The organism is Tateyamaria omphalii (assembly GCF_014651375.1).
Taxonomy (GTDB): Bacteria; Pseudomonadota; Alphaproteobacteria; order Rhodobacterales; family Rhodobacteraceae; genus Tateyamaria; species Tateyamaria omphalii.
In genome coordinates this window covers 55,998-168,442 of sequence record NZ_BMWT01000006.1, presented here as the reverse complement: position 1 = coordinate 168,442, position 112,445 = coordinate 55,998, and the positions used below count along the sequence as shown (strand labels likewise).

The following is a 112,445-nucleotide window of genomic DNA, read 5'->3' as shown; positions in this document are numbered from 1 at the left end:
ACGTGGTTGGCGACCGCCCCATCACTTTCGACATCGATGCGCAGGATCTCCTCCGATGTCAGCATGACCCGGAAATTACGATCTTCCGCCGTCAGGTTTCGGATACGCAAGGTGTACGTGTTGCGCACAGCGCCATCCGACAGGGTTACAAACTGCGGATTGCGGACCGGCTCGACCGTCAGGTCGATGTCGGAACGAATAAACAAAGCGTAGACCAGCGCGACGCCGATAAGCGACCACATTGCCGTGTACAGAATGGTGCGTGGGCGCAGCACATGCTGCCAAACCGGACGTGGTTTTGCGCCTTGGGTTTCGGCCTCCTCATCCGACAAAGCCAGATAGTCAATCAGGCCACGCGGCTTTCCGATCCGCTCCATCACTTCGTCACATGCGTCGATGCACAGCGCACAAGTGATGCACTCCATCTGCTGCCCGTCGCGAATGTCGATACCGGCGGGGCACACGTTCACGCAGGCCATACAGTCGATACAATCGCCAAGCTGATCAGCACCCTCGGCCTTGAGATGTTTGCCGCGCGGTTCGCCTCGCCAGTGGCGGTAGGCGACGGTCAGCGTGTCGTTGTCCATCATAGCCGCCTGAATGCGTGGCCAGGGGCACATGTAGTTGCAGACTTGCTCGCGCATGAAGCCACCAAAGACAAAGGTGGTCGCAGCCAGGATCAAAATGGTCGAATAGGCAACAAGAGGAGCGCTGAATGCGAACAGATCACGAGCCAGTGTGGGGGCGTCCGCGAAATAGAAGACCCAAGCACCACCTGTCGCTAGGGCAATTAAGAACCACACGATCCACTTCGTGACACGAAGCCGAACTTTGTGCACTGACCAGTCTGCATTCCAAAGGCGGACACGTGCGTTACGGTCACCTTCAATCCAACGTTCAACCAAAATGAAAAGGTCGGTCCAGACGGTCTGCGGGCAAGTATACCCGCACCAGACGCGGCCGAGTGCCGAGGTGAAAAGAAACAGGCCAAGCCCTGCCATGATCAATAACCCCGCAACGAAATAGAACTCGTGCGGCCAGATCTCGATCCAGAAGAAGTAGAACCTGCGCCCGGCCAGATCAACGAGAACGGCCTGATCAGGCAAGTTCGGACCACGGTCCCAGCGGATCCATGGTGTCAGGTAATAGATCGCAAGCGTAACGCCCATGATCCACCATTTGAGCGTGCGAAACTTGCCTTTGACCCGTCGGGGAAAGATGGGTTCGCGCGCAACATAAAGAGACGGCGGAGAGGCCGGAGATTCTGTCATTTTTAACTGTCCTGTTCGTGCGTTCAAACTGCAAGGCCTGCGCGGCCAACACCTTGATTTGGATCAAGCATCAAGAAAAATTCCCGGTCTCCGCTTGGTACGAACAGGACAGAGACCGGGAGTGCCGCATATCCCTCCATTTAGGCCGAAGCCTGATATGCGGCTAGGGGCGATGTGGCGAGAATTACTCGCCACCGCCCAACTGGTGCAGGTACAGGGTGACGGCCTTGATCTCGTCTTCGTCCAAACGCTGACCCCAGGCCGGCATCACGCCAAACCGGGAATAGGTCACCGTTTCGATCAGAGTTTCGCGATCCCCACCATACAACCAGATCGCGTCATTCAATGCAGGGGCGCCGACCTCGCGGATTCCTTCCCCACTGTCGCCATGACACGCAGTGCACTGTTCCTGAAACAAGACCATGCCCTGTTCCGCCATCGCGGCATCGTGATCCTGCCCTGACAGCGACAGGACGTATTCAACAGTTTGACCAATCTCTTCTTCAGAGAAGATGTCGCCGAACGCAGGCATTTCCGACCATCTGGCGTCGGGATCCGTTTCATTTCGAATGCCATGCCGCACGGTATACTCGATCTCTTCCAGCGTACCGCCCCACAACCATGCGTCGTCCAGAAGGTTGGGATAGCCTGCTGCCTGCACACCGGCAGCGCCTGAACCGTGACATTGGGAACAGTTGGCCAGAAAGACCGATGCGCCACCCGCTACACCAAACCGATGCGCCGGGTCATCCGGGTCCAAGGTTGTCAAATCCGCAGACGCCAGCATTGCCGTCAGCTCAGCGTTTTGTTCGTCTACTTCAGCGATTTGCTGTGCCACCTCTGCCCGGCTTGAATACCCCAGAAGACCGGCCGTGGCGGAATTGATCAGTGGCCACGCCGGATAGGCAATCGTGTATGCGAGCCCCCAGACGACTGTGCCGTAAAACGTCCAAAGCCACCACCGCGGCAGCGGATTGTTCAGTTCCTTGATGCCGTCCCATTCATGACCGGTGGTATCGGTCCCTGTGACATCATCAATGTCTTGTTTGTCAGCCATATTAGTCGGCCTCCGGTTCTTGCGCCGTCAGATGCGCATCAGTGTCATTTCGCAGTGGGATGCTGGCTGCTTCTTCGTTGGCGGCCCGGGCCGAAGGGCGAAAGGACCACAGGCACGCAGTGATGTAGAAGATCACCATCGCCAGAAGCACCCAGCTGTCAGCCAACTCTCGCAAGAATGAATACGTATCCATCAAAGCCCCCTATCGGTTCGCATCGGGCGTAAAGGTCGAGAAATCGACCAAGGTGCCCAGCATTTGCAGATATGCGATCATCGCATCCATCTCGGTCAGCTCTGGCTGACCATCGAAATTGGAGACAACCGCGCCGGGATAGCGCTCAAGCAGCCCGTCCCAATCCCCGTCGGGGTCGGCCTGCACTCGGAAATCGGCAGCAGCAGCTTCGACCATTTCATCGGTGTAAGGTACGCCAACGAAGCGGTGCGTTTTGACCAGATCCTCGATGTGTTCACCATCAATCACCGTATCTGCCAAGAAGGCGTATTTCGGCATGATCGATTCCGGCACAACCGACTGCGGGTCCATCAGGTGATCGACATGCCACGCATCCGAATACCGGCCACCCACCCGAGCCAAATCGGGTCCAGTGCGCTTCGACCCCCACTGATGCGGGTGGTCATACATCGACTCCGCCGCCAGCGAGTAGTGCCCGTAGCGCTCGACCTCATCCCGCATGGGGCGGATCATCTGGCTATGGCAGACGTAACACCCCTCCCGGACGTAGATGTCGCGACCTGCCAATTCCAGCGGGCTGTAGGGACGCACCCCCTCTACCTCTTCGATCGTGTTTTCGAGGTAGAAGAGTGGTGCGATCTCCACAATGCCGCCGACCGATACAGTAAGCAGCGAGAAGACGAACAAGAGCGTCGGGCTGCGTTCCAGAACCTGGTGTCGCTTGAGAAAAGCCATGTTCAGTCCTCCTTATGCGGCTTGTGCAGGTTGAGCGGCAGCAACGGGTGCCGCAGGCGGGGCCACCCGGACGGGCTGGCCGCCCCGGATAGTCATCCACATGTTCCAGACCATGATGCAGGCGCCGGTCAGGTACAGAACCCCACCCAGACCACGCACCACATACATCGGGAACTTCGCGCTCACGGTGTCGGCGAACGAGTTCACCAGGAACCCTTGGGCATCAACTTCGCGCCACATCAGGCCCTCCATGATGCCGGTCACCCACATGGATGCCGCGTAGAGCACGATGCCAATGGTCGCGAGCCAGAAGTGCCAGTCGATGGCCGCCATCGAATACATCTGCTTACGGCCCCACAGGCGCGGTGTCAGGAAGTACAGCGCACCAAAGGTGATCATGCCGTTCCAGCCCAGCGCGCCAGAGTGCACGTGACCAATGGTCCAGTCGGTGTAGTGGCTCAGCGAGTTGACGGCCTTGATCGACATCATCGGCCCTTCGAAGGTGGACATGCCGTAGAACGCGAGGCTGATCACCATCATCCGAATGATCGGATCGGTGCGCAGCTTGTCCCACGCGCCTTGCAGCGTCATCAGACCGTTGATCATGCCACCCCAGCTCGGCATCCACAGGATGATCGAGAACACCATACCCAAGGTCGAGGCCCAGTCAGGCAATGCAGTGTAATGCAAGTGGTGCGGACCGGCCCAGATATACAGGAAGATCAGCGCCCAGAAGTGGATGATCGACAGCTTGTAGCTGTAGACGGGACGACCCGCCTGCTTGGGCACGAAGTAATACATCATGCCGAGGAAGCCCGCCGTCAGGAAAAAGCCCACCGCGTTGTGGCCGTACCACCATTGCGTCATCGCATCCTGCACACCCGAGAAGACTTGAACGGACTTGGAGCCCAACAAGGAGACTGGGATGCTCAGGTTGTTGACGATATGCAGCATCGCCACGGTGATGATGAAAGCCAGAAGGAACCAGTTCGCGACATAGATATGCTTTTCCTGCCGCTTGAAGATCGTGCCCATGTAAACGGCAAGAAAGGCGACCCAGACGATGGTCAGCCAGATGTCCACATACCACTCAGGCTCGGCATATTCCTTGGATTGCGTGGCCCCCAGCAGATAGCCGGTGGCCGCCATCACGATGAACAACTGGTAGCCCCAGAATACGAACCAGGCGGTGTTGCCGCCCCAAAGCCGCGCCCCGCATGTACGTTGAACGATGTAGAAGGAGGACATGATAAGGGCGTTGCCCCCAAACGCGAAAATCACCGCGGAGGTGTGCAGCGGGCGCAGACGACCAAAGTTTGTATACGGCTGGCCCCAATCAAAGTTCAGGCCCGGGAACGCAAGTTGGAAAGCAATGAATACCCCCGCCAGAAATCCAATGACACCCCAGAAACCCGTGGCAATCACGCCCGCACGAACAACATCGTCCATGTAGCCTGTGTCATCCACGACGGCGCGCGTTTCGCCGATCTGGCGCAATTGCCAGATGAACATGCCACCGGCGATCAACATGATCAGCGCGGCATGCAGTTTGTAAGCCAGATCGTGACCCCAATCTGCTGCAATCGCAGCGACCAGGGCAACCAGACCCAGCAAGATCAATTTAATATAGTCCCACATGGTTCGTCCTTCGGCGTTGCGTGTTGTCCCCGCGGGGACAACAGACCTGTTCGTATGTTGGCTGATTAGATGCGCGCGCGTCGGGCCGCGTTGATCTGGATCAAGAGAGGCCGAATTACCGGATTACATGCACCGCGCACTTGGAATGACGCGTGACCCACGCGGCCGTCGACCCCAAAAGTATGTCGGACAAGGCAGGTTGGTGGGATGCAATGACGATCAGATCGACACCATTCTGTTCGGCATAGTCCGTAATGCTGCGCCCGGTTGCACCTTCAATCACAGCGCTGTGGCCATTGGGCAGTTCACTTGCCATGATTTTTAATCGGCTTGCGATCCGTTCTCGGTTGCCCGCAACCGTATCCGCGGGCACATACTCCGCAGCATACATTGGCAACTGCTCCATTACGTGCAGCAACGTTATGCGCGCACCCTCCGACGCAAGGTGCTTGGCAACAGCCTCCGCTTGCGGATGATCACGCCCTTCGCCGAACAAGACGGGGATCAGGATGTTGGAATACATGTGCAAGCCCTCCTTTGGCCTTTCGGTCAGAAGGGATAGCGACTGCGCCGCAGGACCGCGTTGATTTGGATCAAGCCAATGTCAGATCAGCGGCCCGCCATCTGAATCGTCACCACTTTCCAGCAACAGAGTTTCAAGGTCGGGAATGCGTACACTTCGATTGCCATCCAGCTCAATCACTCCGTCCTTGCGCAAGCCAGTGAACTGACGGCTGACCGTTTCGATCGTCAAACCGAGGAAATTGGCCATGGCCTCGCGGCTGATTGGCAGTTCGATCCGCGACAGATCCCCAAGCACCTGCCCATCAGGATGAACGGTCCGCTTGGCAATGAGCATCAGGAAACTGGCAATTTTCTCACGCGCGGTTTTGCGGCCCAGCAACAGCATCCAATCGCGAGCGGCATCCAATTCATCCAGCGCCATTTCCAGCAGCCGTTCTTGGACATGTGGAATGCGGATCAACAACGATTCAAAGGGTTTGCGTTGGAAACAACACAGCGTCACATCCGTCACCGCAGTCACATCATATTGCAACGTGTCGCGTCCAGGCCGACCGATGAAATCTGATGGCAGCAACAATCCCACCAATTGTGTCCGGCCATCTTCGATGGCGCGTTCCAAAGTCGCGGTGCCAGCAACGACCGATGCCACCACATCCAACGCGTCGCCCCGCATGGCGATGGTCTGGCCCGCTGTGTAGGTCTTGTAGAATTTGATCTGGTTCAGTTGTTCCAGTTCGTCTTCATCACAGCGTGCGCATACGGCACGATGACGAATTGGACAGCTTGAGCAGCTTTCCATAACGGGCAGCACCTTGTTCATCAGACCCTCCGTTGATCTGTGTCAATGCGAGAGGCAGAAGATTCACTCAGCTTGCGACTATGAAACATGTATCCGACCTCCGCCGTCACGGGCTTTTTGATGCCAAGGTACCACGTTTCACCAGCTATCCGCCTGCAAATTGGTTCAGCGAGGATATCGGTGAAAAAAATGTGTACGGCTGGCAATCTAGTGCTCCTGAAGAAGCAGAGATTTCGCTTTATGTCCACGTACCCTTTTGCCGCAGACTTTGCTGGTTTTGCGCATGCCGGACGCAAGGCACAAGAAATGACGCCCCGTTGGCGCCTTATGTTGAGCGGATTTTGGCCGAGGCGAAATCGACCCGCAGCCGCTTTACCGACAGGATACGCCCAAGGCGTTTGCACCTGGGTGGCGGGACACCAACGATTCTGTCATCGTCCCTTCTGGACCGGCTGCTAACTGGTTTGGATGACATCTGGGGTCTCAACCAGCTCGAGGAATTTTCGGTTGAGGTGGATCCCACGGATGTCGGTCCGAAGCGATTGGCGATGTTAAAAAAGCACGGCCTGTCACGCGTGAGTCTGGGCATCCAGGACTTCGACCCACAAGTTCAAAAGGCCATTGGTCGGCAGCAGTCTCATGAGTTGACGGCAGACGTTGTACGGCAACTGCGGAACTTGGATGTCAACGCGCTGAATTTCGATCTGCTTTATGGCCTACCCTTCCAGACGGCAAAAACACTGTCCGCGACGCTTGATGCGGCGCTGGAAATGAATCCCGGGCGCATCGCCCTTTTTGGATATGCCCACGTCCCGTGGATGTCCAAACGTCAGTCATTGATCCCCAGTGATGCCCTGCCAAAACCGGAGCAACGCCTTGCCTTGTTTGACCAAGCTCGCAAAACGCTTCTGGGACAAGGTTATATTCAAATCGGCATTGACCATTTCGCACGGCCCGACGATGCCCTCGCAAAAGCCTATTTTGAAAAACGCCTGACACGGTCCTTCCAAGGATACACGGATGACCAAGCACCATATTTGATTGGTCTGGGTGCTTCAGCCATTTCGACATACCCGCAAGGGTTCGCACAGAACATTCCAGTGACTGGAAAATACGCCGCACAGGTGGAAGCGGGAAAATCCGCCTTGTGGCGCGGTTACGAACTGAATGCTACCGACCACCTCAAGGCCAACTTGGTCGAACAATTGATGTGCTATCACACGGCAACTTTGACCGAAGATCAGCTGGCGGACCATACCATCCTCACCGCCATCCTCTACATTGTCGAACGCTTTGGTGACGCGGTCGCATGGAACGGAAAAACGCTGAGCATTGTGCGATGGGCACACCCGCTGGTCCGGATGATCGCTGGCACGTTGACCACCGATCAAACTGAAAAGTCCGATGGGCGAACATATAGTGCCGCGATCTGACGGTCAGTCAAACACCAGCGCCTGCGGCTGACCACTTTCGTAAGAGGTTTGTGCAGCATCCGCCATCACTTGAGCCTTATACCCATCCATCCCACTTGGGCTTGGGGGTGTGCCAGCAGTTAGCACCTCAACGAAATGCTGCATCTCGGCAGTATAGGCAGCCGCATATCGTTCAAGGAAAAATGGTTCAGTTGGCGCGCGAGTGAAGCCTTGCGCATCGGACACCTCAACGGTTGAGGTCAGAACGTTGTCCGCCCGAAGCATCCCCTGTTCTCCGTGCACTTCAATCCGCTGATCGTAGCCATAGGTGGCACGCCGCGAATTTGATATCTGGCACAGCTTGCCCGAAGCTGTGCGCAAGCTGACCATGGCGGTGTCCACGTCGCCCGCCTGACCAATCTCAGGATCAACAAGGCAAGAACCGTGAGCGAAGAGTTCCACCGGATCCTCGCCCAGCACGAAGCGCGCCATGTCAAGATCGTGGATCATCATATCGCGGAAAAGACCGCCGGAAGTCTTGATGTAACCAATGGGTGGCGGCGACGGATCGCGCGACAGGATCGTCACCATCTCAACCTTCCCGATCCTGCCGTCATCTATTTGCCCCTTGAGGGTGCGGAAATTCGGATCGAACCGCCTATTGAAGGCAATGAAGAAGGGTACCGAGTGCTGCTCAACCACCTCAAGGCAATCACGGATGCGCGCCGCGTTCAGGTCGATGGGCTTTTCGCAGAAGATCGCCTTGCCCGCCCGCGCCGTCCCGTGGATTAGGTCGTAATGCGTGGTCGTGGGCGTGCCGATCACCACCGCGTCAATATCCGAGGCCGCAAGAATGTCTTCGATCTCCATGACCTGAGAACCAGTCTGTGCTGCCAGCGCATTGGCAGCGTCTGGCATGGCGTCAGCGACGGCAGCTACTTGGGCACCTTCCAGTCCCATCAGGCTGCGGGCATGGACCTGGCCAATGCGACCACAGCCCAAAAGTGCAACGTTGATCATGGGCTTAGCCTTTCATGGTCTGAAGAACCGTGCGCGTGGCCAGAGCCACCGGGTCGTGTGTGTCTTTGAGGATTTGCACGCGATCAAACCGATCCGGATCGCTGTGTACGGCGTCGCGCAAAGCGATGCCAAAAGCTTGCCGCAGTTCGGTACCGATGTTGAATTTGCAGATATTGGTCTGCCTGGCCAGCTTGCGACGCTGTGCTGCAGGCACACCAGACCCACCATGGATCACCAAAGGCACGTCCGTCACGGCTTGGATCGCAGCGATGCGCTCCTCGTCCAAGCCACCTGACTGATCCGTTTGCAGGTGCACATTGCCAACCGAAATGGCCATGGCATCCACCCCTGTTTCACGGGCAAACTGTGCAGCCTCATCGGAGTCTGTGCCAGCAGAAGCTTCACCGTTGTCGTAACCGACGAAACCGATCTCTCCCTCGCACGAAATGCCTGCCTTGTGCGCCATTTCGACAATGGCAGCTGTCTCGGCAATGTTGTCGGCCAAGGGTTTGCGCGATCCATCGAACATCAGCGATGTGAAACCGCTTTCCAACGCTTCCCTGCATTCATCGAAGGTATACCCGTGATCCAGATGTGCCACGACCGGTACACTCGCTCCTTCAGCCAGATGGCGGAACATTTTGCCCAGAATAGGCAGTGGCGTGTGTTCACGACAACTGGGGCCAGCTTGCAAGATCACGGGACAGCCTTCCGCCTCGGCGGCAGCCACATAGGCACGCATGTCTTCCCATCCCAACGTTACAAGACCGGCCACGGCGTAGCCTTGGGCCTTAGCCGGGCCCAGTACCTCTGCCAAAGTTGCAAGAGTCATTTGAACTTCGCAATCATGTCCTTGATGCCCGGGATTGTTTCAATCTGGTAGGCATGGGTCGGCTGGAAATACTGCACCAAGCTGCGCTGGCTCAGACCACCAAGAATGGTAAAATAATACATCTCGTACCCGGGCAGAACGGCGCAAGGGTGATACCCGCTATCGAGGCAGATCGTAGACCCATCGACAATGTGGTAGGCATCTCCGGGTTTGTTGTCCTCGCGCTGCAACATCTGCACGCCCGAACCGTAGTTGGGCCGGAAACGGAAGTTGTACGTTTCATCATGCCGGGTTTCATCCGGCAAGCGATCGGTGTCATGCTTGTGGCTGGGGAAACCGGACCATCCACCCTGCCCCACCGTGTACAGCTCACTCACGAGCAATCGACCAACCTTGTCGTGCTGCTTTTGACCAAGAATGTGCTTGATCTTGCGATGCGTCTTTGTGTCGTCTGATCCGTACTGTACAAGATCCAGTTCGTCGTTGCGCACCGCAAACGCCTCGAGAACCTTGTCATATTTGGCGCCCGCCACGAAGATTTCCGCTTCATCTGATGTGCAGACCATTTCGGCTTTGGCTGCGGTCGGAACATAGACGCCCTCGGGCTCTCCATCCCATACATCGACACCGCGACCACCCAAAGCGTCGGCCTTGAATCCCTCGACATTGACATCGACCATGCCCGTCGCAGGTACGATGCAAGTCTCGTATCCCGGAACAGAATACTCGAATGCATCGCCTTTCTTTAGCTTCACAATGTTGAAGTAGTTTAGAGGGACAGTCGAATCATCCACATCCACGATTGGGGTGTTTTGGTTGTCGTAAGGCGCGATATGCATCGGCGGGCCTCCTTTAAGCTGGTGTCGGACCGGGATGATTGGTCAGGAAATCATCCAGCAGGTCGGGTGTTGGCATAGCAGGCGCGCAGCCCGGTTGAGAGACGGTGATCGATGCACAGGCCGACCCGCGCAAGATCGCGGTTTTCAGGTCGCGCCCGTCGGCCATTCCGGTCATGAGGCCCGCCATGAACGCGTCTCCGGCCCCATTGGGTTTAACGGCTGTAACGGGATAGATTCCAGTCGCGATCTCTTCACCGCCTGCGTAGGTAACAGCCCCTTTCTCGCCCATCTTATAGATCACAACCTCGGCTGTGGTTTGGGACAGCGCACGCGCCTTTGCCTGCCCTTTGTCCATGCCACCCGCCATGAAACCGAATTCTTCGTCATTCCCAACGATCATGTCAGAAGCTTCTGCGGCATGGCTTAGAACTTCAGCAGCGACTTCGGCCGACGGCCAAGAATAGGGTCGATAGTCAACGTCGAAAATGATGGGCAGGCCTGCCGCTTTCGCCAGCTCGAAGCTGCGGAAGGTTGCTGTGCGTGACGGCTCTGCCGCAAATACAGTCCCAGCGGTGATCAGTGCGCCGTATCTGGAGTAGTCGACCGCTTCAACATCTGCGACCGTCATTTGAAAGTCTGCAGCACCGTTGCGGTAGATAACGTTCCGGTGTCCCTCGAGTACACTCTCGTAGAACGCCAATGAATTGCGGTATTCTCCGCCCACCCGCTGCACATATTCCGTATCCACACCGTAGTGGTTCAACCGGTTCACGCAGTAGCTGCCGACCGAGTCATCACTGACAGATGTGACCAGCGCGGCCTTACCACCAAGCTTGCAGATACCAGCACCAATATTCGCAGCCGATCCACCCAGATCCACCGTCACGCACTCCGCATCTTCCGCTCGCACCCCCACATCCGTGAAAAAGTCGATGCCGGCACGGCCAACGATGATGAAATCGTTGGCCCTTATGCCATCGAGAAGCTTGCTCATTTGATTCCCTCAGCATTTACAGCATCTGCATCATCCAGAACTTCGGGATACCTGTAGTTGAACCCCAAAAGCTGCCGCATTTCGGGACTGGCCGCTTCCAGAAATGATTGTGGCAATGCCCCCGGCATATCTTCGAGAGGTTTAACGAATTTCGGTATGTAGTTGATCAAGACAGCGTTGCGGTCATGTCGCGCGTTGTTGGGCATCGCACAGTGCCACGCCGCACCAAAGAAGATTACCGTATCACCCGGCTCACCTGTCATACGTGCACAGTTGGCATAGAAATGCTCGTGATCCTGTGCTGTTGGATAACGCATGTCTTTCTGCGAACCTGGCAAATAGGCGGTTGCGCCACTTTCCTCGGTGAACGGATCAAGGGCGATCGTCACCTGCGCGTTCATGGGAAAACTGGCGTTCAACCCCATCGGGTGCGTTTCTGGTTGGTGAAAATCCCAATAAGGAAAGTCGATGTGCGGTTCCTGCCCCGGTCCACCTGGAAGGATGCGATTGGCCGCGATTGAGCCCATGATGAACTCGGACCCCAGCCATCGACGCAGCACGACCATGATCACAGGATGCGTGGCCATCTCCGAAAACACTTCACCCTTTGCCAGCAGGTTCCAGACCCGACGTTGCAGGTTTGCACGGCCGTCTGCCATGGCGGCGCCCTGAAAATGCGTGACCTTGTCACCGTCCCCGTCCGAATGCGCCATAATCCGGGTCCGCGCATCTGTGATCTGATCTGGCGAGAACAGACCTTTGATGCGGACAGCGCCGGGACCATTCAGCAACTCCTCGCATAGCGCGATGGGATCAGCCGTTTCAGCGGTGAAGGTTCGCATCAGACACCCTTCCGCTGCTTTGGACGGGAAGATTCCCAGTCTGCGTGAGCTGTCGCCACTTTGTCATTTTCGGTCACGTGCGGTGTTCCAACTTCCCACCAGGCGTGGCCTTCGGTTGTCCAGCCTTCGTAGGCGTCCACTTTCATACAGATGACATAGGTCTTGTTGCTGGCCTTGGCGCGCTTGAACGCCTCACCCAATTCAGTGGGATTTTCGACAGTCTCTGCAGCCGCACCCATGCTGGCAGCATGAGCCTCAAAATCCACGGCAAAGGCTTGGGGAATAGTGGGCGCATCGCTCAGCAGGTTGTTGAAGCTCTCGTTCCCGGTGTTGTTCTGCAACTTGTTGATGACGGCAAAGCCACCGTTGTCGAGAACAAGAACAATTATCTTCTTCTGCGACAGGACCGACGAGTAGATGTCGGAGTTCATGAGCAGATAGGAACCGTCGCCGCAAAAGGTAATCACGTCCTGATCGGGCTCACGTTCGGCTTGCGCAATCCGCGCACCCCAGGCCCCCGCAATTTCATACCCCATGCACGAAAAGCCGAACTCAACATCGACGGTGCCAATATCGAGCGTGCGCCAATTGGCCGTGACTTCGGCAGGCAGACCGCCTGCAGCAGCCACCACCCGGTCGCGCGGATCACAGGTAGCATTCACGACACCAATGGCCTGCGCGTAAGAATTCGGGCGATTACCCTGCGCCACGTTGTCTGCCACGTATGCAACCCATTTGTTGCGTTCGTCTTTGGCAAAGCCAACCCATCCTGATGGCGCCGTGTATCCCGCCATGGCGGCGCCGAGCGCATCGAGACCCAGCTTGGCATCACCTACCAGTGGCAAAGAACGGTGCTTGCCTGCGTCATGCCGACCCGCATTCAACCCGATGATCCGAGCATCCGCCGCAAAGGCCGTCCACGACCCGGTTGTGAAGTCCTGCAAGCGACATCCCACAGACAGGATCACATCCGCTTTTTCAGCCACTGCATTGGCACTGTCCGACCCTGTCACACCGATGGGTCCGCAATTCAGTGGATGCGTGTCGATCATATTGGCGCGGCCTGCGATGGTTTCGACCACGGGGATGTTGTGCGCCTCGGCGAATGCCGTCAGCTCTTCGACAGCTCGTGAGTATTGAACGCCACCGCCCGCAATGATCAAAGGCCGTTTGGCCGCTTTTAAAGTAGCTGCAGCGTCAGCCACCTCTGCCGCATCAGGGAACTGGCGACGAATGCGGTGCACCGTCTTGTCGAACATGGCCAGAGGGTAGTCATAAGCCCAGCCTTGCACGTCCTGTGGCAGCCCCAGGAACGCAGGCCCGCAATCCGCCGGATCCAGCATGGTCGCAATCGCATTTGGCAGAGACTGGATGATTTGCGCAGGATGCGTGATACGATCCCAATACCGCGTGACCGCCTTAAAAGCGTCGTTCACGCCAAGCGTTGGATCACCGAAATGCTCCAGCTGCTGCAGCACCGGGTCCGGCAAACGCGTGATAAACGTATCGCCACACAGCATCAGCATCGGCAAACGATTGGCATGTGCGAGGGCCGACGCGGTCAACAGGTTCGCCGTACCGGGGCCAGCGCTCGCCGTGCAGAACATGAACCGCTGACGCAGCCAGGTCTTGGCATATCCAGCAGCCGCGAATCCCATACTTTGCTCATTTTGTCCGCGATAGTGCGGCAGCACATCCTTGTGGTCGTAGAGCGCTTCCCCCAGGCATGTGACGTTGCCGTGGCCAAAGATGCCAAACCCGCCTCCGCACAGGCGCCATTCCTGCCCGTCGATCTGAATATACTGTGCCGCAAGATGGCGTATGATCGCTTGCGCCGTCGTCAGACGCACTGTGTCGCTGCCCGCCATTCTATCCTCCCATGGCTGCGCGATTTCATTTATCGACGATTCTGTATTGACCCGTCCGTCGCAATAACGATACCGGTATTGCAACCGGTTGCAAACACTTTTTGGGAGGAGCCCGGATGGCGGAGATCGGGATTGGCATTATCGGCGGTGGCTACATGGGCAAGGCCCACGCAGTTGCGTTTGGATCTGTGGCTGCCGTGTTCGACACGGCCTTGCGCCCAAGGCTCGAAATGGTATGCGCCACATCGCAGGCGTCCGCAGAAAAGTACCGTGCGACCTATGGTTTCGCCCGCGCAACAGATGATTGGCGTCTTTTGGTTACCGACCCCAAGGTCGATGCGATTGTTATCGCATCCCCTCAGGACACGCACCGCGATATCGCTATTGCCGCTTTTGCGGCAGGCAAGCCGGTTCTGTGTGAAAAACCATTGGCTGAGACACCGGATCATGCACGCGAGATGGTAGCAGCTGCCCAGACGGCCAGTGTCGCCAATATGGTTGGCTTTAACTACGCAAAAACGCCGGCGACTCAATATGCGCGCAAGCTGGTTGCCGAGGGCCGAATTGGTCAGGTCACGTCCTTCAGGGGCGAGATGACCGAAGATTTCTTTGCCGATCCGAACGATCCAGGCACGTGGCGCGCCCAAGGGGATGCCAACGGCTGCATGGGCGATCTGGCGCCCCACCCGATCAACTGCGCGCAAGCCCTGATGGGCCCGATCGAGGCGCTGTTTGCTCGCGTTGAAACGGTGCACCCAGAGCGCGGCGGCGTCGAGGTCACCAATGACGACCAAGCCTACCTCACCCTGCGCTTTGCATCCGGCATCAACGGCAGCCTGTTCATCAGCCGCGTCGCGACAGGGCGCAAGATGGGCTACGCCTACGATATCTATGGCACCGGCGGCGCGATCCGTTTCGATGGCGAGGATCAGAATGCCCTCTGGCTTTATACCGCCGAAGGCCCAGAGGCCGAACGCGGCTTTCGCAAAATCCTGACGGGGCCCACTCACCCGGACTATCTACCGTTCTGCCAAGGGCCTGGTCACGGCACCGGCTATCAGGACCAAATCATCATCGAAGCCAAGGACTTTCTGACTGCGATCCACACAGGCACTCCTGTATGGCCCACGTTCGAGGAAGGCTTGCGCGTCAATCAAGTTGTGGCTGCGGCCCTTGCGTCTTCGCGTGCGGAGGCCTGGGTCAACGTGGCGGATTTTTGAAAGGTTCAAGACATGATCAAGATCGGCAATGCCCCCTGCTCCTGGGGTGTGGAATTTACGGATGACCCGCGGAACCCTGCATGGCGCAAAGTGCTGCAGGAAAACGCGGATGCGGGATATACGGGGATCGAACTGGGGCCCGTCGGCTTCATGCCCGAGGACCCCGCCGTGTTGGGCGATGCGCTCGAAGAGTTTGGTCAGGAATTGGTAGGCGGCGTTGTCTTCCGCCCGTTCCATGACCCCAACGCGTGGGATGACGTGATGGATGGGGCAGTGCGCACGTGCAAGGCGCTGAAAGCCCACGGCGCACAGCACCTCGTGCTCATCGATAGTATCTCGGACCGCCGCGCACCCACGGCCGGACGCGCAGACGAGGCCGAGCAGATGGACAAGGCGGAATGGACCACCTACCGCGACCGGCTTGCAACGGTCGCCAAGATGGGGGCAGAGGACTACGGCCTGACGGTCGGGATGCACGCCCATGCCGCGGGATTCATCGACTTCGAGCCCGAGCTTGAGCGCCTGTTGAACGAAGTAGACGAAAGCATCATGAAAATCTGCTTTGATACCGGGCACCACTCCTACGCCGGATTTGATCCGGTAGCGTTCATGAAAAAGCACATCGACCGCATCAGCTACATGCACTTCAAGGACATCGATCCCAAGGTGAAGGCCGATGTGATCGCCAACCGCACCGGGTTCTACGACGCATGCGGTCAAGGTATCTTCTGTAACCTCGGGGACGGCGATGTGGACTTCCCCGCCGTTCGTCAGGTGTTGCTCGACAACGGATTCGACGGCTGGTGCACAGTCGAACAGGATTGTGACCCGGCGGGCGACACCTCTCCTATTGATGACGCGAAACTGAACCGCGCCTATCTGCAATCCATCGGATTTGAAGGAGCTTGACCATGGCAAAGCTGCAATGGGGCATGATTGGCGGCGGTGAAGGCAGCCAGATCGGACCGGCCCATCGTCTTGGCGCTGGCCTCGACGGGCTATTCGAGTTTTCCGCAGGCGCACTGGATCACCGCGCTGACGAAGGACGCGATTATGGTCAGCGCCTAGGCTTGGGCGACCGTGCGTACGGATCGTGGCAAGAGATGTTGGAAGGCGAGCAAAAGCGGGACGACCGCATCGATTTGGTCACTGTCGCTACGCCCAATGCAACCCACTTTGAGATAACCAAAGCCTTCCTTGAGGGCGGTTTTCATGTGCTGTGCGAAAAACCAATGACCATGACGGTTGAGGAAGGTCAGGAGATTGTCGAGATCGCCCAAAAGACGGGCAATATCTGTGCAGTGAATTATGGCTATTCAGGCTACTCCCTTGTTCGCCATATGCGCGCCATGGTCGCGCGCGGGGATATCGGCAATGTGCGGTTGGTGGTTGCCGAATTTGCCCACGGCCATCACGCGGATGCAACCGATGCCGACAACCCCCGCGTCCGCTGGCGTTATGACCCGGCACAGGCGGGTGTCTCTGCGCAATTTGCCGATTGTGGCATCCATGCACTTCACATGGCCTCTTTCGTCACCGGGCAAGAGGTCGAAAAGCTGAGCGCAGACACGGTGTCCTGCATTGACGTGCGCACGCTCGAGGACGATGCCATGGTCAACTTCCGAATGGATGGCGGCGCCGTCGGGCGGCTTTGGACGTCATCCGTTGCCATCGGACGGCAGCACGGTCTGGGTATCCAAGTGTTTGGTGAAACTGGTGGCCTTCGCTGGTCGCAAGAACAACCGAACCAGCTATACTACATGCCCCTGAACGAACGGCTCCAGGTGATTGAACGAGGCGAGGCGAACCTGTCGCCTGAAGCTGACCGGACCACCCGAGTCACCATCGGTCATGCCGAGGGGATGCCGCTGGCTTTTGCCAACATTTATACCGACCTTGCCGAAGCCATTCAGGCGCGGAAAGAGGGGCGGTTGATGGATCCAGCCGCAAATCTGTATCCCCGTGCCGAAGATGGGCTGCGGTCCATGGCAGCTGTGTTCGCGGTCGCTGAAAGTGGTAAGCAGGACGGTGCATGGTTGGATGCGCGCCCACCCATGTTTCGATAGGGTGCCAGGACGTGTTGCAGTGACCCGCAACACGTTCATTCCCACGGAGATAACTATAACATCACTGAATGTGTGGTGGCAGGCCTTCCGCAGGCGTTCCTGCCCAATGCCCGCTACCGACGCAGCTTGCCTTTTGCGCGGTGATACAGGTTCCGGTTGGCATCCACGAATTGGCCAATGAAAGGTGCCAATAGTCGCCTGTCTCGCCCTTTGAGATAAAAGTATCCGCTCACGGCACCCACAAGTGCTCCGATACCATTTACAATCAGGTCCCCCATCGTATCGTGCAGGCCGCTTTTCTGCATGTTCAAGCCAAATATCGTGTCCATCGCATATTCGAAGATCTCCCAAATGCTGCCAACCGTGACGGCAAGGCAGAAGGACAGGAATGCAATGGTGACAGGTGGTGCCGCAAAACGATCTCCTTCGAACAGCATGAAAATGAACAAGAAGCCAATGAGGCCAAAGCCAACAGCCGAAGCGCCGTGCAATGCAAGGTCCCACCACCAGACTCGTTCATAAAAGTCAAATGCTTCGCCCATGAAAATGGACCCACTGATAAAAAGCGTCGTGGCGATCAAGAAGGGAACCGGCACAGTGATGGAATACCAAGATGCCAAGAACAATGGCGCCATACACAGTGCCAGGGTCAGCAATGCAACAAACGCCTGTTCCCAGAATCCGACAAAAAGAGCGACAATTGATGCCGCAAGAAGGATACCCCACAAGATCAGCAGGATCGGATTTTGATGCTTGAGCCGGGCCATGGGCCTATTCTTTTTTGGACAACTCTACATACGTAGGAACCATGGTGCCGCATAGAAGCCCTCGGACACTACGTTTTGCCAGCTACAATATTCGCAAAGCACGCGGATTGGATGGTCAGCGCGATCCCGGTCGTATCCTGCAGGTACTGAACGGGTTGGATGCCGACGTCATTGCATTGCAGGAAGCGGACAGAAGGCTGGGCGACCGACCCGCCGCCCTGCCGAGGCGGATGATCGAAGCCGAAACCGATTTTGAGGTTTTGCCCACCGCGGAGAACGGCGTCAGCCTTGGATGGCATGGCAATGCCGTTCTGGTCCGCAAGGGGATTGAGGCCGGCGGCATCCAAAGGATTGACCTGCCGGGGCTGGAGCCACGCGGCGCTGTTTATTTTGAAATTGATCTTGGTCCCATGTCAGTTGCCGTGATGGGTGCACATCTTGGGCTCATGCGACGGCATCGGCGTCGTCAACTCGAGACATTGGCGATGCACGCTCAGGGGAGAGACGATGCAATCATCCTTGGTGATTTCAACGAATGGTCCACCCGTCGCGGGTTGGAGCCACTGACGCCCAAATTCTCCGTGATCAGTCCGGGGCAGTCATTTCACGCCGCACGTCCGGTTGCCGCTTTGGATCGCATCGCGCATTCTAACAATATCGGCGTTGCAGATGCAGGCGTAGAGCAAGGACCGCTGGCAAAACTGGCTTCGGATCATCTGCCGATCTGGGCCGACTTGAAACTGCCAAGGCAATCCTTCGCAGCGACCGATTGAGCGGCGCAATCTGAGCAGCGACCCGTTCCACCCCTCTCAGCGCGCAACAGGGCGCAACGTGCCGCGTTCCACCACGTGACACTCGAACGTCAGGGATTGCGCAACGGTTTCCGCGCCATCAAGCATCGCCTCAACCAGATCAACGGATGTACGCACGATATCGTCAATCGGATTGTGAATCGTTGTCAGGTCAATCAGTTCCCATGCGGCCATTTCCATGTTGTTCAGCCCAAGGATCCCCACATCGTCAGGGATCGACAGCCCCGCATCCTTGATGGCCGACAACGCACCGATGGACAGCACATCGTCGCCGCAGAAATACGCCTCGGCTGGTCCCATGGACAACAAGCGTGCCATTTCATCCCGACCTGCCTTGAAGGAATAGGCAGCAGCGTAGCTTACGGACAACGACACATCCGGATGACGGCCCAACTCTTCGACAAAGCCCGTGTGGCGGTCACGCGTGGACGTTGCGCTGAGTGGACCGGCGAGGAACCCAACCTTGCGGTAGTCTCGTTTGATCAACTCGCGCGCCGCGATGCGACCAGCTTCAATGTTGTCGATGCCCAGAACGTTGATCTTGGGAGAAACTGTCAAACGACCAAAGGAATGCACAACACGCATGCCTGCCTCGTGAAAGCTTTCTGCGAAACTGACCGGCAGGGTCGACGAGGCCACGATCACCGCATCCACGGAATACTGCTGAAGCAACCGGACGGAATTGGACGGGTCGGTTTCATCGGACAGGTTCACCAGCAACGGACGCAGCCCGCGCTTTTGCAACTCGCGCGTAACCAGATCGAACACTTCGAGAAAGATGGGGTTGTGGAAGTTGTTCGACACCACACCCACCAGTTTGGTGCGACCGGTGGTCAGGGATGACGCCAGCGCATTCGGGCTGTAGCCCAGCTCGGCAGCCGCCTTTTCGACCTTTTCGCGTGTCTTGCCGCTGATCGACGCGCCAGGTGTAAAACAACGGGATACAGCGGAGCGCGACACCCCTGCCCGTTCGGCAACATCCTTGAGCGTCACGGCCATGTGTCAGTGCCCACCGTCATACTTGGACCAATCGACCTTGCCGAACTGCCACTGTGCCACGGCTGCGATCCCAAAAGAGATCGCGCCCCAGATCACCGCCCCCGTTGCCAGCTCGAAAAGTCCCCAGATCACGCAGATGGCGACGGTCAAATGCCGTCGCCTCGCTTGAGCAAAGAAGGGGTGATCGAGGTTCAACATTGTGTGCCCTCAGGCAGCGTCCTCATACCCTTCCTGCGTCTTAGCACCGGTAATGTAGGCCACGACATCCTGCCCATCCGTATCTTCCTTGCGAAGGTTCGCGCAAATGCGTCCGCGGCGGAAAACCACAATACGGTCCACCAAGTCAAACACCTGCCGCATGTTGTGGCTGACCAGGATCAGGGGTTCGCCCTGATCCTTCAGCGTACGAATGATGTTCTCGACCTGCGCGGTTTCCTGAACCCCAAGAGCAGCCGTAGGTTCGTCCATAATGGTCAGCTTGGAATGGAAGGTCGCAGTCCGGGCGATGGCCACACATTGTCGCTGTCCGCCCGACATGTTGCGGATGGTATTGCGGATGTTCGGAATCTTGACAGCGGTCTTTTCCAACCCATCGAGGGTCGCTTGACGCATTGCCTTGTAGTCCAGCAGGCGAAATGGGCCAAGCCAGTCCAGTTTCGTTTTTTCCCGGCCCAGAAACAGGTTGTCAGGCACGTCCAGATCGTCTGCCAATGCCAATGTCTGGAATACTGTTTCAATCCCGGCTTTCCGGGCATCCAGTGGGCCGTCAAAGGATACCGGTTCACCATCAAAGATGATGTCCCCGCGCGTGCGCTGTTCCACCCCGGTGATTTGACGGACAAACGTGGATTTGCCCGCCCCGTTGTCGCCCATAATTGCAACGTGTTCGCCCTTGCGCAGGGTGAAATTGGCGTCGTTCAGGGCATGCACACCGCCATAGTGTTTGGTCAGTCCGCGGGTTTCGAGAATGATATCGTCAGTCATGGTCAGGACCTCGATGTTGCGCGTTTCTGGCGCCATTGGTCCAGAACCACAGCGCTGATGATGATCGAACCCATTGCCATGAGCTGATAGAAAGCGTCGAGCCGGATGTAGATGAACCCGGATTGGATCACGCCAAAGACACATGCCCCCAGAACAGTCCCGATGATCGAACCACGTCCCCCTTGCAGGGACACGCCGCCAATCACGGCCATAGCGATGGCAAAAAGTTCATAGAAGAGGCCCATACCGGTTTGTGCCGTCAGGTTCTTGGAACTGAGCACGATGGCGGCAAAGGCGGCCAACATGGAGGCGATCATATAGACGAGGATCTTGTGCCGCCGCACGTTGATCCCAGACATCCGTGCCGCTTCCTCGTTCGATCCGATGGCATAGGTATGCTTGCCATAGACGGTGTATTTGAGAACGAAATGAAACACGAAGGCCAGTAAGAGGAACCAAACCACCGGCATCATACCCGAGCCTATGAAGGCAAAGCTTTCAGTTGGAAAGGATACAGGCTGACCGCGTGTCCACCACTGCGCGATGCCGCGGCAGATTAGGAACATACCAAGCGTTGCGATGAATGGCGGGATGCCCGTGAAGGCAATGAGCGTTCCGTTTATGGCTCCTATGAAAGCCCCGAAGGCAAGCCCGATGAGTATGGGCACAAGGACTGGCATATCAAATGCCCAATCGAACACGGCCTTGGGATTGAGTTGCCCGTTGACCAGTTCCGTCTGGGCAAAGGACATCACGATCATGGCCGATGCCCCAACCAGAGGACCCGAACTAAGGTCGATGCCGCCAGAAATGATGACCTGTGTTACGCCTAGGGAGATGATCCCAATGATAGCCACCTGCAAGATCATGATCTTGATCCTTGCCATGTTCAGAATGGTGCCATCGCGGTTCGTATTGAAGTCGAACAGCATGCTCTGACCCTTCATGTAGGGGAGCAGTTGCCCGAGGGCTTCAAAAATCAGAATGATAATGATCAGCGCCAGAAAGACGTTGAATTCGTTTGGCCAGGCTTTTTTGGACTTGTCGTATTTGAGCCCGCCAATACCTTCGGAGGTATCCGACATGTGTGTCCCCTTGGTCGGCGTGGTGTCACGAAATGTGGTTTGCGAGGCGACGCACAGCCGCCTCGCACCTGATGAACCGGCTTAGTTTTTGCTCAGGAATTCGCCGACATTGTCAGGCGTCACGAGTTTGAAGGGGATGTAGACCTTTTTATCCACCTCTTCGCCGCGCGCCAGCTTCAATGCGGTCTCGATGGAACCTGATCCCTGGCCGTTCGCGTCCTGAAACACTGTCACGTCCAGATCACCCGCTTGCATCGCAACCAGAGCGTCCTGCGTAGCGTCAACGCCACCCACTTCGATTGTCGCCATGTCCAGACCCTGAGCTTTCATAGCCTGAATGGCACCGATGGCCATTTCGTCGTTGTTCGCGATCACGAAGTCAAAGTCCTGACCGGAGGACAACCAGTTGGTCATCAAATCCTGCGCTTTGTCGCGGGACCATTCGGCGGTCTGACGGTCAATGATGTTCATGAAATTGCACATGTCCATGCCGATCACGTCATCCACGTCTTTGGTGCGCTGCACCGCAGCCTGGTTCGACAGCTGACCCATCAGAATGTAGCCATTTGCACCACCCGCTTTACCTGCGGCCCGCAAGTTACGGCAGATCTGGAACGCTTCGAGCGTGCCGGATTCGATCTCGTTTGACGCCACAAAGGCCTGACCGTCGGGCAGTTCGTTCACGTTCACCGGCTCGCGGTTGACGTAGACAAGCGGCACACCGGCGGCATCAGCCGCGTTTGTCATGGCTTGCGTCGCCGATGTATCGACAGCGTTCACTACGATGGCGTCCACACCTGCAGCAATGAAATTGTTGATCTGGTCAAGTTGCTTGGCCACATCGTCTGTTGCATCTTCCACCTGCAGATCGACGCCGTCCAGCGTGTCAGCATAATCGGTCATACCGTTGCGCATCACGGTCAAAAAGTTGTCGTCAAAGCGTGCAATGGACACACCAACTGTTTCGGCCATTGCAGTGCCGCCCATCAGGGTCGCCAGTGCGCTCGCCATCAAAATTTTCTTCATGGTTTCCTCCCAAATTGCGTGTCCGGATCACGCCGTTTTTGCCGGACCGCCGACCGAAAACCATCTCTCCTCGAACTGAGTCTCCGGCTGGCAACGACCGCGATGATAGGCGAGTCGTCGCATTTTGCAACCGGTTGCATTCAAAATTCCTCAATGCAATCACCATGGCAATTGCCAGGGGTTGGTGTGCTAGGAGCCCTTGGCTTAGCCACAACTCGTCGCGAGAATGAGACTTACCTCCTTCAGGGATCGGCCCGACTGCTCTGCCCAAGTGTTCATCGCAGCCTGAACAGCCATCATCGCAGATCGGGAGGTCGGCGGTTTGTCAATCACGCCCTCAGCGATCAATCGGGCCGTGACATCGCGCGACAGGAGGTAGCCATCGACACCCATTAGACGCAAAAAATATTGCCCGGTCGTGCCACCCAGCCGCGACCCGTCTTTCTTGAGAAGCGCAAGCAGTCCGGCAAAGTCATCACCGGGCCATGCCGCCACCATCTTGCCAAAGCCGCCATGGGCAGCTGTTTGTTCCTTTATGAAGATAGCATTCTGTTGCACCGCCCGGATTTTTTGCGGGTACCGAACAATCGCAGTATTTCGGCACAGCTCGTCAAACCAATCCTCGTTCATGAATGCGCATCGATCGACATCAAAGCCGTGAAACGCCTCTTCGAACCCTGGCCACATGCGTTCCACGACTTTCCAGTTGAATCCAGCCTGAAAGACAGAGCGGGTCATTTCGGCCAGCCACCGATCGTCCGGAACTTGTGCAATCTCTTCGGGTGACAGTGATGGCTCAAGATCGGCGAAAATGGGTGCTTCGCCCCCCTTTCTGTCTGCGCTGATTGCCAGAATTTCGTTCAAATCTCTCATGACGGTGCCCCCTGTCGTGAAATCGTCGGACAAGCATAAGTGAGGCGCAGGCACTCTGAGTAGATACAATTGCGCTGCACCATGGCGCGGAAATGCACGTACTGGTCAACCTGCATCGCTAATTTGCGCGCGCAAAGTTTTTTGCCTATCGTCGCAACACTGCAGACCAGTGTGTGGGTCCGCACGGAGCAGAACGGAGCACATCATGGGCGAACGCAAAATTAGGAACATGGAGGAGTTCGCTTCGATCAGCGGCATCTCGCGCCCAACCGTCTCCAAGTATTTCAATGATCCGAACAGCGTGCGTGCGTCTACACGGGCAAGGATCGAAGCCGCAATCGACCAGTACGATTATCGGCCCAACATCTATGCCATGAACCAGAACAGGCAACTGACCAAGAATATCGGTATTGTTGTGCCTTACCTTGCCGATCCGTTTTTCGGTGAGATCGTGCGAGTCATTGAGCGGCGGTGCATCGAAGCGGGGTATTCGCCATCGCTGTTCAGTTCACACGGCGCACCCGAACAGGAACGGGACATCCTGGATACGTTACGATCACTCAAACCCGCAGGGGTTTTGCTGGCCCCTCTTGGACGGCTTTCTGACAAAACCGCAATCGAAGCTTTTTGTCGCGACGTGCCAACAGTTCTGTTTGACAGCAACATTGACGGGATGGGCGAAGCTTTTGTCGGCTCAGACAACTACAGCTTTGTTTCGCAGACCGTGGAATACCTGAGTCGTACCGGCGAGCCACCAAGTTTCTTTGAAATGAAGCATCCTGCCAACCCAAACGCGAACAAGCGCCGTCGCGCCTACCTGGACATGATGGAACGCTTGGGGCTGGAGCCACATGTCCTGCAAATAGACGGTTCAGGCTGGGCTTTCGAAGACATTGGCCGCAAAGGCGCCCACGATATACTCAAGAAGAAAGCCCTACCGACTGATACCATCCTCTGCAGCAATGACCGATTGGCCATAGGCTTTCTTTCGGCGTGTTTCGAGGCCGGTTACAAGGTCGGTCGAACCCATGGCCGAGACCTGCGTGTCGCTTCGCACGATGATCATCCGTTTTCTCGCTACACCTGCCCGTCGCTGACAACGGCGGCACATGACTACTCCAGCGTATCCGGTCACGCAGTGGAAACCCTGTTTCGCCTGATCGAATCGGGTGGTCGTTTTCAAACCCGCGAAGAAACGCTGTTTGCCGCACACTTGATCATGCGAGATTCCGCGTAAGGCATTCAATCAATGCAATTTCCCCAATAATTCTTTACGCGCGTAAAAAATGAATTGACGGCGCGATAAGTCTGCGGCTAGCGTTTGTCTTGTCACATCCAATTAAAGGGAGGAGTCGGATGTACTTGAAGAACGCACTGCGTGCGGCGACAGCACTGTCGCTTGTCACTGCAACGGGCGCGCTGGCAGACGGCCATGCAAAATCGCTCACCATCGCGATCGTGAACAACGGTCACATGATCAACATGCAAAAAGTCGCGGAAGCATACACCGAAGAAACGGGCGTCGCACTTGAATGGGTATCGCTGGAAGAAGGCGTGCTGCGCGAGCAGGTCACCTCGGACACAGCAACCGGCGGTGGCCAGTACGACATCATCAACATCGGCATGCAAGAAGCACCCATTTGGGGCGCAGCTGGCTGGATCGAACCACTTGAATTCGGCGCTGAGTATGACGTCGACGACATTCTGCCCGCCATTCGTGCAGGGTTGAGCCACGAAGGCACCATGTATGCGGCGCCTTTCTATGGCGAAAGCTCGATGGTTATGTACCGCAAGGACCTAGCCGACGCGGCAGGCGTATCCATTGCTGACAACGACAGCTGGGACAACGTCAAGGCAGCAGCAGCAGCAATGCACGACCCCGACAACGGTGTTTATGGCGCTTGCTTGCGCGGTAAGCCAGGCTGGGGCGACAACATGGCGTTCGTCACAACAATGGTGAACTCCTTTGGTGGCGCATGGTTTGACGCAGATTTCAAACCCACCATTGACTCTGACGAGTGGAAAGCAGCGATCAACTTCTACGTGGACCTGCTGGGCAACTACGGCCCTCCCGGTTCGGAAGGCAACTCGTTCAACGAGATCCTTGCCCTCTATAACGAAGGCAAGTGCGGCATGTGGATCGACGCCACAATCGCGGCATCCTTCTTGGAAGTTGACGGGGTCGCATACGCTCAATCTCCAAACGCCGGTAATCCGGTGGGTGCGAACTGGCTGTGGGCATGGGCAATGGCCGTTCCAGCAGGCACAGAAAATGCAGAAGAGGCAAAAGCCTTCATCGAGTGGGCAACGTCGAAGGACTATGTGCAAGCCGTCGGCAACCACCCCGACTTTGGCTGGGGCAACGTCCCTACAGGCCAACGTGCGTCCACTTATGCTCTGCCTGAGTTCCAGGCCGTTGCAGGCTTTGCCGCTGCAGAAATGGCAGCGATCGAATCCGCAGCACCTGAAGCAACTGATCTGAAGCCATACGTTGGCGTTCAGTTCGCAGCGATCCCCGAATTCCCCGAGGTGGGTTCGGCCGTTGCACAGGAAATCGCAGCGGCTCTGTCCGGCGCCAAGTCGGTTGATGAAGCTCTGGAAGCGTCGCAAGCCGCTGCCGCAGCGATCATGACCGAAGCTGGCTACTAAGCCTTTGTCGACATAGACCGGGAAGGCCCTGCTTGGGCCGGGCCTTTCCACCCCAGCGTCGCGTAGCTAGTCTGAGTTGACTAAGCGGACCGACGCACCGCAACCGAAACATTCAAATCCACCATGCATGGCGAGCATTCCAACTCGCGAGGGTAACAGGGTTATGTCTAGTAGAAAACTTCCCCGCCTCCTTCAGACGCCGGCTGTTGTGCTGCTGTTGATCTGGATGCTGATCCCACTGAGCATGACGCTCTACTTTTCTTTCATTCGCTACGTTCTGAACAGCTTGCGCCGCCCGGAGTGGACCACGCCAAGCCTCAGCAACTGGCGCGGCTTTGGAAATTATGAGTTCGTCCTGAATTCAAAGGATTTCCTCTTTGCCATCCAGAACAGCCTGTTCATCGTGTGCAGCATCCTGTTCCTCACTGTCGCTTTGGGCGTGCTGATCGCCGTCATGATCAATAAGGCATTTCCCGGCCAAGGCATTGTACGGGTTCTGCTGATCTCGCCCTTCTTTGTGATGCCGGCTGTAAACGCAGTTTTGTGGATCAACATGATCCTTGATCCTGTGCTGGGTCTGCAAGGTCTTGCCGTAAACGGGATCAATGATTTGATCGCGTCGCTACAGGGGGCTCCCGGCATCGGTTGGTTCTTCTCGCTCTGGCCTGAAATTGAACCCATCTCATTCCGGGCCACGCAGACGTCGGCCTATGCAGTCATCATTATGGTGACGTGGCAGTGGACACCCTTTGCGGTCCTGATCTTCATGACGTCACTGCAGTCCGAAGACCAGCAACAGAAAGAGGCCGCCGTACTGGATGGCGCCGGCACGTACTCTCAGTTCCGCTTTCTCACTCTGCCACACTTGTCGCGACCCATCGCCATCGTGGTCATGATCCAGGCAATTTTCCACCTGTCGCTTTATGCGGAAATCGAGATCGTAAGCCGTGGCAACGGCAACAAGAACCTGCCCTATCTGATTGGCGAATTCGCCAACAACAACATCGGGGCGGCCAGCGCCACAGGTATCTTTGCCGTCATCCTCGCCAACGTCGTCGCCATCTTCCTGCTGCGGATGATCGGCAAGACATTGATGGAGTAAGCCCAATGGCCATTGTTGCGACCACCACAAAATTCAGCATCTATGGACGGCCTGTTCTGGCCTGGATCGTGGGATTAATCTTCTTCTTCCCGATCTTCTGGCTGGTGCTCACAAGCTTCAAGACAGATGCGGATGCGGTGAAGCCTGAGTTCCTGTTCTTCTTCACGCCGACGCTGGATAACTACCTGAACATGACCGAAAACTATGACTACTGGCGGTTTGCCACCAACTCGGTCATCACATCGGTTTTCGCCACTGTCTTTGCGCTGGCCGTCGGCATTCCCTGTGCCTATGCCATGGCATTCAATCCATCGCGTGCAACCAAAGACGTTCTGATGTGGATGCTATCCACCAAGATGTTGCCCGCTGCAGCTGTGCTTTACCCGATGACATTCATCACCAAAAGCATTGGGCTTTTTGACACCCACTTCATGGTCATCCTGGTGCTCATGCTGATCAATCTGCCCATCGTGATCTGGATGCTGTTCACCTACTTCAAAGAAATCCCCAAGGACATCATCGAAGCAGGCCAAATGGATGGCGTCAGCACATGGGGCGAGGTGAAGGAAATCCTTATCCCGCTGGCTTGGGGCGGCATCGCCTCAACCGCATTGCTCTGCTTCATCTTCTGCTGGAACGAGGCGTATTGGACAGTCCGCCTGACCACCACCGAGGCCGCAACCCTATCCAAACTCATCGAAGGCAACCGCGCACCCGAAGGTCTGTTTTTTGGTCGTCTGTCTGCGGTGTCTGCTGCAGCTGTGGGCCCGATCGTTGTGCTGGGCTGGTTCTGTCAAAAGCAATTGGTCCAAGGGCTTACCTTTGGCGCCGTGAAATAGGAACGCCCGCGCTCAAGTAGCAAAGCGGTAGCGCATAAGAGGAAAACCAATGGGACGTATCGTACTTGAAAACGTGACCAAGAGTTTCGGTGAAACTCAAGTTATCCCCCCACTGAACCTGACCATAGAGGATGGCGAGTTCGCGGTTTTCGTCGGCCCATCTGGCTGCGGCAAGTCTACTCTGCTGCGTCTGATCGCAGGGCTTGAGGAAACCACGTCCGGCCAGATCCTGATTGATGGTGAAGACGCCACGCAGATCCCGCCATCCAAGCGTGGGCTTGCAATGGTTTTCCAATCCTACGCGCTTTACCCACACATGACCGTACGCAAGAACATCGCGTTCCCGCTTCGGATGGCCAAGATGGACCAGAGCGAAATCGACAAGAAGGTCGAAGGGGCGGCCAAGATCCTCAACCTTGCTGACTATCTCGAGCAGAAACCGGGGCAACTCTCTGGCGGGCAACGCCAGCGGGTTGCTATCGGTCGCGCCATCGTGCGTGAACCGGCTGCCTTCCTGTTTGACGAGCCACTGTCAAACCTGGATGCCGCCTTGCGTGTTGGCATGCGGCTTGAGATTTCCGAACTGCACAACCGTCTTGAAACCACGATGATCTACGTCACACACGATCAGGTCGAAGCCATGACAATGGCCAACAAGATCGTGGTGCTACGCGCCGGACACATCGAGCAGGTGGGCTCACCGCTCGACCTGTACCGCACCCCCCGCAACCTGTTTGTTGCCGGTTTCATCGGGTCACCCAAAATGAACTTCATTGAAGGTCCCGAGGCGGAAAAGCACGGCGCAAAAACCATTGGCGTGCGGCCGGAGCACATTACAGTTTCTGCTGATACAGGACCATGGTCGGGCAGAGTTGGCGTGTCCGAGCATTTGGGGTCCGACACCTTCTTTCACATCCACGATACCGGGTTGGCCGAAACAATCACCGTGCGTGCGGACGGCGAGGTTGGGTTCAAGCATGGGGACACGGTGCATCTGACCCCGCGTGCAGATGTGATCCACCGTTTTGATGCAGAGGGGTTGCGGATTGCATGACCCGACTTGCCGGAAAGACGGCCCTGATTACCGGGGCAGCCCGCGGGATTGGCAAAGCCTTTGCAGAAGCCTATCTGCGCGAAGGGGCGCGGGTTATCATCGCTGATATCGATCAGGAGCGCGCGGCAGAGACTGCAAATGAGCTGAGCCGTAAAAACGCGATGTCCGTCCACATGGATGTCACCAACACAGAGAGTATCCAAGAAGCGCTGGGGATGGCGGAGAGTGACGGATTCGGCCCAATCGACATTCTGATCAACAACGCTGCAATCTTTTCCGCTGCGCCGATTACCGAGATCACAGAAGACGACTTTGCCCGCTGTTTCGACATAAACGTCAAGGGCACGCTTTTTACCATGCAGGCCGTCGCGCAGCACATGATCAACAAAGGCATCAAGGGACGCATCATCAATATGGCGAGCCAAGCCGGGCGCAGGGGTGAGCCATTGGTTGCAGTGTATTGCGCAACCAAGGCCGCGGTCATCAGCCTGACTCAATCGGCGGGGCTGAACTTGATCCAGCACGGCATCAACGTGAATGCAATCGCACCCGGCGTAGTCGACGGTGAACACTGGGACGGCGTCGATGCATTCTTTGCGAAATATGAAGGCAAGGCGCCCGGTCAGAAGAAACGCGAGGTGGGCGAAGCGGTGCCGTTTGGTCGTATGGGCACGGCTGAAGACTTAACAGGCATGGCTGTGTTTCTTGCAAGCGACGAGGCCGAATACATCGTCGCGCAATGCTACAACGTCGATGGCGGACAATGGATGAGCTGATGGCAGATGGTTCAGAACAGCGACCCGCCGTACCTCTCTCGGACTCGGCGCTTGGAACGCTGCCCACAAGCATTTTGCGCCCAACATACGATCGGTCGCAACTGACGCCCGGCATTGTTCACATCGGCGTTGGAAATTTCCACCGAGCTCACCAAGCGTGGTATTTGCACCGGCTCATGCAAGCGGGTTTGGCCCAGGATTGGGCTATTGTAGGTGCAGGCGTGCGCCCCAATGATGCTGTCATGCGCAACAAACTCTTGGCGCAAGACTGCCTGTCGACTTTGGTTGAATTGGACCCTGGCGGAACCTCGGCCGAAGTGGTCGGGTCGATGATCAACTTCTTGCCTGTTGAAGTCGACAACGCCACGCTGATCGAAACCATGGCCGATGCCAACATCCGGATCGTCGCTTTGACGGTGACCGAAGGGGGGTACTATGTTGACCCGCAGACCGGTGGCCTGAACCTCGCGCACCCGGACATCCAGCATGACATTGCCCATCCGGACACGCCCGGCACGGCGTTTGGGGCGATCGTTGCGGCGCTGTCCAAACGTAAGGCGGCGGGCCATGGTCCATTCACATGCCAAAGCTGCGACAACCTTCAAGGTAACGGCGATATCCTTCGCCGGATCGTTGTTGCACTGGCGCAAGCAACAGATACTGACTTGGCCGCTTGGATCGAAACCCATGCCGCGTTCCCAAACTCGATGGTGGATTGCATCGTGCCGGCCACAGGCCCCAACGAAATCGCACTGGCGGCACAGTTCGGAATAGCGGATGCGGCGCCCGTAACCCATGAAAACTTCCGCCAATGGGTTGTCGAAGATGCGTTTTGCGCAGGTCGCCCGGACTGGGACAAGGCTGGAGCCATCTTTACCGACCAGGTTCATTCCTACGAAGCAATGAAAATCCGCATCCTGAACGCAGGTCATCAGGTATTGGCCAACGCAGGTGAGTTGTTGGGACAGGAGACCATTGCCGATTGTATGGCTCACCCGACCCTGAGCAGGTTCTTCCGCAAGGTTCAGATGGAAGAAATTGTACCTCATGTCTCTGAGGTGCCCGGGTTTACGCCCGCTGCTTATGTCGATCTGATCGAAACGCGGTTTGCCAACAATGCCATCCGGGACACCACACGCCGCGTGGCCTTTGATGGCTCATCCCGCCACCCTGGTTTTGTCTTGCCGATCCTGAGGGATTCTCTTCAGGTAAATGGGCCTGTCGCCGGGCTCAGTCTTGTCGAGGCTCTTTGGGCGCGCATGTGCCAAGGGACGCGCGAGGACGGCAGCCTTATCGAAAGCAATGATCCCCACTGGGATACTCTGACCATTGCCGCTGAAACGGCAAAAACCAACCCAAAGGCATGGTTGGCACAAACGCAGTACTATCAGGAACTGGCCGAGGTTTCCGGTTTCAGCCAACACTTTGACGCATGGTTGCGCTTGATCTGGTCAGAAGGGGTAGAGGTGGCGCTCAACGCATATATTGCGCAAAGCACCTGATACCTTCCTACTTCAGCAAAGCCCGTGCTGCATCCGCTGTGAGCGGCTCGGGCCGCGCGCATGTCGAGTTCAGCGTGATCATTTCGCCGCGCTCTCCTGCGTCGAGGACCGAGGTCATCACATCCACGGCGTGCAGGGCCAGTTCCAGCGAACAACGATGTGGTCGGTCAGCATTCATCGCCGCAGCCATGTCCGCCAATCCAGCTGTGCGGTAATTGGCCTTCGCAACGCCATTGTTTTCCTGATTGGGGATGCCGAACGGGTGGGTATCGGTTTCAAGGGCGGTTGTTTCACCCTCAGCGCTCACGATTTCAACGTCGCCCGAGAACCAGTTTGGATCAGGCAGGAACATGCTGCCTGAGGTTCCATATAGCTCCATGTGCCCGTGCCGATGTGCCCACACATCCCACGACGTCGACAAGGTGATGCTTGCCCCAGTCTGGAACTCCAGCAGGGCATGGATGTTGGTCGGTGTTTTGACCGGGATAATTTCGCCGCGTCTTGGTTCTGACAGGATAGTTCTTGTGTCTGCCGGTGTCGTTGCGAGCGCACCAACCCGACGTACGGGACCAAGCAACTGGATCAGGTTGGTCACGTAGTATGGACCGATATCCAGCATTGGCCCAGCGCCGGGAAGGAAAAAGAAATCCGGGTTCGGGTGCCAATGCTCCATCCCGTGACTCATCACATGTGCAGTGCCCGCGACCACGTCCCCGATCTGGCCTGCATCCAACGCCGCTCGCGCGGCTTGATGCGCGCCGCCAAGAAACGTGTCCGGCGCAGATCCGATACGCAGGTTTTGCACCGTCGCTAAAGCCCGCAATTCTTCACCCTGCGCCTGCGTCAGAACGATAGGCTTTTCCGAATAGGCGTGTTTGCCCGCTTGCAGAATTGCACGTGTCACCTCGAAATGCGCATCCGGGATCGTCAGGTTTACAACGATGTCGATATCGTCTGCTGCCAAAAGGTCCTTGACGGTGTGCGCTCGAACTCCGAATTTTTCAGCTTGCGCGTTCGCCGCTTCGATATTGAGGTCGGCAACCGCACGCACCTCCAAGCCTTTGAACAAGGGTGCCAGGGTCAGATATGCGGTGGAAATGTTACCGCAGCCAATGATTCCGATGCCTTGCATGGAAGCCTCCTTTAAAATTTTTGCGCTGCGTCAAACGCACGCTGGGCAAAACGGCGATGGTCGCTGGGATTGTCGTGTTCCATCACAAACTGCCGGGTACCCGCCGCCTTGAGCGACTGAAAGAGCGATGGCCAATCCATTGTCCCATGCCCCACATCGGCCCAACCGTCTTCGTCCTCGGCCTCTCCCGCCGGCGCGATATCCTTGAGATGCGCAATGGCAATGCGCGGACCATGCTTCGCGATGGGTTCCATCGGATCAGCCCCGGCACGAACGGCCCACGCGACATCATATTCAAACAGCAAGCCAGGCGCACTTTCGAGGATCAAATCGATTGGCAGAGTCCCGTCCTCAAGTGGCACGAACTCAAAATCATGGTTGTGATAGGCGAGCTTCAAATCATATCTTGAAATCGCTAGCGCCGCTCCTTCGAGCCGCGCACCATATGAGCGCCATGCATCGGCCGTGGTAGGGCGATCCGCTGGCATGATATAGGGAACGATGGCTGTTTCGATCCCGAAGCGCGCAGCCAATTGTGCGACTTCAGCCGGGTCGTCTTCACACATCTCGAGACCAATGTGGCAGCTTGGCATCGTCAGCCCGTTCTCCTTCAAGCCCCGGTCCAGTGCATCGACGTCGGCGCTGTCTGCCAACAAGGCGCGATACCCCTCAACATGGGCATATCCGATCTCTGCCAGCATCTTGAGCGTATTATCAAGTGGAGGGAACAGGCGGGAGCTGTAGAGCTGATAAGACAATGCGGTCATGTCGGTGGCCTTTCATGATTCATGGGTGGCTGAAAATAGATCTCGGACTGTGAATGTGGTGAGGTTGTTCAGGTCCGTTGGGGTGAACACAATAGTAACAGGCCGACCTGGCAGCAGATCGAAAGCGTTGTCGCTGAAACGCCCCGGTTGATCCGCTTCGACGGCAACAAAAAGTGCCAGCCCATTGGATATCAGGGTGATACGATATTGATCGTCCTGCTGAATGATTTCGGTCGAGATGTTCGGGGCGTCCAGCGCATACACCTTGTACGGCCGTACTGCGAAGTGATCCGATTGGCGCAACCCATCATCTGCAACCCAGTCGAAAATCAGCATCTCATCGTCGTTCAACGCGGCGTGCGGAACGACCAGCGCCAACATGGCAGCATCACCGTTTGCCTCAACGGATGCCGTGCCAACGGCCCGCATCCGCCCATCCGTTGCAACAGCAAAAGCATCGACCTTGACCTCCACGGTCGCAGGGCGATCGTTCACAACACGCAACTCGACAGAATTGTCGGTTGGTACGGCTGACACAATCACGTCAGCGTAGAAACGGCGCGCCGCGTGGTGCAGTAGTTTCCAACCACCGCCATGATCCAAGCTGGACCAGGAACATACCGGCCAAGTGTCGTTCAGTTGCCAGTACAACGCACCCATGCAGTGCGGCTTGAGGCTGCGCCAATGAGTCACCGCCGTCTTGATGGCGAGCGCCTGCTGGACCTGACTGAGGTAAACAAAGTTTTCGAAGCCCGCGGGAAAGCGGAAATAGCGAAACATCGTTTCGGCAATCCGTGCGTTTCCACCCGCGTTCTTCTGATGGCTCTCCATCACCGGTGCAGCGATGTTGAAATCGGCAGGGTCGGCAAAGCGGCGGATCACGTCCATGGATGGGTAGGACTGGAACCCAAACTCGGAACAAAAGCGGGGCGAGATATCCCGGTATTGTTCAAAATCCCGCCCCTCGTGCCAGACCGACCAGAAGTGCATGTCGCCAGAGCTGTCATCATGCCAATCGCCGCTGAAACTCATCGGTCCCGGCGATGGGCTGGACGGCCACCAGATGGCGCCGGGAGCAGTCTCTTTCAGCGCCGTTTCAAGAGTTCGGTTCAAGCGATCATAAGCGACAAGATAGCGATCGCGATCCCGTCGACTTTCTTCGTACCAGGTCAATGCGCCCAGCAATTCGTTGTCCCCGCACCACAACGCAAGGCAAGGATGGTGGTTCAACCGCGCAACCTGTTCACGCACTTCGGCATCTACATCTGCCAGAAAGTCGTCTGTCGCCGGGTATAGATGGCAGGCAAACATGAAATCGTGCCAAATCAGCAATCCCAACTGATCACACAGATCATAGAACCAGTCCGGCTCGTATCGGCCCCCGCCCCACACGCGGATCATGTTCATGTTGGCATCTACGGCCGACTGAAGCAGGTCCCGGCAAGCCTCTGGCGTGATGGCAGAGCCAAGCGCATCGGCCGGTATCCAGTTCGCCCCCTTCATAAAAATGGGGCGCCCATTCACATGCAGGGCGAACCCTGTTCCCGTCTCGTCCTTGGCCGTGACAAGCTGAACATCCCGCAAACCGATGCGGCGTGTGGCAGTTACGTCGCCAACCTCAACCGTCAGTACATGCAATGACTGCTCACCTTGGCCAACCGGCCACCAAAGCTCTGGGTCATCAAGTTTCAGCGATACTGTTGCTGTGTCGGATGTGACCGCCGCGTGTGCTTCGCGCCCACACAAGGACGCGCTGACAACAGCACCATCTGCTATGCCTTCGGTCTGGACCGTCGCGGTTATCGTTGCCCCGCTCGCATCATGATCCTGAGAGACCACGATGCCGGAAATACGCGGCCCGTGCTGTTCCAGCCGGATGTCTCCATACAGCCCGAACGGAACAAGCGCGATGTTCCAGTCCCAGCCAAAATCGCATTCCGGTTTGCGCAGCATGTTGCCATGCGGGATCGGGCAATTGTCAGCCTGAAACGGAACCGGGAAAGGTTGGGCATCGGCAAGCGCCTTGGCCGCACGCGGCACGGATCGGAAATGGAGCGTGATCACGTTTTCGCCCAGGATCAGCGCATTAGAGACGTCCACGCGATGTGTACGGAACATGCTGCTGGCTTGCAGAACGGTTTGCCCGTTCAGGGACACGTCTACAACTGTGTCAAGCATCGACAGGACCAGCGTCATGTTTCGTCCGGTGGCCTGAAATGTACGGGTCAGCAGCCAATCGCGATCCGCAATCCAGCGCAGGTCGTATTCATTCTGGCCCCAGTAGGGATCGGGGATAATGCTTGCGGCACGCAATGCGCTGATCCCGTCGCCAGGCAGCGTCATTGGTGCAGAATACTGACCCGTCTCGTCCGACAGGTGCCATGGGCCACTGAGGTCAAGCATGAAGCGTCAGAGCCTTTCCTCAGTCGTCTTGTCGAACAAGGACGCGCGCGCAGGATCAAAGCCGATCAGGATGCGATCGCCCGTCGAAACAGCGGCTTGTCCGTCCATGCGGATCCGCAAAGGCACTCCGGCCAAGGTCGCCCACGCCAACGTGTCCGATCCCATCGGTTCGACGATGTCGACTGTCACCTCAGCCGTCACGGGGAGGTCTTTGGCGGACCCACCGGACACAATGTGTTCGGGCCTGATGCCCAGCCACGCAGCGCCTGCTGTCGCCGCGCCTTGGAATGCATAACCCTCCAGTGAAAACCGCTCTCCTCCCGTGGCAAAAGTACCTTGTTCGACCTCTCCTTCGAAGAAATTGATCTCGGGACTGCCGATGAAACCAGCCACGTACTTGTTCCGCGGACGATTGTAGATCTCGGTTGGTGTATCCAATTGCTGGATGATCCCGCCTTTCATGATCGCGATCCGGTCGGCCAGCGTCATCGCTTCGACCTGATCGTGGGTCACGTAGATCATGGTGTTTTTCAGGTTGTGGTGCAGCCGTTTGATTTCGACCCGCAGATCGGCGCGCAGCTTTGCATCAAGGTTCGACAGTGGTTCATCGAACAGGAACACATCCACATCGCGCACCAGAGCGCGCCCAATGGCAACGCGCTGGCGCTGCCCACCAGAGAGGGCGGCGGGTTTGCGATGCAAAAGCGGTTCGATCTGCAAAATCTCGGCGGCGCGGGCCACGCGTTGCTTGATCTCGGCTTTGGCCATCCGCGCATTTTTGAGGCCGAAGGACAAGTTCCCTTCAACTGTCATCTGCGGATAGAGAGCGTAAGACTGGAACACCATGCCGATGCCGCGCCCCGAGGGTTCTTCCCACGTGACATTGCGGTCGTTTATGTGGATCTCACCATCGGTCACATCCAAAAGCCCGGCAATGCAATTGAGCAAGGTCGATTTTCCGCAGCCCGAGGCCCCCAGCAGAACAAGAAACTCGCCCTCGGGAATATCGATGTTGAGGTTGTCCAGCACGGTCAGTGCGCCGAATTTCAGGGTCAGGTCTTTGACAAGTACAGAAGTCATGGATCAGCCTTTCACCGCGCCAGCGGCGATGCCCCGGACAAAAAGCTTGCCGGAAGCGAAGTAGATGATGAGGGGGACGAGACCGGTCAGCAGCGTTGCGGCCATGTTGACGTTGTATTCCTTCACGCCCTGCACCGAGTTGACGATGTTGTTCAACTGAACGGTCATCGGATAATCGGCAGGCTTGGTGTAGATCACACCGAACAGGAAGTCGTTCCAGATGCCCGTGACCTGCAGGATGATCGCCACCACGAAGATGGGCAGGGACATGGGCAACATGATACGGAAGTAAATGCCCCAGAACCCTGCCCCGTCCACGCGAGCAGCCTTGAACAATTCCTCTGGCACAGAGGTGAAGTAGTTGCGGAACAGAAGCGTCAGGATCGGCATGCCAAAAATAGTGTGCACCAGTACCAACCCCCAGATGTTTCCGTAGAGCCCCATCTCGCGCAGGATGATCACAAGCGGGTACAGCATCACCTGATAGGGGATGAACGCCCCGACAATCAGGATGGTAAAGAACACCTCGGACCCTTTGAACTTCCAGTTCGCTAACGCGTAGCCGTTCACGGATGCGATCGCGATGGACAGGATCACGGAGGGGATCAGGATCTGGACCGAATTCCAGAAGCCGCGGCTCAGCCCCTCGCAATTTATGCCTGTACAGGCTTCGGACCACGCTTTGACCCATGGTTGATAGGTGACTTCGACCGGCGGGGCAAAGATATTGCCAATGCGGATTTCCGGCATGCCTTTCAGCGACGTGACGATCATCACATACAGCGGTAGCGCATAGTACGCGGCCACCACGATCAGGGTGCCGTAAAGCATGATGTTCGTGCGGGAAAATCGGGGGCGGGGTTTTGGCCCGCGTGGGATCACTGCATCAACCACGTTTCTTCCCTCCGAATTCAAGGTAGGCCCACGGGATCAGAATAACGATCACGCTGACCAGCATCATGGTCGAGGCCGCAAATCCCTGCCCGAGGTTCTGGGCGCGGAACATATAATTGATCACGTATTTGGCGGGCACTTCGGACGCGATACCAGGCCCGCCATTGGTCTGGGCGACGACAAGGTCGTAGATTTTGATGATGCCGGAGGCGATCAACACCAGCGCAGTGACAAACACCGGGCGCATCATGGGGATGATCACACGAATATAGGTTTTGACCGTGCCGATGCCGTCAACGCGGGCGGCTTTCCAGATGTCTTCGTCAATGCCGCGCAAACCTGCGAGCATGATCACCATGATCAGGCCAGTGCCCTGCCACAATCCCGCGATCAGGATGCCGTAGATCACGATGTCGGGATCGTTCAACGGGTTAAACGTAAAGCTCTCCCAGCCTAGCGACCGCACGACACTCTGCACCCCTAGGTCAGGGTTAAGGATCCACTGCCACGCCAATCCGGTCACAACGAAGCTGAGCGCAAAGGGATAGAGGAAGATAGTGCGAAACACGTTTTCGCCCCTGATCTTGCGATCCAGCAAAGCAGCCAGCGTAAACCCAATCACCAGCGTGAAGATCATGGAGAAGAAACCGTAGACGGCCAGATTCTCGATCGAGATCAACCAGCGCCGCGTGCTCCACAGCCGTTCATACTGGTCCAACCCGACAAAATTCGTCTTGGGCAGCAGCTTGGACGACGTGAAAGAGTACAGCACCGTCCATGCTGTCCCGCCAACAAACACGACGAGCGCCGTCAGAACCATCGGTACCGATGCGATCTTAGCCGACAGGTTGCGAAACAGCCCCGAGGGCTTCCGCGCATTCGAAGAAGAAGACATGACACACCCCGTTACATGCCAGTGTGCACCTGCCCGGACAGCCCGGGCAGGTGGCTGGGAGGTGCGCCCTTAGTCGGCGGACGCGATGATATCGGCGTAACGCTCTTGTGCGTCAGTTGCCGACATGTCGGAGGTCCAGAATTCGGCCATCAGATCTTCGATCTGAGTTTGGGTGTCGGCCGTCAGGTTCATGTCACCGGAAGGCATAATCCCACCGGCATCCAGAATATCCAGACCCTTCTGCATGCAGTCGTTTGCAGCAGTCAGATCAACATCGCCACGCACGGGCAACGAGCCTTTCTTGAGATTGAAGGCCACCTGTACTTCCGGTGAAATCAAGGTGGAAGCCAGCGCCATCTGGGCTGCTTTCGTATCCTCATCGTCAATAACGGGGAAATAGAACGCGTCGCCGCCGGTATCGAGAATTTCGTTCACACCAAGACCTGGCAGGCACGTGTAGTCCTCACCGGCAACTTGACCGGCTATCTGGAATTCACCCTGCGCCCAGTCACCCATGATCTGAGCCCCGGCTTTGCCAGTGATCACCATGTTCGTCGCCAGGTTCCAGTCCTGTACATTCGAATTCGCGGCAAAAGTGCGCGCGTCCACAGCAGCCTCAAACACGGCCGCGTATTCAGGCCCACGCGCCGTGTCAGCGTCCTTGTCGACGACGACCTTACGCCAGGCATCAAGGCCAGCGATTGCAATGGTCATGACGCCGAATGCACCATTTTGCTGCCAACCCTGCTGACCCATGGCTAGCGGAACGATACCAGCCTCTTCCAGCTTGGGCGCAGCAGCCGCAAATTCATTCCAGTCCGCAGGTACGGGTGTATCAATCTTCGCGAACGCATCGTGGCTCAACCAGATCCACTGCCACGAATGGATGTTCACGGGCACGCAATAGATGCGCCCCTCAAATGTGCAGGCGTCGAGTAGTGAAGACGGGTTGACGAGATCTTTCCAGCCTTCTGCCTCCGCCACTTCGGTGAGGTCAGTCATCAGACCTGCCTCGATCAATTCCTCGGCCTGACGGCCATGATTCAGCTGTGTGGCCCCCATCGGGTCACCACCCAGAATTCGGCTGATGATGATCGGACGCGCGGTGCCACCCGACCCCGCAATTGCACCATCAACCCACGTGTTGCCAGTCGCATCAAACGCTTTTGCGAATTCCGCAACAGCGGCGGCTTCACCACCCGATGTCCACCAGTGCGTCACTTCAAGTTCGCCGGCATGCGCCATGGACGCCGTGCACAGCGCAGCGGACGCCATCAGTTTTGCGATTGTTTTCATATTGAGTCCTCCCTGACTTCTAAATCGTTATAGTAATTGCTACAACGATTTAGATTTTTCGATCAAGCTAGAATTTTGCTGTGGCTCGAATTAATCATCGACGAATATGTAACGGATTGATTCCGCTACGATTGAACGCGAGGCGACGCAGGTCGGAATCGCGTTTGCGCACCGGGAGGGGGCCGAAATGAGCAAATCAGGCACATCGGAGACACCCGAAAAAATTACACTCGCCCCCGGAGAACGACCGACTCTGAAGACAATCGCCCGACTGTCTGGCTTGGCTGTCCCAACTGTGTCACGGGCGCTGGCTGACGCACCGGACATCCGAAAAGACACCAAAGCGCGCATCCGGGAAATAGCAAATCAGATCGGTTATCGACCCAATCGCGCCGGTGTGCGCCTACGCACGGGCCGCACCAATGTGATCAGTATCGTCATGTCGACAGAACACGACATGATGAACCACACAGCACGCCTGATTTCTTCGGTCGCATCGGCACTGCGCGGCACCCCGTACCACATGATCATCACGCCCTACTTCCCGGACGAAGATCCAATGGTTCCCATCCGCTACATTGTGGAAACCGGCAGCGCAGATGGACTGATCATCAACCAGATTGAGCCCAATGATCCACGGGTGGACTACCTGATCGAACACAAGTTCCCGTTTGTCACACACGGGCGAACAGGCGACTGCGCACGGCACGCCTATTTCGACTACGACAACACCAGCTACGGTGAACTTGCCGTCAAAGCGTTGGCAGGTCGCGGTCGCAAGAACATTGCGATGCTGGCCCCACCAAAAAATCAGACCTACGCCCAGAGCATGATCGACGGTGCAACACGCACTGCCGCTGAATACGGCGTACAGTTTTCAGTTATCGAAGGGGCGAACGCGCATAACGACAATCCGGTGATCGAGCAGGCGATGATCCCGGTCTTTGAAAACGACGACCGGCCAGACGGGCTGATCGCCCCCAGCATCGGGGGCTGTGTAACGATGATCTCGACAGTCGAGAAAATGGGGTTCGTACTCGAACAGGATTTCGACATGGTCGCCAAGGAAGCGATCACATTCCTGCGTCGTTTCCGGTCAGGAATACTGGTTGTGGAAGAGGATATCGATCAGGCAGGCAACTTTCTCGCACGCGCCTTGATGCACCGGATCAGTGCGCCAACAGAGCCGCCAATGCAGGAACTCGATCGCCCCGATGACACCGCCTTCCGTGTTGACTGAGCTCAGTTCCGGATACGGCCAAAGGTGGACAGTCGGTTAATCTCATCCAACCGCTCAAGATTGACGACTGTAGACAGCATCAACCTGTCCTGGCTCCAATCCCCTGGCCGTTGAATGGCCATGGCCGTCAGCATAATGGCTGCGATTAGGGGCAACAGTGTCGCCAGAAACAACAAGCGCGGGTGGCGCAAGTGACGCATATCAAGAAGCGAGGTGATCCTCCGTTCAAGGAACGTCATACGACCATCCCGCAGGGCCGACCGATCAGCGGTAACCAGTGTAACCTTGGGCACGGCAACCACAAACATGCGGTCGCGTCTGAGGGTCTGCTGACAAACAGACAGCAACGTATCGCAATACGCGCGGACGTCGATCCGGCCACGGGTCAGAACTTCGGTATCACACGCGAATTCGCGCAGGTTTTCCACCTGACGCTTCCAGGCGTGGTAGGCCGGATTGAGAAAGAAGAAGGGCTTTAGCGCCTCAAGCACAATCTCCCATTCGATGTCGCCTTGGCGCAAGTGCTGCAATTCGTGCGCCAGCGTCACACTCAGTTCCTTGGGCTGGCCAAGCATGTGCGATGGAATGACAACGTAATAGTGCCAAAGGCCCCGCGTTGAAAACGGAACCAACGTCTTGTCGGACAAGCGAAGTCGAACACGTCCGAACCGACGCCATGCATAGCTGGCGGAGACGATGCGAAACAGGCAGAACATCGAAAACACCAAGCGCACCGTTCCAACGATCAGACCAACAAAGAACGCCGCGATAACCGTCCACGCCACCCATCCGACGGCATTGGTCACATTGCTCAGGAACGTGTCGCGCATGTTCACGAGCTTCTCGAACTCGGTCGCCTGCATGCTGAATCCGCCGTTCAGATAGTAGGCAACAACTATGTCCGACAGGTTGACGTTCACGGCCTTGGCATAGCCGTTTGACTGCAGGGTCGTGAACAGCAGAATAAGGAACGGCGAAAAGACGATGGCCAGAAAAACACTGTTCAGCAGCCGCAATTGCGTTGCGTAGCTGTGCGTCAGGCCCAACCGTTGAAACAAGAAGCGTGCAGCAGACCAAAGGCCGTAGGCCACAACAAAAAGAATATTGGCATTAATGAATGCGTCGAGCAGCGCGTCACCCGGAATCATTTTTCAACCTCCGATCCACAAGCGCTCGGATTTGCCCCAATGCTTCCTCTGTCAGTGCATCGTCATTGACCAACCGCGCAACCAAAGACGCAGGCGTATCATCAAACAGCTTCATCGACAGATCCTTGAGTGAGCGGGTCTGGTACGCATCCTTGCCAAGCGTCGGTTTGAAGACATGGCGCTTGCCATCCTTGCGGCTGGTCACAAATTCCTTTTGCTCCAGAATGCGCAGGATAGTGGCAGCCGAGGTATAGGCCAGGTTCCGGTCTTCCGGCAGCTTGTCCAGAACGTCCCGTACTGTACCCTCTCCCAGATCCCAAAGTTCGGTCATGAACTCCAGTTCAACCTCGGTCAGCAGTTCGCTTTTCTTCTTTTGTCTCATACCGTCCTATCCAAGACGTATCGCTCACTCGTTATGCCGGGCGAGTAAATACGAACTCTTTCGTTTTACAAAACGCTTTCTCACACCTTCCAGAAACAGAAGACACCCCACACGATGGCAAGGCCAAGCGGAATCCACAGCGGTTGCCCCATCAGGCCAAGCCACAGCAGAAAGATATAGGCCGAGCCCAAAAGCGAGATGAACAGACGGTCGCCCAACGTGGTCGTCAGCCCGAGTACGCCTTTCCTTTCGATCCCATCGCGATACTTGACCACCTCAAGCACACCGATGATCGCTATGGCTCCGAAGATGCCACAGAACAGCGCGAACGTCGCCGGTGTCCATGCCATCCAGAACGCGGGCCACAGCGGATCGGTCCAGGAAAACCCCTTGTCCTCCTGCTGATTGGCAACGTTGCCCCAGCCTTGGGCCAAGGCTGTCGTCGGCAACAGCGCGGCAAAGTACGGAAGTCGTTTCATCACACCCTCCCCAGGGCAAAGCCCTTGGCGATGTAGTTGCGGACAAAATAGATCACGATGGCGCCGGGGATGATCGTCAATGTCCCGGCTGCCGCCAGCAGGCCCAATTCGTATCCCGCAGACGATGCTGTCTTGGTCATTTCGGCCGCGATCGGTTTCGCCTGCACCGCCGTCAACGTCTTGGCCAGCAGCAACTCCACCCAAGAGAACATGAAACAGAAGAAGGCGGCCACCCCGACCCCTGCCTTGATCGTCGGCAAGAAGATCGTGACGAAGAAATGCGGGAAGGAATAGCCGTCGACGTAAGCGGTCTCGTCCAACTCCTTGGGCACACCGCCCATGAACCCTTCGAGGATCCAAACCGCCAGCGGGATGTTGAACAGGCAGTGTGCCAAGGCCACTGCGATATGCGTGTCGAACAGGCCCACGGACGAATAGAGCTGGAAGAACGGCAAAGCGAACACCGCCGCCGGGGCCATCCGGTTTGTGAGCAGCCAAAAGAACAACTGCTTGTCGCCAAGGAACCTGTAGCGCGAAAACGCGTAGGCGGCGGGAAGGGCCACAGCGACCGAGATCACCGTGTTCATCGATACATAGATGATCGAGTTAATGTAGCCCCAGTACCAGCTCGGATCGGTAAAGATGACTTTGTAGTTGTCCAGCGTGAACGTTTGGGGAAACAGGCTGAAGCCCGACAGGATTTCGTTCGTTGTCTTGAACGACATCGCGACCAACCAATAGATCGGCAGCATCAGGAACGCGATGTAAAGGATCGGGATAAGGGATCGCTTACGCATGAGCAGACCCTCCGCCAAACGTCTGTTGAATAGAACAAAGGGCATGCCCGTGCCGCGGGGTGGGCAGTATGCCCGCCCCAGGGGGGCGGTGCGGGCATGCCCGACGGTGCCTGTCGGGCGCGACAGCGAACAAACGAACCGACATCATTGCGCGTCATCCTTCGTCATCAGAGTATAGAACAGCCACGACACCAGCAACGTGATCGCGAAGTAGATCAGGCTCATCGCCGCCGCAGGCCCCAGATCAAACTGCCCCAAAGCAATCTTCACCAAGTCAATCGACAAGAGCGTTGTCGAGTTGCCCGGCCCGCCACCCGTCAATACAAACGGCTCCGTATAGATATTGAAGCTGTCCATGAACCGCAGCAGGATCGCGATGGTCAGCACCGTCTTCATCTTGGGCAACTGGATGTAGCGGAACACTTTCCAGGGGCTCGCTCCATCAATCTTGGCCGCCTGGTAGTAAGCATCGGGAATCGATACGAGACCCGCATAGCTGAGCAGCACCACCAGCGACGTCCAGTGCCACACATCCATGACAATAATCGTCACCCACGCCGCAAACGGGTTCTGGGTCATGTCATACGCAATGCCCAAAACGTCGTTCATGAAGTAGCCCAGCAACCCAATTTTGGGCAGGGTAAAGATGTTCCACATCGCCCCCACGACGTTCCACGGGATCAGCATCGGCAGCGCCATCAGAACCAGACAGACCGGCACCCACATGCCCTTCTTGGGCATGGACAAGGCAATGATGATACCCAGCGGAATTTCGATGATCAGGATCAGAAAGGTGAACAGGAACTGCCGCCCCAAAGCCGCCTGGAACCTGTCCGAGCGCAGGATTTGTTCAAACCAGTCCAAGCCCTGCCAGAAGAACACGTTGTTCCCAAACGTCTCCTGAACCGAGTAGTTGACCACCGTCATGATTGGCACCAACGCGTTGAACGCGACCAGCAGCAGCACGGGCAGGACAAAGAACCATGCCTTTTGGTTTTCGGTCTTCATGTCCGTGCCTCCGTCGACAACCACCCGTCACGATACAGGCGCGTATGGTCAGGCCGGAAGGCGAGATGTATTTCTGCACCCTGTTCCGGCAATTCCCCCTCCACGATGGCTTTGACGGCTGTGTCGCCCACCATCGCCTCGACCACCGCATGGCGGCCCACGTCCGACACCTTGTGCACACGGGCAGGCAGGCCTGCATCGGCCAGAGATACGAACTCGGGGCGCACACCGATTTGGGTTGTTCCCCCCTGCCCGGTTACGGCCCCTTCCAGAGCAACCTGGCGCCCTTGGAACCGAACCGCGCCATCACTCTCTTCGGCGGGCAGCACGTTCATGCCGGGCGACCCGATGAAGTGTCCCACAAACGTGTGTTGAGGCCGCTCGAACAACTCGACCGGGGTGCCAATCTGCACGATCTCACCGTCCTGCATGACAACCACCTGATCGGCAAAGGTCAGCGCTTCGGTCTGGTCATGGGTCACATAAATCATCGTCGCGCGCACCCGCTGGTGCAGCTCTTTCAGCTTCGACCGCAATTTCCATTTCAGATGCGGGTCGATCACTGTCAGCGGTTCGTCGAACATGACGACATTCACGTCATCACGGACAAGGCCACGGCCCATCGAAATCTTCTGCTTGTTGTCCGGGCTAAGATGCGAGGCGCGGATGTCGAGCATCTCCTCGACTTCCAGCATCTGCGCGATTTCAGCTACACGCTCGGCAATGCGTCCTTCGTGCACGCCGCGATTGCGCAGGGGAAAAGCAAGATTGTCGCGCACCGTCATCGTGTCGTAGATCACCGGGAATTGAAACACTTGCGCGATGTTGCGTTGATCGGGCGGCAGATCCGTCACATCCCGGTCATCGAACAGGATGCGCCCCTCGGACGGGGTCAGCAGGCCCGAGATGATGTTGAGCAACGTCGACTTACCGCAACCCGAAGGCCCGAGCAGCGCATAAGCGCCACCGTCCTGCCAATCGAGGTCAATTTCCTTGAGCGCATAGTCTTCCGGCCCTGACGGGTTCGGCAAGTAGGAATGGCGCAGGTTCGAAAGCGTAATCTTTGCCATCAGGCGACGAGCCTCCCGTCTTCTGCGAAATAGAAGGCTTGGGATGCATCCATGTAAAACTCATGCTGCTCTCCCACCTCGTATGGGTGCACGCCGTGGGCCAGAGAGACCCATCCGTCATCGCCGATCTGGAAGTGTGCACTGGATTCCGACCCGGACAATTCCGTCACCAGAACAGTGCCATCCAATTTCACATAATCTGTCCCCGCGGGGACAGGCGTCACGTGGTGGGGCCGAATGGCCAGCGTATAGATCCCATCCGCCATCTCTGCTGCCGCACCTGACAACGTCCAACTCGCGCCGGTATCCATGTGCGCAGCCCCACCCGACTTGGTGATCCGTGCGGCATTGATGGGCGGATCAGAGAAAACCCGAGCGGCCGTGAGGTTGTCCGGTTTGCGGTAAATTTGCGCCGTCGTCCCAAACTGGGTGACAACTCCATCGTCCATCAGCGCCGTCTTGCCACCCAGCAGCAGCGCCTCTTCCGGCTCGGACGTGGCATAGACCACAACGGCACCGCGCCCTGCGAACAGCTCCGGCAATTGCTCGCGAAGCTCTTCGCGCAGCTTGTAGTCCAGATTGGCAAGGGGTTCATCGAGAAAAACCGCCCGGCTTTCCTTGGCAATCGCGCGCGCCAGCGCGCAGCGTTGTTGCTGGCCACCGGACAATTCCTGCGGGCGCCGGTGCAGCATCGGACGTAGCTGCAGGATGTCCGCCGCTTCCTCAACCCGCCCCTGAATTTCCGACTTCGCCATGCCTGCAACCCGCAAGGGGGAGGCGATGTTGTCGAAGACCGTCATATGCGGATAGTTCACAAAGAACTGGTGCACGAGGCTGATGTTACGTTTTTGCGTCGACAGGCGCGACACGTTCTGCCCATCCATCCAAACTTCGCCATCGGCCAGCGGATCAAGGCCCGCCATCAGTTTGATCAAGGATGTTTTGCCTGATCCGGTCTGTCCCAGAAGGACATTGAAGTGCCCCGGTTCCATCACCAGCGATGTGGGCTTGATATGGGTGATGCCGCGCACGCGCTTGGTGGCGTCTTTCAGCTCGAGTGTCATTGGTCCTACCCGCGAAGAATGAGGCCGAAGCACGCAGGCGCGCTTCGACCAGATGTCAGCCCCCCATGTTGGGACAGGGGGCCGACGGGGAGTTTACTGCTGCCAGCGGGCAACCAGTTCGTCGTAGTTCACGGTCTCGCCTTGCGGCTTCTCGTTCTCCAGCTTCGGCTTGGCGCCGCCATTGGCGAACCACCACTCGGCATCACGCTCTTCGTTCAGGCGTGGACCACATCCGCCATATACACCAGCGGCTTCATCCGCCTGCTGCATCCGTGCCATGGTGATGTCCATCTCCTCGGCCAGACGATCCATCGCCTGCTGGGGCGTGAAAGCGCCCGAGTTGACGTCACCGATCTGCTGCCACCAGATCTGGGCCAGCTTCGGATAGTCAGGCACGTTGATGCCGGTTGGCGACCATGCAACGCGATCAGGCGAGCGGTAGAACTCGACCAGACCACCCAGCTTGGGGGCACGCTCGGTAAAGCTCTCGTGGTTGACCGAGCTGTCGCGGATAAAGGTCAGACCCACATGGGACTTCTTCACATCAACAGTCTTGGACGTCACGAACTGAGCATAGAGCCACGCCGCTTGCGCACGATCGGAAGGTGTGGATTTCAGGAAGGTCCAAGACCCCACATCCTGATAACCAACCTTCTGCCCTTCGGTCCAGTACGGACCGTGCGGGCTGGGTGCCATCCGCCACAGCGGATTGCCTTCGTCATCCACAGTGTTGTTACCTTCGGACTTCGGCTTCACCATGTCGGCGGTAAAGGCGGTGTACCAGAAGATCTGCTGGGCCACGTTGCCTTGCGCCAATGCGGGCAGCGACTGGTAGAAGTCATAGGATGCCGCACCAGGTGGAGCGTAGGCACGCAGCCATTCGTCCCATTTGCGGATCGCATAGACCGCCGCAGGACCGTTCGCAGCGCCACCGCGGGTCACGCTTGCTCCGTTCGGGTTGCATGACCCGGCTTCCATGCGAATGCCCCATTCGTCGATCGGCACGCCGTTTGGTTCACCCACCGAACCGGCACCAGCCATGGACAACCAAGCGTCGGTCATGCGCCAGCCAAGGTCAGGCGCACGCTTGCCGTAATCCATGTGGCCATAGATCGCGACGCCGTCGATTTCCTTGACGTCTTCGCTGAAGAACTCGGCGATGTCCTCATAGGCCGACCAGTTGACGGGAACGCCCAGCTCGTAGCCATACTTAGCTTGGAACGCAGCCTTGTTGTCTTCGTCATCGAACCAGTCCTTGCGGAACCAATAGAGGTTCGCGAACTGCTGGTCGGGCAACTGGTACAGGTTGCCATCGGGCCCTGTGGTGAACTGGATACCCATGAAGTCATCAAGGTCCAGCGTCGGGCTGGTTGTGCCCGCCCAATCCCCGGCCATCTGTTCGGTCAGGTTGTACGCCAGTTGCAGGCGCGAGTGCGTGCCGATCAGGTCGGAGTCGTTGACGTAGCCGTCATAGAGGTTCCGCTGGGTCTGCATCTGCGTTTGCACAGCCTGCACAACCTCGCCCTCACCAAGGATCTGGTGGTTCACCTTGATGCCGGTGATTTCCTCGAACGCCTTGGTCAGCACCTCGGATTCGTAGCCGTGGGTTGGAATACCCTCGGACAGCACGTTGATTTCCATGCCCGAGAACGGTTCAGCCGCCTGGATGAACCACTCCATCTCCGACATCTGCTCTTCCTTGCTGAGCGTGGATGGCTGGAATTCCTGGTCAATCCATTTCTGGGCTGCCGCCGTATCGGCAAAAGCAGTCCCATGCCCCGCAATGACTGCAGCTACAGCCGTCGCGGAGAGAAGATACTTGCGCATCTTGTGTCCTCCCAAATTTCTATGTGAGCCGGATTTCGCCGACTGCGCATACGATAGGCGCAAAGTAAATTTTCTGTCAAACTAAAAAATTAGTAGAAATAAACCTTTTAAATGAACACCTTAAACACATCAAAGCCCTTTGAGGCGATTCCATGGATGTTGTTTGAAAACGATCTGAACCATGCGGGCGTGCCAAGGAACGATCTCAACTCTGGAAACAAAAGGCAACTTCTGTTCGCACTCCAACGGCCTGCCCTAGCAGCCTGGCCAAGGGTAGGCCCGACCCGCCGAGCCTGCATACACCGCATGAACAACAAAACGCCGCCTTCTTCGACCGATAATGTTTTGCACTAGACGCACCCTTGCTGACCGTGGTCCATGGTCAACACACGCGGTGCGGTTTTCGTGCCATCCTCCTGCTTTCGAGCGACGTCCGAACAAGAAAAGACTGGAGCCCTTTGACATGACGCTTCCCAAAACGATGAACGCAATGGTCACGATGGGTCATGGCGATCTGGATCAAATGGTCTGGCACACCGACTGGCCACGCCCGGACCCGGCCGAGGGCGAGGTTCTGGTCAAAGTGGGGGCCTGTGGATTGAACAATACCGACGTAAACACCCGCTCGGGCTGGTACTCAAAAACAGTGACCGAGGCGACGACGGGCGGCGCGTTTGAAGAAGTCGGAGAAGACGACCCAAGCTGGGGCGGCGCCCCTATCAGTTTTCCCCGCATTCAAGGCGCGGACGTCTGTGGCACCATCGTTGCCGTAGGCGATGGCGTCGATCCCGCGCGCATTGGAGAACGGGTGATCACCGACAACTGGCTGCGCGACCCGACTGACCTGCATGACAAGAACAAGACAGGCTACTTCGGGTCAGAACGCAATGGCGGTTTTGCCGAATATACAACGATGCCAGCCCGCAACGCGATCACGGTCAAATCCGACCTGTCAGATGCCGAATTGGCGACATTCTCGTGTTCCTATTCCACGGCAGAGGGCATGCTGACGCGCGCCCGTGTGACAGGTCAGGATACAGTACTAGTCCCTGGCGCATCGGGTGGCGTTGGCGGAGCCCTGGTGCAGCTTGCCAGGCGGCGCGGCGCGCGCGTCATTGCCCTGGCGTCTGAGGCCAAACATGCCAATGTTGCCGCGTTGGGTGCCGACATGGTGCTGCCACGTGCCCCAACGAACCTAAAGGCGGCTTTGAATGGCGAAAAAGTCACCGTGCTGGCGGATGTTGTTGGGGGGGCGTACTGGCCCACGATGATCGACGTTCTGGAGCGCGGAGGGCGCTACACGTGTTCCGGAGCCATTGCAGGCCCCATCGTCGAGATGGATCTGCGCACATTCTACCTGCGGGACCTGACGTTCACAGGATCGACCGTCATTGATCTTGAGGTCATGCCGAACCTCGTACAATACATCGAGCGCGGCGAAATCCAACCCGCTCTGGCGGCCACCTATCTCTTGTCCGAATTGCATGCCGCACAAACGGCATTCATCGCCAAACAGCACACCGGGAACATCGTTGTCGTGCCATAACGCCTGCGCAGCAATCGCATTGCGATGACATCGATGTCTAGACCGAGACAGCGCTCAACAACTCAGAGCGCTCAATCTCAGCCCGTTTTCCTTGAAGCTTGACTGCACCACGCTCAAGCACGGTGAAACGGTCTCCAAGATCAAAGGCGAAGTCAAAATACTGCTCGACCAGTACGATGGCCATCTGCCCTCGTTCCCGCAGGGTCGAGATGACCTCGCCGATCTGCTTGATGATGTTAGGCTGAATGCCCTCTGTCGGTTCATCCAACAACAAAAGCTTGGGTTCGGTGACCAGCGCACGGGCGATGGCAAGCTGCTGTTGCTGGCCGCCCGAAAGGTCTCCACCACGACGATGCAGAAAATCTTTCAGGATCGGGAACAGGTCAAAAGTCTCATCCGGAATGCGGTGTTTGCTGCGTGGCAGGCAGGCAAACCCGGTCTCAAGATTTTCCTGCACGGTGAGAAACGGAAAAATCTCCCGCCCCTGTGGCACATAGGCGACCCCCTTTTGCGCCAAAGCATGCGCGCTGGATTTGCCGATCTCTTCGGCATCCAGCCGATACACACCATCGCTACGGACATGTGTGCCCGAGATGGCCTTGAGCAAGCTGGTCTTGCCAACGCCATTGGTGCCCATCACGCAAGTGACCTCCCCGCGGCGCGCTGTCAGGTCAACGCCACGCAGGATTTCGCTGCCACCATAATGCAGTGTCAGCCCTTCGATTTCGAGCAGATTATCGGCCAAGATACACCTCGATGACGGCTTCGTTGGATGTGACGTGATCAATCGACCCTTCGGCCAGAACGGACCCCTCGTGCAGAACGGTGACCTTGCAATCGAGGCGGCGAACGAACTCCATATCGTGCTCGACCACCACAACCGCGCGGGTTTTGGCCGCCTCCACCAGTATTTCGGTTGTGAGTTCGCGTTCTGCCGGGGTCATGCCGGCAGCCGGTTCGTCGACCAACAGCAGTCGGGGCCCCTGCGCCAGCAACATACCAATCTCCAGCCACTGCTTTTGGCCGTGGCTCAACTCGCCCGCCTTGCGGCCCAGCGCCGCGACGAGCCCGATTTCGCCGGCCAATTCCTCAACCCGTTCCCGATCTGCGCGCGATGCCCGGAAGTTCAGAACGGCAAAGGGGGACCGTTTCTTTTTCAGCGCCAGCATTAGGTTTTCGGCGACGGTCTGATCCTCGAACACGGTTGGGCGCTGGAACTTGCGACCAACCCCGGCCTGTGCGATCTGGCTTTCCGACATCGACAGGAGCGATTGCGATTTTTCGCCCCACAGCACGCGCCCCTCATCAGGTCGCGTCTTTCCCGTCACAATGTCCATGAAGGTGGTTTTACCAGCCCCATTCGGCCCGATGACGGCACGCATTTCGGCCTCGCCGATCTGGAAGGTCAGATTGTTGATCGCCTTGAACCCGTCGAATGAGACGGACACGCCGGACACCTCAAGAAGCGTGCTCATGTCTCGGCCTCCTTTTCGCGCAACGCACCCGCGTCGGGGCCAAGGTCAGCGCCGTGGCGGCTAGGTGATCTTTTGCTCGCAATAAAATCAAACAACCCACCTAGCCCCTTCGGCGCGAACAGAGTGACCACGACGAATGACAGTCCCAACAGGACTGTCCACCAGTTGACCCATTGGATCGTATAGAATCCAAGGTTGATGTCCGGCGCCTGACCGCCCGTGAAGTAGGTGGACAGGAGCGAGACGAAAGCCGCGCCAATCACCGCACCGTACAACCGACCACGCCCGCCGATAGCGACCCAGACCGCAAGGTATATGGACGCGATGGGCGCAATCTCGGCCGGGTTGATGATGCCCGCCTGTGGGTAATAGAGCGCGCCGGCTATACCCGCGATGACCGCCGTGATCGTAAATATGAACAGCTTGTAAGCCTCGACCGGGTAGCCAAGAAACCGCACGCGGCTCTCGTCGTCGCGGATCGCGCGGATGACCGAGCCGAACTTGCCCGATACCACCCAGACACACAGCAGGTAGCCCAACCCAAGCGCCAGTGCCGAGGCCCAGAAGAACCAGATCGACACCGTCGATTGTGGCACATCGCCCAGCCCCGGCAGGTTCTGTAGTCCGGACAGTCCGTTATTGCCGCGCAACCCGCTGTCGTTCTGAAACAGGTACAGCGACAGGGCGAGGGTCATCGCCTGCGTCAGGATCGAAAGGTAAACACCTGTGACCCGACTGCGAAACGCCAACCAGCCAAAGACCAGCGCCAGCAGCCCCGGCACCAGTACAACCGCTGCCAATTGCAATGGCAGCGAATGGGCCACAGCCCAGATGGGCGGGAACTCGGATGCGCCCACGACGCCAAAAATCTGTGCTGCGATCCCGTCCGAGATTTCCTGGGTCGTTGGTGGCAATGGAGCGGCTGACAGGCTTTGTACTACGATGATTTCGGTACGGGCGTACATCAACCACATACCGATGGCATAGCCACCGATACCGAAGAACGCCATGTGCCCCAGGCTCAGGATGCCGCAATAGCCCCAGACCAGATCCATGGCGAGCGCGACAAGGCACAGGCACAGTGTCTTGCCCAGCGTCTTGACGAAGCTGGTCGAAATCACACCAATTCCAAAGCCTTCGGCCAGTACGGTCACGCCCAGCGTGAAAATGGCCAGACACGCCAGGAAAATCAGGACCGACGGGTTGCTGATCAGCAGAAACGTTGGCTGGCGCGCTGGCGCGGTATCAAGTGCGACGTTTGTCATGGCTCAGGCCTCCGCCGCGCGACCTTTGAGGGCGATGATGCCCTTGGGTCGGAACTGAATGAACAGGATGATGAACAGGATCATGTAGGTCTGGGCAGCAAGGGTATTGGACGGGTTCAACCACTCGATCCCCTTTTGCATTGTGCCCACCATGGTGGCGCCCAGCAGAGTGCCCCAGATGTTGCCCACCCCTCCCACCACAACGGTCATGAAGGATTGCACGATGTAATCGCTGCCCATCTCGGACGTGACCTTGGCATACAGGCCAATGGCAACGCCCGCGATCCCGGCAATGCCCGAGCCAAAGCCGAAGGTCAGCATGTTGATCCGATCCGGATTTATACCCATGGACGCCGCCATGCGCGGGTTCTGGGTGACGGCGCGCACCTCAAGCCCCAACCGCGTGCGGTTCATCACGATCAGGAACAGGGCAAGGAACAGGAGCGCCAGTACGAAGATCGCGATGCGGATATAGCTGATCGAAACAATGTCGTTGAATACCAGTGACCCGTCCAGCCATCCGGGGGCCGTCAAGGGACGCGCCTGGGTGCCAAAGATGTTCTTCGCCAATTGCTGAAGCGCAATGGATATTCCAAACGTCGCCAGCAATGTCTCAAGCGGGCGATGGTAGAGCCAGCGGATCACCAGCCTCTCCATCGCCACCCCTGCCCCAAAGGTCACCGCAAACGCCAGCGGAATGGCGACCATGATGCTGAGCGTGTAATCCGGGATAAAGAGCTGAACGACGTAGCCCGTATAGGCGCCCATCATGATGAACTCGCCATGGGCCATGTTGATCACGCCCATCACGCCAAAGGTGATGGCCAGCCCGATGGCTGCAAGGAAATAGATCGACGCCAGTGACAGCGCGTCCAGCCCCAGATCGATTGTCTGGTTAAGGGCCACCTTGTTTTCGATCCCTGTCAGCACCGCCTGTGCGGCGATGGCAACGGCCGGAGACGCATTGCGATAGCGTTCAAAAAACACATAGACATCAAACGCGTGTGCAACCTCGGCCGCGGTCGCCGCAGGCTCGACCGCGCCTTCGCGGGCAAGTGCGGCATAGGCCATGTCGCGGGCAGTGACGGTATTCAGCGAAGCAACTTCAATCCCGGCGACGGCGTCCACATCGATATTGGCGATAAGCGCCGCTTTCTGATCACCACGGGTGATCCGAGGAACCGCCAGTTCCTTGGTGACCAAGAGTTCATAAGCATCCTCGGCGCTCAGTCTTTCGGTCCCGTACTCAACTTGCCCAACGACATCAGGATCATTTGGCAGCGTCTTGGCTGCATCCAGCGACGTCACGACCAGCGGGTTAAGAACTGCCCGCACATCGACGCCCAGATCGCCGTTAAAGCTTTCGATGGCCGCTATGCGTTCTGCATCATCCTCTGCAAAACGGATGGTCAGGATCCGTTCCAGCCGGTCGATGCGCTCACGCAGCCTTGGGTTGTCTTCGGTTTCCTTCACAGCTCGCAAGGCGGCAAGGTGGCTTTCATCTGCATCCCGTTCGATGGCAATCAGCGCCGCAGCCCGGGCAGACGGATTTGGATCATTCAGTTGGAACCGGACGAGCGCCGCACCGATCAGGCCACGAATACCGCTGTTGGGCTTAAGCTGTTTAAAGCCTTTATCTTCGAACTCCCCCAGCTCGGTGCCATCCGCAAAATCAAAGGCGCGGATCGTGTGGCGATCGATTTCCTCGGCGTAGACGAACAGGCCGGCTTCCTTATCGAACCACATCTCCTTCGCCTGCCAGCGTTCCAGCACCGCCTGCGCCTCGAGCAAGCCACTGTCGGCGAGCGCATCGATGGCCGGGCCGATGGTGCGACGTGAGCTTTTGGCGATGATCTCGCCATGCTCTTGCAGCAGGCGTTGAATGGGCGCATCGGCATTCTGTGCCGCCAAGGGGGCTGCAAACGCGATTAACAGCACCGACACAAGCGCGGCACAAAACTGGCGGAGAACCGACATCCAATTGTTATCCTTGAAGAAGTGTCGGGGGCAGTTGCCCGCCCCCGCATTGTCAGATCAGTAGTTGGACTTGATCTGAACGCAGGTGGAGGTGTCGGTGTTGTACATCCCGCAGCCCAGCTCTTTCCAATCCGAAACCAGGACAGCCGATTCAGGCAGGAAGTCGGTCCAGGCGTCGCCCGGCACCTCTTCGGTCTGGCTGATGATGTCGAACTGGCCGTCTTCGAGGATCTCACCGATCAGAACCGGCTTGGCCAGGTGGTGGTTCGGCAGCATGATTGCGGTGCCTCCTGTAAGGTTCGGGAACTCCTGACCATACATCGCGGTGCGCACGGCATCGACATCTGTGCTGCCAGCGGCGGTCGCGGCGTTCACCCACATGTTGAAGCCGATGTAATGGGCTTCCATCGGGTCGTTGGTCACGCGCTCATCACCCATGCGAGCTTTCCACGCGTCGATCCACGCTTCGTTGGCTTCGGTGTCCGCCGATTGGAAGTAGTTCCACGCGGCCAAGTGACCGACGAGGTTGGACGTATCGAGACCCGACAGTTCCTCTTCACCCACCGAGAACGCGACGACCGGGATGTCATCCGCCGAGATACCCGCAGCAGCCAGTTCCTTGTAGAAACCGACATTGGCGTCGCCGTTGATGGTCGAGATCACACCAACTTTCTTGCCGTCCGCGCCAAGCGCCACAACATCTGCAACGATCTTGGACCAGTCAGAGTGGCCAAAGGGCGTGTAGTTCACAAAGATGTCTTCAGCAGGAATGCCCTTTTGCTGAAGGTATGATTCAAGGATGTTGTTGGTCGTGCGGGGGTAGACATAGTCAGTGCCCAGCAGTGCGAATTTCTCGACTTCCAGCTCTTCAAGGAAGTAATCCGTCGCAGGAATGGCTTGCTGGTTGGGTGCGGCACCCGTGTAGAACACGTTTTTCGAGCTTTCCTCGCCCTCATATTGCACAGGATAAAACAGCAGGCCGTTCAGTTCTTCGATCACGGGCAGAACAGACTTGCGGCTGACCGACGTCCAGTTGCCAAAAATCACGTCGACCTCGTGAACGGTCAGCAGTTCGCGCGCTTTTTCAGCGAACAGCGGCCAGTCGGAGGCCGGGTCGACCACGACGGCTTCAAGCTGGCAGCCCAACACGCCACCAGCGGCGTTTTGCTGCTCAACGAGCATCTCCATGGTGTCCTTCAGCGTTGTTTCCGAGATCGCCATTGTCCCTGACAAGGAGTGCAGAACGCCCACTTTAATGGGGCAATCCTGTGCGACGGCTGGCAGAGCCGCCATGGTTGTCAGTGCCGCTGTTGTTGCAAGTAGTTTCTTGTACATTGCCATTCCCTTTGCGTGTCGCGCAGGGACGTTGTGCTTTGCAGACAAAACACCCATATGACCCCCCACGCATATGATGCGGAGTGCGGTGGTGATATGGTTTCCTAGGCCGGCACCATCGCACGTTCGTGGGTTTTGAAACCCGCGCCAAGTGGTAGTCCCAAGACCGTATTGTGCACCTCGCAGGGTCGAGAAAATGGCTGAACACTGCCGGTCTGCATAATTTTTGAACACAAAATCACCAATCGCCAGAAAAATGGGCAATACGTCCCACGCCTTGATGCATCAGGTCCCACACAAGCGCGTTCAGAACCGGCGTGACACGGCACGGCGACGTGCATCTGGGGCTGATGCCCATGCCTGCTCAGGGATCATACGGCTGCAAATGGTCGACTTGCTGACAAAACAACACACACGGATTCAGCATCGCGATGGTCCAGAAGTTCAGTGAGCAAAAAAGCGTATATAAAGAAGTGCGGTCATCGCACTCCGCGACAGGCAAATCACATCTCGCCGGGTAAGATACCGGTTTTTAAGCGGGAAATCGCGAATTTCCGGTCGATTAATGTTGCCTGAGCATGCCGGAATGCCATCTATCTTGAAGGATAGATTCGAAATAAGCTTACTGGGCCCGACTTGTCACTTTTCTTTATCGTTGCACTACCCTTTCTGGGCGCGCTGCTCCCCGGACTAATGAATGCAGCAGGCCGCGCAGCCTGTGCTGGCGTGACATTCACGGTGTCTTTGGCCGCGTTTATCGGATTGCTGACCAACCTGCCGCAGGTTTTGCGCGGAGAGCTGGTGACAGCGCGCGTCAACTGGATGCCAGAGCTTGGCCTGAATTTCACGCTCATGCTCGACGGATTGGGCTTTTTCTTTGCGCTGCTGATCCTCGGCATCGGCCTGCTGATCATCGCCTATGCGCGCCACTACCTCAGCCGCGACGACAACATGGGCGAGTTCTTTACCTACCTGTTGCTGTTCCAGGGCGCGATGGTCGGGATCGTGCTCAGCGACAACATCCTGCTGCTGCTGGTGTTCTGGGAACTGACTTCGCTGTCGTCCTTCCTGCTGATCGGGTATTGGAAACACCTGCCCGCAGGTCGACAAGGCGCGCGCATGGCACTGACAGTGACCGGCATGGGCGGCCTTTCCATGATCGCAGGCATGTTGATGCTGGGCCAGATCGCGGGCAGCTATGACCTGAGCGTCATTCTGCAAAATCGCGAGTTGATCCAAGCAGATCCACTGTACCTACCCGCCCTGATCCTGATCCTTTTGGGCTGTTTCACGAAGTCTGCGCAGTTCCCGTTCCATTTCTGGCTGCCCCATGCGATGGCGGCACCTACGCCCGTGTCGGCTTATCTACACTCGGCCACCATGGTGAAGGCCGGTATCTTCCTCATGGCACGCATGTGGCCGGTGTTGTCAGGCACACCAGAATGGTTTGTCATCGTCACGACCGCCGGTCTTGTCACAATGGTCCTCGGCGCGGTCATCGCGCTGTTCAAGCATGACCTCAAGGCGCTTCTAGCGTTCTCAACCGTAAGCCACCTTGGTTTGATCACTATGCTGCTGGGCACCGGCACCGCGTTTGGCGCAATGGCGGCTGTGTTCCACATCCTGAACCACGCCACATTCAAGGCAGCACTTTTCATGTCGGCGGGCATCGTCGATCACGAGGCACATACGCGCGACATTCGACGCTTGGGCGGGTTGCGGACATTGATGCCTGTGACCTTCGTGATCGCCACACTCGCCGCGCTCTCGATGGCAGGCATCCCGCTGCTGAACGGGTTCTTGTCGAAAGAAATGATGCTGGAGGAAGCCACACACACCGTGTTGTTCAACAGCCCGTTGTTGGTGCCTGTGCTGGCGACCATCGGCTCAGTGTTCTCGGCCGCATATTGTTTCCGCCTGATCGGGCACACCTTCCTGGGCAAAGTGCGTGACGACTATCCCTCCAAACCCCATGACCCGAACCCCGGCATGTGGTTGCCCCCCGCCATTCTGGTTGTGCTGGTTGTGGTGATCGGCGTCGCGCCGTTCTTGGCCGAGCCTTTTGTGAAGACTGTGACGGCATCCCTGCTGGGCGAGGCCGGGGAAGTCCCCAAGGCATACTTCAAGATCTGGCACGGCCTGGTGCCTGCGCTGTTCATGTCGATTGCGGCGGTGGTTGGCGGCCTGCTCCTCATGGTTATCTTCAAGCCACTGTCCAACGCATGGGAGGCCGCACCGCGCCCTGAGGCGAAAGTCATTTTCGAAGGAATCGTGGAAGCAGCGGCGTCGGCCGCCCGGGCCCTCACTCACAGCCTGCACAATGGCGCGTTCAGCCGGTACGCGATGATTTCCTTCGTTGCGATCGTCGCCATCGGCTACCACGCATGGGCGACCGGCACGATTGGGGACGCAACCCGCGCCATGCAAGTGGCAGGGCCCGTTCCCATCGCAGGCTGGGCGATGCTGGTGGCAGCCACCGGCGGACTTGTCTTCCTGCACCGCAACCGGTTCCTAGCCCTCATCCTGATCGGGATCGTGGGGTTGATGGTGTCAGTCGGGTTCGTTTTCCTCAGCGCACCAGACCTTGCCATGACCCAGTTCACGGTTGAGGTGGTGACAATCATCCTGCTTCTGCTGGCCCTGAACTTCCTGCCCAAGACCACACCCCACGAAAGCACCGTTCTACGCCGCGTGCGCGACACGGGCGTGGCGATTGCCGGTGGGCTTGCCGCCTTTGCGCTCGCCTATCACTACATGCTGCGGGACGCGGTGGCGACGCCCATCTCCGAATTCCACTTGGCCAATTCCTACAAGGGTGGTGGCGGCACCAACGTTGTGAACGTAATCCTGGTCGATTTCCGGGGCTTCGATACCTATGGTGAGATCATCGTTTTGGGGATCGCAGCCCTCCTCATCTATGCCCTGACCGAAACCTTGCTGAATGGCCCGGTGCGCGCGCGCCTTTTGAACCGCATTCCAGATCAGCCACGCGCAGGTGACATGCACCCGATGATGATGGTCGTGCTGACGCGCGTCATCATGCCGGTTGTGCTGCTGGTTGGTTTCTACATTTTCCTGCGCGGCCATAACGAACCCGGCGGCGGCTTTATCGCTGGCCTCGTCGTCTCCATCGGCGTCGTCATGCAGTACATGGCAAGTGGCTTCACATGGACCTCCGCCCGGCTGAAATACCCCTACCACGGAGTGATTGGCGCGGGCGTTCTGGTGGCTGGCTTCACCGGCATCGGGTCGTGGTTCGTGACCAAACCCTTCCTGACATCGGACTTCACCTATGTCCGCATCCCGCCCTTCGACAAATTCGAGCTGGCCACAGCCGCCCTGTTCGATGTGGGCGTGTTCCTCGCCGTCGTTGGGGCCGTCATGCTGTCACTCGAAAGCTTCTCGCGGCTGGCGCGGCGTGCAAATGCAGATGAAAGCGAACACCCGATGGACATCAATCCGGCCCGCGCCGAAGGATCATCCGATCTGATTGAGCCTGTGAAGGAGGGTGGCTGACATGGAATTGCTTGTTGCCTCCGCCATCGGCGTGATGACTGCCGGTGGTATCTACCTCGTGCTGCGGCTCAGAACCTTTCCGGTGATCCTCGGCATCTCGCTTTTGACCTATGCCGTGAACGTGTTCCTGTTCTCGTCCGGGCGTCTGACCATTGGCGCGCCTCCGGTGCTGAGTGACGACGTCACCACCTACACAGACCCGCTACCACAGGCGCTGGTGCTGACCGCGATCGTGATCTCGTTCGGGATGACGGCCGTGGCCGTGATGATCGGCCTTGGTGCTTTCCTTGGGTCTGATGACGATCATATCGATGATCAGCCGGAGCCGAGCGAGACGGAGGGCCAGCCATGACCCACTGGATCGTTGCCCCCATCATCCTGCCCGCCCTTCTGGCCCCGCTGATCGTTCTAGCGGCGCGGTATCACATTGGCATTCAGCGGGTCTTTTCCGTTGCGGGTGTGGTCGCTCTGATCGGCCTTGCCGCCGGGCTTGCCTGGCAGGTTTCGGACGGGTCCGTCATCTACTATCGCTTGGGCGACTGGGCCGCACCGTTCGGTATTGTCATCGTCGGCGACCGGCTGTCGACGCTGATGATCCTGCTCACCTCGGTGCTGGCGCTCTTTGTGCTGCTCTATGCCATCGGGTCGGGATGGGATGATCGCGGGCGACATTTCCACGCGCTGTTCCAATTCCAGCTTATGGGGATATTGGGAGCCTTCCTGACGGGCGACCTGTTCAACCTGTTTGTCTTCTTCGAGGTACTGCTGATCGCGTCGTATGGCCTGATGATCCATGCCGGAGGCAATGCGCGGCTGCGGGCAGGCATACAATACGTACTGTTCAACCTGATCGGCTCGACCCTGTTCCTGTTCGCGCTTGGTGCCATCTATGCCGAAACCGGCACGCTCAACATGGCGGACCTGGCAGAACGTGTGCGCCTGATCGCGCCGGAAGAAACCGTGGGCATCCGTGTGGCCGCCGTTCTGCTGCTGCTGGTCTTTGCCATCAAGGCCGCGCTGGTGCCGCTGCATTTCTGGCTCCCCTCCAGCTATGCCGAGGCCCCCGCCCCAGTTGCAGCCCTCTTCGCCATCATGACCAAGGTTGGCGCATACGCCATCATCCGGGTCTACACGATGATCTTCCCACCGGACCTCGAAGTCACATCGGGCTTGCATGATGTCTGGCTGCTGCCTGCCGCGCTGGTGTCGCTGGCCATCGGGATGGTCGGCGTTCTGGCGGCACGCAAACTCGACCGCCTTGTTGCGTTCTCGGTCATCGGGTCGATGGGAATGGTCATGGTTGCCATTTCTCTGTTCAGTCCCGCGGGCATAGCGGCAGCACTGTACTACATCGTGCACTCCACCTTCGCTGGCGCCGTTCTGTTCCTGGTTTCGGACCTTGTTCGGACCGGGCGGGGCAATGTGGACCTGACACCCCAAGCGCCCATGATCGGCACGGTTGTCACGGCAGGCATGTTCTTTGCCGGGGCCATCGCGATGGCCGGTCTGCCGCCCCTGTCCGGCTTTCTGGGCAAGCTACTGGTGCTGGACGCCGCCTTTGACAACGACATGATGGTTTGGGTCTGGGCCATTGTACTCTCGTCCAGCCTGATCAGCATCCTGGGCTTTGCCCGGGCCGGCAGCATCGTGTTCTGGAAAGCGCACAGTGTTGAGCCGCCCGAAGAACCTGTGCCCGATACCCGCAATCCCGCCACGATGTCCTACGTCGCCGTGGGTGGCCTGTTCACACTGCTGACCCTGCACACGGTTTTTGCCGGGCAGGTCCACGGCTACACGACAACCATCGCCGCGCAACTCTTTGCACCCGATGCCTATGTCTCGACCGTGCTGGACACCCCCGGCAAGCTCAGCAAACCGCAGGAGGGCTATTGATATGGGACGTGCCATTCGCTGGATTCTCCCGCATCCGTCGCTGACGCTGGTTTTGGCCCTTGTTTGGACGCTGCTTCAGAACGAAGTCAGTGCCGGGATGGTCGTCTTCGGCATCATCCTTGGCATCATCATCCCGCGCATCACCGCCATATGGTGGCCCGGCACGCCCAAGGGGTTCCGGCTGGGCCGGATGCTCTCGTACACGATGTTGGTCATCCGCGACATCATCGTCGCCAATATCGAGGTGGCGTGGATTGTTCTGACCGTTCCGAACGAAAAGCTGAAACCGGCTTGGGTTTCCGTGCCGCTGGACCTGAAACAGCCAGAAGCGATCACCATTCTGGCAGGCACGATCACGCTGACCCCCGGCACCGTCTCTGCGGACCTGTCGAACGAAGGCAGCTGCCTTCTCGTGCACATCCTGCACACCGACGACCCCGACGCCGTTCGAGATGAGATCAAGAACCGATACGAGCGCCGTTTGAAGGAGATCTTCGCATGACCCTCGCAACCAGCTTGTTTGATATCGCGCTTTCGATTGCGCTTGTCGTGCTTGCCATTGGTCAGGTGTTGTCGATGGTGCGTCTGGTGATTGGCCCCACGGGCGGTGACCGCGTACTGGCCCTGGACACGATGGTCATCAACGCCCTTGGCCTTGTTGTTGTGGTTGGCATCCATCAAGGGGTCGGCGTGTATTTCGAAGTGGCCTTGCTTGTGGCCATGCTGGGCTTTGTATCGACGGTTGCACTGGCCCGTTTCGTATTGCGGGGGGACATCATCGAATGACTTTGGAAGCCCTCGCAATCATTGGCGCAGCCATTTCGCTTCTGATCGGGTCGATCTTTGTACTGGTCGGCGTCATCGGTCTGTTGAAATTCAACGACCCGATGACGCGCCTTCACGCGCCGACCAAGGTCGGGACGCTTGGCATCGGCATGTTGCTTTTGGCTTCGATCCTGACCGCCGCCGCATCAGGAGATCCGTCAATGCACGAGCTGCTGATCATGGCCTTCCTGTTTGTGACAGCACCGGTGTCAGCGCATTTCCTGGCCAAGGTCAGCATCCACACCCGTGAATGCATGACACCACCCAAACCAACGGAAGACGACATGTGGTCCACTCTGGATTCTCCGGATCACACGAACGAAGAGACACCGGAAACCAAGTAGACACGCAATTGTTCCAAGATCGACCGAGCGGCAGATGCATAACCAATGTCGCTCAGGCCGCTGTGCGGTAGACTTGCGATACCACACCATTGGCGAGACCCTCAGCAGACACAAGGCTCAGGTCTCGCGGCGGCTGCGCCCCTTCAAACAAACGTTTTCCGCCGCCAACCAGAACGGGGAACGTCCATAGCCTGAACTCATCCACCAAGCCGTGTTTGACGAGGGTCTGGATCAATTGCGCACTGCCGTGCACCTGAATCAGGGGACCGTCCTGCGACTTAAGGCGCGCTATCTCGGGGGCGACGTCGCCCGTCACAACCTCGGAGTTCTCCCAATCCGTCCCCAATGGCGAAGAAGTTGCAACGAACTTCCGAGCACTGTTCAACCGCTCGTTGGCTTTTGATTTAGGGGCATTCGGCCAGTGACCGGCGAACAAATCGTAGGTCTTCCGGCCAAACAAGACATCATACGGCTTCGACATGGCCGTCTCTTCCACATGCGGCATGACCCTTTCCCAATAGGGCGCGGCCCATCCGCCCCGGTCAAAGCCGCCCGAACGATCTTCGTCGGCCATGCTGGGCGCTTGCATCACCCCATCAACCGTCACGAAAGCAATGATAGCAAGCTCACGCATATCAGTTGTCCACGTGGGCTTGCGATTTTGCCAACGCAGCAAGCTTGTCGAATGCCTGGTTCCAGCCACCTGCGCCCGCTGTCCCCTCCTCTACACCGACATGCACAATGGTCATCCGTGTTTTGTCACCCACCTGCGTCAACTCAACGATCACTTCGGTGATGTCTGGAAAGCCGTCCGGCATACCCATGCTTTGCGGCGGGATGATATTGCCCGCCTCGTCACACATGCTTTCGGTGTAGACAAGGCGACGCGGTTCTGTCACCTCCTTGTATACCCCTGTGAACCACATCGACATGGACCGCTCTGGCGTTTCCATCGCCATGCAAACCTTGCGCGTACCACCAACCGTAACGTCCATTTCGGCCGTGGGCACGGACATGCCGTTGGGTCCGTACCACCGCTTGAACAGCTCTGGCACAGTCCACATCTGCCACACCAATTCCAAAGGCGCATCAAACTCGCGCTCAATGCGTACCCAGTTTTCTGTGTCACTCATGATGATTGATCCTTCATCTCGTCCAGTAGTTTTCCCATCACGTCAAAGCGGGCTTCCCATATGGGGCGGTACTTTTCCGTCCAGTCCGCGATGTCCTGAATGGGCTTGGGATTGAGCGTGCAAGGACGAAACTGCGCGTCCTTCTCACGCTTAATCAATCCGGCATTCTCAAGAACGCGAATGTGCTTCGACACTGCTGGCAACGACATATCGAACGGCTCCGCCAAGGCGTTCACCGTAGTCGTACCTTGTGCAAGTCGCGCCAGGATCTCCCGCCGGGCAGGGTGCGCCAGGGCAGAAAAAACTGCATCCAATGTGTCATCTTGTGTCATAGCCTCCCTTAATAAACCATGTAGTTAATTAATCAACTGGTTTATTAACGGCCAGCTACGGCTATCGAAATTCGACAGCTCCTTCGTGCCGCTCAAGCCTCCGAAGACTGCCGTCGCAGTTTGACCCCTGCGTGTCGTGAAAGCACTGGACAGAGCTGTCCAGTGTTTCGCACCCTGCTGGCAATCAACAGTGAGTCGACGGGGACGGAACATGAATTCGCAATACCGGGTTGTCGTGATTGGTGGCGGTGTGGTGGGGGCTTCGGTCCTGTATCACTTGGCAAAAATGGGATGGACCGACGTAGCCCTGATCGAACGGTCAGTCCTCACCGCCGGGTCAAGCTGGCACGCAGCAGGCGGCATTCACGCGCTGAATGCCGACCCGAACATGGCCGCGCTCCAGGCCTACACCATCGACCTGCTGTCAGAGATCGAGGAAGAAAGCGGCCAGAACATCGGGTTGCACATGACAGGCGGCCTGACGCTTGCGGGCACGCCTGAACGCTGGGAATGGCTGCAATCGGCCTACCGCGTCTTCCAATCCATCGGGATCGAAGATTGCGAGTTGCTGACGCCACAACAGGCGCAAGAACGCTGCCCCATCATGTCCACAGACGGCGTGCTGGGGGCCATGTGGGCCGACCGCGAAGGGTATGTGGACACGACAGGCACCGTGCATGCCTATGCCACAGCGGCCAAGAAACGGGGCGCATCGGTCTTCGAACACACCAAGGTTGAGGCGCTGGAGCAGGTCCATGACGGCTGGATCGTCAAGACCGACAAGGGCGACATCCGCTGCGAACACGTGGTCAACGCCGCAGGCCTCTGGGCCAAGCAGGTGGGTCGCATGGCGGGCGTCGAATTGCCGGTCTCCCCGCTCAAACATCACTACCTGATCACCGACCAGATCCCCGAAGTCGCCGCGCACGACTTTGAAATGCCCATGACCGTGGACCTCGAAGGCTTCACCTATATGCGCCAAGACCAGAAGGGCATTCTGATCGGCATATACGAGATCGAACATCAACACTGGGCCATGGACGGCGCGCCGTGGAACTACGGGATGGAGCTGTTCCAGGAAGACCTCGACCGGATCGAGAACGAGCTGATGCTGGGCTTTGCCCGTTACCCATCCGCTGAAAACGTCGGAATCAAGACCTGGGTCAACGGTGCCTTCACCTTCTCGCCCGATGGCAACCCACTGGTCGGGCCAGTGCCGGGCAAACGCGGCTACTGGTCTGCCTGCGCCGTCATGGCTGGCTTCCTGCAGGGCGGCGGCGTGGGCAAATCGCTGGCCGAATGGATGATCGAGGGCGAGCCCGAGGCTGATGTCTACTGCATGGACGTCGCCCGCTATGGCAAATTCGCTGAGAACAAGCAGTACATCAAGGAAACCACGGGCCAGTTCTATTCGCGGCGGTTCGTGATGTCCTATCCAAACGAGCAACTGCCCGCAGGCCGTCCGCTCAAGATGGCCCCGGCGCATGATGCGATGACGGCTGCCGGCTGCCGCTGGGGATCAAGCTGGGATTTGGAAACACCGCTCTACTTCGCGCCGTCTGAGGATTTTGAGGAGAACCTGACCCTCAAACGCTCAAACGCCTTCGACATTGTAGGCGCTGAATGCCGGAACGTGCGCGAGAATGTCGGCATGGTCGACATCACCGGCTTTTCCCGGTTCGAGGTGACAGGCCCAAATGCCGAGGTTTGGCTCAATAACGTCATGGCCTCCAAACTGCCTGCCCCCAGCCGCGCCAAACTGGCGCCAATGCTGGGCGAAGACGGACGGTTGAAAGGTGACCTCACCGTCCTGAATTGGGGTGATGGCACATGGTGGATCATGGGCTCGTACTACCTGCGCGCTTGGCACATGCGCTGGCTCGACGACCACATGATCGACGGCGTGCAGGTGCGCGATCTGGGCGAGGAGATGTGCGGCTTTGGCCTAACCGGCCCCAATTCCCGCAAGGTGATCAAAAAGCTGTGCCATCAGGACATTGGCGCGCTCAAGTTCATGGGCTGCGGCGACTTCGATGTTGGCATGATCCGGGCCAAGGTGGCGCGCATGTCTATCGCGGGTGAGCTGGGATACGAAATCAACTGCCGCTACGGCGACCACATCAAGCTGCGCCGGATGCTGCTGGACGCAGGCGAGGAGTTCGGCCTTCAAGAATACGGCTTCAACGCCATGCTGTCGCTGCGGCTGGAAAAATCCTTTGGCATCTGGTCGGCCGAATTCACCCAAGGCTACACCCCCGGCATGACCGGCATGGACCGCTGGATCGACTGGGATAAAGAGTTCGTGGGCAAGGCCGCCGCCGTGGCCGAGCGTGACGGAAACGGCCCCGCGCAAAAGCTGGTCACCCTTGAAATCGATGCCGATGATGCGGATGCCAGCGGGTACGAACCCGTATGGAGCGGCGACAAGCGCGTAGGGTTCGTTACCTCGGGTGGCTACGGGCACACGGTACAAAAATCACTCGCAATTGCGCTGGTCGACACTGACGCAGCAGCCGGAGGCACGAACCTAAAGGTCCACGTCGTCGGCGTGGAACGATCCGCCAAGGTGATCGCCCCCTCCCCCTACGATCCGACAGGCAAGGCGATGCGGGGATGACCGACCTCCCCCGCCGTCGCCGCGGTCGCGGTGCGCCCCCACAAAAGGCACGCACCACCAACTACCGCACCCTGCGCAACCCGTTCCCTCCGATGAACGTGTTCTCGGACGATCGGATCGCGGCCATGCACGAGGCAGCGCTGGATGTGCTGGAACGGCTGGGGATCAAGGTGCTGCAGCCCGAAGCACGGGCGCAGTTCAAAGCAGGCGGCGCGCGGGTCGATGAGAGCTTGGAAATGGTGCATATCGGGCGCGAGATGGTCGAGGCGGCACTCAACACCGCACCCAAATCCTTCCCCCTGATTGCAGGCAATCCCGACCGCAATCTGGTGATGGAACTCGGCTCCATGATTTTTCAGCCTGGCGCGGGCTGTCCCCATGCCACCGATCTGGAACGGGGCCGCCGCCCCGGCACCGAACAGGACTTTCGCGAGCTGATCACACTGACCCAGCACTACGACGTGCTGCACATGATCCCACCACTGGTCGAGCCGCAAGACGTGCCGATCCACCTGCGCCACTACGCCATGACGACGGGGCAGATGGAGCTGACCGACAAGCTGCCCTTCATCTTCTCGCGCGGCACCGGTCAGGTCGAAGAATCCTTCGAAATGCTGCGCGACTTCCGTGGTCTGTCGGATGCGGCCTTCGCCGCCAACTCGCACTGCTACACGATCATCAATACCAACTCTCCCCGGCAACTGGACATCCCCATGGCGCTCGGCATCATGGACTTCGCCCGCCACGGCCAGATGGCGATTATCACGCCCTTTACGCTGATGGGCGCCATGGCACCGATCACGGTGGCGGGCGCGATGACGCTCAGCCATGCCGAGGCTCTTGCCGCCATCACACTTGGCCAGTTGGTCAACCCCGGCGCGCCGGTCTGCTACGGCACCTTCACGTCAAACGTGGACATGAAATCAGGTGCACCGGTCTTTGGCACGCCCGAACACTTCAAGGCATCGCTCGCAGCCGGGCAGCTGGCCCGACATATCGGCCTGCCATGGCGCTGCGCCTCCGGATCAGCCGCCAACCTGGGCGACGTGCAGGCCGCCAACGAAACGCAATTCGGCACATGGGGCTGTTTGTTGGCCGGCGCCACCGTCACGCTGCACGCCGCCGGTTGGCTCGAAGGTGGTTTGACGATCTCTTACGAAAAGCTGGTCACGGATGTTGAGGTCTTGCAAATGGTGGCCGAGCTTTGCGCCGCAACCCCCGCTGACGAGGCCGAGATCGCCATGGATGCGCTCGAGGAAGTACAACCCGGCGGCCACTTCTTTGGGGCCAGCCACACGATGGAACGCTACGCGACCGAGTTCTATGAACCTGTGGTCGCGGATTTCGCCAATTTCGGCACGTGGGAAGAACGCGGCAGCGTGGATGCCACAACCCGCGCAACGGACATCTGGAAAGGCATCCTGCGCGACTTCACCCCACCCGCCGCCAACGGTGACCGGATGGAAGCCTTGCACAAATACATCGCAGACCGAACAGCCGCGGGCGGCTGTGCCCCCACAAGCTGATGTCAGAGCCGCTCCTCCACCGCGACGATCCGGCCAAGGGCCCGCTGGTCGGCAACATCAAGGTCACGCGCCAGGACTGGCTGAACGCAGCCCTCTCTGTCCTCAAACAAGGCGGGGTCGAAGCCGTGAAAGTGGCTGAGCTGGCCGGGCAAATGGGTGTCTCAAGGTCCAGTTTCTACTGGTACTTCAAAAACCGCACCGACCTGCTGAACGCCCTGCTCGAGCACTGGGAGCGCACCAATACGGCCGCCATGGTTGCACAGGCAAACGCGCCCGCCGACACCATCACCGAAGCCTGCTGCAACGTCTTTCGCTGCAACATCAACACCGCGCTTTTCGACAACCGGCTCGATTTTGCCATCCGGGACTGGGCGCGGCGCTCCGACCGGGTCAATGCGGTCCTCAAGGCGGGCGACGACGCACGCATTGCCGCGCTGACACACATGTTTCTGCGGTTCGACTATCCCGAACTGGAAGCAAAAGCGCGCGCGCGGGTCATCTATTACATGCAGCTCGGCTACGACGACGCCAACCTTGGCGAAACGCTGGACGAACGGCTCGCCATGGTGCCGGGCTACCTCGTCGCTTATACCGGCCACGCCGCATCAGATGCAGAAATCGAAGCCTTCGCCGCCTACGCCCGCAACGTCACCGGCCACACCGGCCCTGCTTGACCTTTCTCCAAAATAGTTATGTCGTATGACAAATACCGGGGAGGGTATCATGCGCACTCAGGTCGTCATCGTCGGCGGTGGACCGTCCGGCCTGTTGCTGGGCCAACTGCTCTACAAGGCCGGGATCGAAACGGTCGTTCTTGAGCGGAAATCGCGCGACTATGTCCTCGGTCGCATCCGCGCAGGCGTGTTGGAACGGGGCTTGGTCGGCCTGATGGGTCAGGCCGGTGTGGACGCCAGGATGAAGGCCGAAGGCTTCGCGCATGACGGCACGCTGATCGCCTATGACAACGACATGTTCCGCGTGGATTTCACCACCCACACCGACGCGACGGTTCTGGTCTACGGACAAACCGAGGTGACGCGCGACCTCTATGATGCACGGGACGCAACCGGCGGCGACACGCGGTTCGAGGTCGAAAATGTCGTGATACACGACGCAGACACCGACGCGCCCTATGTCACCTTCTCCCAACACGGCCAAAACCACCGGATCGACTGCGATTTCGTGGCGGGCTGCGACGGGTTTCACGGCGTCAGCCGCCAGACAATTCCCGAAGCCGTGCGACAGGAGTATGAAAAGGTCTATCCTTTCGGCTGGCTCGGCATCCTGTCTGAAACACCCCCCGTGAACGACGAACTGGTCTACGCCAACTCGGATCGCGGCTTTGCCCTCTGCTCGATGCGGAACGAAAACCTCAGCCGTTATTACATCCAATGCGACACCTCAGACGACCCTTCCAACTGGACCGACGACGCCTTCTGGGACGAGTTGCGCCGCCGCATTCCGCCCCAAGCGGCGGACACTCTGATCACTGGCGCCAGCATCGAGAAATCCATCGCCCCGCTGCGCAGCTTCGTGTGCGAGCCGATGCGCTGGGGTCGCCTGTTCCTGTGCGGCGACGCCGCCCATATCGTACCACCAACCGGGGCCAAGGGTCTCAACACCGCAGCATCCGACGTTCACTATCTGAACCAGGGACTGCGCCAATTCTACGGCGACGGCGACAGTAACGGGATCGACCGCTATTCCGAACGTGCCCTCGCCCGCGTCTGGAAGACCGAACGTTTCAGCTGGTGGTTCTCAACCCTGATGCACCACTTCCCGGGGCAAACCCCCTTCGACAAGAAGATGCAGCTGGCGGAACTCGCCCTTCTGCGTGACAGTCCCGAGGCGCAGGCGGCCATGGCGCTCAACTATGTCGGCCTGCCCTACTGACGTCAAAACGGGCGCCCGCAGACGCCCGTTCCCAACTCAAAACAACCATCAGCGCTTGGTCAGCCTAATGCACGTCATCCGTGGCCAGTTTTGACGCCACCTTGCGCAGCTTTGGTTTCCGGATTTTCTGCCTGAACGTATTGGCCGGAATGAACGCGGCCCCGGCAATGGCGGCAAGCACCATAAACATCCCCAACAACTGAATGCCATTCAGGATTTCAGACAGGAAATACCACGACAGCGCACCTGCAACGATGGGCTGAACCAGCAAGACAAGTGAACTCAGCGACGATGGCAGGTCCTTCAACGCCAACGTTGTCAGCCCCTGACCCAGCATTTGGCCAATCAAGACCAGCACAAGAAGCATCATGATCGTCTGCATGCTTTGCGGCGCTGGGAATCCTTGCATGGCAAACAGCGGCAACAGGAAAACCGTGCTCACGATCGTCACCACCGACATGATGGTTAGTGTGGACAGACCTCGCTTGCGCAGCTCGGTCACACCAACAACGTAACACGCGTAACAAAAGGCCGCCGACAGCGCGAGGACATTGCCCAGAACCTGCGACTGTCCATCCCCCTGCGGCGTGCCGATCAACAAAGCACACCCCGCCAACGCAATGGGCAACATCACCCAAAAGTTCATATCCGGTCTGCTGGTCAATCCGATCAGGCCAAGTATGCCGACAAAGAATGGCGCACAATTGGTCAGCAGAGTCGCGACTGCCACATCCGACAGCCGGATCGCCATATGCATCAGCACAAGATCCAGAGCGAAAATGAACGCCGTCAGCAGGCACAGGACCTTTGTGTTCAGCCGCAGAACCGGCTGCGCCGAGGCCTTGATGTTTTGGGCAAACAAAGCCGCGCCAATCGCGAACAAGGGTGCTGACAGCGCCACACGATAGAACGCCGATGCTTCGGGCGACAGGTCAATGGATTTCACAATCACCGGCGCCACCCCAAGGCAGCTTCCGCCAAGCAGCAGCACCGCAAATGGCAAAGGCGGCAACCGCTTGTAGCTCGTATTCTTTATCATCTCTGCCATTTCAAATCTCCTCGTGTTTGCGTTCAGGACGCCATGGACATGGCCCGCGCCTTGGCCTCTACGCGGTCGACGAATGGGCGTTTTGCGATGATTGCGCGTGTATGGCGGCCACGCAGGATGCACTCTTCCCCATCGTTGGCCACGACGTCGAAGGTCAGCAGTTTACCGTCAACCTCGACCAGTTCAGCCGAGATCTGGACCAGCCAGTCCTTGGGCGTGGGGGCAAGATGGCTCATCTCGTGTTTGAAACCTACGGTCATTTCGTCATCAGACGTGCACCCGTCGATGGCATCCATGCAGGCCAGTTCGGACAGCCAAAGCAGGACAGGGGTTGCAAGAACCGGGACGTCGTTGCGCCAGTTGGTGGCCAGATCGCTGTCGACGACACGGTGGGTGAGAATGCCTTTCAGGCCGGTTTCAAGCTGCATGAGTGTTTCTCCTTTGTTGAAAGACTGCGTCGCTGAGCGATGCGAGTGTTTGATCCACCCGGTCGACAAGCTGTTCCGTCGCCTGCTCAGAGATATTGAATGGGGGTGCCACGATGATGGCGTCACCTCCCAACACCCCGGCAAACCCTGCTGCCGGGTAAATGACCAAACCCCGCTCAAACGCGGTTTGTGTCGCCCGCGCCGCAGTTTTGAAAGCGGGCGGGAATGGGTTGTTCCAGTTTGTCGGATCAACCAGTTCGATACCGATCAGCATGCCCTCGCCACGCACATCGCCAACGATGGTGTGGCCACTGCACACTTTCTTAAGTTTACTTTTCAAGCCTCGGCCATACCATTCGGCGCGTTCCACCAAGCGTTCTTCTTCCAGAACGTCCAGGACTGCATTTCCGACTGCGGCACCAATGGGATGATTGGAATGGGTGTGACCCAGCTCGAACGCCCCGCTGCCATTCGCCATGTGGTCGTACACATCTGCGGACACAAGCACGGCCGAGATCGGGAAATAGCCAGCGTTCAGGCCCTTGCCCAGACACACGATGTCGGCTTTGACCCCGAAATGCTCCATCGCAAGCCAATTGCCCGTGCGGCCCAGACCGGTCAGCACCTCGTCCGCAATCAACAACACATCGTATTGATCGCACAGGGCGCGCACCCTTTGCATATACTCTTTGGGGGGGACGATGGCCGCGCCCGATGCGCCAATGATCGGCTCAAGGATGAAGGCGGCGATGTTGTCCTGACCCAGTTGCTGTACTTCGCGCTCAAGTTCATTGGCGCAAGCAACGCCATACGCCGCCAGGGTATCATTCTTCGGGGCGCGGAACGGATAGGGCGTGGGTTGCGTGGGCTCTCCATACAGCGGGCCTGCAGACCGGCGTCTCGGCCAATGGCCGGACAGGCTGAGTGATCCGATGGTTGATCCGTGGTAACTCAGGCGGCGGCTCAGGATGCGCGTCTTGGTGCCCTGTCCACGCTCGCGCCAATACTGTTGCGCTGAACGCATCGCGGTTTCGACGGCTTCCGACCCGCTGTTGACGAAGAAACTGGCCGCATATCCCAACCGCTCGCACAGTCGTGCCGACAGTCGCTCAATCTCGGGGTTGGTGAATTGTGTCCGGTACACAAAGCTGGTCTGTTGGCACGCCTCCGACATCGCCTGAACAACGGTTGGATGGGCGTGGCCAATCGAACAGGCGATGGATCCGGACGCACCATCGATCCAACTGTTTCCGTCCCGGTCAAAAATGTGACTGCCTTCGCAGCGGGCGGCGGCGACGTAGTCCGAGTTGATTTGCGGAGTGATCAGTGACATTTCAAATTCTCCTCAATTCCAGCGCAGAACAGCGGCGCCGGCGGTGAAACCCGCACCGGCAGCCGCAAAGAAAACAAGATCGTCTTTTTTGACCCGACCGTTTTCGATGGACTCATGCAGAATGATCGGAATTGTCGCGCCCGCTGTATTGGCATATCGATCCATATTCAGGCAGAATTTCTCGAAACCAATTCCGGTTTTTTCGGAAATCTTCTGTAACAGATTGATGGAAGGCTGGTGCGGAACGACAACGTCAATATCCTCAACGGCCAGCCCATTTCGCGCCAATACACGTTCTGCGCATTGCGGAATGGCAGTCAGCGCCGCTTTCAGAACATCACCTGCTTTCATCGAAAAGGTCGTTTGATCCGGATAGACCGTGAACGCATCAGCTTCCTGACCGTTCGAATACAGCTCGGCGTCGAAAACGGCGTCCCGCTGCGGGCTGGCTTCAAGGATCGCGGCTCCGGCACCATCGCCAAAGAACACCGCATCCATGCGCGACCAGTCAGTGATCCGCGAGAACGTATCCGCGCCAACCACCATGGCCCGCTTGGCTTGCCCGCTTCTCAGAAAGCTGGAGGCCACTGTCATGGCATACAGGAAACCGGAACACACCGCGCTGACATCGAAGGAGATCGCGTTGTGCAAGCCCGCTTTTTGCTGGACGAAACAAGCGGTTGCGGGGGCCTGGCGATCAGGCGTTGCCGTCGCCACGATCAACAGATCGATGCTTTCACCCGAAATCCCCGCCTGTTTCAGCGCATTCCGCGCAGCGGCAGCGGCCAGGTCGGACGTCATGACATCCGGTTGAGACACACGACGTTCGGTGATGCCCAGTTTTCGGTTGACCCAGGCGCAATCGAGGTCGGTATTGTACTTGGTGCGGATATCGTCGTTGGTCAGCACATTTTCCGGCACGTCCATTCCCGTGCCAATGACCCGAATACATGTCTGGGTCAGCGCAAAACTCTTATGTTCGATTAGGCTCATCGTTCGTGGCTCCCTGTCTTGTAGAATTTTTGAATGATCAAAAACTGTGTTGGTCGTACCCTCACCATGTCGAACAGGGCGACGCTTGGGAAACGAGCAATGTAAATGCAGGGGATAAGCGTCACTCATGCCAAGTTTTAGGTTTTACTTTTCAACGCCCTAGAAGGATTCTCATCTGATTCCCGAACTAAAAAAATCGTGCGGGATTGCACGGGCAAAGCAACGCTTTCACATGCCAGCCCCGTTCTTCACAACAGCGCCAGACCTCGACTTGTCGCCCCGTGCCTTGTTACAGTGCATACAGCCAAGAATTACGCGATTTTCCGCGCACACCTTTCGTTGACTTCTTTAGAGGGCGACATAACTCTAGGTAGAAATCCATGGGGCAGTTGGCAAAAACTGCATCGTTGCGATAAAGCCAGTTGATCCTACCGGATCGAAAGACAACGACAGGATAAAGTTTGCGCATATTTGCGCTCAGAGATTTTTCAAAGCGCGCGGAGATTTAGACGAATGAGCCTGGTGAATATTGACATTGATCTTCTCCGCACATTGATCGTCGTCGCAGATACAGGAAATTTCACAAAGGCAGGAGAGCGGTTGCTGCGCACGCAATCGGCGATCAGCCTGCAAATCAAGCGGCTCGAAGAGTTCGTCGGCGAACGCCTCGTTAACCGCGAAAACGACATGCAACTTACGGCAGCAGGTGAAATGGTACGCTCTTATGCCATTGATATCCTGAACTTAAATGACCAACTGGTCAGCTCGCTTGAAACTGCGTCGAACAACCGCGTTATCAAGATTGGAACACCCGACGACTATGCGCAACTGTTTCTGCCCAGCGTGATCCGTGAGTACTCGAAGATCAACGGCAATGTGGAATTCCAGGTCATCTCGGATCTGTCCATAAACCTGGCACGTATGGTGCAAGATGGCGAAATTGACCTTGCGCTGATCACGCGCACTGGCGACATGCACGGCATCAATCTCACAGCCGAACCGTTGTGCTGGGTTGCGAAATACGGCTACGAACCGGACAACGATCCAATCCCGCTCGCTTTGTTCCCCGAAGGATGTGAAGTCAGACGGCTTGCCACATCCAGCCTGAACAAATCCGGCCTGAAGTGGAATATCGTTTGTTCGTCCAACCAATTGGCCCCTATTTTCGCAATGATTTCAACAGGAAGCGCAATTGGCGTTCTACCTTCACGCGCCGTACCGAAGGATTTCATCAGGATTGGAAACGAATTCGGCCTGCCCCATTTGCCGAATGCGGACCTTCTGTTGAAACTAGCCCCTCAAGCTGACGCCCTGACACAAAACGTTGGCAAGGCAATCGCACACAGCTTCGGGCCGCATTAACATTCACCTCAAAATCTGTATCGGTCCGGTTACAGGCGACTCTATTTGATTCGCTTTTCGCAAATGTTGTGGAATTATATTAAGCTTACACGGCCAACCATTTCGTGAACTCAACGGGTGAATTTCAACTACTCATTTCACAAAGACAGAAAAAACAACTCCACTGGACCTGCAAAAAGCCCATGGAGGAAGTTCAATGTCAGTTTGCAGAAACGCGCACCAAGAAGAGTTGTTCAACACCTATGCAACACTAGGACGATCCGTCGCGAAGGCGGCGACCCAAAACGACGCCGACGCCACACTGGATCACGACAGCTGGCAAACAATAAGTGACGAAGGCATCTGGCGGATCGCGGTGCCGACGGAACTTGGTGGCCTTGGTGGATCATGGAAAGACGTCATCGCCGCGCTCGAAGGTCTGTCAACAACAGCAGAAGACCTTGGCTTCCTGGTCACGACGCTTGGACATCTGGGCTCGATCAAGGTTCTCCTCGACGAAGGAACACCCCGGCAAAAGGCACGCTGGCTGCCCAGATTGCTGGAAGGAGTCATCGGTGTCACCGCGATGACCGAGGAAACTGGCGGTTCGGACCTGTCACGCATGCAACTGGCGGCACGTCAGAACGGCAACGGCTTCATCATGAGCGGCAAAAAGGTCCACATTACCAACGCACCCGTTGCCCAACTTGGCATGATTGCCGGTCGTATTCCGGCACTGGGCAAGAAAAAGGACATCACCTTGTTCTTTGTTGACCTCGAAGGCCCCAGCGTCCGCATTGGCGAAATCGAGGACAACCTGGGTATCCGGACAAGTCCCACCGCGTCCATCGAATTTGACGACGTTCCCCTGACACTCGAAAACATCATCGGCCAGCCGGGTGATGGTTTGCGTGTCCTCTACGATATCATCGCGTTTGAACGCGCGCTCTATGGTGCAATGGCCGCTGGCTTGATCGAAAACCATATCATGCGGACATACACGCGCGTGACCGAGCGGCACGCTTTCGGCAAACCGCTATCGGTCAATCAATATGTGCAGGGTCGTCTGACTGACATGAAAATGGGTGCTATCGTGTGCCGCACCCTGACCTATGCCGCCTTCGAAGAGTTGGACAAAGGGATTCCGACCGCCTCCATCCTGTGTTCCGCCACCAAGTATTTCGCGGGCGAAAACCTGTTGATGTCTGCGGAAAACATGGTGCAGCTATTTGGGCACGTGGGATACGGCAACAATGAAATTAGCAGGATGTTGCGCGATGCCTTGGGTATGCGGATTGCCGGTGGCACCAGCGACATCCAGCGGATCAACATCTTCAATCAGATGACGCGACTGCAGGCGACAATGCCAGTCGAATACGATGACATACCTGACCCACTTGTCATGCAGGAAGACATGAAAATCCCTGCCTGAATCCACCCAAGGATGCATTGAGAGGGAGGGCATGGTCCTCTCTCTCACATCCTTTGGCGGCATAGCCTTTCGCTGATTGCAAGTTCAGCCTTGCACGACAAAAGCTGCTTTGTTGACAGGCGCCGCCGCTTGCGTTTGTTTGGGCAAATTCACCGTTTTACATCACCTGAAATGCCATGCAGCCTGACAATCGGACCGCGTCGGCGCAGGCACGGAACGAAGCGCCGCCTGCCTTCGCGGCCAGTTTGCCGGAGTTTTGGTTAATTTCAACAAAACCAAACGCACGCAGAGCCAAGCCCCTGATGTTATTGGCAATTCAGAAAACCATTGGGATGCCGTTACTGCGCCAAACATGGTGTCCCCGCGGGGACACATCAGTCAAACAGGCTCCGCAATCCCTTTTTCACTTCGTCTTCCAGCTTCTGTTTGGCCGCATCTTCAAGGTCCTGGCCCTCATCGGTAACGCCCAGCTCCTTGGTGACTTTTTCGCGCAACTTTTCCTTCGCCCGGGCTTCGATCCTGGCTTTCTCTGCCTCGAGTTTTTCATCCAGTTTCAGGTCAATGGCCGAGTCCAGATCAGGCAGAATGCTGGGGTCCGCCCAAGGCCCCCGAATGCGCACGGGGATCGCTAGGTCGGGACCATCATCGCCCTTCAGTGCCGTCGGTGTGAACAGGTAGTCGATGTCCTGCTGGCCCAGTCCAACCCGGCCTGCACCGCGCGCCTCGAAGCTGCGCAGCACGACAAGCAAGTCATCGTTCAGAAGGTTGCCACCCTCCATCCGAAAGCTGGCGCTCATGTCTTCGAACACCGTTGTCCGGCCATTGCCGCGGCCAAATTTCAAAAGACCATCAAGGTCCAGCCCTTCGATTGTGCCACCCGCCACATTGAATGACCCATTGCCCGAAAGGGACTTCATGATCGCGTCCACATTGGACCCGACACCAAGGAATTTCACCTGCGCATTGGCCTTGCCGGTTAACATCTCAAGGTCCGCCGCGTCTCGCAGGAAGGGTTGCAGGCCAAGGCCCCGCGCCGTCAGGTTCCCGCCCACGCTCAGACCCGAACGGTTGTTGACCACGAACTCGCCCACCAAGGTGCCGTTGTAGGCGGCGACCTCGCGCAGTTCGAACACCATACGACTGTTGTCATTGCGCAAAAGGGTGCGGGTTGGCCCCAGCTTGAATTGTCCAAGATCGATGGACGACGCGGACAGCGCAATCTCACCATTGAAACCCGCCAGCCCACTGGCATCGATTGAATCCGTCGGCCAACCGGTCCCTACATCGGAAGCGGAGGACGACGAGCCGCCACTGTCACCACCACTCTCCCCGCCGGTTGCGCTGCTCAGGTCCAGCGCCCCGGCATTCAGCTGGGCGTTAATCGTTGGCGTCCCGTTCAGACTGATATCAGCAGCACCAGTCAACACATTGCCAATGAGGTCCGCGCGAAGATCGCGTAGTGAAAGGCGCCGATCGGCAGTGAGGGTGAGCTGAGTCGACATCTCGACCGACTCCCCCAGTTTTGCCGGCAGACCGGGGCGCGGCAACGCCAAGGCTGCCATAAACGCATCGGTGTCCGGCAGGTTCAGCCCAAGCGTGCCCGCAACCTCCCCGGCGGTGCTGGCGCGTCCATCCAGGGTCAAAAGCCCTCCACCTGCTTCGATGGATGCTTTGACCGGCTGCACTTGCCCCGCGATGAAGCCCGCGAACCCGTCAATGGTGGCATCGACCTCAACCGGTGTCCCCGAGGGGCGCAGGGTTGCGTCGATGGTGGCCGCGCCCAGTCGCTTGGGCCAGTCAAGAAACAGGTCTACGCCTGAATATGAAAGCGTTTCCGACCCTTCTGCCGCATAGACCAGTGTGGCGTCCGTGATCTGCAGCTTCTGGATCGACAAGGGCTGGGCGTCGCGCGTGGGCGCCGTCTCTGTTTCAATCTGTGCTTCACCGCTGGCATCCGTAAACACCCAGCTCGCTCGCCCGTCGGCACGGCTTTCGAGCCGGATGGTGGGGCGCGTTGCCTCGATATTGGTGATGCGGATCTCGCGGTCGCGAATATAGGCCATCAGGTCCACGCCAATCGCAGCATTCTCGGCCGTGAGCATGGGGCCCTGCTGGGACCATTCTGCGTTGCCAACCTCAAGCCCATCCGCCCGCACACCCAGCACCGGCCAAAGGGTCATGGACACCCCGGTGATGGTCACGTCACGTCCGGTCGCCTTGCGAATCTGGTCAGCGGCTATGATCCCGATGCGATCTGCAGGCAGAAAGAAGAGCGACACCCCGGCCACAAGTACAAGAACCAGGACAAACCCGATCAGGCGTAAAATCCATTTCATGACGACTGCTCCGTTCTGACGACGTGTTGAGACCAGCGTAACGCAGCGAACGCATAGCACCCAACCCTTTTCCCGAGCCACCACATCACATATGAGGCAAGCCATGAGCACGAACCCGCCTGACCTGCGCCCCGACCTTGCCCCCAAAGCCACGCTGGATGGCACACGCCGCCCCGGCCAGCCCACGATTGGGATGGTCAGCCTCGGCTGCCCCAAGGCATTGGTCGACAGTGAACGCATCCTGACCCGTTTGCGGGCCGAGGGGTACGGCGTCTCTCCCGACTATGCCGGTGCGGATGCGGTGATCGTAAACACCTGCGGCTTTTTGGACAGTGCCAAGGCCGAAAGCCTTGAGGCCATTGGCGAGGCGCTGGACGAGAACGGACGCGTGATCGTCACAGGATGCCTGGGCGCGGAACCTGAATACATCACCGGCGCGCATCCCAAGGTGCTGGCCGTGACCGGCCCGCATCAATACGAACAAGTGCTGGACGCCGTGCATGCTGCCGTCCCGCCGGACCCGGACCCCTTTGTCGACCTGCTGCCCGCGCGCAGCGTCAGCCTGACCCCGCGCCATTTCAGTTACCTCAAGATTTCGGAGGGCTGTAACCACAAGTGCAAGTTCTGCATCATCCCCGACATGCGTGGACGCCTTGCCTCGCGCCCAGCCCATGCCGTTGTGCGGGAGGCGGAAAAGCTGGTCGAGGCCGGGGTGAAGGAACTGCTGGTCATCTCTCAGGACACGTCGGCCTATGGTGTGGACATCAAACATGCAGAAGACCGTGGGCACCGCGCCCATATCACCGACCTCGCCCGTGATCTTGGGTCGCTGGGGGGGTGGTTGCGGTTGCACTACGTCTATCCCTACCCCCACGTGCGCGAGCTGATCCCGCTGATGGCGGAGGGGCTGATCCTGCCCTATCTCGACATTCCGTTCCAGCATGCCCACACGGACACGCTGCGCCGCATGGCGCGGCCTGCTGCTGCGGAACGCACGCTGGACCGGATCGCTGAATGGCGGTCGATCTGTCCAGACATCACGCTGAGGTCCACATTCATCGTGGGTTATCCCGGTGAAACGGAAGAGGAATTCCAGACGCTGCTGGACTGGATGGACGAGGCGCAACTGGATCGCGTGGGCTGTTTTCAATACGAAAACGTGGAAGGTGCGCGGTCAAACGCCCTGCCCGATCACGTGGCCCCTGAGGTCAAGCAGCAGCGGTGGGAGCGGTTCATGGAGAAGGCCGCCGCCATCTCAGAAGCCAAGCTGGCAGCAAAGGTGGGCCTGCACGTCGACGTGATCGTGGACGAAGTGGACGACGAAGCCGCAACCTGCCGGACCAAAGCAGATGCGCCCGAGATCGACGGCAACCTGTTCATTGACGAGGGGTTCGAGGACTTGACACCGGGCGATATCGTCACCGTCGAGGTGGACGAAGCTGGTGACTACGACCTTTGGGGCAAGCTGGTCTAGGGCGGATCAAGATCCGCCTTACACTTTATGCGTAAGGCGGAGGTGTCCTCCGCCCGTCTCAGCCCGCGCTGGCGCATCGGGATGCGCCTTACCAGACTTGTAAAATTTGATGTATGTTCTATATTTGTTCTCCACCTAGCGAAAGCAAGGAGAACAGATATGTCGATCCATCCCACCCTTCCCGGCCTGTTCGAACCGGTGCAGACGGCCCTGCCCCTTGATGCGCAGCCTGCCACGGAAAGGCAGATTGCCTATGCCCGCACCTTGGCTGCAAAGACAGGCCGACCTTTGCCTGCAGCGCTCTTCCGTGATCAGGCCGGATTGTCGTCGTGGATCGATCAGGCCAAGCCCAAAGCCCCCGGAGGTCGGTTTTCAGCTTATCCCAGTGCCAAACAGGTGCAGTTTGCCGAACGCATCGCTCGCCTAAAACGCCGCCAGATCCCGGCAGAGTGTTTCAAGGACAAGGTGATGATGTCGCGCTGGATCGACGGGAACAAACCGCGGTGAGTGCGGCGCTTTGTCTGTAGAGCCGCCCGCGTGCGGCTCTATAATTCAGTCATGACCGACGATACCAGAGTGCTTTACAACGCGGACTGCCCTGTCTGCAGCTTTGAGATTGACCACTATGCCAAGTATAGTGGGGACCGCGCCCTGCCGATCCGCTTTGAAGATTTGAATTGCATCGACATGTCGGATTGGGGGCTGAGCCGAGACGAGGCGGCGCGCCGCTTGTACGTTTTGCGGAATGGCGAACTGACATCAGGCGTCCCAGCTTTTATCGTGCTGTGGCAGGATATGCCGCGCTATCGATGGCTTGCACGGATCGTGTCCCTGCCCGGCATCCATTGGTTGGCCTCCAAGGCGTATGACCATGTGTTGGCACCGCTGATCTACCGATGGCATCTGCGCCGCCTGGCGGCAGCAACGTCAACTGAATCGTGAGGGTTTGTGCCTAGACTGTGAACATCTCTCAGGTCAGGTTGCCCAAATGCCGTACCCGTATTCTGTTCGTGAAACCCTTGCTGATGCGTCTGTTCACATCCTTGGCCTGACGGCCGGGATCACGGCAAGTGCCATGCTGTTGGTCCATGTTGTGCAAACCCAAGGGGCGGCACAGATTGCGGCGACCAGCATCTATACCGGCCTTGCGGTCTTTGCCCTTGTGGCGTCCGCCGCCTACCACCTGTTGCCTTGGGAGCGGTCGCGCCCGGTGTTTCACCGGATTGATCACGCCGCCATCTACCTCAAGATCGCAGGCACCTACACGCCGCTGGTTTTTCTTATCGGCTCTGCATTTTCCTATGTAGTATTGGGTGCTGTCTGGCTGGTGGCTCTGATCGGAGCCATTGCCAAGCTGAGCTTTTGGGCCACGGATGCGCGCGGATCGCTGGCCCTGTACCTGGCGATGGGCTGGGCAAGCGTGCTGTTGATTTGGCCGATGTGGCAAAACCTGCCCGGTGCCTCGACCGCGCTGATCGTGGCAGGCGGGGGGCTGTATTCGCTGGGTACCGTGTTTTATGCGCAAAAGTCGCTGCGCTTTCAGAACGCCATCTGGCACAGCTTTGTGCTGGCCGCCTCTGCCTGCTTTTTCGGAGCTGTGGCCTTAGGCGTGTCAGTCTGAACGACGCGCCAAATCGGCAAAGGCTTCGGCGTTGCGGCAGAAGTCTGGCGTCTCAGACACTTGCCCCGGCTGCGTCTTAAGCCATTGCGCACACACATCAGGCTTGGTGCACCCCACACAACGCAATACGAGGTCCGAGATGTCGGAGGGTGTGAGATGCGCGCGCAGGGCGGCTTCTTGCAGGTCGACACCGCGGGCAGCGGCCATGCGGTCGACAAGATCGGCGTGGGTCTTCAATCGGGCGTCAGTCATCGGGCGTCCCTTTCGACGAGATCCTTGGATACGTACAGCTTGATGGACGCCGTGCGGAAAGTCCTTGATCCAGATCAAAGCTGGTCGAGATAGGCGCGCACGCAGCTTTGCACGTGGCGAAATCGGTCGCCGCCCAGGTGTTTGCCGCCATACCAGCGGGTGACCACAACCAGGTGGTCGGTCAGCCCCTTGCGTTCCAGCATACGCAGGATCACCATGCCTGCGCCCGCATCTCCGTCATCGCCCTTGATCGGGCCACCGTCAGACAGGGCGGCACCCCACGTATTGTGCGTGGCCTTCGCATAGGCGCGGTCGCGTCTGAGGACTTTGAGTGCCGCGTCAATGTCGGCCCGCGACGTGACCGCACAGCCCGACACCGCGTATTTGGACCCACGATCCGTCAAGATGTGCCCGAGCTGCTTCAAGGTCGGGTTTCCCAGACCCGACAGACGGGTCCGCATGTGCTAGCCAAGCTGCATTGATTGATTGAAGACATTTTGAACCGGGGTTTTCCCATGACGTATTCTTTGCTTGAGACCATGCACATTTACGAGGTCATCGGCATATTGGGGTTTGCCCTTTATGTGATCAACTACGGGCTGTTGACCACCCGTTGCCTGAGTGGCGATTGCCTGACCTACTTCGCCATCAACCTGATTGCTGCAAGCTGTGTCTTGCTCGGGCTTATGGCCAGCTTCAACCTCGCGTCTGCCCTGATCCAGATATTCTGGGTCGCCATGTCGATCATCGGCATCCTGATCCGCTTGCGCAGACGGCGATACCGGACAATCGCCTAGAGGGCGGCAGCCGTCCTGCGCACAGTTTCGATACGTTGAGCGTTGGGTGGGTGTGTTCCAAGGAAGCGGTCGCCGGGATCAGGAATACGGTTAAAGAATTCGGCTCCTTTGACGGGATCATACCCGCCGGCGGCGGTGATGACCGTGCCCAGCGCGTCGGCCTCAAGTTCGAAATCCTTGGAATAGGTGCGGGCACCCACTTGCGCGCCAATCCGCTGAGCCGACTCAATTGCACCGGCGTCGCCGCCGGTCAGAGTTGTGGCCAAACCGCCGAAGATCACCGCCCCCGCAGCAGCATTCTGCTGCTGACGCGCGATGTGCCCGCTTACGTGGTGGGCCGCTTCGTGCCCCAGCACAAAGGCCAGTTCATCTGCATTCCGCGCATCATCAATCAACCGCTCAGTGAACACGAGAAGCGGGCGCCCGTTGTCATCCAGCGTCTGGAAGGCATTGGAAGGTGCGTTCGGACGATCATCCACGATGATCTTGAAATCGCAGTTCACATCTCGTGTCCGGGCCCGGCACTCGCGTTCCGCCACCGGCTCCATGCGTCGAACGACCTCGGCAAAGGTGCGCAGGGATTGCTGCCGCGACCCCAACTCGTCCGGCACCTCCCGTACGGCGGGCGCAGGACCGCCCGTGGGCGCGGACGTGACAACCACGTCATCGCATGCGGCCACAAAGGCCAATGTGGTCAGGGCGGCCAAGAGACGCGTTATCAAGGCGAAGTCCTTTCATAAGAAACGGGGAGGATACTATCACGCACGTTGGCAGCTTCCAGCCCTGTTCACGCAGCCGTGTGCCTCTTTGCAAGTCAGCGCCCATGCCATAGGCTTTGCACATGTTTACGATCGAGCACGAATTTGACGCCACAGTCGTCACATTGGTGGATGACGGGGCCGCCCCTCTCCAGGAAGATGTTGTGATCAACTCGTTCGCCGAGGTGATCACTGTGGAACAATACGACCCGCGCACCGACAGCGTGGTCAAGATCACCCTATCCCCGGAACAGGCGCGCGATCTGGCCGCTGCACTGGACCTGCCGGAAGGTGTGTACCAGTTGCGCAAGGAACCAAAGTGAAAAGGTCTGGACCCTTGACCTGTCTCTGCTAGCCTGCGCGGCAATACGGGAGGACAGACATGGCAACCGGCACCAAGATCCGCACGTTTTATGAAGGTGCGTGGCACGATGAAGATGTGGCGATCATGCGCGCTGCAGATCACGGCAGTTGGGTGGGCAGTACAGTGTTTGACGGCGCACGCTGGTTCGATGGGCGCGCGCCGGATCTGGACCTGCACTGCGCCCGCGTGAACCGATCCGCCGAAGCCTTGATGCTGACCCCAACCATGGAAAGCGCGGATATCGTAGAGGCGATCCAAGAAGGGTTGAAAGCCTATGATCCGTCTGATGCGGTTTACATTCGGCCCATGTATTGGGGTTTGGACGGTGACGCGTCAGGTATTGTTCCCAAGCCGGACATGACAGGATTTGCCATCTGCCTCGAGGCGATCCCAATGGCCGACCCATCCATGTCCATCACGTTGGGCCGCACCCGGTTTCGCCGCCCGGTGATCGAAGACAACGTGGTCAATGCCAAAGCGGGATGCCTCTATCCCAACAACGCTCGCATGCTGGCCGAGGTGCGTAAGCGCGGGTTCCAGAATGCGTTGGTCGCTGATGCGATGGGCAATGTGGCGGAAAGCGCCACTGCCAACGTCTTCATGGTCAAGGACGGCGCGGTCATTACGCCCATCCCCAACGGCACCTTTCTGTCCGGCATCACCCGTGCACGCCACATGTCCAACATGCGTGCGGACGGGATGGAGGTCATCGAAAAGGTCCTGACCTTCGAAGATTTCGAGGACGCAGACGAGGTGTTTCTGTCCGGCAACATGATGAAGGTGACGCCCGTTTCGGGCTTCGAGGATACATCCTACCAGGTCGGTCCTGTCACCCGCCGTGTGCGCGAGATGTATTGGGATTGGGCGGCAAGCCATGGTTAAGCCGCTTGAGTTCTGGTTCGAATTTGCCAGCACCTACAGCTATCTGAGTGCTGCCCGTATCGAAGATGCCTGTGCGGAGGCAGGGGTGCCGCTGGTCTGGCGGTCGTTTCTGCTGGGCCCCGTCTTTGGCGCGCAGGGCATGACGGATTCGCCGTTCAACATGTTTCCGGTAAAGGGCGCGTACATGTGGACGGACATTGCGCGGTGCTGTTCCGATCTGGGGCTGCCTTTTGCCAAGCCATCCTCATTTCCGCGGGGCAGCCTGCTGGCCGCGCGCATTGCAGCGGCACATGCGGATGAGCCGTGGGTTGGCGCCTTTGTCCGCGCGGTGTACCATGCCAATTTTGCCGAGGATCGCGCTATTGCCGATGATGCCGTGATTGCCGCCATTCTGGACGAGATTGGCCAGGACGCAGCCGAGGTCATAGCCACGGCCACGGCGCCGGACGGCAAGGCCATGCTGCGTCATGCAACCGAAGAAGCGGTGGAACGTGGGCTGTTTGGTGCACCGAGTTTTGTCGTGGATGGCGCCTTGTTCTGGGGCAATGACCGCTTGGAACAGGCGCTTGCCCACGCCCGCGCCGCGTGATCAAAGGCGGGATTGCGCACAGGCAGGGCTTGGGCCATTGTGCCGAAACGTGAGCGGAGGACAGGATGCGCAAATTTCTGGTGGTGCTGGATGACAGCCGTGAATGCCTGAACGCGATGCGCTTTGCCGCGATGAGGGCCAGCCACACGGGCGGTGGCGTTGCAATCCTGTCGGTGATCCCGCCGGATGAGTTCAATCACTGGATCGGCGTTGGAAATGTCATGCGTGAAGAGGCCCGCGAACGTATCCATGCCCATTTCGAGGTTTTCGCCAAGTGGATGCGTGACAAGCAAGGGATCGACCCGGAGCTGATCATTCGCGAAGGCCAGGCTGTCGACGAGATTATGGCGCAGGTCCATGATGACCCGGAGATTGGTGTGTTGGTGTTGGGGGCCGGTACGGACAAGAAGGGCCCTGGCCCCATTGTCACGCAACTGAGCCGCAATGCGGGCAATCTGCCCATTCCGATGACCATCGTTCCCGGCGATCTAAGCAAAGAGAAGCTGGAAGCCATCACCTGATCTCCATTTGTATAGGATCGGCTCAGTTTAGAACGGTTCCAAACCTTGACAGTTTGCTGCCGCGCCCGCATATCCTAGTGTAACGCTCAGGAGCTGACCCATGTTCATCCAAACTGAATCCACACCAAACCCCGCAACGCTGAAATTCCTGCCCGGCCAGTCCGTATTGGATATGGGCACGGCGGATTTCCCAACGGCAGACGCGGCAGATAAGTCGCCGCTGGCCAAGCGAGTCTTTGCCGTTGAAGGCGTGACGGGTGTGTTCTTTGGAACAGACTTTGTCACTGTAACCAAGGCCGATGCAGTTGATTGGGATCACATCAAGCCCGCTTTGCTTGGCGCCATTATGGAGCACTTCCAGTCCGGTCAGCCCGTCATGGATGAGGGCCATGCCCCGGCGTCCGGTCACGCGGAACATGATGGTGAGGATGCAGCCGTTGTGGGCCAGATCAAGGAACTACTGGACAGCCGGGTGCGCCCCGCCGTTGCACAGGACGGTGGTGACATCACATTCCACGGGTTCGATCGTGGCGTTGTTTACCTGCACATGCAGGGTGCCTGTGCGGGTTGCCCGTCTTCGACCCTCACGCTTAAAATGGGGATCGAGAACTTGCTGCGCCACTACATTCCCGAGGTGACAGAGGTACGCCCTGTTGCCGTCTGACACTGCCGGGCCGATCACGGCCCGATGTTATTGTGGTGCGTCCCGACTGACGCTGGATAAGCCACCTTTCACGGTGGCTTATTGCCATTGCAGCGATTGCCGTCGCTGGACAGGGGCGCCGGTTGCGGCCTTTGCCGCCTTTGACCGGGCGGATGTCATCGCGCAATTGCCAGATGCATTTCGGGGGGCCACCGGTGTCGAACGCTGGACATGCCCCACCTGCCACGCACCGCTGGCGGCTGCCTTCGACTACTTGCCGGATCAGGTCTATTTGCCTGTCGGGATCATAGATCAGGCGGATCAGCTTGCCCCTGCGATGCACAGCCATGCTGGCAATGCCTTGCCGTGGCTCCATATCGACGACGACTTGCCGCGTTCTGATGCGTCGGCGCGTGATGCCTTGAACACAGTGGCCGAATGACAAAACCGCTCATCCTCGGATTTGACACCTCTGCGGCCCATTGCGCAGCGGCATTGGTGCGCGGCGATGCAGTTTTGATCGCCATTGGTGAAGAGATGGCGCGCGGTCAGGCCGAGCGGTTGATGGACCTGCTTAAGGAGGTCCTGGAAAGCCAGGGCGTAAGTTGGGCCGATCTGGATGCGCTGGCCGTGGGAACTGGGCCGGGCAACTTCACCGGCATTCGGATCGGTGTGTCGGCGGCGCGCGGTCTGGCCCTTGGGCTGGGATGCCCTGCCTACGGGGTCACAGGTTTCGAGGCCCGAATGCGGATTGCGCCCGCGGGTACAATTGTCGCCATCCCCGCGCCCCGCGACATGGCATACGTCATGGAAGGCGACAAAGCGCAGTTGCGCCCCGTCGCGGACATCTCGAACACGGCCCCGCATCCCACGCCCGCAGACTTGGCAACCGCCATTGCACAACACGCCGCCTCTGTCTGGCCGACACAGGCACCATCCCCTGCCCCGTTCTATGTCCGTCCGCCGGATGCGGCACCTGCGCGGGATGCGCCGCCACCCATCCTGCCATGACACCGGACGCGCTTGCCGATTTGCACAAGGCGGCCTTCACGCAGGAACGCCCTTGGTCAGCGCAGGAGTTTTCCGATCTTCTGGCGAATCCCCACACATACCTAAGCGCATCCGAATGCGGGTTTGCCCTGTGGCGCGGGATTGCCGAAGAGGCGGAACTGCTGACCATCGCCGTTGACCCCGCGCATCAGGGTCAGGGCATTGGCACGAATTTAATGACCAACTGGATGTCGGAGGCGGCCAGGACATGCACCAGCGCCTTCCTTGAGGTTGCGTCGGACAACGCAAGCGCAATTGCGCTCTACATCCGCCAAGGCTTTGGAATCATTGCAACTCGTACAGGTTACTACCAACGCCCGGACGGCCGCGCAGACGCGCTGATCATGCGCGCGGGCCTCTCCTTCCCTGTTTCAAAAAAATCCTCGGGGGGGCTTCGCCCCTAGGGCGGAGCGGGGGCAGACAGCCCCCCTGCCTACCCAATCAGCTTTGCGCAAGGTTAGGCCCCTTCTCACCCGCCCCACGAGTTAAAAAGCGGTTGACGCCCCCCCGCCCCTGCGGCCTAATCCCGTATGATCTTTTGATCCCGGGCGTTCGGTGGTCCGCTGCCACCGCCCCAACCACTAAAAACTGGGAGACCTGATACATGACCATGATGCAGAAAATCCTTGGCGCGACCGCGGCCCTGGCCCTGTCCGCAGGTGCTGCGCTGGCTGAACCCGCGCTGATCTTCGATCTGGGCGGCAAGTTCGACAAATCCTTTAACGAAGCAGCTTTCAACGGCGCGAAACGCTGGGCCGATGAGACCGGTAACACGTTCCGCGAGATCGAATTGCAATCCGAAGCGCAGCGCGAGCAGGCCCTGCGCCGCTTTGCTGAATCCGGCGCGAACCCGATCGTCATGGCTGGCTTCGCCTTCGCCGATGCTCTGGGTCAGGTCGCCGCTGACTACCCGGACACCAAGTTCACCATCATCGACATGGTTGTAGATGCCCCCAACGTACGCTCGGTTGTCTTTAACGAGCACGAGGGCAGCTACCTGGTCGGCATGATGGCCGCGCAAGCCAGCGAATCCGGCACTGTCGGCTTCATCGGTGGAATGGACATCCCGCTGATCCGCAAATTCGCCTGCGGCTATGCACAAGGCGTCAAAGCTGTGAATGCCGATGCGACGGTCATCGCCAACATGACAGGCACCACACCTGCCGCATGGAACGACCCTGTTAAAGGATCTGAGCTGACCAAAGCACAGATCAGCCAAGGTGCTGACGTTGTGTATGCAGCAGCAGGCGGCACCGGCGTGGGTGTTCTTCAGACCGCTGCCGACGAAGATATCCTGTCGATCGGCGTGGACAGCAACCAGAACTACCTGCACTCGGGCAAGGTTCTGACGTCGATGATGAAGCGCGTGGACAACGCCGTGTTCCAGGCCTTCACCGATGGCGTGGAGATGGAAACGGGCTTTAACGTCATGGGCTTGGCCAATGGCGGTGTCGGTTATGCGCTGGACGAGCACAATGCAGCCCTCGTGTCAGATGAGATGAAGGCAGCGGTTGATGCAGCATCCGCCGAGATCGCTGGCGGCACCCTAACAGTGCACGACTACATGTCGGACGACAGCTGCCCTGTGTTGAACTTCTAAGCACACGATATGCAATGGTTTGGGCCGCCCGGTTACATCACCGCGCGGCCCAGATTTTTCGTACGAAAAATCTTGGCCCCGGACCAAGGGAAGACCCATGACAGCCCCCGCCATTGAACTCAAAGGCATTTCCAAAGCCTTCGGCCCTGTTCAGGCCAACAAAGATATTTCCATCCGCGTGATGTCCGGCACGATCCACGGGATTATTGGGGAGAATGGCGCAGGCAAGTCGACGCTGATGTCCATCCTGTACGGTTTCTACAAGGCAGACGCGGGCGAGATTTTCATCGGGGGGAACAAGACCGAAATCCCTGACAGCCAGGCGGCCATCGCCGCTGGCATCGGTATGGTGTTCCAGCACTTCAAGCTGGTCGAGAACTTCACTGTGTTGGAAAACATCATTCTAGGCGCCGAAGATGGTGGATTGCTGAAACCATCGCTGTCGAAGGCCCGCAAAACCCTGCTGGACCTGGAGAAAGAATACGATCTCAAGGTCGATCCCGATGCCATCATTGAAGAGATTGGCGTAGGCATGCAGCAGCGCGTCGAGATCCTGAAAGCCCTGTACCGGCAGGCCAACATCCTGATTCTGGATGAGCCCACGGGCGTGTTGACGCCTGCCGAGGCGGATCAGCTGTTCCGTATTCTGGGGCGTTTGAAGGAAGAGGGCAAAACGATCATCCTGATCACGCACAAGCTGCGCGAGATCATGGACATCACAGACACCGTCAGCGTGATGCGCCGGGGCGAAATGACGGCCACCGTCAAAACCGCCGAAACCAGCCCCGAAGAGCTGGCCGAGTTGATGGTCGGTCGCAAGGTGTTGTTGCGCGTCGACAAGGCACCAGCGACACCCGGCGACGTTGTGTTGGACGTTCAAAATCTGAAAGTTGTGGACGAACAGGGCGTCGAGCGTCTGCGTGGCATCGACCTGCAAGTGCGCGCTGGTGAGATTGTCGGCATCGCAGGCGTTGCAGGCAACGGGCAATCAGAGCTGCTTGAAGTTCTGGGTGGTTACGAGGACGCGACCGGGACCGTGACTTTGAACGGCCAGCCCATTGATCTGACCGGCAAGTATTCGGATGGGCGGTCGCGCCGCGACCGGGGCATCGCCCACGTGCCCGAGGACCGTCAGCGCGAAGGGCTGATTATGGACTTCCCTGCTTGGGAAAACACCGCATTCGGCTATCACAGGGATGCGGCCTATACCTCGGGCCTGCTCAGCAACAACGCGGCCATCAAGGCCGATACAGCCGAAAAGATGGAACGCTTTGACGTGCGTCCGCCGCATCCGCATCTGGCGGCCAAGAACTTTTCTGGCGGTAACCAGCAAAAGATCGTGCTGGCGCGCGAGATTGAGCGGAACCCGGACCTGTTGCTGATCGGGCAGCCCACGCGTGGCGTGGATATCGGGGCCATAGAATTCATTCACCAACAGATCGTGGCCCTGCGTGATCAGGGCAAAGCAATTCTACTGGTGTCGGTCGAACTGGAAGAAATCCTTGGTCTTGCCGACCGGGTCGCCGTCATGTTTGACGGACAGATCATGGGTGAACGGCAGACGACCGAGACAGACGAAAAAGAACTGGGCTTGCTGATGGCGGGCATAACCGACACCGACAAGCCCCACACGATGGCCGAGATTGAAGCCAACCTTGCCCATGCGCACGGCAATGCGTCGAAGGAGGTCTGAACCATGGATGTGATGCCAAAATGGGCCGAGGTGATCCTTGTTCCGCTGATCTCCCTGATCCTTGCCGCCATCCTGTCGGCGCTGGTGATCCTTGCCATTGGAGAAAACCCGGTCGAGGCGGTGAACCTGATGGTCACCGGCGCGATTGGGTCGACCTATGGGTGGGGCTACACGCTCTACTACGCGACCAATTTCATGTTTACAGGGCTGGCAGTGTCCGTGGCATTCCACGCCGGGCTGTTCAACATCGGGGGCGAAGGTCAGGCCATGTTGGGCGGGCTGGGTGTGGCCCTAGTGTTGCTGTTCATTCCCTGGCCGCATTGGACAATTGCCTTGTTGGCCGCAACGGCAGGTGCCGCAGTTTTTGGCGCACTTTGGGCCGCGATCCCGGCCTATCTACAAGCCAAGCGGGGCAGCCATATCGTGATCACCACGATCATGTTCAACTTCATCGCGGCTGCCGTACTGAACTACATGCTGGTCAACCAGTTGCGTCCTGCAGGCAGCATGGACCCCGCGACCGAGCGGTTCCGGGAGGCAGTACATTTGCCCAACCTGCACGAGATGCTGGCCCCCATCGGCATCAACTTCTCCAAGGCTGCCCCTGCAAACGTGTCGCTGGTCATTGCCATCATCGCCTGTGTTCTGGTGTGGCTGTTGATCTGGCGCACACCACTGGGTCTGGAAATCCGCTCCTATGGCAAGTCGGGCCGCGCCGCCAAATACGCAGGCATCGGGGCCGTGCGTATCACCATGATCGCCATGCTGATCTCGGGCGCGCTGGCGGGCATGATGGCCATCAACAACGTGATGGGTGAGGCCGAGCGGCTGGTCCTGAACGCTGTTGAGGGCGCAGGCTTTATCGGCATCGCGGTCGCCCTGATGGGTCGCAGCCACCCCTTTGGCGTTTTCCTGGCCGCGATCCTCTTCGGCTTTCTCTACCAAGGTGGGGCTGAACTGGCGCTTTGGACGTCGATCCCACGCGAGTTGATTGTCGTCATTCAGGCGCTTGTGATCCTATTCACGGGGGCGCTGGACAACATGGTGCGGATGCCGCTGGAAAAAGTGTTTCTGGCGGCGCGCAACGCGCGCGCATCCAAATCGGTTGAGCCGGCGGAGTAAGTACGATGGATTTTCTCGCCCTTTTTGACCTTGCAGTCCTCGACTCAACCATCCGTCTGGCCACGCCTCTGCTACTGGCCTGTCTTGCTGGCCTGTTCTCGGAGCGCGCGGGCATTTTTGACATCGGCCTTGAGGGCAAGATGTTGTTTGCCGCGTTCTTCTCTGCCGCTGTGGCAGCCCTGACCGGCTCGGTCTGGCTGGGCCTGTTGGCAGGCATCGCATCATCCATGGTGCTCTCGGGCATCCATGGCCTTGCTTCGATCACCTTTCGCGGCAACCAGTTGATCTCGGGCGTGGCCATAAACTTCCTTGCCGCGGGCATGACAGTGCTGATTGCACAGGACTGGTTTCAGCAAGGCGGGCGTACCCCGTCACTGATCGGAGGCGGGCGGTTCGAACCGATCATCCTGCCCTTTGCGGAAAGCCTGCGCGGCGTGCCATTCCTCGGCCCGATCTATGCTGAGCTGATCTCGGGCCACTCGATCCTTGTCTATGTGGCGCTTCTGGCCGTACCTGGCACATGGTGGCTGCTCTTCCGCACCCGCTTTGGCCTGCGCCTGCGTGCCGTGGGTGAGAACCCGGCGGCCGTTGATACAGCCGGTGTATCGGTTGTGGGTCTCCGCTTTGTCGCAGTTGGCATCTGTGGCGTTCTGTGTGGCATCGCGGGGGCATATCTGGCGACGGGCCTGCAAGCGGGCTTCGTCAAGGACATGACAGCCGGTCGTGGCTTTATCGCGCTGGCCGCCCTGATCTTTGCCAAGTGGCGGCCCTGGCACGCGCTTTGGGCCACATTGCTGTTCGGCTACTTGCAGGCCATCGCCCTGCGCCCGGACATCATTGAGGGCGCCCTTGGGTTCAAGGTGCAGGTCCAGCTTCTCGACGCCCTGCCCTATATCCTGACCGTGGTGATCCTGGCCGGATTTGTGGGCAAGGCGATTCCCCCGCGTGCAGGAGGGGAGCCTTACGTGAAAGAACGGTAAGGCGCATCTTGATGCGCCACCAAACCGCCCCAATCGTAAGGCGCACATGTCTGTGCGCCCCGCGATAGGTCCAGATTTCTCACAAACTTAGTCCCAGTTTGCTGCGCGGCGGCATGACATCTTGATTTCCCGTACCGTGCCGTCCTAACAGTACCCATGCAAATCTACCTGCCCATCGCCGAGGTATCGGTTAACGCGTTCCTCCTTCTTGGTTTGGGCGGACTGGTAGGTATCTTGTCAGGCATGTTTGGTGTGGGCGGTGGCTTCCTGATGACGCCACTTTTGTTCTTTATCGGCATTCCCCCGGCGGTCGCTGTCGCGACCGAAGCCAACCAGATCGTGGCCTCCTCGTTCTCTGGTGTGCTTGCCCATCTCAGGCGCAAAACGGTGGATCTGAGGATGGGCACTGTGTTGCTGATTGGCGGTCTGATAGGTGCGGCACTCGGCGTGCTGATCTTCAACTATCTCAAGTCATTGGGTCAGGTCGATCTGCTGGTCCGTCTGTGTTACGTCGTGTTCCTTGGCGTGATCGGCGCATTGATGTTTGTCGAAAGCTTGAATGCGATCCGCAAGACGGCCAAGGGCACTGCGATCCCCACCCGCAAGAAGCACGGGATGATCCACAAGCTGCCCTTCAAGATGCGGTTCCGTGTTTCCGGCCTCTACATCTCGGTCATTCCACCTTTGCTCGTTGGACTGAGTGTTGGCATCCTTGCCGCCATCATGGGTGTTGGGGGCGGGTTCATCATGGTGCCGGCCATGATCTATCTGCTGGGTATGCCAACCAAGGTGGTTGTCGGGACATCGCTGTTCCAGATCATCTTTGTCACCGCATTCACCACGATGCTGCACGCCACGACGAACTTTACCGTGGATGTTGTACTCGCCGTCCTGTTGCTCGTCGGCGGTGTGATTGGGGCCCAGATCGGCACGCGCATCGGCGTGCGGATGAAAGCGGAACAGCTGCGTATCCTGCTTGCCCTTATGGTGCTGGCCGTGTGCGGTAAGCTGGCCTTTGATCTGCTGGTCATGCCATCCGAACTGTTCTCTGTCGGCGCGGTGGAGGGGCATTGATGCTGCGCTGGCTGGCCCTCTTCGTTCTTGTTGCACTGCCTGCCTGGGCAGAAGAGGTCGTTCTGGGCTTGAGCCAGGACGAAGTTGCCATCACCACCAGCTTTGATGGGTCAGAAATTCTGATCTTTGGTGCGGTGAAGCGTGAAGCCCCGATCCCGGAAGGTGAATTGGGTGTCATCGTCACCATTGCAGGCCCACCTGAGCCTGTGACCGTGCGCCGCAAAGAGCGCCGCTTTGGCATCTGGGTCAATACGGACGCAGTCGAAATTGACGCGGCGCCAAGTTACTACGCTGTTGCTTCGAGCGCCCCGCTTGAAGACGTTCTGGGTGTCCGTGAGAATCTTGAACATCGCGTATCCGTCACCAGCAAACTGAATGCTGTGGGTGCGCCGGAGTCGGTTCTGGATGCGAGCGCCTATGTGGCGGCTCTAATCCGTATCAACACTGCAGCAGAGACGTATCAATTGCTTGAAGATCAAGTTGTTGTCGATGAAGACACCCTGTTCCGGACCCGCATCCGACTGCCAGCGGCGCTGACGGAAGGCGCCTATGAAACGCGCATCTTTCTGACACGGGATGCAGAGGTTGTGGCCAGCTACGAGACAACCATCGACGTCCACAAGGTAGGATTGGAACGTTGGTTGTTCGTCCTGAGCCGTGAAAACCCGTTCTGGTATGGAATAATGTCTCTCGCCATTGCCATTGCGGCCGGGTGGACCGCATCGGCTGCGTTTTCGCTATTGCGCAACTAAACCTCTGGCTCCTCGGGTGCGAGCGTAAGCGTAGCCGCCGGAACGCTGCGCAGATCGTCCACGCGAAGCGGGCCCGTCGGTTTTGACAACCTGTTCCGGACCACCCAGATCAACCGGTCCTGCGCGCGTGTGATGGCCACATAGGCCAGCCGCTTCCAGAGGGGCTGCCCTGCCTCTGTCCGGTTCATGCGGGCGGCCACAAAAAGGTCAGGTGCGAACACCTGCACCGTGTCCCATTGCGATCCCTGCGCCTTGTGGATTGTTACGGCGGCTCCGTGGAGAAATGTGGCGCCCATACGTGCCGCATAGGGGATAAAGGGTTCTTCTTCGTCCGGTTTTTCTATCTTCACAATTGACGCGGCCGAGACTTGTGGGTCTTCGGCCCCGATCACGTGTAGGCGGGAAAAGCCAGGTTTGCGCCCTTCCCCCAGATAGACGACCTGTGCGCCCTTGATCAGTCCGCGCGCCTCAAGGTCCAGTCGCTTCTTGCGGTGTTTCAGAGGCAGTTCCAGCCCGTCACAGATCAACGGCTCCCCTTCTATGAGGCGGTCTTCGGGGGCTTCATACACCGCGCGGAAAGCATTGATCAGCCGGATGCGGGTGGCGTTGCGCCACACGAGCACCGGGCTGCGGGCCATCAGGTCAACCTCGACCCGTTGGCCCCAGACGACACGTTCGTCGCGCGCGGCAGCCTCCTCCACCATCTTTTCAAACCGATAGAAGTCAACCTGCGGGTCGGCCAGCGCGTGCGCGAGGTCAAGGATCGGGTTGTCCGCTGCTTGCCGGTGGATACGGCCCAGATTCATAACCCGCCGTTCGGGCAGTTTGTCGAATACCATTGCGCCGGATTGGTTGACCGGGGCCAACTGCGCGGGATCGCCAAAGAGCAGAAGGGTCGGGAAAATCTCCTTCAGATCCTCGAATTGCTTGTCATCCAGCATCGAGGCTTCATCGATGAAGCCAATATCCAGCGGTTCCTCGCGCCGTTTCCAACCAGTGATGAAGTCGCTGCCGCGCAGCCCCGCAGCAGCCAATGCTCCGGGAATGGATTTGTTCGTCTGGTAGAAGGCATAGGCCCGATCAAGCGCCTGATCCGTCAGCCCTTCAACCTCTGGCCGGTCGCCATTCCCTGCGAGCCATTCTGCAATGCGTTCATATTCCGGGTCATAGACGGGGGTATAGAGAATGCGGTGGATTGTCGTCGCTGGCACACCGCGAAAGCGCAGAACGCTTGCCGCCTTGTTCGTAGGGGCAAGAATGGCAAGTGTACGGCGGTCCTTACGTCTGCGGGATTCGTAGTCTCCAGACACAACGTCCACCCCGGCAGCTTCGAGTGCCTTGTAAAGTTCGGAGAGCAGAAGTGTCTTGCCCGAGCCAGCCTTGCCGGTGATTGCCATGACGGACGTTGCCGTGGATTTCGGCGGCATCAGAAGTGCGTCCTCAAGATCGATACCTGCACCGCGCAACATCTCGGTTACGGTGTCAAAAGCTGTGGCCTGATCGTCAGAAAGGGCAAGGGAAGTGGACATGCCGCGACCCTATAGATCGGTCGCGGCAGGTGCCAGCGCGATCAGGCACTGCGCGCGTAGTTGCGGTAGCGTGTCATGCCGAATGCCCGGTCAAACCACTGGCGCGATCGCTGCATCGGAACACCGGCCCGTTCGGCGACAGCTTCTGCGTCGCCCTCGTCGAAATGCCAAAGGCCAACGCTGATCTGGTCGCGGCCTGTACCCGTGCTGCCCAACACATCAGGTGAAGAACCAATCATGCGATAGATGCGGACCATACGGGCGTCAAAAACACCAACAAAGTGCTCGATCCCGAAGTTCTGCATGATTTCCCCGCCGCCCAGCATCAAAGCGGCAGCGACATGACCACCGGCCCCACGTGTCAGGCAGAAACGGCTGCATTCCCAGATCAATGGGCTAGCAATGGGCCCAGAGATCAAGTCACCAAAGTGTTCGTTCACCATGGTGCGGCCGGTCGTCGGCAGGAAACGCATGGATCCGCCATGCGACCCGTCCGGTTCTTCCCAAATGACATAGAGCGGGTTCAGATCGTCATACGCGTCACGCTCGTACCCATCCTGGTCTACGTTAACATCCCACCCCAATCGGGTTTTGAACTGGTCCGCACGGTCGCGAAACATGGTGCGGGCAAGTTTGGGATAATCGTCAAGATCAGAGGCATAAACATAACGCAGCATTGTAATACTCCTTGTCAAACCGGGGAGGAATGACCGGGAGGCTACCGTGACGTAAGTTAATATCTTGTGCGCATAGCAGTGCGTTGTGTTGCCCTCTAAAGCAACAAGCACTTTTACACGACGATCAACCCCCGGCTCATGGCCCGGGCAACGGCATGTGTCGTATTCATAGCACCCAGTTTGAACCGGGCGCTTTCGATGTAGACGCGCAGCGTATGCTCCGAAATCGAGAGCGTGTCGGCCACCTGCGCGCGGCTGTATCCCATGGCCAGAAAGGTCATCGCGTCAACCTCGCGCGGGCTGAGCGCCTGAGACTGCTCGGGCGCGCGATCCGGCTCCAGTTCCAGCGCCTTTTCGTTGAACATGTGGGCGATCAGGATGAGATCACGACGATGCGCATCTGTCCAATCTGCCCATGTTTTGTCGTCACATGAGTGGCTTGTCGTAAAGAGGGCGAATTGCCCGTTCGGCCCACGGATCGGAACCGAGAATCCCTGGTTACCAACACCGTGAGCGATGGCTTCAGCCTGAAAAGCGCGCGCTGACTTGCTACTCCAGTCCAAGCGCTTCCAATCAACTGGATGAAACCTTTGAAAACACCCAAGAATAACCGGGTCAACACGCAGGTAATTCTGCTCGAGATATCGGTCGCGCCAAGCATCCGAATATGTTCCGCAACCATACTGATCCCCGGCTGAATCGACCCAGTGATAAACCACATGATCGACATTGTAGTGATCGCGAATATCTTCGGACGCTGCCTGTAGGGCAGCGAGCCCCTTAGCTTGCTCCAAATCCTCCAAAATAGGTTCCAACGGCTGCCTCGCCGTCGTGACGCTGACCATCCTGTGTTTCCTTCATCGCGGCGATCTCGGCCATCGCGACGATTGCGGTGTCATCCAACTGCTCAGCGAGCGCATGCATGTCGTTGGAGCGGGCAAAAGTCTTTAGGTCCGTAAGAACGTCCAGTATCCAGTCACTTTTCATGATCAGACTCACTCCCGAGTGGTTAATGAAAGGTTAACACAACTATAGCATGTGTTAACTCGGCTCGAAAATTCACGTATTTCCCCTCCCCAGAAATAGTGAGGTGCTGATTTACAAGTCATTGATCCCATTGCACCTGTACTTGGAACAGCAAAACGCCCGCGAAACCACAGGGTGATTCGCGGGCGTTCATACTCACCTTTGACGTGTGTGACGTTAACGCCGTGCTTCCAGCGCATCCTCAAGAGTACGCAGACCGGTCTTGGGCGCCTGCACCAGCACCGACATGTTCCCGGGCTTGTGCTCGTTGCGCAGCATCTTCATGTGCGCTTCGGGCAGGTCATTCCAGGCAAAGACTTCGGACATGCAGGGATCAAGGCGACGCTCGACCATCAGGTGGTTAGCCGCTGATGCTTGCTTGAGGTGGGCAAAGTGGCTGCCTTGCAGACGTTTCTGGTGCATCCACATGTAACGCACATCAAAAGTCAGGTTGTAGCCGGTGGTGCCTGCGCAGATCACAACCATACCGCCCTTCTTGCAGACAAAGGTCGAAACCGGGAACGTGCTTTCACCGGGGTGTTCAAAGACCATGTCAACATTCACACCCTTGCCGGTGATGTCCCAGATCGCCTTACCGAACTTGCGGGCTTCCTTGAACCACTCGGCATATTCCGGCGTGTTGACTGTGGGCAGTTGCCCCCAGCAGTTGAAGTCTTTGCGGTTGATGACGCCCTTGGCACCCAGATCCATAACGAAGTCACGCTTGCTTTCGTCGCTGATCACGCCGATGGCGTTGGCACCTGCCGTGTTTATCAACTGGATCGCATAAGAGCCCAAACCACCTGATGCGCCCCAAACCAGAACGTTCTGTCCTGGCTTCAGGTCATGTGGTTCGTGGCCAAACAGCATGCGGTACGCGGTGGCGAGCGTCAGCGTGTAGCACGCGCTTTCTTCCCAAGTCAGGTGCCTTGGCCGCGGCATAAGCTGCTGCGCCTGCACGTTGGTGAACTGCGCGAATGAGCCATCGGGAGTTTCGTAGCCCCAGATGCGCTGGCTTTCCGAATACATCGGGTCGCCGCCATTGCAATGCTCGTCATCGCCATCGTCCTGGTTGCAGTGGATCACCACTTCATCCCCGACTTTCCAGCGTTTCACCTTGTCGCCAACGGCCCAGACGATGCCAGAAGCATCGGAACCCGCGATATGAAACGGCTGCCCGTGCCCGTCAAAGGGGGAAATCGGCTTACCCAGCGATGCCCAGACGCCATTGTAGTTCACCCCGGCCGCCATCACGAGTACCAGCACCTCGTGGCTGTCGAGCTTTGGCACGTCGACCACTTCCAACTGCATCGCCGTGTCCGGTTCACCATGCCGCTCGCGGCGAATGGCCCACGCATACATCTGTTTCGGGACAAACCCCATGGGGGGGATTTCCCCCATCTCGTAGAGGTCTTTTTCAGGTGCGTCGTAGGACGCGATGCCAGTATCGAGTGCCATGTTCAGCCTCCGGGTTAAAAATTCCGTGCCGCAGCGCAGAATCGACTGCGTTACGGCTGAATATGGCTCGACGCGAAATAAAGCAACCCACACTTCGGCATTTTTGTAATTTTATGACTTTGCATGCGCAGCATCCTGCGAGGTGATGCTATCGGGATACAGGTCGTCAATCGAATTGGCATAAAAGCGGAACAAATCCAGTTCATCGCTCACTTTTTCCCACCCGTTGTTTGCCCGCCGGATCATTTCGCGCCGCTCCATGTCATCCAGAGCACGGGAGATGCGACTGTTCAGATCATCATCTGTCAGAGGCGGGCGCGTTCCGCGTTGGGACGGCATAGCTGTTTTGATCCGATGGGTCATATCCGCTTCCGGGATCGGCGTGTCCGTTTGCAAGAACATACGGGCCAGCAAAGGTACAAACGGGACTGGCATCACATCCTGAATGCGAGCACGCAACGTTTCGGCCAAGGTTTCAAGATCATGATCCTGTCCCAAGGCTGCAAGAGAGACTGGTGGGCCGAAGACCACGGACGCGGTTCCAAACTTGCGATACCGCCGCGTCATCCATTGCCACAGCAAGCGCAGAATGGCGGCCATGACCACTGTAATGCTGACGCCAAAACGGCGGTCTCCCCGCTTATGGGCGGCGATCAACACGCGATCTTCCAACACACGGTCGTAGTTGATTGCGACCGGAACAAAAACAACATCGCGTTTGCTCGGATCATAGCCTTCAACGACATAGGACAAGAGCCCCATCTTGAGCGGCATCAGGCGGCCATTCACACTCAACCCGCCCTCAGGGAAAATGGCCTGAGTCACACCAGCAGCGGTGGCCATGCGCACATAGCGAGACAATACTTTGCGATACAGCGCGCCCCGTGACCTGCGGCGGATAAAGTATGCACCCATGGATTTGATCAAACGCGACAAGGGCCAGACGCGCGCCCACTCCCCGACCGCGTAACTGAGTGCCGAAGCCCGCGCCGCAAGATATGTGACCAGCACGTAGTCCATATTGCTGCGGTGGTTCATAACGAAAACCACGGTTGCATCCGGGTCCACGCTTTGAATCTGCTGATCGTTGTTGAGGCCCGTCCGCACGTCATAAAGCGCTGTGGCCAACCACCGCGCCACACGCGCACCAAAGCTGAAATAGGCAAAGGCCGAAAAGCTGGGCACGATTTCGCGGGCGTAGCGGCGCGCTTGTTCAAAGGCCACGTTTTCAGGCACATCGTTTTCACTGGCGTGCTGAACGATGGCCTCGGTCACTTCCGGGTCATAGATCAGGCGCTGGATCATGTCGTGGCGACGGGCCAGCTTGAAAGGTTCAATAGGCCGCGTCAGCCTTTCGTTCAGTCGGCTTACCGCTCGCTCCAGCCGCCTCCGAAAGAACCAGCGCACCGACGGGAACAGGAAATGCGAGGCAAAGGTCACGGCCGCGAACAACACGATCAGCACAAAAAGCCAGAGGGGGAGTTCAACCGATCTCATCATCGGGTGGACCCTCGCAGGCGTAAGGGTTGGGAGCAAGCGAAATGGACTGGTCTTTCCCCTGTCTGCCCCTGAAAGTGGCCGAATGTATGATGGAGATTCCTTCTATACCCTAACCGTTTGGGGTCAGATCGGCCTGGCAGTCGTGTCCTTGCTGTTTGCCGTCGCGGCCCTTGGATTTACACGCCTGCTGGTGTTGCGCCGTCCACTCATCATCCGCGTGCCAGTGTGGTTGGTTGCTTTCATCACCTTTGTTTGGGCATCACCACAGGGATACTATACCTACTACCGGGTGATTTTTGACGGGTTGCCAGCGCAATCTGTGATCAAGGCACCGCCCCCGCCAGAAGAGATACTGGCGCTGCTGACTTTTACCGGACCCGTGACGTTATCAGCCCACAGCGTCGGGGTTCTGGGATGGCTGATGTTTGTCGTAGCCGTCTGGCCGCAACGCAGAAAATGCCGCAACGCAGCGGATTGACTGCGCCACAAAATTACCTATACCTCACATCATACGAAATTTTGTTACCCAGCCGATTCACGGGAGAGTACGCCATGTCGCAGCCTGCACAGAAAGACCGCCCTTGGTTGATCCGCACCTACGCCGGACACTCGACCGCCGCCGCATCCAATGCCCTCTACCGATCGAATCTGGCCAAGGGTCAAACCGGTTTGTCAGTGGCGTTCGATCTGCCGACGCAAACAGGATATGACAGCGACCACGTTTTGGCGCGTGGCGAAGTTGGCAAGGTGGGCGTGCCCGTTGCGCATCTGGGCGACATGCGCACGCTGTTCGACCAAATCCCGCTGGAGCAAATGAACACGTCCATGACAATCAATGCGACGGCTCCATGGCTATTGTCGCTTTACATCGCCGTGGCCGAGGAACAGGGCGCGGATGTGTCCAAGCTGCAAGGCACCGTACAAAACGATCTGATCAAGGAATACCTGAGCCGCGGCACCTATATCTGCCCGCCGAAACCGTCGCTCAAGATGATCGCGGATGTAGCCGAGTATTGCTACACCAGCGTGCCGAAATGGAACCCGATGAATGTGTGTTCCTATCATCTGCAAGAGGCGGGCGCGACGCCCGAGCAGGAATTGGCATTTGCCCTGGCCACGGCGACAGCCGTTCTCGACGAATTGAAACCCCGTATCGATCCAGCTGATTTTCCTGCAGTTGTCGGGCGCATTTCCTTCTTTGTGAATGCGGGCATTCGTTTCGTCACCGAGATGTGCAAGATGCGCGCATTTGTCGATCTGTGGGACGAGATTTGCGAAAAACGCTATGGCGTGACCGACCCGAAATTCCGCCGCTTCCGTTACGGGGTGCAGGTCAATTCACTTGGCCTGACGGAACAGCAGCCGGAAAACAACGTCTACCGCATTCTGATCGAAATGCTGTCTGTGACACTTTCAAAAAAGGCGCGGGCTCGCGCGGTTCAATTGCCTGCGTGGAATGAAGCCCTTGGTTTGCCCCGCCCCTGGGACCAGCAATGGTCCATGCGGATGCAGCAGATCATGGCCTTTGAAACCGACCTGCTGGAATATGACGATCTGTTTGACGGCAACCCCGCCGTCGACGCCAAGGTCGAGGAATTGAAAGCAGGCGCGCGTCACGAATTGGAAAACCTTGATGCGATGGGCGGCGCCATTGCAGCCATCGACTATATGAAAGCCCAATTGGTGCAATCAAATGCCGAACGCCTGAACCGGATCGAAAAGGGCGAAACGGTTGTGGTTGGTGTGAACAAGTACCAAGCAGGGGAACAATCCCCGCTGATGACTGGCGATGGTGGGATCATGGTTGTCGATCCTGCAGTCGAGCAGGATCAGATTGACCGTTTGAACGCATGGCGCGCCGACCGGGACGATACCGCGGTCAAGGCGGCACTGGTTGAGCTGCGCGCTGCGGCGAAGGTGGGCAAGAATGTCATGCCTGCCTCGATTGCCTGCGCCAAGCTTGGCGTCACCACGGGTGAATGGGCGGCACAGATGCGTGCGGTGCACGGAGAGTATCGTGGGCCAACAGGTGTATCGTCAGGTCGCTCGAACATGACCGAGGGTCTGGACGATCTGCGCGATGCCGTGGACGCCGTGAGCGACCGCCTGGGTCGCCGTTTGAAATTCCTTGTGGGCAAACCGGGCCTTGATGGCCATTCGAACGGCGCGGAACAGATTGCCGTTCGCGCCCGGGATTGCGGGATGGACATCGCCTATGAAGGGATCCGGTTGACGCCGGAAGAGATTGTGACCGCAGCCCTCGAGGACGAAGCGCATGTGGTGGGTCTGTCGATCCTGTCGGGCAGCCATATTCCACTGGTAGAAGACCTGATGCAGCGTATGCGGGCCGCCGGGTTGGGCCATGTCCCGGTGATTGTCGGCGGTATCATCCCGGATGACGACGCAGACAGGCTGCGGGCCATGGGCGTGGCTCGGGTCTATACACCCAAGGACTTCGAACTGAACACGATCATGCAGGACATCGTGACGCTGGCCGATCCAAAGGCCGTGGCGGCGGAATAGACGTCACTTCACCCTCTGAAAAACAGCTGTCTGAGCAAGTCCTGTGACACGCTGCAGCGTTTGCAATGCCGTGTCTGCGTCTGTTGCCACAGCAGTGGTTTCTTTGCCTACTCCCGGCGTGACAGCATCTGCAATCGGGCTGTTGACCGCTGTTGGGAATGCCATTTCTCAATCCTTCTTTGTTTTTCTGATTTGTCTGCATTCACCAAGAGATCGACCGGACCAGCCTCGTTCAATAGAAAGGCAGGGCTTGTAGTCGTGACCGCCCGCAATGCGATAGCGCTTTAGCTTTGTGCACGAGTTCCATTGCTCAGAAGCACTCCGGCCGCGTGAGAAGCCACCGTATCCAGGGTTACGATGGCGATCGACGGCGCCTCGGCCGAGAACTTGACTTTAGCTTGAGTTGTGGTGTTCGAGGCTTGATCATTCAGTGCTGTTTTATCCGCTATACCACACTTCTTTTCACGCGCGTCCATCACGCCGACCCAAACAGGATCAATCTTTCTGGACAATGCGCGCGCCCGTTTCGCGATTTCAATCATGTTTCCCGCTGAACTTGTGTTGGGCCGCTGTTGCGTCCAATAGCGGCACCGACACCAATTGCGCCAAATCCGAATAGGTTTTGGCGATCTCGTCTACAGCCTCAATGGCTTTGTCCATATCGATTGCCATGGGCGTCTCCTCCGTCGCGGGAAGCCCAATTCAGCCCACTCGGATTCACCAAGGCATTTTTCCACTGACAGTCGAAAGAAACGCGCATAGCGAGCAAGTCCCCGCTTCTGACACAAATACGATCAGTCAGGCTCTTGATTTTCCAGTGCTTTCACCAAATAGAGTTAAAAATGTCAAAACGAACGGATCAAACAATGGCAATCAAACTCGACAAGATGAGCCGCAAGGAACTGGAAGCATTGCGCGCTGACATAGACGAGGCAATTGTGCAGCGTCACAAGTCCGAGCGGCAAGATGCTTTGGCAGCCGCTCAAAAGGCAGCAGCCGAGTATGGTTTTTCGCTGGACGAGCTAACGAGTAAAAAATCTGGGCGGGGAAGTGCGAAAGTCTCGAGTGCTCAACCGAAATACATGAACCCTGACAACCCTGCGCAGACCTGGACAGGTAAAGGGCGTCAACCAAACTGGTTCAAGGCAGCTGTCGAAGCTGGCACGGATGCCGAAAAGATGAAAATCTGACCGCGCGCCGTTTAAATCCGGGCCACGTTCTTTTTACAGAAAGAGCGTGGCCTTTTTTGTTTCGAGCGCGCACAAATCGGCTCTGTCGTTCCGCCTGCTATTCTCCTTTCTGCTGAAAGCGGATACTGCAACGTTTGTTCTCACACGAAGGAGTTGACCATGACCGTTCATATCGGTGCCGCACCGGACCAGATTGCTGAAACCGTGCTGATGCCAGGCGACCCTTATCGCGCCAAATGGGCAGCAGAAACGTTTCTGGAAAACGCAGAATTGGTCAATGAAGTCCGCGGCATGCTGGGCTTTACCGGGACGTGGAACGGCAACCGTGTTACCATACAGGGGTCGGGCATGGGCATGCCATCCCTGTCAATCTATGCCAACGAGTTGATCACCACATATGGCGCGCAGACATTGATCCGTATTGGGTCATGCGGTGGCATGCAGCCTCATGTGGGAATTCGAGACGTGATCATTGCTATGACGTCCTCGACCATCACTTCGCCCTCAACCGGTTTTTTCAAAGAGATCAACTATGCCCCATGCGCCGACTATGGCCTGCTCTCGGCTGCCGTACGCGCATCTGAAGCCAAGGGCACCAAAACACATGTTGGCGGGATCTATTCCTCCGACGTGTTCTATGCAGAGCGTCCTGACCTCGATGAACAAATGGTGCGACATGGCATTCTAGCCGTCGAAATGGAAGCGGCTGAGCTGTACACTTTGGCTGCACGCCATGGTCGTCGGGCTTTGGCCGTGTTGACCGTGAGCGACCATTTGCAGACCGGTGAAGCTTTGCCATCCGAAGACCGCGAGAAGACGTTTGGCGACATGGTGGAGATTGCGCTGGAAGCTGCGTTTGCCTGAGGCATCACGGGCTTCGTAAAGCATCCAATTCTTAGAGCAAAAGCAAAGCATGCGCCGGTGCACCGCACCGTCATTGTTGGCAGGGGCCTTGCATGCACAATGGCCCCCACCCAATAGCAACAGATGACATTGCCGTCAGCGACCATGGCTGCGATCATACCCATTGGGCGGCGGGCTTTGCCAACTATCAAGAGTGCCTGCCGCAGGCGCAAACACCTCGATCTTGAGCGGGAAACATGGCGCGGTGTCTGATGAGTGTTCAGAACCGCAATCCCCACCCGGACACGCGCTGAGCGCGCCCAACAAGTCAATCTCGGCAAAGAAATCAATGTAATCACCGGGGCGAACCGGAGAGGCCTTCATGAAGTATTGGCCCGTGTCGTGCGTGAAACCAGTACACATGAAGACGTTCATGACGTCATGCACATGCGGCTCAGCCTCGGCCAGAGAAAGGCCAGTGTGATCGGAAAGCGCACGAGTGAGGTTGGAATGACAGCAATAGTGGTATTGGCCGCCTTGCAGAAGGTTACCCGTATAGGGGTCACATCGCGTGCCAATCACGTCATGAACACCGCCACCAAATTCATCGAACCCATACCAATCCAGCGTATCGTGAATGATCGTGGCCATCGGGCGCAGGGTGGGAAAACTGGTCCAGAGACGGTCGCCCGTATCCACATGCGTGCCGTGTAATGCGCGAGTCTTACCGGAATAGAACCGCTCGGACAGATCGTTGAGGTTCCAAAGGTTCAGGTCACCTACCTGCGGACCCTCAACGGAAGAGATGCGAAAAATATGACCCGCCGGGACTTCGAAGGTCGCAGCGTCCCTGGCCGGAGCGAGTGTTTCGCCGATTTTAGTCATGCCAGCGCGGGCACGAGAATAGGTTGCCAAGTCAGGTTTTGGCAAGGTTTCAACCGGATAGCAAATGACAGGTTGAATGGCGCGCCGCGCGGCCGCGTCGTCGGGTATGGGCATGGGTGGAACCTCCTGTTACACCCATGCTAATTGGCTATGTTTTCGAGGGCCAGACCACTTACGCGTCTTCCGGATCCAGCAACCCAGTTCTGACCAGCATGCCGGCCAGAACACCACCGAAAATCGGTGCCAAAATAAATAGCCAAAGCTGCCCCAGTGCCGCACCACCAACAAAAACGGCCGGTCCAAAAGACCGCGCCGGGTTCACCGAAACGCCAGTCACATTGATGCCCACGAGGTGGATTACCACCAGCGTCAAACCAATCGAGAGACCGGCAAGCGCCCCGGCGCCACCGGGCCCGGTCACGCCAAGAATCATAAGTACAAAGAGGAACGTCGCCACAAGCTCGAATATGAATGCGCTCCCCATATTGTATTCCCCCAGGTACCCAGCACCCCAGCCATTCTGGCCAAGCCCGTTTTCTGCAACCGAATAGTCGGCCTTGCCCGAAGCGATGATCAAAAGGACCAGCGCGCCCACCAATCCACCAGCGACTTGCGCCAATATGTAAGGCGTCGCTTCATTCAGTTTCATGCGCCCAGATGCAACCACGCCCAGCGTCACGGCAGGATTGATGTGGCAGCCTGAAACATGGCCAATGCCATAGGCCATCGCGATCAACGCAAGACCAAAGGCAAAGCTGATCCCTGTTAGGCCGATATCGGCACCCGCAATGACCGCAGCGCCGCATCCAAACAGGACGAGTGTAAATGTGCCGATGAATTCGGCAATTGGACGTTTCATGGTGTTCTCCCACATATGCCGACTTGGCTGATTGGGTCATGTGAGACATGGAGCGAGCCGCGGTCACGGAGAAAATCAGGTTCTTTTTCACCCTATTCTGGATAGCCGCACAGGGTTTCGAACCAATTGCGCCAAGAACGTTAGCCGTTGTCTGACGCACAGGCAGGCTCAAACAATGCTGAAAGATCAACGGCTTTCGCGCCTAGATCAAAAGATCACCTGCCAGTCCGAGAAGAAAACCAAGCACAGCACCCAGCGGAGGCGCCCATGTGTTCTTCAATGGGATATTGGGAGCAATGTCCTGAAACATCAGGTAGAGGATGCCACCGGATGCCAGCATCATCACCGCCCCGATTGCCGTGCCGCTCGGGTCGATCAACATGCCCGCAATCGCGGCCAGTGGCCCAAGGGGTACCATCAACGCAAACAACCCAAGCAATGCCAAAGCGCCGCGCTGACTGTTCTGGCGCAATTCGTCCATGGCGTTGAAACCTTCGGGTAGATTCTGCAGCGCCATCAGAAGGGCCACAAGAACCGCTGCGTTCAGATCACCCGTCACCAGAGCGCCGAGCGCCATCGCTTCTGGAAGGTAGTCCATCATCATGGCAAGGAACTGTGCGGCCTTGCTGCCACTCGCGGCGAGCAGCCGGTCAATGTAAGCAAATGCGAGTGCGCCAGCGCCGAACCAGAACAACGCCAAACCGGGCCGCAATCGTTCCGTGCCCTCGGGCACCAGCACAAGCGCCACGGCGGCAAGCAAAGCGCCAGCACCAAAGGCGACGATCCCGTGCTTGAGCTCGCTGGCTGCCACGTTTGACAGAAGCGGTATGCGGCACACGGCAAGTGCAGCACCAATCGGGATCGAAAGCCCGGCCAGCGTCGTCAAAACAATCGCAAGCCAAAGCTCTTCAGACATCGGTATCAGACCGTACGTTCGACCATCATCTTCTTGATGTTTGCAATTGCCTCAGCCGGGTTCAGACCCTTGGGGCACGTCTTGGCGCAGTTCATGATCGTGTGGCAACGATACAGTTTAAATGGATCCTCAAGGTCATCCAAACGTTCACCCGTTGCCTCATCCCGGCTGTCAATGATCCAACGATAAGCATGCAAGAGCGCGGCTGGCCCGAGATAGCGGTCGCCGTTCCACCAGTAGCTTGGGCATGCTGTCGAGCAAGACGCGCACATCACGCACTCATACAAACCATCCAGTTTCTTACGGTCTTCAATGGATTGCTTCCATTCTTTCGCAGGGCGGTTGGTCTTGGTTTCCAGCCACGGCATGATCGACGCGTGCTGGGCGTAAAAATGCGTGAGGTCCGGGATCAGATCCTTGACCACCGGCATGTGCGGCAACGGGTAGATTTTGACGTCGCCCTTCACCTCATCCATGCCATAGATGCAGGCCAGAGTGTTGATCCCGTCGATGTTCATCGCACAGGAGCCACAAATCCCTTCACGGCAAGAGCGGCGGAAGGTCAGGGTTGGATCAATCTCGTTCTTGATCTTGATCAGCGCGTCCAGGATCATCGGGCCGCAGGTGTCCATGTCGACGAAATAGGTGTCGACCTGCGGGTTCTTTCCATCATCGGGGTTCCAGCGGTAGATGCTGAACTTGCGCACGTTGGTCGCCCCTTCGGGCTTGGGCCATGTCTTGCCTGTCGTCATGCGAGAGTTCTTGGGAAGCGTCAGTTGGACCATGTCAGTGTTCCTTTCTGCTGACCGCGAGAACATCGGTCAGGGAGTCGAAAACGGATTGGTTCTCTACCACCGTTTGGGCGATTTCGCGGCGCGAAGGCCGCGAGAGTTTCAAGGCATTGGCGAGGCGCATGAATTCGAGCGCGCCCGGCGTCAGACTTTCGTTGCGGGGGCGGGTGACGGGTGTCAGACCCGCGATCTGTGCATCAGACAAACCGGCATGTTGCAACAGTTGGGTGCCGGGGCGTGTGGTGTCTTTTTCGTCTTCGAGCGCGAACAGTGTGACTGTTCGACCGGGTTTTGTCGTAGCCTCGGACAACTCATCCCAACTGTCCGCGCCCGCCATTTCGGCCCGGAACCGCGTCAAGTCGTGCGGATAGCGGTTGGCCTTGACCACCTGATTGTGAACGCTGGCGGTCCAGCGATCCATGCTGCGGGTGTAAAACACGTATTCGGGCCGCAACGGAGCAAGGTGTGTATCCAGCGCGTCCATCAGTGTTGGAAGCTGTGGGTAGAATTCCATGGTCGGCCCGGTTCCCATCATCGCGCCGCACAGGTTTTCGTGACTCAGCAAGATCGTGTCCGCCCGCATGTCCAAAAGCGCATCCCGCGCGACTTGAATCGCCGAAACAAGCGTCGCGTGATCATCAAGCCCAAGCGCAAACCGCCATGCCGCTTGCGCCATGGGACGGCTGATTGCCCCCTTGCCCGGCACAACCACCTGCAGATCGGGACCAAGCACATCGGCGTTGCGTCGCAAAAAAGCCTGCAGCGCCGTCGTGCCGGTTTTGTGCGGTCCCATATGAAGGATCAAACGCGCCGTCATCGGGTTACCCTGTCAGAAGGGTCAACCCGGCGCGGGTGACACATTGCTGCGTTTCCGAACGTTCAAGGACAGAACGTACCAACGCGACGGTCGTTTCAGACACGCCAATCACCGCGTCTTTTGCAAATTCACCGATTTCACGGGCTGAGGCATTGTCGATGATGCAGTCCGTAAACGGCGTGACCGCCTGTTTCGGGACAGCCGGGAAACGGGTGACCAGTGTTTCGGCCACGGCGGCCTTGGCACTGCGACGGGCCACGTCATCGACGGCTTGCGTGGCTTCAGCGCAGGCCGTGAGTGTCATAATTGCGATGAGAGCAGCGGCACGGATCATGGCAGGGTTACCTCGGCTTTGGCTGTGCGCAGAAGATCGGACAGGCGCTGCGCGTCCTCGGGAAACACTTCGGCCAGCCGCGCGATGAAATGAGGATCGCGGGCGACTGTCCACAAGATCAACTGGTATTCAAGGTCATCTGCCATCTGGGCGGAACGTTGATCTGTTGCAAGGGTGTCCGGAGTGGCTGATTGGCCCTGAAAGGATGACCCACCTCCGTACCGTTGCACCGCGCCCTTGCCCAGATCTCGGCCCGGTAGATCAAGCCGCGACGCCATGTCCGCCCGATAACGGTCATCCGCGGTCCAGCGATCAAAAAGCAGAGGAACAATGTCATCGTCCTGCACCCGATCAAGCATCGCGCCATAGGTGCCAATGGAATTCATCATCACCCGCATCCGCTCCACAGGCCCGTAGCCCGGATTACGTTGAATCTTGCGTAACAGAGACGCGGCCCAATGCAGGAAGCTGCGGTAGATGATCACGCATGTTTCCGGCGCGCGGTAGAGCGGCTTGCGCTCGAGCTGCGGCATGCGGTCTTCGTAGGACACAAGTGCGGTCGGCGCGTCACCTGCAGCTGCAATCTTGGCCTGCCGGTCAGACAAGTCCAGCTCGGTCCCATCGCGATAGGCTGTGACGGCACGTGTTGTTTGCAACGGATCGCGGCCGGGTTTGCAATTGTTCAGAAACAGCCCACCGCCACTGGTGTTCCGCATGATCCAATCGATCAGCGCGTGGTTGCCCGAGCGGCGCATGCCATAGACGCGCAGCACCCGTCCGGGGACGAGTGCCACATTGTCCATACTGCGCATCGCTTGGGTCATACTGACCTTAGTAGACCCGCGCCTTGGGCGCGATTTTCTTGAGGTCGATGCCACCATCGTTGTGGCTGGTCAGCGGTTGCAGGTGCACGCCGCGGTAGCCAAGCGAAGCCGCGTTGCCTTTGAACCAGACAAGACTGTGCTTGCGCCAGTTTTCGTCATCACGATCGGGGTAGTCTTCGTGCGCGTGGGCGCCGCGGCTTTCTTTACGTGCCGCGGCCGCGGTAATGGTAGCCACCGCGTTGGGCATGAGAT

At 58.0% G+C, this 112,445-nt stretch carries 117 protein-coding genes (2 of these 117 cut by a window edge); 49 read left to right on the top strand and 68 right to left on the bottom strand.

The genetic code is table 11. The features are described 5' to 3' along the window. The 7 genes from ccoG to fnrL all read right to left on the bottom strand — a co-directional run. Nucleotides 1–1,271, bottom strand: the 5' portion of a protein-coding gene (gene ccoG, locus IE087_RS19265; protein ID WP_189371015.1) for a cytochrome c oxidase accessory protein CcoG. Its footprint begins 163 nt before the window's first position; only the first 1,271 of its 1,434 coding nucleotides appear in the window; its start codon is at nt 1,269–1,271; its stop codon lies off the left edge, out of view. A gap of 184 nt (nt 1,272–1,455) precedes the next feature. Beyond that, complete coding sequence (gene ccoP / locus IE087_RS19260) at nt 1,456–2,328, bottom strand: cytochrome-c oxidase, cbb3-type subunit III (protein ID WP_189371014.1); 873 nt, start codon at nt 2,326–2,328, stop codon at nt 1,456–1,458. Between the two features lies 1 nt (nt 2,329). Then, entirely contained in the window at nt 2,330–2,521 is a 192-nt protein-coding gene (locus IE087_RS19255) for a cbb3-type cytochrome c oxidase subunit 3 (RefSeq protein ID WP_189371013.1), read from the bottom strand. Nucleotides 2,522–2,530: 9 nt separating this feature from the next. Continuing rightward, nucleotides 2,531–3,256 (bottom strand): cytochrome-c oxidase, cbb3-type subunit II, encoded by a 726-nt coding sequence (ccoO, locus tag IE087_RS19250; RefSeq protein WP_189371012.1) that lies wholly within the window; start codon nt 3,254–3,256, stop codon nt 2,531–2,533. A gap of 12 nt (nt 3,257–3,268) precedes the next feature. Further along, nucleotides 3,269–4,894, bottom strand: a complete 1,626-nt coding sequence (gene ccoN / locus IE087_RS19245; protein WP_189371011.1) for a cytochrome-c oxidase, cbb3-type subunit I — start codon at nt 4,892–4,894, stop codon at nt 3,269–3,271. Nucleotides 4,895–5,009: 115 nt separating this feature from the next. Further along, nucleotides 5,010–5,417, bottom strand: coding sequence for a universal stress protein (locus IE087_RS19240; protein ID WP_189371010.1), 408 nt, complete (start codon nt 5,415–5,417; stop codon nt 5,010–5,012). A gap of 81 nt (nt 5,418–5,498) precedes the next feature. Continuing rightward, a complete protein-coding gene (fnrL, locus tag IE087_RS19235; RefSeq protein WP_189371009.1) occupies nt 5,499–6,239 on the bottom strand; it encodes a transcriptional regulator FnrL in 741 nt (246 codons plus the stop codon). Nucleotides 6,240–6,298: 59 nt separating this feature from the next. On the opposite strand from fnrL, the gene hemN reads away from it, so the two are divergent. Continuing rightward, nucleotides 6,299–7,651 (top strand): oxygen-independent coproporphyrinogen III oxidase, encoded by a 1,353-nt coding sequence (hemN, locus tag IE087_RS19230; protein WP_189371008.1) that lies wholly within the window; start codon nt 6,299–6,301, stop codon nt 7,649–7,651. A gap of 3 nt (nt 7,652–7,654) precedes the next feature. On the opposite strand, the gene iolG is transcribed toward hemN, so the two are convergent. Genes iolG through iolD form a run of 6 tightly spaced genes read right to left on the bottom strand, consistent with a single transcriptional unit; the run spans nt 7,655 to nt 14,025 of the window. Then, the gene (gene iolG / locus IE087_RS19225; protein WP_189371007.1) at nt 7,655–8,650 is read right to left on the bottom strand and encodes an inositol 2-dehydrogenase; all 996 of its coding nucleotides are present in this window, start codon (nt 8,648–8,650) and stop codon (nt 7,655–7,657) included. A gap of 4 nt (nt 8,651–8,654) precedes the next feature. Beyond that, nucleotides 8,655–9,482: a class II fructose-bisphosphate aldolase gene (locus IE087_RS19220; protein ID WP_189371006.1), complete on the bottom strand. Its 828-nt coding sequence runs from the start codon at nt 9,480–9,482 to the stop codon at nt 8,655–8,657. Further along, entirely contained in the window at nt 9,479–10,321 is an 843-nt protein-coding gene (locus IE087_RS19215) for a 5-deoxy-glucuronate isomerase (protein ID WP_189371005.1), read from the bottom strand. The genes IE087_RS19220 and IE087_RS19215 overlap by 4 nt, the downstream gene beginning before the upstream one ends. Before the next feature lie 13 nt (nt 10,322–10,334). After that, complete coding sequence (gene iolC / locus IE087_RS19210; RefSeq protein WP_189371004.1) at nt 10,335–11,315, bottom strand: 5-dehydro-2-deoxygluconokinase; 981 nt, start codon at nt 11,313–11,315, stop codon at nt 10,335–10,337. Beyond that, nucleotides 11,312–12,157: a phytanoyl-CoA dioxygenase family protein gene (locus IE087_RS19205; RefSeq protein WP_189371003.1), complete on the bottom strand. Its 846-nt coding sequence runs from the start codon at nt 12,155–12,157 to the stop codon at nt 11,312–11,314. The genes iolC and IE087_RS19205 overlap by 4 nt, the downstream gene beginning before the upstream one ends. Continuing rightward, nucleotides 12,157–14,025, bottom strand: a complete 1,869-nt coding sequence (gene iolD, locus IE087_RS19200; RefSeq protein WP_189371002.1) for a 3D-(3,5/4)-trihydroxycyclohexane-1,2-dione acylhydrolase (decyclizing) — start codon at nt 14,023–14,025, stop codon at nt 12,157–12,159. The genes IE087_RS19205 and iolD overlap by 1 nt, the downstream gene beginning before the upstream one ends. Before the next feature lie 116 nt (nt 14,026–14,141). Between iolD and IE087_RS19195 the strand changes: the two genes are divergently transcribed. Genes IE087_RS19195 through IE087_RS19185 form a run of 3 tightly spaced genes read left to right on the top strand, consistent with a single transcriptional unit; the run spans nt 14,142 to nt 17,311 of the window. Continuing rightward, complete coding sequence (locus IE087_RS19195; protein ID WP_189371001.1) at nt 14,142–15,245, top strand: Gfo/Idh/MocA family protein; 1,104 nt, start codon at nt 14,142–14,144, stop codon at nt 15,243–15,245. A gap of 12 nt (nt 15,246–15,257) precedes the next feature. Continuing rightward, nucleotides 15,258–16,154, top strand: a complete 897-nt coding sequence (locus tag IE087_RS19190; RefSeq protein ID WP_189371000.1) for a TIM barrel protein — start codon at nt 15,258–15,260, stop codon at nt 16,152–16,154. Nucleotides 16,155–16,156: 2 nt separating this feature from the next. After that, complete coding sequence (locus IE087_RS19185; protein WP_189370999.1) at nt 16,157–17,311, top strand: Gfo/Idh/MocA family protein; 1,155 nt, start codon at nt 16,157–16,159, stop codon at nt 17,309–17,311. A gap of 113 nt (nt 17,312–17,424) precedes the next feature. Here IE087_RS19185 and IE087_RS19180 read toward each other — a convergent pair whose 3' ends face one another. After that, nucleotides 17,425–18,078 (bottom strand): DUF2238 domain-containing protein, encoded by a 654-nt coding sequence (locus tag IE087_RS19180; RefSeq protein ID WP_189370998.1) that lies wholly within the window; start codon nt 18,076–18,078, stop codon nt 17,425–17,427. Between the two features lie 14 nt (nt 18,079–18,092). Between IE087_RS19180 and IE087_RS19175 the strand changes: the two genes are divergently transcribed. After that, nucleotides 18,093–18,851 carry an endonuclease/exonuclease/phosphatase family protein gene (locus IE087_RS19175; protein WP_229801466.1) on the top strand — a complete coding sequence of 253 codons (759 nt, stop codon included), beginning with the start codon at nt 18,093–18,095 and terminating at the stop codon, nt 18,849–18,851. A gap of 36 nt (nt 18,852–18,887) precedes the next feature. Here the strand turns inward: IE087_RS19175 and IE087_RS19170 are convergent, their stop codons facing one another. The 6 genes from IE087_RS19170 to IE087_RS19145 all read right to left on the bottom strand — a co-directional run bounded on the left by IE087_RS19170 (nt 18,888) and on the right by IE087_RS19145 (nt 23,857). Next, nucleotides 18,888–19,889: a LacI family DNA-binding transcriptional regulator gene (locus IE087_RS19170; RefSeq protein WP_189370997.1), complete on the bottom strand. Its 1,002-nt coding sequence runs from the start codon at nt 19,887–19,889 to the stop codon at nt 18,888–18,890. Nucleotides 19,890–19,892: 3 nt separating this feature from the next. Then, on the bottom strand, nt 19,893–20,087 hold the full coding sequence (locus IE087_RS19165; RefSeq protein WP_189370996.1) for a hypothetical protein: 195 nt from the start codon (nt 20,085–20,087) through the stop codon (nt 19,893–19,895). Nucleotides 20,088–20,096: 9 nt separating this feature from the next. Then, complete coding sequence (locus IE087_RS19160) at nt 20,097–20,873, bottom strand: ATP-binding cassette domain-containing protein (protein ID WP_189370995.1); 777 nt, start codon at nt 20,871–20,873, stop codon at nt 20,097–20,099. Nucleotides 20,874–20,875: 2 nt separating this feature from the next. After that, the gene (locus tag IE087_RS19155; protein ID WP_189370994.1) at nt 20,876–21,958 is read right to left on the bottom strand and encodes an ABC transporter permease; all 1,083 of its coding nucleotides are present in this window, start codon (nt 21,956–21,958) and stop codon (nt 20,876–20,878) included. Between the two features lie 81 nt (nt 21,959–22,039). Further along, the gene (locus tag IE087_RS19150) at nt 22,040–22,984 is read right to left on the bottom strand and encodes a sugar ABC transporter substrate-binding protein (RefSeq protein ID WP_189370993.1); all 945 of its coding nucleotides are present in this window, start codon (nt 22,982–22,984) and stop codon (nt 22,040–22,042) included. 204 nt (nt 22,985–23,188) lie between these two features. Next, nucleotides 23,189–23,857, bottom strand: coding sequence for a DNA-3-methyladenine glycosylase I (locus IE087_RS19145; protein WP_189370992.1), 669 nt, complete (start codon nt 23,855–23,857; stop codon nt 23,189–23,191). Between the two features lie 205 nt (nt 23,858–24,062). Here IE087_RS19145 and IE087_RS19140 point away from each other — a divergent pair, with 205 nt between their 5' ends. From IE087_RS19140 to IE087_RS19110, 7 genes are all read left to right on the top strand, one after another. Then, nucleotides 24,063–25,094 (top strand): LacI family DNA-binding transcriptional regulator, encoded by a 1,032-nt coding sequence (locus IE087_RS19140; RefSeq protein WP_189370991.1) that lies wholly within the window; start codon nt 24,063–24,065, stop codon nt 25,092–25,094. Nucleotides 25,095–25,213: 119 nt separating this feature from the next. Further along, nucleotides 25,214–26,506: an ABC transporter substrate-binding protein gene (locus IE087_RS19135; protein ID WP_189370990.1), complete on the top strand. Its 1,293-nt coding sequence runs from the start codon at nt 25,214–25,216 to the stop codon at nt 26,504–26,506. A gap of 163 nt (nt 26,507–26,669) precedes the next feature. Then, the gene (locus IE087_RS19130; protein ID WP_189370989.1) at nt 26,670–27,608 is read left to right on the top strand and encodes a carbohydrate ABC transporter permease; all 939 of its coding nucleotides are present in this window, start codon (nt 26,670–26,672) and stop codon (nt 27,606–27,608) included. A 5-nt stretch (nt 27,609–27,613) separates the two neighbouring features. After that, nucleotides 27,614–28,447: a carbohydrate ABC transporter permease gene (locus IE087_RS19125; protein ID WP_189370988.1), complete on the top strand. Its 834-nt coding sequence runs from the start codon at nt 27,614–27,616 to the stop codon at nt 28,445–28,447. 49 nt (nt 28,448–28,496) lie between these two features. Next, nucleotides 28,497–29,501: an ABC transporter ATP-binding protein gene (locus IE087_RS19120; RefSeq protein ID WP_189370987.1), complete on the top strand. Its 1,005-nt coding sequence runs from the start codon at nt 28,497–28,499 to the stop codon at nt 29,499–29,501. Continuing rightward, the gene (locus tag IE087_RS19115; RefSeq protein ID WP_189370986.1) at nt 29,498–30,277 is read left to right on the top strand and encodes an L-iditol 2-dehydrogenase; all 780 of its coding nucleotides are present in this window, start codon (nt 29,498–29,500) and stop codon (nt 30,275–30,277) included. The genes IE087_RS19120 and IE087_RS19115 overlap by 4 nt, the downstream gene beginning before the upstream one ends. After that, nucleotides 30,277–31,779 (top strand): mannitol dehydrogenase family protein, encoded by a 1,503-nt coding sequence (locus IE087_RS19110; protein WP_229801465.1) that lies wholly within the window; start codon nt 30,277–30,279, stop codon nt 31,777–31,779. Before IE087_RS19115 ends, IE087_RS19110 begins: the two co-directional genes overlap by 1 nt. A 7-nt stretch (nt 31,780–31,786) precedes the next feature. On the opposite strand, the gene IE087_RS19105 is transcribed toward IE087_RS19110, so the two are convergent. The 7 genes from IE087_RS19105 to IE087_RS19075 form a co-directional block, all read right to left on the bottom strand. Beyond that, the gene (locus IE087_RS19105; protein WP_189370985.1) at nt 31,787–32,911 is read right to left on the bottom strand and encodes a Gfo/Idh/MocA family protein; all 1,125 of its coding nucleotides are present in this window, start codon (nt 32,909–32,911) and stop codon (nt 31,787–31,789) included. A gap of 11 nt (nt 32,912–32,922) precedes the next feature. Beyond that, on the bottom strand, nt 32,923–33,678 hold the full coding sequence (locus IE087_RS19100) for a sugar phosphate isomerase/epimerase family protein (protein WP_189370984.1): 756 nt from the start codon (nt 33,676–33,678) through the stop codon (nt 32,923–32,925). 12 nt (nt 33,679–33,690) lie between these two features. Continuing rightward, entirely contained in the window at nt 33,691–36,081 is a 2,391-nt protein-coding gene (locus IE087_RS19095) for a beta-mannosidase (protein WP_189370983.1), read from the bottom strand. A gap of 6 nt (nt 36,082–36,087) precedes the next feature. Next, complete coding sequence (locus IE087_RS19090) at nt 36,088–37,161, bottom strand: ABC transporter ATP-binding protein (protein WP_189370982.1); 1,074 nt, start codon at nt 37,159–37,161, stop codon at nt 36,088–36,090. A gap of 3 nt (nt 37,162–37,164) precedes the next feature. After that, entirely contained in the window at nt 37,165–37,992 is an 828-nt protein-coding gene (locus IE087_RS19085; RefSeq protein ID WP_189370981.1) for a carbohydrate ABC transporter permease, read from the bottom strand. A gap of 55 nt (nt 37,993–38,047) precedes the next feature. Next, nucleotides 38,048–38,950, bottom strand: coding sequence for a carbohydrate ABC transporter permease (locus tag IE087_RS19080; RefSeq protein WP_189370980.1), 903 nt, complete (start codon nt 38,948–38,950; stop codon nt 38,048–38,050). Between the two features lie 69 nt (nt 38,951–39,019). After that, the gene (locus IE087_RS19075; RefSeq protein ID WP_189370979.1) at nt 39,020–40,246 is read right to left on the bottom strand and encodes an ABC transporter substrate-binding protein; all 1,227 of its coding nucleotides are present in this window, start codon (nt 40,244–40,246) and stop codon (nt 39,020–39,022) included. Between the two features lie 187 nt (nt 40,247–40,433). Between IE087_RS19075 and IE087_RS19070 the strand changes: the two genes are divergently transcribed. Continuing rightward, a complete protein-coding gene (locus tag IE087_RS19070; protein ID WP_189370978.1) occupies nt 40,434–41,486 on the top strand; it encodes a LacI family DNA-binding transcriptional regulator in 1,053 nt (350 codons plus the stop codon). Nucleotides 41,487–41,488: 2 nt separating this feature from the next. Here IE087_RS19070 and IE087_RS19065 read toward each other — a convergent pair whose 3' ends face one another. The 8 genes from IE087_RS19065 to IE087_RS19030 all read right to left on the bottom strand — a co-directional run bounded on the left by IE087_RS19065 (nt 41,489) and on the right by IE087_RS19030 (nt 49,261). Next, on the bottom strand, nt 41,489–42,634 hold the full coding sequence (locus IE087_RS19065; RefSeq protein ID WP_189370977.1) for a M56 family metallopeptidase: 1,146 nt from the start codon (nt 42,632–42,634) through the stop codon (nt 41,489–41,491). Further along, the gene (locus IE087_RS19060) at nt 42,621–43,016 is read right to left on the bottom strand and encodes a BlaI/MecI/CopY family transcriptional regulator (protein WP_189370976.1); all 396 of its coding nucleotides are present in this window, start codon (nt 43,014–43,016) and stop codon (nt 42,621–42,623) included. The genes IE087_RS19065 and IE087_RS19060 overlap by 14 nt, the downstream gene beginning before the upstream one ends. Nucleotides 43,017–43,096: 80 nt before the next feature. Continuing rightward, complete coding sequence (locus tag IE087_RS19055; protein ID WP_308425482.1) at nt 43,097–43,366, bottom strand: DUF2160 domain-containing protein; 270 nt, start codon at nt 43,364–43,366, stop codon at nt 43,097–43,099. A 128-nt stretch (nt 43,367–43,494) separates the two neighbouring features. After that, a complete protein-coding gene (locus IE087_RS19050; RefSeq protein ID WP_189370974.1) occupies nt 43,495–44,292 on the bottom strand; it encodes a carbohydrate ABC transporter permease in 798 nt (265 codons plus the stop codon). Between the two features lie 144 nt (nt 44,293–44,436). Further along, nucleotides 44,437–45,300, bottom strand: coding sequence for a carbohydrate ABC transporter permease (locus IE087_RS19045; protein WP_189370973.1), 864 nt, complete (start codon nt 45,298–45,300; stop codon nt 44,437–44,439). Then, entirely contained in the window at nt 45,297–46,370 is a 1,074-nt protein-coding gene (locus IE087_RS19040) for an ABC transporter ATP-binding protein (RefSeq protein WP_189370972.1), read from the bottom strand. Before IE087_RS19040 ends, IE087_RS19045 begins: the two co-directional genes overlap by 4 nt. Next, nucleotides 46,370–47,434 carry an ABC transporter ATP-binding protein gene (locus tag IE087_RS19035; RefSeq protein WP_189370971.1) on the bottom strand — a complete coding sequence of 355 codons (1,065 nt, stop codon included), beginning with the start codon at nt 47,432–47,434 and terminating at the stop codon, nt 46,370–46,372. Before IE087_RS19035 ends, IE087_RS19040 begins: the two co-directional genes overlap by 1 nt. A gap of 93 nt (nt 47,435–47,527) precedes the next feature. Further along, the gene (locus IE087_RS19030) at nt 47,528–49,261 is read right to left on the bottom strand and encodes an ABC transporter substrate-binding protein (protein WP_189370970.1); all 1,734 of its coding nucleotides are present in this window, start codon (nt 49,259–49,261) and stop codon (nt 47,528–47,530) included. A gap of 463 nt (nt 49,262–49,724) precedes the next feature. Between IE087_RS19030 and IE087_RS19025 the strand changes: the two genes are divergently transcribed. Next, a complete protein-coding gene (locus IE087_RS19025) occupies nt 49,725–50,807 on the top strand; it encodes an alcohol dehydrogenase family protein (protein WP_229801463.1) in 1,083 nt (360 codons plus the stop codon). A 37-nt stretch (nt 50,808–50,844) separates the two neighbouring features. Here IE087_RS19025 and urtE read toward each other — a convergent pair whose 3' ends face one another. From urtE to urtA, 5 genes are read right to left on the bottom strand one after another with little or no spacing between them, the layout of a single operon-like run. After that, entirely contained in the window at nt 50,845–51,552 is a 708-nt protein-coding gene (urtE, locus tag IE087_RS19020) for an urea ABC transporter ATP-binding subunit UrtE (protein ID WP_229801462.1), read from the bottom strand. After that, on the bottom strand, nt 51,542–52,282 hold the full coding sequence (gene urtD, locus IE087_RS19015; RefSeq protein ID WP_189370969.1) for an urea ABC transporter ATP-binding protein UrtD: 741 nt from the start codon (nt 52,280–52,282) through the stop codon (nt 51,542–51,544). Before urtD ends, urtE begins: the two co-directional genes overlap by 11 nt. Further along, on the bottom strand, nt 52,279–53,547 hold the full coding sequence (gene urtC / locus IE087_RS19010; RefSeq protein ID WP_189370968.1) for an urea ABC transporter permease subunit UrtC: 1,269 nt from the start codon (nt 53,545–53,547) through the stop codon (nt 52,279–52,281). Before urtC ends, urtD begins: the two co-directional genes overlap by 4 nt. Nucleotides 53,548–53,550: 3 nt before the next feature. Beyond that, the gene (gene urtB / locus IE087_RS19005) at nt 53,551–55,524 is read right to left on the bottom strand and encodes an urea ABC transporter permease subunit UrtB (protein WP_189370967.1); all 1,974 of its coding nucleotides are present in this window, start codon (nt 55,522–55,524) and stop codon (nt 53,551–53,553) included. Between the two features lie 57 nt (nt 55,525–55,581). Beyond that, nucleotides 55,582–56,865, bottom strand: coding sequence for an urea ABC transporter substrate-binding protein (gene urtA / locus IE087_RS19000; RefSeq protein WP_189370966.1), 1,284 nt, complete (start codon nt 56,863–56,865; stop codon nt 55,582–55,584). 630 nt (nt 56,866–57,495) lie between these two features. Here urtA and IE087_RS18995 point away from each other — a divergent pair. From IE087_RS18995 to IE087_RS18970, 6 genes are read left to right on the top strand one after another with little or no spacing between them, the layout of a single operon-like run. Beyond that, nucleotides 57,496–60,375, top strand: a complete 2,880-nt coding sequence (locus IE087_RS18995) for a monovalent cation/H+ antiporter subunit A (RefSeq protein ID WP_189370965.1) — start codon at nt 57,496–57,498, stop codon at nt 60,373–60,375. A 1-nt stretch (nt 60,376) separates the two neighbouring features. Then, nucleotides 60,377–60,727, top strand: a complete 351-nt coding sequence (locus tag IE087_RS18990; RefSeq protein WP_189370964.1) for a Na+/H+ antiporter subunit C — start codon at nt 60,377–60,379, stop codon at nt 60,725–60,727. Beyond that, the gene (locus tag IE087_RS18985; RefSeq protein ID WP_189370963.1) at nt 60,724–62,268 is read left to right on the top strand and encodes a monovalent cation/H+ antiporter subunit D; all 1,545 of its coding nucleotides are present in this window, start codon (nt 60,724–60,726) and stop codon (nt 62,266–62,268) included. The genes IE087_RS18990 and IE087_RS18985 overlap by 4 nt, the downstream gene beginning before the upstream one ends. A 1-nt stretch (nt 62,269) precedes the next feature. Further along, the gene (locus tag IE087_RS18980; protein WP_189370962.1) at nt 62,270–62,770 is read left to right on the top strand and encodes a Na+/H+ antiporter subunit E; all 501 of its coding nucleotides are present in this window, start codon (nt 62,270–62,272) and stop codon (nt 62,768–62,770) included. Next, nucleotides 62,767–63,054 (top strand): K+/H+ antiporter subunit F, encoded by a 288-nt coding sequence (locus tag IE087_RS18975; RefSeq protein WP_189370961.1) that lies wholly within the window; start codon nt 62,767–62,769, stop codon nt 63,052–63,054. The genes IE087_RS18980 and IE087_RS18975 overlap by 4 nt, the downstream gene beginning before the upstream one ends. Next, a complete protein-coding gene (locus tag IE087_RS18970; RefSeq protein WP_189370960.1) occupies nt 63,051–63,437 on the top strand; it encodes a Na+/H+ antiporter subunit G in 387 nt (128 codons plus the stop codon). Before IE087_RS18975 ends, IE087_RS18970 begins: the two co-directional genes overlap by 4 nt. Before the next feature lie 52 nt (nt 63,438–63,489). On the opposite strand, the gene IE087_RS18965 is transcribed toward IE087_RS18970, so the two are convergent. From IE087_RS18965 to IE087_RS18955, 3 genes are read right to left on the bottom strand one after another with little or no spacing between them, the layout of a single operon-like run. After that, on the bottom strand, nt 63,490–64,071 hold the full coding sequence (locus tag IE087_RS18965) for a dihydrofolate reductase family protein (protein WP_189370959.1): 582 nt from the start codon (nt 64,069–64,071) through the stop codon (nt 63,490–63,492). Nucleotide 64,072: 1 nt separating this feature from the next. Next, nucleotides 64,073–64,570 (bottom strand): SRPBCC family protein, encoded by a 498-nt coding sequence (locus IE087_RS18960; protein WP_189370958.1) that lies wholly within the window; start codon nt 64,568–64,570, stop codon nt 64,073–64,075. After that, the gene (locus IE087_RS18955) at nt 64,567–64,902 is read right to left on the bottom strand and encodes an ArsR/SmtB family transcription factor (protein WP_189370957.1); all 336 of its coding nucleotides are present in this window, start codon (nt 64,900–64,902) and stop codon (nt 64,567–64,569) included. The genes IE087_RS18960 and IE087_RS18955 overlap by 4 nt, the downstream gene beginning before the upstream one ends. Before the next feature lie 211 nt (nt 64,903–65,113). Between IE087_RS18955 and IE087_RS18950 the strand changes: the two genes are divergently transcribed. From IE087_RS18950 to pobA, 4 genes are read left to right on the top strand one after another with little or no spacing between them, the layout of a single operon-like run. Then, nucleotides 65,114–67,519, top strand: a complete 2,406-nt coding sequence (locus tag IE087_RS18950; RefSeq protein ID WP_189370956.1) for a GcvT family protein — start codon at nt 65,114–65,116, stop codon at nt 67,517–67,519. After that, a complete protein-coding gene (locus tag IE087_RS18945) occupies nt 67,516–69,045 on the top strand; it encodes a trimethylamine methyltransferase family protein (RefSeq protein WP_189370955.1) in 1,530 nt (509 codons plus the stop codon). Before IE087_RS18950 ends, IE087_RS18945 begins: the two co-directional genes overlap by 4 nt. Continuing rightward, nucleotides 69,042–69,719 (top strand): TetR/AcrR family transcriptional regulator, encoded by a 678-nt coding sequence (locus tag IE087_RS18940; RefSeq protein ID WP_189371098.1) that lies wholly within the window; start codon nt 69,042–69,044, stop codon nt 69,717–69,719. The genes IE087_RS18945 and IE087_RS18940 overlap by 4 nt, the downstream gene beginning before the upstream one ends. Before the next feature lie 49 nt (nt 69,720–69,768). Beyond that, on the top strand, nt 69,769–70,938 hold the full coding sequence (pobA, locus tag IE087_RS18935; RefSeq protein ID WP_189370954.1) for a 4-hydroxybenzoate 3-monooxygenase: 1,170 nt from the start codon (nt 69,769–69,771) through the stop codon (nt 70,936–70,938). A gap of 64 nt (nt 70,939–71,002) precedes the next feature. Here pobA and IE087_RS18930 read toward each other — a convergent pair whose 3' ends face one another. From IE087_RS18930 to IE087_RS18915, 4 genes are read right to left on the bottom strand one after another with little or no spacing between them, the layout of a single operon-like run. Further along, nucleotides 71,003–71,986, bottom strand: a complete 984-nt coding sequence (locus IE087_RS18930) for a DMT family transporter (RefSeq protein WP_189370953.1) — start codon at nt 71,984–71,986, stop codon at nt 71,003–71,005. Between the two features lie 23 nt (nt 71,987–72,009). Continuing rightward, nucleotides 72,010–72,414, bottom strand: a complete 405-nt coding sequence (locus IE087_RS18925) for a thioesterase family protein (RefSeq protein ID WP_189370952.1) — start codon at nt 72,412–72,414, stop codon at nt 72,010–72,012. After that, entirely contained in the window at nt 72,404–73,747 is a 1,344-nt protein-coding gene (locus IE087_RS18920; RefSeq protein ID WP_189370951.1) for an aminotransferase class III-fold pyridoxal phosphate-dependent enzyme, read from the bottom strand. The genes IE087_RS18925 and IE087_RS18920 overlap by 11 nt, the downstream gene beginning before the upstream one ends. A gap of 12 nt (nt 73,748–73,759) precedes the next feature. Beyond that, nucleotides 73,760–74,740 (bottom strand): 3-oxoacyl-ACP synthase III family protein, encoded by a 981-nt coding sequence (locus tag IE087_RS18915; RefSeq protein ID WP_189370950.1) that lies wholly within the window; start codon nt 74,738–74,740, stop codon nt 73,760–73,762. Nucleotides 74,741–75,253: 513 nt separating this feature from the next. Between IE087_RS18915 and IE087_RS18910 the strand changes: the two genes are divergently transcribed. Next, the gene (locus tag IE087_RS18910; protein ID WP_189370949.1) at nt 75,254–76,102 is read left to right on the top strand and encodes a LysR substrate-binding domain-containing protein; all 849 of its coding nucleotides are present in this window, start codon (nt 75,254–75,256) and stop codon (nt 76,100–76,102) included. Between the two features lie 196 nt (nt 76,103–76,298). Further along, nucleotides 76,299–77,513: an acyl-CoA dehydrogenase family protein gene (locus IE087_RS18905; protein WP_189370948.1), complete on the top strand. Its 1,215-nt coding sequence runs from the start codon at nt 76,299–76,301 to the stop codon at nt 77,511–77,513. A 374-nt stretch (nt 77,514–77,887) separates the two neighbouring features. Here the strand turns inward: IE087_RS18905 and IE087_RS18900 are convergent, their stop codons facing one another. After that, on the bottom strand, nt 77,888–79,849 hold the full coding sequence (locus tag IE087_RS18900) for an AsmA family protein (RefSeq protein WP_189370947.1): 1,962 nt from the start codon (nt 79,847–79,849) through the stop codon (nt 77,888–77,890). Between the two features lie 103 nt (nt 79,850–79,952). Here IE087_RS18900 and rimO point away from each other — a divergent pair, with 103 nt between their 5' ends. From rimO to trhA, 4 genes are all read left to right on the top strand, one after another. Beyond that, on the top strand, nt 79,953–81,323 hold the full coding sequence (gene rimO, locus IE087_RS18895; protein ID WP_189370946.1) for a 30S ribosomal protein S12 methylthiotransferase RimO: 1,371 nt from the start codon (nt 79,953–79,955) through the stop codon (nt 81,321–81,323). Between the two features lie 159 nt (nt 81,324–81,482). Then, on the top strand, nt 81,483–81,830 hold the full coding sequence (locus tag IE087_RS18890) for a hypothetical protein (protein ID WP_229801461.1): 348 nt from the start codon (nt 81,483–81,485) through the stop codon (nt 81,828–81,830). Between the two features lie 51 nt (nt 81,831–81,881). Beyond that, a complete protein-coding gene (locus IE087_RS18885) occupies nt 81,882–82,265 on the top strand; it encodes a thiol-disulfide oxidoreductase DCC family protein (RefSeq protein ID WP_189370945.1) in 384 nt (127 codons plus the stop codon). 46 nt (nt 82,266–82,311) lie between these two features. After that, on the top strand, nt 82,312–82,944 hold the full coding sequence (gene trhA / locus IE087_RS18880) for a PAQR family membrane homeostasis protein TrhA (protein WP_189370944.1): 633 nt from the start codon (nt 82,312–82,314) through the stop codon (nt 82,942–82,944). Here the strand turns inward: trhA and IE087_RS18875 are convergent. After that, a complete protein-coding gene (locus IE087_RS18875; RefSeq protein ID WP_189370943.1) occupies nt 82,936–83,196 on the bottom strand; it encodes a DUF6455 family protein in 261 nt (86 codons plus the stop codon). The genes trhA and IE087_RS18875 overlap by 9 nt on opposite strands. Before the next feature lie 74 nt (nt 83,197–83,270). Continuing rightward, a complete protein-coding gene (locus IE087_RS18870) occupies nt 83,271–83,657 on the bottom strand; it encodes a YigZ family protein (protein WP_229801460.1) in 387 nt (128 codons plus the stop codon). 54 nt (nt 83,658–83,711) lie between these two features. Here IE087_RS18870 and IE087_RS18865 point away from each other — a divergent pair, with 54 nt between their 5' ends. Further along, on the top strand, nt 83,712–83,993 hold the full coding sequence (locus tag IE087_RS18865; protein ID WP_189370942.1) for a CBU_0592 family membrane protein: 282 nt from the start codon (nt 83,712–83,714) through the stop codon (nt 83,991–83,993). On the opposite strand, the gene IE087_RS18860 is transcribed toward IE087_RS18865, so the two are convergent. Continuing rightward, on the bottom strand, nt 83,990–84,712 hold the full coding sequence (locus IE087_RS18860; protein WP_229801477.1) for a M48 family metallopeptidase: 723 nt from the start codon (nt 84,710–84,712) through the stop codon (nt 83,990–83,992). The genes IE087_RS18865 and IE087_RS18860 overlap by 4 nt on opposite strands. Before the next feature lie 122 nt (nt 84,713–84,834). Here IE087_RS18860 and IE087_RS18855 point away from each other — a divergent pair, with 122 nt between their 5' ends. From IE087_RS18855 to IE087_RS18790, 14 genes are all read left to right on the top strand, one after another. After that, nucleotides 84,835–85,074, top strand: coding sequence for a DUF8831 family protein (locus IE087_RS18855; protein ID WP_189370941.1), 240 nt, complete (start codon nt 84,835–84,837; stop codon nt 85,072–85,074). Between the two features lie 59 nt (nt 85,075–85,133). Beyond that, nucleotides 85,134–85,997, top strand: a complete 864-nt coding sequence (locus tag IE087_RS18850; RefSeq protein WP_189370940.1) for a branched-chain amino acid aminotransferase — start codon at nt 85,134–85,136, stop codon at nt 85,995–85,997. Continuing rightward, nucleotides 85,990–86,586, top strand: a complete 597-nt coding sequence (locus IE087_RS18845) for a 2-hydroxychromene-2-carboxylate isomerase (RefSeq protein ID WP_189370939.1) — start codon at nt 85,990–85,992, stop codon at nt 86,584–86,586. The genes IE087_RS18850 and IE087_RS18845 overlap by 8 nt, the downstream gene beginning before the upstream one ends. 65 nt (nt 86,587–86,651) lie before the next feature. Continuing rightward, nucleotides 86,652–87,107 carry a universal stress protein gene (locus tag IE087_RS18840; RefSeq protein WP_189370938.1) on the top strand — a complete coding sequence of 152 codons (456 nt, stop codon included), beginning with the start codon at nt 86,652–86,654 and terminating at the stop codon, nt 87,105–87,107. 100 nt (nt 87,108–87,207) lie between these two features. After that, nucleotides 87,208–87,771: a NifU family protein gene (locus tag IE087_RS18835; RefSeq protein ID WP_189370937.1), complete on the top strand. Its 564-nt coding sequence runs from the start codon at nt 87,208–87,210 to the stop codon at nt 87,769–87,771. Further along, complete coding sequence (locus IE087_RS18830; RefSeq protein ID WP_189370936.1) at nt 87,761–88,192, top strand: GFA family protein; 432 nt, start codon at nt 87,761–87,763, stop codon at nt 88,190–88,192. Before IE087_RS18835 ends, IE087_RS18830 begins: the two co-directional genes overlap by 11 nt. Further along, on the top strand, nt 88,189–88,761 hold the full coding sequence (gene tsaB, locus IE087_RS18825) for a tRNA (adenosine(37)-N6)-threonylcarbamoyltransferase complex dimerization subunit type 1 TsaB (RefSeq protein ID WP_189370935.1): 573 nt from the start codon (nt 88,189–88,191) through the stop codon (nt 88,759–88,761). Before IE087_RS18830 ends, tsaB begins: the two co-directional genes overlap by 4 nt. Further along, entirely contained in the window at nt 88,758–89,204 is a 447-nt protein-coding gene (gene rimI, locus IE087_RS18820; protein WP_189370934.1) for a ribosomal protein S18-alanine N-acetyltransferase, read from the top strand. The genes tsaB and rimI overlap by 4 nt, the downstream gene beginning before the upstream one ends. 200 nt (nt 89,205–89,404) lie before the next feature. After that, on the top strand, nt 89,405–90,400 hold the full coding sequence (locus IE087_RS18815; protein WP_189370933.1) for a BMP family lipoprotein: 996 nt from the start codon (nt 89,405–89,407) through the stop codon (nt 90,398–90,400). 97 nt (nt 90,401–90,497) lie between these two features. Then, nucleotides 90,498–92,093 carry an ABC transporter ATP-binding protein gene (locus tag IE087_RS18810; RefSeq protein ID WP_189370932.1) on the top strand — a complete coding sequence of 532 codons (1,596 nt, stop codon included), beginning with the start codon at nt 90,498–90,500 and terminating at the stop codon, nt 92,091–92,093. Between the two features lie 3 nt (nt 92,094–92,096). Continuing rightward, complete coding sequence (locus tag IE087_RS18805) at nt 92,097–93,215, top strand: ABC transporter permease (RefSeq protein ID WP_189370931.1); 1,119 nt, start codon at nt 92,097–92,099, stop codon at nt 93,213–93,215. 5 nt (nt 93,216–93,220) lie between these two features. Beyond that, nucleotides 93,221–94,195 carry an ABC transporter permease gene (locus IE087_RS18800; protein ID WP_189370930.1) on the top strand — a complete coding sequence of 325 codons (975 nt, stop codon included), beginning with the start codon at nt 93,221–93,223 and terminating at the stop codon, nt 94,193–94,195. Between the two features lie 156 nt (nt 94,196–94,351). Next, a complete protein-coding gene (locus IE087_RS18795; RefSeq protein ID WP_189370929.1) occupies nt 94,352–95,269 on the top strand; it encodes a sulfite exporter TauE/SafE family protein in 918 nt (305 codons plus the stop codon). Further along, nucleotides 95,269–96,021 carry a TIGR02186 family protein gene (locus tag IE087_RS18790; protein WP_189370928.1) on the top strand — a complete coding sequence of 251 codons (753 nt, stop codon included), beginning with the start codon at nt 95,269–95,271 and terminating at the stop codon, nt 96,019–96,021. Before IE087_RS18795 ends, IE087_RS18790 begins: the two co-directional genes overlap by 1 nt. Here the strand turns inward: IE087_RS18790 and IE087_RS18785 are convergent. The 6 genes from IE087_RS18785 to IE087_RS18760 all read right to left on the bottom strand — a co-directional run bounded on the left by IE087_RS18785 (nt 96,018) and on the right by IE087_RS18760 (nt 102,211). Next, the gene (locus IE087_RS18785) at nt 96,018–97,550 is read right to left on the bottom strand and encodes an ATP-dependent DNA helicase (protein WP_189370927.1); all 1,533 of its coding nucleotides are present in this window, start codon (nt 97,548–97,550) and stop codon (nt 96,018–96,020) included. The two genes, IE087_RS18790 and IE087_RS18785, sit on opposite strands and share 4 nt — an antisense overlap. Nucleotides 97,551–97,591: 41 nt before the next feature. Then, a complete protein-coding gene (locus IE087_RS18780; protein ID WP_189370926.1) occupies nt 97,592–98,227 on the bottom strand; it encodes an acyl-homoserine-lactone synthase in 636 nt (211 codons plus the stop codon). A 113-nt stretch (nt 98,228–98,340) separates the two neighbouring features. Beyond that, on the bottom strand, nt 98,341–99,072 hold the full coding sequence (locus tag IE087_RS18775) for a helix-turn-helix transcriptional regulator (RefSeq protein WP_189370925.1): 732 nt from the start codon (nt 99,070–99,072) through the stop codon (nt 98,341–98,343). Continuing rightward, nucleotides 99,008–99,214 (bottom strand): hypothetical protein, encoded by a 207-nt coding sequence (locus IE087_RS18770; RefSeq protein ID WP_189370924.1) that lies wholly within the window; start codon nt 99,212–99,214, stop codon nt 99,008–99,010. Before IE087_RS18770 ends, IE087_RS18775 begins: the two co-directional genes overlap by 65 nt. Before the next feature lie 216 nt (nt 99,215–99,430). After that, nucleotides 99,431–100,711, bottom strand: a complete 1,281-nt coding sequence (gene ccrA, locus IE087_RS18765) for a crotonyl-CoA carboxylase/reductase (RefSeq protein WP_189370923.1) — start codon at nt 100,709–100,711, stop codon at nt 99,431–99,433. Nucleotides 100,712–100,822: 111 nt separating this feature from the next. Beyond that, a complete protein-coding gene (locus IE087_RS18760) occupies nt 100,823–102,211 on the bottom strand; it encodes a 1-acyl-sn-glycerol-3-phosphate acyltransferase (protein WP_189370922.1) in 1,389 nt (462 codons plus the stop codon). Between the two features lie 82 nt (nt 102,212–102,293). On the opposite strand from IE087_RS18760, the gene IE087_RS18755 reads away from it, so the two are divergent. Together IE087_RS18755 and IE087_RS18750 are read left to right on the top strand one after the other, a co-directional pair. Next, entirely contained in the window at nt 102,294–102,689 is a 396-nt protein-coding gene (locus IE087_RS18755) for a hypothetical protein (protein ID WP_189370921.1), read from the top strand. A gap of 74 nt (nt 102,690–102,763) precedes the next feature. Then, on the top strand, nt 102,764–104,734 hold the full coding sequence (locus IE087_RS18750; RefSeq protein WP_189370920.1) for an ethylmalonyl-CoA mutase: 1,971 nt from the start codon (nt 102,764–102,766) through the stop codon (nt 104,732–104,734). 3 nt (nt 104,735–104,737) lie between these two features. On the opposite strand, the gene IE087_RS18745 is transcribed toward IE087_RS18750, so the two are convergent. From IE087_RS18745 to IE087_RS18735, 3 genes are all read right to left on the bottom strand, one after another. Next, nucleotides 104,738–104,899, bottom strand: a complete 162-nt coding sequence (locus tag IE087_RS18745) for a hypothetical protein (protein WP_189370919.1) — start codon at nt 104,897–104,899, stop codon at nt 104,738–104,740. A 119-nt stretch (nt 104,900–105,018) separates the two neighbouring features. After that, nucleotides 105,019–105,276, bottom strand: coding sequence for a RebB family R body protein (locus IE087_RS18740; RefSeq protein ID WP_189370918.1), 258 nt, complete (start codon nt 105,274–105,276; stop codon nt 105,019–105,021). Then, nucleotides 105,269–105,406 carry a hypothetical protein gene (locus IE087_RS18735; RefSeq protein ID WP_189370917.1) on the bottom strand — a complete coding sequence of 46 codons (138 nt, stop codon included), beginning with the start codon at nt 105,404–105,406 and terminating at the stop codon, nt 105,269–105,271. The genes IE087_RS18740 and IE087_RS18735 overlap by 8 nt, the downstream gene beginning before the upstream one ends. Before the next feature lie 215 nt (nt 105,407–105,621). Between IE087_RS18735 and IE087_RS18730 the strand changes: the two genes are divergently transcribed. Together IE087_RS18730 and deoD are read left to right on the top strand one after the other, a co-directional pair. Beyond that, nucleotides 105,622–105,924, top strand: a complete 303-nt coding sequence (locus IE087_RS18730) for an H-NS histone family protein (protein ID WP_229801459.1) — start codon at nt 105,622–105,624, stop codon at nt 105,922–105,924. Between the two features lie 159 nt (nt 105,925–106,083). Next, a complete protein-coding gene (gene deoD, locus IE087_RS18725; RefSeq protein ID WP_189370915.1) occupies nt 106,084–106,788 on the top strand; it encodes a purine-nucleoside phosphorylase in 705 nt (234 codons plus the stop codon). A gap of 135 nt (nt 106,789–106,923) precedes the next feature. Here deoD and IE087_RS18720 read toward each other — a convergent pair whose 3' ends face one another. From IE087_RS18720 to sdhA, 8 genes are all read right to left on the bottom strand, one after another. Then, the gene (locus tag IE087_RS18720) at nt 106,924–107,766 is read right to left on the bottom strand and encodes an urea carboxylase-associated family protein (protein WP_189370914.1); all 843 of its coding nucleotides are present in this window, start codon (nt 107,764–107,766) and stop codon (nt 106,924–106,926) included. Nucleotides 107,767–107,824: 58 nt separating this feature from the next. Continuing rightward, the gene (locus IE087_RS18715) at nt 107,825–108,511 is read right to left on the bottom strand and encodes an aquaporin (RefSeq protein ID WP_189370913.1); all 687 of its coding nucleotides are present in this window, start codon (nt 108,509–108,511) and stop codon (nt 107,825–107,827) included. Between the two features lie 202 nt (nt 108,512–108,713). Continuing rightward, a complete protein-coding gene (locus IE087_RS18710) occupies nt 108,714–109,427 on the bottom strand; it encodes a ZIP family metal transporter (protein WP_189370912.1) in 714 nt (237 codons plus the stop codon). Between the two features lie 5 nt (nt 109,428–109,432). Further along, nucleotides 109,433–110,212, bottom strand: coding sequence for a succinate dehydrogenase iron-sulfur subunit (locus IE087_RS18705; RefSeq protein WP_189370911.1), 780 nt, complete (start codon nt 110,210–110,212; stop codon nt 109,433–109,435). A 1-nt stretch (nt 110,213) separates the two neighbouring features. Next, nucleotides 110,214–111,035 carry a hypothetical protein gene (locus IE087_RS18700; RefSeq protein ID WP_189370910.1) on the bottom strand — a complete coding sequence of 274 codons (822 nt, stop codon included), beginning with the start codon at nt 111,033–111,035 and terminating at the stop codon, nt 110,214–110,216. 4 nt (nt 111,036–111,039) lie between these two features. Then, entirely contained in the window at nt 111,040–111,369 is a 330-nt protein-coding gene (locus IE087_RS18695) for a hypothetical protein (RefSeq protein WP_189370909.1), read from the bottom strand. Continuing rightward, nucleotides 111,366–112,193 (bottom strand): hypothetical protein, encoded by an 828-nt coding sequence (locus IE087_RS18690; protein ID WP_189370908.1) that lies wholly within the window; start codon nt 112,191–112,193, stop codon nt 111,366–111,368. The genes IE087_RS18695 and IE087_RS18690 overlap by 4 nt, the downstream gene beginning before the upstream one ends. Nucleotides 112,194–112,200: 7 nt before the next feature. Then, a protein-coding gene (gene sdhA / locus IE087_RS18685) for a succinate dehydrogenase flavoprotein subunit (RefSeq protein WP_189370907.1) crosses the window boundary here: on the bottom strand, nt 112,201–112,445 show its end. The gene runs 1,561 nt beyond the window's last position; the window shows 245 of its 1,806 coding nt (coding positions 1,562–1,806); its start codon lies beyond the right edge, outside the window — the gene reads right to left on this strand; it ends in the stop codon at nt 112,201–112,203.

Excerpts from the sequence above, each read along its gene's own strand:
- IE087_RS18870 (WP_229801460.1), bottom strand. The coding sequence starts at position 83,657 with ATGCGGACCCGTCTGTCGGGTCTGGGAAACCCGACCTTGAAGCAGCTC.
- IE087_RS18865 (WP_189370942.1), top strand. The coding sequence starts at position 83,712 with ATGACGTATTCTTTGCTTGAGACCATGCACATTTACGAGGTCATCGGC.
- IE087_RS19025 (WP_229801463.1), top strand. The coding sequence starts at position 49,725 with ATGACGCTTCCCAAAACGATGAACGCAATGGTCACGATGGGTCATGGC.
- IE087_RS18740 (WP_189370918.1), bottom strand. The coding sequence starts at position 105,276 with ATGATTGAAATCGCGAAACGGGCGCGCGCATTGTCCAGAAAGATTGAT.
- IE087_RS19190 (WP_189371000.1), top strand. The coding sequence starts at position 15,258 with ATGATCAAGATCGGCAATGCCCCCTGCTCCTGGGGTGTGGAATTTACG.
- IE087_RS19085 (WP_189370981.1), bottom strand. The coding sequence starts at position 37,992 with ATGCTTTACGGCACCCTGATCGTGGTGGCCGCGTACTATGCGCTACCG.
- IE087_RS19035 (WP_189370971.1), bottom strand. The coding sequence starts at position 47,434 with ATGACACTCGAGCTGAAAGACGCCACCAAGCGCGTGCGCGGCATCACC.
- urtC (WP_189370968.1), bottom strand. The coding sequence starts at position 53,547 with ATGACAAACGTCGCACTTGATACCGCGCCAGCGCGCCAGCCAACGTTT.
- IE087_RS18735 (WP_189370917.1), bottom strand. The coding sequence starts at position 105,406 with ATGGCAATCGATATGGACAAAGCCATTGAGGCTGTAGACGAGATCGCC.
- IE087_RS19220 (WP_189371006.1), bottom strand. The coding sequence starts at position 9,482 with ATGACTCTTGCAACTTTGGCAGAGGTACTGGGCCCGGCTAAGGCCCAA.
- IE087_RS18845 (WP_189370939.1), top strand. The coding sequence starts at position 85,990 with ATGGTTAAGCCGCTTGAGTTCTGGTTCGAATTTGCCAGCACCTACAGC.
- IE087_RS19090 (WP_189370982.1), bottom strand. The coding sequence starts at position 37,161 with ATGACTTCTGTACTTGTCAAAGACCTGACCCTGAAATTCGGCGCACTG.
- rimO (WP_189370946.1), top strand. The coding sequence starts at position 79,953 with ATGAGCACGAACCCGCCTGACCTGCGCCCCGACCTTGCCCCCAAAGCC.
- IE087_RS18810 (WP_189370932.1), top strand. The coding sequence starts at position 90,498 with ATGACAGCCCCCGCCATTGAACTCAAAGGCATTTCCAAAGCCTTCGGC.
- IE087_RS19155 (WP_189370994.1), bottom strand. The coding sequence starts at position 21,958 with ATGTCGGATACCTCCGAAGGTATTGGCGGGCTCAAATACGACAAGTCC.
- IE087_RS19160 (WP_189370995.1), bottom strand. The coding sequence starts at position 20,873 with ATGACTGACGATATCATTCTCGAAACCCGCGGACTGACCAAACACTAT.
- IE087_RS19205 (WP_189371003.1), bottom strand. The coding sequence starts at position 12,157 with ATGCGAACCTTCACCGCTGAAACGGCTGATCCCATCGCGCTATGCGAG.
- IE087_RS19120 (WP_189370987.1), top strand. The coding sequence starts at position 28,497 with ATGGGACGTATCGTACTTGAAAACGTGACCAAGAGTTTCGGTGAAACT.
- IE087_RS18700 (WP_189370910.1), bottom strand. The coding sequence starts at position 111,035 with ATGACGGCGCGTTTGATCCTTCATATGGGACCGCACAAAACCGGCACG.
- IE087_RS18775 (WP_189370925.1), bottom strand. The coding sequence starts at position 99,072 with ATGGTCAGCGTCACGACGGCGAGGCAGCCGTTGGAACCTATTTTGGAG.
- IE087_RS19060 (WP_189370976.1), bottom strand. The coding sequence starts at position 43,016 with ATGAGACAAAAGAAGAAAAGCGAACTGCTGACCGAGGTTGAACTGGAG.
- IE087_RS19100 (WP_189370984.1), bottom strand. The coding sequence starts at position 33,678 with ATGACCGCATTGTCTTATCAGCTCTACAGCTCCCGCCTGTTCCCTCCA.
- IE087_RS19115 (WP_189370986.1), top strand. The coding sequence starts at position 29,498 with ATGACCCGACTTGCCGGAAAGACGGCCCTGATTACCGGGGCAGCCCGC.
- IE087_RS19045 (WP_189370973.1), bottom strand. The coding sequence starts at position 45,300 with ATGAAGACCGAAAACCAAAAGGCATGGTTCTTTGTCCTGCCCGTGCTG.
- pobA (WP_189370954.1), top strand. The coding sequence starts at position 69,769 with ATGCGCACTCAGGTCGTCATCGTCGGCGGTGGACCGTCCGGCCTGTTG.
- ccoO (WP_189371012.1), bottom strand. The coding sequence starts at position 3,256 with ATGGCTTTTCTCAAGCGACACCAGGTTCTGGAACGCAGCCCGACGCTC.
- IE087_RS18915 (WP_189370950.1), bottom strand. The coding sequence starts at position 74,740 with ATGAGCCTAATCGAACATAAGAGTTTTGCGCTGACCCAGACATGTATT.
- urtB (WP_189370967.1), bottom strand. The coding sequence starts at position 55,524 with ATGTCGGTTCTCCGCCAGTTTTGTGCCGCGCTTGTGTCGGTGCTGTTA.
- IE087_RS18975 (WP_189370961.1), top strand. The coding sequence starts at position 62,767 with ATGACCCTCGCAACCAGCTTGTTTGATATCGCGCTTTCGATTGCGCTT.
- IE087_RS19255 (WP_189371013.1), bottom strand. The coding sequence starts at position 2,521 with ATGGATACGTATTCATTCTTGCGAGAGTTGGCTGACAGCTGGGTGCTT.
- IE087_RS18855 (WP_189370941.1), top strand. The coding sequence starts at position 84,835 with ATGTTTACGATCGAGCACGAATTTGACGCCACAGTCGTCACATTGGTG.
- trhA (WP_189370944.1), top strand. The coding sequence starts at position 82,312 with ATGCCGTACCCGTATTCTGTTCGTGAAACCCTTGCTGATGCGTCTGTT.
- IE087_RS18960 (WP_189370958.1), bottom strand. The coding sequence starts at position 64,570 with ATGAGTGACACAGAAAACTGGGTACGCATTGAGCGCGAGTTTGATGCG.
- iolG (WP_189371007.1), bottom strand. The coding sequence starts at position 8,650 with ATGATCAACGTTGCACTTTTGGGCTGTGGTCGCATTGGCCAGGTCCAT.
- IE087_RS18920 (WP_189370951.1), bottom strand. The coding sequence starts at position 73,747 with ATGTCACTGATCACTCCGCAAATCAACTCGGACTACGTCGCCGCCGCC.
- hemN (WP_189371008.1), top strand. The coding sequence starts at position 6,299 with ATGAAACATGTATCCGACCTCCGCCGTCACGGGCTTTTTGATGCCAAG.
- IE087_RS18980 (WP_189370962.1), top strand. The coding sequence starts at position 62,270 with ATGGGACGTGCCATTCGCTGGATTCTCCCGCATCCGTCGCTGACGCTG.
- ccoN (WP_189371011.1), bottom strand. The coding sequence starts at position 4,894 with ATGTGGGACTATATTAAATTGATCTTGCTGGGTCTGGTTGCCCTGGTC.
- IE087_RS18930 (WP_189370953.1), bottom strand. The coding sequence starts at position 71,986 with ATGGCAGAGATGATAAAGAATACGAGCTACAAGCGGTTGCCGCCTTTG.
- IE087_RS18695 (WP_189370909.1), bottom strand. The coding sequence starts at position 111,369 with ATGATCCGTGCCGCTGCTCTCATCGCAATTATGACACTCACGGCCTGC.
- IE087_RS18910 (WP_189370949.1), top strand. The coding sequence starts at position 75,254 with ATGAGCCTGGTGAATATTGACATTGATCTTCTCCGCACATTGATCGTC.
- IE087_RS18985 (WP_189370963.1), top strand. The coding sequence starts at position 60,724 with ATGACCCACTGGATCGTTGCCCCCATCATCCTGCCCGCCCTTCTGGCC.
- IE087_RS18755 (WP_189370921.1), top strand. The coding sequence starts at position 102,294 with ATGTATGATGGAGATTCCTTCTATACCCTAACCGTTTGGGGTCAGATC.
- IE087_RS18805 (WP_189370931.1), top strand. The coding sequence starts at position 92,097 with ATGGATGTGATGCCAAAATGGGCCGAGGTGATCCTTGTTCCGCTGATC.
- IE087_RS18885 (WP_189370945.1), top strand. The coding sequence starts at position 81,882 with ATGACCGACGATACCAGAGTGCTTTACAACGCGGACTGCCCTGTCTGC.
- IE087_RS18720 (WP_189370914.1), bottom strand. The coding sequence starts at position 107,766 with ATGCCCATACCCGACGACGCGGCCGCGCGGCGCGCCATTCAACCTGTC.
- IE087_RS18690 (WP_189370908.1), bottom strand. The coding sequence starts at position 112,193 with ATGACCCAAGCGATGCGCAGTATGGACAATGTGGCACTCGTCCCCGGA.
- IE087_RS18705 (WP_189370911.1), bottom strand. The coding sequence starts at position 110,212 with ATGGTCCAACTGACGCTTCCCAAGAACTCTCGCATGACGACAGGCAAG.
- IE087_RS19170 (WP_189370997.1), bottom strand. The coding sequence starts at position 19,889 with ATGGCCGTGACGCTCAAGGATGTTGCCGAACGGGCAGGGGTGTCGCGC.
- IE087_RS18955 (WP_189370957.1), bottom strand. The coding sequence starts at position 64,902 with ATGACACAAGATGACACATTGGATGCAGTTTTTTCTGCCCTGGCGCAC.
- IE087_RS18850 (WP_189370940.1), top strand. The coding sequence starts at position 85,134 with ATGGCAACCGGCACCAAGATCCGCACGTTTTATGAAGGTGCGTGGCAC.
- rimI (WP_189370934.1), top strand. The coding sequence starts at position 88,758 with ATGACACCGGACGCGCTTGCCGATTTGCACAAGGCGGCCTTCACGCAG.
- IE087_RS18835 (WP_189370937.1), top strand. The coding sequence starts at position 87,208 with ATGTTCATCCAAACTGAATCCACACCAAACCCCGCAACGCTGAAATTC.
- IE087_RS18760 (WP_189370922.1), bottom strand. The coding sequence starts at position 102,211 with ATGATGAGATCGGTTGAACTCCCCCTCTGGCTTTTTGTGCTGATCGTG.
- IE087_RS18890 (WP_229801461.1), top strand. The coding sequence starts at position 81,483 with ATGTCGATCCATCCCACCCTTCCCGGCCTGTTCGAACCGGTGCAGACG.
- iolC (WP_189371004.1), bottom strand. The coding sequence starts at position 11,315 with ATGAGCAAGCTTCTCGATGGCATAAGGGCCAACGATTTCATCATCGTT.
- urtA (WP_189370966.1), bottom strand. The coding sequence starts at position 56,865 with ATGGCAATGTACAAGAAACTACTTGCAACAACAGCGGCACTGACAACC.
- IE087_RS19195 (WP_189371001.1), top strand. The coding sequence starts at position 14,142 with ATGGCGGAGATCGGGATTGGCATTATCGGCGGTGGCTACATGGGCAAG.
- IE087_RS19110 (WP_229801465.1), top strand. The coding sequence starts at position 30,277 with ATGGCAGATGGTTCAGAACAGCGACCCGCCGTACCTCTCTCGGACTCG.
- IE087_RS18945 (WP_189370955.1), top strand. The coding sequence starts at position 67,516 with ATGACCGACCTCCCCCGCCGTCGCCGCGGTCGCGGTGCGCCCCCACAA.
- IE087_RS18905 (WP_189370948.1), top strand. The coding sequence starts at position 76,299 with ATGTCAGTTTGCAGAAACGCGCACCAAGAAGAGTTGTTCAACACCTAT.
- IE087_RS19065 (WP_189370977.1), bottom strand. The coding sequence starts at position 42,634 with ATGATTCCGGGTGACGCGCTGCTCGACGCATTCATTAATGCCAATATT.
- IE087_RS19130 (WP_189370989.1), top strand. The coding sequence starts at position 26,670 with ATGTCTAGTAGAAAACTTCCCCGCCTCCTTCAGACGCCGGCTGTTGTG.
- IE087_RS18770 (WP_189370924.1), bottom strand. The coding sequence starts at position 99,214 with ATGAAAAGTGACTGGATACTGGACGTTCTTACGGACCTAAAGACTTTT.
- IE087_RS18795 (WP_189370929.1), top strand. The coding sequence starts at position 94,352 with ATGCAAATCTACCTGCCCATCGCCGAGGTATCGGTTAACGCGTTCCTC.
- IE087_RS18710 (WP_189370912.1), bottom strand. The coding sequence starts at position 109,427 with ATGTCTGAAGAGCTTTGGCTTGCGATTGTTTTGACGACGCTGGCCGGG.
- IE087_RS19055 (WP_308425482.1), bottom strand. The coding sequence starts at position 43,366 with ATGGCATGGACACCGGCGACGTTCGCGCTGTTCTGTGGCATCTTCGGA.
- IE087_RS19215 (WP_189371005.1), bottom strand. The coding sequence starts at position 10,321 with ATGCATATCGCGCCTTACGACAACCAAAACACCCCAATCGTGGATGTG.
- IE087_RS18900 (WP_189370947.1), bottom strand. The coding sequence starts at position 79,849 with ATGAAATGGATTTTACGCCTGATCGGGTTTGTCCTGGTTCTTGTACTT.
- IE087_RS19125 (WP_189370988.1), top strand. The coding sequence starts at position 27,614 with ATGGCCATTGTTGCGACCACCACAAAATTCAGCATCTATGGACGGCCT.
- IE087_RS19135 (WP_189370990.1), top strand. The coding sequence starts at position 25,214 with ATGTACTTGAAGAACGCACTGCGTGCGGCGACAGCACTGTCGCTTGTC.
- IE087_RS18800 (WP_189370930.1), top strand. The coding sequence starts at position 93,221 with ATGGATTTTCTCGCCCTTTTTGACCTTGCAGTCCTCGACTCAACCATC.
- IE087_RS18790 (WP_189370928.1), top strand. The coding sequence starts at position 95,269 with ATGCTGCGCTGGCTGGCCCTCTTCGTTCTTGTTGCACTGCCTGCCTGG.
- IE087_RS18785 (WP_189370927.1), bottom strand. The coding sequence starts at position 97,550 with ATGTCCACTTCCCTTGCCCTTTCTGACGATCAGGCCACAGCTTTTGAC.
- ccrA (WP_189370923.1), bottom strand. The coding sequence starts at position 100,711 with ATGGCACTCGATACTGGCATCGCGTCCTACGACGCACCTGAAAAAGAC.
- IE087_RS18875 (WP_189370943.1), bottom strand. The coding sequence starts at position 83,196 with ATGACTGACGCCCGATTGAAGACCCACGCCGATCTTGTCGACCGCATG.
- IE087_RS19040 (WP_189370972.1), bottom strand. The coding sequence starts at position 46,370 with ATGGCAAAGATTACGCTTTCGAACCTGCGCCATTCCTACTTGCCGAAC.
- IE087_RS18925 (WP_189370952.1), bottom strand. The coding sequence starts at position 72,414 with ATGCAGCTTGAAACCGGCCTGAAAGGCATTCTCACCCACCGTGTCGTC.
- IE087_RS18750 (WP_189370920.1), top strand. The coding sequence starts at position 102,764 with ATGTCGCAGCCTGCACAGAAAGACCGCCCTTGGTTGATCCGCACCTAC.
- IE087_RS19185 (WP_189370999.1), top strand. The coding sequence starts at position 16,157 with ATGGCAAAGCTGCAATGGGGCATGATTGGCGGCGGTGAAGGCAGCCAG.
- IE087_RS18815 (WP_189370933.1), top strand. The coding sequence starts at position 89,405 with ATGACCATGATGCAGAAAATCCTTGGCGCGACCGCGGCCCTGGCCCTG.
- IE087_RS19140 (WP_189370991.1), top strand. The coding sequence starts at position 24,063 with ATGGGCGAACGCAAAATTAGGAACATGGAGGAGTTCGCTTCGATCAGC.
- IE087_RS19105 (WP_189370985.1), bottom strand. The coding sequence starts at position 32,911 with ATGCAAGGCATCGGAATCATTGGCTGCGGTAACATTTCCACCGCATAT.
- IE087_RS19030 (WP_189370970.1), bottom strand. The coding sequence starts at position 49,261 with ATGCGCAAGTATCTTCTCTCCGCGACGGCTGTAGCTGCAGTCATTGCG.
- IE087_RS19180 (WP_189370998.1), bottom strand. The coding sequence starts at position 18,078 with ATGGCCCGGCTCAAGCATCAAAATCCGATCCTGCTGATCTTGTGGGGT.
- iolD (WP_189371002.1), bottom strand. The coding sequence starts at position 14,025 with ATGGCGGGCAGCGACACAGTGCGTCTGACGACGGCGCAAGCGATCATA.
- tsaB (WP_189370935.1), top strand. The coding sequence starts at position 88,189 with ATGACAAAACCGCTCATCCTCGGATTTGACACCTCTGCGGCCCATTGC.
- IE087_RS18990 (WP_189370964.1), top strand. The coding sequence starts at position 60,377 with ATGGAATTGCTTGTTGCCTCCGCCATCGGCGTGATGACTGCCGGTGGT.
- IE087_RS19080 (WP_189370980.1), bottom strand. The coding sequence starts at position 38,950 with ATGTCTTCTTCTTCGAATGCGCGGAAGCCCTCGGGGCTGTTTCGCAAC.
- IE087_RS19070 (WP_189370978.1), top strand. The coding sequence starts at position 40,434 with ATGAGCAAATCAGGCACATCGGAGACACCCGAAAAAATTACACTCGCC.
- IE087_RS18840 (WP_189370938.1), top strand. The coding sequence starts at position 86,652 with ATGCGCAAATTTCTGGTGGTGCTGGATGACAGCCGTGAATGCCTGAAC.
- IE087_RS18730 (WP_229801459.1), top strand. The coding sequence starts at position 105,622 with ATGAGCCGCAAGGAACTGGAAGCATTGCGCGCTGACATAGACGAGGCA.
- IE087_RS18715 (WP_189370913.1), bottom strand. The coding sequence starts at position 108,511 with ATGAAACGTCCAATTGCCGAATTCATCGGCACATTTACACTCGTCCTG.
- IE087_RS19075 (WP_189370979.1), bottom strand. The coding sequence starts at position 40,246 with ATGAAAACAATCGCAAAACTGATGGCGTCCGCTGCGCTGTGCACGGCG.
- IE087_RS18780 (WP_189370926.1), bottom strand. The coding sequence starts at position 98,227 with ATGCTGCGTTATGTTTATGCCTCTGATCTTGACGATTATCCCAAACTT.
- IE087_RS19150 (WP_189370993.1), bottom strand. The coding sequence starts at position 22,984 with ATGAAGAAAATTTTGATGGCGAGCGCACTGGCGACCCTGATGGGCGGC.
- deoD (WP_189370915.1), top strand. The coding sequence starts at position 106,084 with ATGACCGTTCATATCGGTGCCGCACCGGACCAGATTGCTGAAACCGTG.
- IE087_RS19240 (WP_189371010.1), bottom strand. The coding sequence starts at position 5,417 with ATGTATTCCAACATCCTGATCCCCGTCTTGTTCGGCGAAGGGCGTGAT.
- IE087_RS19050 (WP_189370974.1), bottom strand. The coding sequence starts at position 44,292 with ATGCGTAAGCGATCCCTTATCCCGATCCTTTACATCGCGTTCCTGATG.
- IE087_RS18965 (WP_189370959.1), bottom strand. The coding sequence starts at position 64,071 with ATGCGTGAGCTTGCTATCATTGCTTTCGTGACGGTTGATGGGGTGATG.
- IE087_RS18745 (WP_189370919.1), bottom strand. The coding sequence starts at position 104,899 with ATGGCATTCCCAACAGCGGTCAACAGCCCGATTGCAGATGCTGTCACG.
- IE087_RS19145 (WP_189370992.1), bottom strand. The coding sequence starts at position 23,857 with ATGAGAGATTTGAACGAAATTCTGGCAATCAGCGCAGACAGAAAGGGG.
- IE087_RS18950 (WP_189370956.1), top strand. The coding sequence starts at position 65,114 with ATGAATTCGCAATACCGGGTTGTCGTGATTGGTGGCGGTGTGGTGGGG.
- IE087_RS19165 (WP_189370996.1), bottom strand. The coding sequence starts at position 20,087 with ATGTTGAACCTCGATCACCCCTTCTTTGCTCAAGCGAGGCGACGGCAT.
- urtD (WP_189370969.1), bottom strand. The coding sequence starts at position 52,282 with ATGAGCACGCTTCTTGAGGTGTCCGGCGTGTCCGTCTCATTCGACGGG.
- IE087_RS19095 (WP_189370983.1), bottom strand. The coding sequence starts at position 36,081 with ATGCTTGACCTCAGTGGCCCATGGCACCTGTCGGACGAGACGGGTCAG.
- ccoP (WP_189371014.1), bottom strand. The coding sequence starts at position 2,328 with ATGGCTGACAAACAAGACATTGATGATGTCACAGGGACCGATACCACC.
- IE087_RS18970 (WP_189370960.1), top strand. The coding sequence starts at position 63,051 with ATGACTTTGGAAGCCCTCGCAATCATTGGCGCAGCCATTTCGCTTCTG.
- fnrL (WP_189371009.1), bottom strand. The coding sequence starts at position 6,239 with ATGAACAAGGTGCTGCCCGTTATGGAAAGCTGCTCAAGCTGTCCAATT.